The following is a 112536-nucleotide window of genomic DNA, read 5'->3' as shown; positions in this document are numbered from 1 at the left end:
CAACGACACCGCCCAGGAGGTCGGCACCAGCATCGGCACCGCCGTGGTCGGCACCCTGATCGCGGCGCTGGTCACCACCCAGCTCCCCGCGGGCACCTGGAGCGACGGCCTGGTGGCGTCGTTCTTCCACGGCGAGCGGATCACCTACGCCGTGCTGGCGGTCGTCGTCGGCCTGGTCGCGGCGGTCGGCGCGCTCACCCTCTCCGACTCCCGGCTCACCGAGGAGCCGGCCGGTCAGGAGTGAGCGGCCCCGCCGGCGGCACCTCGGCGGGTCGCCCGGCCGGGGCGCCTCCCCGGCCGGGACCTCTCAGTCCGCGCGCAGTACCAGCAGCGCCACGTCGTCGTCCGGCGGGAGCTCGGAGAAGCCGTGCACGGCCTGGCGGATGCACTCCGCCACCTCCCTCGCGCTCTGGCCCGCGCAGGGAGCGAGGGCGCGGGCCAGGCCGTCGCCGTCGTCGAAGAGCGCGGAGCCGGAGCGCCGCTCGGTGACCCCGTCGGTGACGCAGAGCAGGCTGTCGCCCGGTTCCAGGTCGAAGGTCTGGCTCTCGTACGCCACGTCCTCCACCACCCCGAGCAGCACCTGCGGCTCGGCGACCGGGCGCACCGAGCCGTCCGGCCGCAGCAGCAGCGGCAGCGGGTGGCCGGCGCTCGCCACCGTGCAGCGGGCGCCGCCGCCGGGGAGCGGCACCACCTCGCCGTAGAGCAGGGAGAGGAAGCGGGACTGCCCGCCGTCCGTGAACTGCTGCCCGCCCGCCGCCGCGACCATCAGGGCGGCCGCCTCGGCGGCCTCCATGGCGTCGTCCAGCAGCAGCCGGTTGAGCCGGTCCAGGACCTCGCCCACGCCGAAACCCTCGCGGGACAGCAGCCGGAGCCAGGGCCGGGCCAGGCCGGTCACCACGGCGGCCTCGGGGCCGCTGCCCTGGACGTCACCGAGGACGAAGCACCAGCGGCCCTTCGGGCACGGGAAGATGTCGTAGAAGTCGCCTCCGACCACGCCGTCGTCGCTCGGCTCGTAGACGAGGGCGCTGCTCATGCCGGGGATGTCGGCGACCTTGTTGGGCAGCAGTCCGCGCTGGAGGATGCGGCTGATGGTGGCCTGCCGGGTGTAGGCGCGGGCGGCCCCGACCGCCTGGCCGAGGCGGCGTACGAAGTCCTCCACGACCCGGACCACGGCCTCGGGCATCTCGGCGCCGGACTCGTGGTCGCGGCCGACGAGCACGGTGCCGAGCGTGCGGCCCCCGGCCGTGATGCGGCAGGCGAGGGCGGCCCCGTCGTGGGCGCCCGGCTCCCGGCCGCCCGGCGGCCAGGGCAGCGGTACGGGTCCCGGGCCGACGCTGCCCGGCAGCCGGAAGGGTTCGTTCTCCAGCGCCCCGCCCAGCGGTCCCGCGCCGGACTCGTCGCCGTGCCGTACACGGGTGAGGCGAGGGGCGCCCGGCGCCCCCGTGCCCTCCTCGTCCAGCCAGATCGCGCACCAGTCGACGAGCCGGGGGACGAGCATCCGGCCCGCTATCGTCGCCACGAGTTCCTCGTCCAGCTGCCCGGTGAGCAGGTCGGACGCCTCCGCGAGGAAGGCGAGGGCGCCCTGCTGGTCCCAGACGCTGTCGTCGCGCGCCCCGGGCGGGGCAGCCGGGACCAGGAGATCGGCGGAGGGCTGCGGGGGCACGTGGACGGGATGTCCGGCGGCCGTCGTGGCCGGGGCCGCGCCCATCCGGTGCTCGACGGGGGTGTCCGCGCGGGCTTGGGCGGAGGCGCCCCAGTCGTCCACGGGGAGCCGGGCCCAGACCGTCTTGTGCCCGGTGCGGTAGGTGATGCCCCAGGCGACGGAGAGCGCGGCGACGAGGTCGAGTCCGCGGCCGTATTCGGCCAGGCCGTACGGGTCCCCGGCCCGCAGCTGCGGGTCGGCGGGGGCCGCGGTGGTGGATCCGGCGGCGGCCCGCGTACGAGCCGTCGTGACGGGGGTGCCCGCGGTGGCGGCGCGCGGGGTGGGCGTGCCCGCCCCGGGGAGCGCCTTGACCCCGGTGGCCGGCTCGCGGTCTCCGGGCTCCTCGCCGGTCGCGCGGGCCGGGTGGTGGTCGGTGACCTCCAGGACCAGGGCCGCGGGTTCCTCATCGGTCGCGTGTTCCAGGCGCACCAGCAGGTCGACCACGGTCCCGGCGTGCACCACGGCGTTGGTGACCAGCTCGCTGGTGACGTTCACCAGGTCATCGGCGAGCCGGTCGCTGAACCCCACGGCGGCCGGCACTCCGAGCCCGGCCCACTCCGCGAGGACGGCCCGGACGAACCTGCGGGCGCCGGACGGGGACTGGGGTGTCGCGGGCAGGCTGGTCGTGCTGACGAGCGGGGGGTCGCCCGCCCTGCCCGCGTCGGTGCCACCCGGCCGGTGAATGGTGGCCCGTTGCAGTGGAATTGGCCCCACGGTGCGGCTCCTCCGGATCTCGAAACGCCGCCGACAACGACAGAGTGACAGACCGGCCGTGCGCAGGCGCACGGAGTTACCGAACTGGGAGGATGAATACACGCCACCGCCGCGCGGGTCGCACGCCGGGGCGCACGGCGGGCGCATGACGTAGGGACCAGGGAGCGCGAGGAGGCGGCGGGGCGAGAAGCCGAGGTGGGACCCGCGCCGCACGGGAGTACGGCTGCCCGGTGGCCGCCGCGGCCGGACCTGCCCCGCGCCGGACCTGCCCCGCGCCGCGCCGGAACACGGCGGAGGGCGGCACGACCGTCGCCGTACCGCCCCGGAACACGGCGGGGGAGCCGGCACGTCCGTCGCCGTACCGCCCCGCCCGCCCCGCGCCCGTCCTCAGGCCTCGCGCGACCCCGCGTACATGTCCTCGATCAGCGCCTTGTACTCGCGTTCGACGACCGGCCGCTTCAGCTTGAGGCTGGGGGTCAGCTCGCCGTGTTCGATGTCCAGGTCACGCGGGAGGAGGCGGAACTTCTTGATGGTCTGCCACCGCTGAAGTCCCGCGTTGAGCTCCTTGACGTAGCCCTCGATGAGCTCCACGGTCTGCGGGTCGGCCACCACGTCGGCGTACGCCTTTGCGTCCAGGCCGTTCTCGGCGGCCCAGCCGAGGATCGCGGGCTCGTCCAGGGCGATGAGCGCGGTGCAGAAGTTCCGGTCCGCGCCGTGCACCAGGATGTTGGAGACGAACGGGCAGACCGCCTTGAACTGACCCTCGACCTCGGCCGGCGCGACGTACTTGCCGCCCGAGGTCTTGATCAGGTCCTTCTTCCGGTCGGTGATGCTCAGGTAGCCGTCGACGGAGAGCTCACCGATGTCGCCGGTGTGCAGCCAGCCGTCGGACTCCAGCACCTCGGCCGACTTGTCCGGGAGCCGGTGGTAGCCCTGCATGATGCCGGGGCCGCGCAGCAGCACCTCGCCGTCGTCGGCGATGCGGACCTCGGTGCCCGGGAACGGCTTGCCGACCGTGCCGGTGCGGTAGGCCTCGCCCGGGTTGCAGAAGGAGGCCGCGCTGGACTCGGTCAGCCCGTACCCCTCCAGAATGTGCACGCCCGCGCCGGCGAAGAAGAAACCGATGTCCGGGGCGAGGGCGGCGGAGCCGGAGACGCAGGCGCGCAGCCGGCCGCCGAACGCCTCGCGGATCTTCGAGAAGACGAGGGCGTCGGCGGCCTTGTGCTTGGCGCCGAGGGCGAAGGGGACGGAGGCCGTGCCGGTACGGCGGAAGTTGTCCTGCGAGACCTTGGCGTACTCGCGGGCGACGCCCACGGCCCACTGGAAGATCTTGTACTTGGCCCCGCCACCGGCCCGGGCCTTGGCCGCGACGCCGTTGTAGACCTTCTCGAAGATGCGCGGGACGGCCGCCATGTAGGTGGGCCGGACCACCGGGAGGTTCTCGATGATCTTGTCGACCCGGCCGTCTACGGCGGTGACGTGCCCCACCTCGATCTGGCCGGAGATCAGCACCTTGCCGAAGACGTGTGCGAGCGGCAGCCAGAGGTACTGGACGTCCTCGGTGGTCACCAGCCCGGTCGCCGGGATGGCCTTGGCCATGTACGACCAGTTGTCGTGCGGCAGCCGCACTCCCTTGGGCCGCCCGGTGGTGCCGGAGGTGTAGATCAGGGTGGCCAGCTGGTCGGCGGTGATCGCCGACACCCGCTCCTCGACGGCCCGCGGGTGCTCCGCCAGGTACGCGGCGCCCCGCGCTTCCAGCTCGGCGAGTGTCAGCAGCCAGCCCTCGGGGTCGCCTTCGGCGGGCTCGGCTCCGGCCGGGTCGATGACGACGACACGGGTGAGGTCGGGCAGCTCGGCACGGGACTCGCGGGCCTTCGCGACCTGGGCCGCGTCCTCCGCGATCAGCACCCGGCTCTCGGAGTCGGCCAGGATGAAGGCGGACTCCTCGGTGTTGGTCGAGGGGTAGACCGTGGTCGTCGCGGCCCCGGCGCACATCACGCCCAGATCGGCGAGGATCCACTCGACCCGGGTGGAGGACGCGAGGGCGACCCGCTCCTCGGCCCCCACGCCGAGCGCGATCAGGCCCGCCGCGATGGCGTAGACCCGTTCGGCGGACTCGCTCCAGCTCAGCGACTTCCACTCGTCCGGGCCCTCGCCCGTGGACGAGGGCACCGGGTAGCGGTACGCCTCGCCGTCCGGGGTGGCGGCCACCCGCTCGATGAAGAGGTTCGCCACGGAGGGCGGTCGGTTGTCGATCAGGGTCTGTGGTGTGTCGCTCACGACGTCCTCCGGGCCTGCGGCATCACTACGACCGGCCGCTTGGTGATCCTGCTGTCTCTGCTTGCTTCTCGTTCCCGCTCTGCGCGTGATCCTGATCCACCGCGCGTCCTGCTCGTCCCGCTCGCTCGGCTGTTCCCGCCCTGTACGACCGGCTCACCACCGGCTTGTTTAACTGGCGAGTAACTAGACGAGCCGTGATCAGGGTAAAGCTCGCCCGGGCCTCGCGTAAGAGGCCACGGGCCGCCGGTTGATAACGAACGGGCCCCCGCCCTCCGCGCTGTGCGGAGGAACAGGGGCCCGAACGTGTGACGCCTCGAACGCCTCACCCCTGCGCCCGGTGGACGTGTCCACGAGCGCCGGAAGGCGGCCTACGGAGATGCCGCGGCGGGTTCGCCGCGGGGCGGGGCTACTTCTTGCCCTTGGCCTCGGCACCGGACTCGTCGGTGGACAGGACGGAGATGAACGCGTCCTGCGGCACCTCGACGTTGCCGACCATCTTCATCCGCTTCTTGCCCTCCTTCTGCTTCTCCAGCAGCTTCCGCTTACGGGAGATGTCACCGCCGTAGCACTTGGCGAGGACGTCCTTGCGGATGGCGCGGACGGTCTCACGGGCGATGACCCGGGAGCCGATGGCCGCCTGGATCGGCACCTCGAAGTTCTGCCGGGGGATGAGCTTCTGCAGCTTGGCGACGAGCCGGACGCCGTACGCGTACGCCTTGTCCTTGTGGGTGACGGCGGAGAACGCGTCGACCTTGTCGCCGTGCAGCAGGATGTCGACCTTGACGAGCTGCGCCGCCTCCTCGCCGGTGGGCTCGTAGTCGAGCGAGGCGTACCCGCGGGTCTTGGACTTCAGCTGGTCGAAGAAGTCGAAGACGATCTCCGCGAGCGGCAGGGTGTAGCGGATCTCCACCCGGTCCTCGGAGAGGTAGTCCATGCCGATCAGGGTGCCGCGCCGGTTCTGGCAGAGCTCCATGATCGCGCCGATGAACTCGCTGGGCGCGAGGACGGTGGCCCGGACGACCGGCTCGTGCACCGAGTCGATCTTGCCCTCGGGGAACTCGCTCGGGTTGGTGACGATGTGCTCGGTGCCGTCCTCCATCGTCACGCGGTACACCACGTTCGGTGCGGTGGCGATGAGGTCAAGGCCGAACTCGCGCTCCAGGCGCTCACGGATCACGTCGAGGTGGAGCAGACCGAGGAAGCCCACGCGGAAGCCGAAGCCGAGAGCGGCGGAGGTCTCCGGCTCGTAGACCAGGGCCGCGTCGTTGAGCTGGAGCTTGTCCAGGGCCTCGCGCAGGTCCGGATAGTCCGACCCGTCCAGCGGGTACAGCCCGGAGAACACCATCGGCTTGGGGTCCTTGTAGCCGCCCAGCGCCTCGGTCGCCCCGTTGTGCAGGGAGGTGATCGTGTCACCGACCTTGGACTGCCGGACGTCCTTCACGCCGGTGATGAGGTAGCCGACCTCGCCCACGCCGAGACCGTCCGCCGGAGTCATCTCCGGGGAGGAGACACCGATCTCCAGCAGCTCGTGCGTGGCACCGGTCGACATCATCCGGATGCGCTCGCGCTTGTTGAGCTGGCCGTCGATCACACGGACGTAGGTGACGACGCCCCGGTAGGAGTCGTAGACCGAGTCGAAGATCATCGCGCGAGCGGGGGCGTCCGCGACGCCCACGGGGGCCGGAACGTCCCGGACCACCCGGTCCAGCAGCGCCTCCACACCGACACCGGTCTTCGCGGAGACCTTGAGGACGTCCTCCGGCTGGCAGCCGATGAGGTTCGCCAGCTCCTCGGAGAACTTCTCGGGCTGCGCCGCCGGAAGGTCGATCTTGTTCAGCACCGGGACGATGGTGAGGTCGTTCTCCATGGCCAGGTACAGGTTGGCCAGGGTCTGCGCCTCGATGCCCTGGGCCGCGTCGACCAGCAGGACCGTGCCCTCGCAGGCGGCGAGCGAACGCGACACCTCGTACGTGAAGTCCACGTGACCGGGGGTGTCGATCATGTTGAGGATGTGGGTGCTGCCCTTGCCCTCCGCCGTGGTGGGCGCCCACGGCAGACGGACCGCCTGGGACTTGATGGTGATACCGCGCTCGCGCTCGATGTCCATCCGGTCGAGGTACTGAGCGCGCATCTGCCGCTGGTCGACCACGCCCGTCAGCTGGAGCATCCGGTCGGCAAGGGTCGACTTGCCGTGGTCGATGTGCGCGATGATGCAGAAGTTGCGGATCAGCGCCGGGTCGGTACGGCTCGGCGCGGGCACGTTGGTAGGAGTCGCGGGCACGCAGGGTCCTGATTCTTGAGACGCCGAACGCCGTGTCTCGGGTCGATGTCGGGTCGGTCGGATCTATACGTAGCTTCCATCGTCCCACGCCTGCGGGCCGGCGACGGGTTTGGGCCGGTAGGAGGGTGACTGGTAACGTGGTCAGCTGTGCCTCGTGGCTCCTCGGCTGATTCCTCCGATGACTCCCCGGAGTGGCGTGGCGCACTCAGAAGATCCAACGAACCTGAAAAGGCTCTCTCGTGGCGAACATCAAGTCCCAGATCAAGCGGAACAAGACCAACGAGAAGGCGCGCCTGCGTAACAAGGCCGTCAAGTCGTCGCTCAAGACCGCGATCCGCAAGGCCCGTGAGGCTGCCGTCGCCGGTGACGTCGAGAAGGCCACCACGGCCGCTCGCGACGCTTCCCGCGCGCTCGACAAGGCCGTCTCCAAGGGTGTCATCCACAAGAACGCCGCGGCCAACAAGAAGTCGGCCCTGGCCTCCAAGGTTGCCTCCCTCAGCGCCTGAGCACCCTGATGTGATCGCCGGAACGGACGCAGCGGGCCCTCTCTCCCGCTCCTGACCGGCACCCCGTGCCGCACACCGAACCTGCGTTCGCCACGCGGGTGCGGCACACAATGCGTGAACGGAAAGGCCCCGTACGTCCCCTCCCCAGGGCGACGTACGGGGCCTTTCCGTGGGTGGGGCGGGGCGGGCTCTCCGTCCGGGCGGGGCGGCCTCCGTACGGGCGGGGCGGGCTCTCCGTCCGGGCGGGGCGGCCTCCGTACGGGCGGGGGCTCCGGCGGTGCGGGCTCCCGCGGGCGGGGGCTCGTGAGCGCGCCGGGGTCTTGTGACGAGCGTCTCGGGGCCGGGCTCGGCGGCCCGCGCGGCCCGGACCGTGCTCAGCGGCCCGCGCGGGCCGCTCGTGCCACGGCGACGACCGCCTTCTCCAGGGCGTACTCCGGGTCGTCCCCGCCGCCCTTGACGCCCGCGTCGGCGGCTGCCACGGCCAGCGTCGCCGCCGCGACCCCGTCCGGGGTCCAGCCACGCATCTGCTGGCGCACCCGGTCGATCTTCCACGGGGGCATGCCCAGCTCGCGGGCGAGGTCGGCGGGGCGTCCGCCGCGGGCCGAGGAGAGCTTGCCGATGGCCCGGACCCCTTGGGCGAGGGCGCTGGTGATGAGGACCGGGGCCACCCCGGTCGACAGCGACCAGCGCAGCGCCTCCAGCGCCTCGGCCGCCCGCCCTTCGACCGCCCGGTCCGCGACGGTGAACGAGGACGCCTCGGCGCGGCCCGTGTAGTACCGCCCGACGACGGCCTCGTCGATGGTGCCCTCCACGTCCGCGACCAACTGCGAGACGGCGCTCGCCAGCTCCCGCAGATCGCTGCCGATGGAGTCCACGAGCGACTGGCACGCCTCCGGGGTGGCGGACCGGCCCAGCGCCCGGAACTCCGACCGTACGAAGGTGAGCCGCTCGGCCGGCTTCGTCGTCTTCGGGCAGGCGACCTCGCGTGCTCCGGCCTTCCGCGCCGCGTCCAGCAGGCCCTTGCCCTTGGCGCCTCCCGCGTGGAGCAGCACCAGGGTGATCTCCTCCGCCGGGGAGTCGAGGTACGCCTTGACGTCCTTGACGGTGTCGGCGGAAAGGTCCTGGGAGTTGCGGACGATCACCACCTTCCGCTCGGCGAAGAGGGAGGGGCTGGTCAGCTCGGCGAGCGTGCCGGGCTGCAACTGCTCCGAGGCGAGATCGCGGACGTCGGTGTCGGCGTCCGAGGCGCGGGCTGCCGCCACCACCTGCTGCACGGCGCGGTCGAGGAGGAGGTCCTCCTGGCCCACGGCGAGCGTGAGAGGGGCGAGCGGGTCGTCGGTGGGATTCCTTCTGGTGGCCATCGCCGTCCAGCATCCCACGCCCCACCGACAGCCACCGTCGGCCCGCCCGGCCCCGGCCCCGGCCCCGGGGCCGGGGCCGGGGCCGGGGCCGGGGCCGGGGAGCCGCACCCGCGCCCTCGACCGGGCATGAGCGTCCTGCGACGCACGAGGGCTCACGGGGTGGCGCGTCGAAGCCCACCCACACCCACACCCCACCCACACCCCACCCACAGCACGCCGCACGCCGCACACCGCACACCGCACACCGCACACCGCCGGAATCCGGACGCGGTCCCGCCCGGTAAACACCGTTCTGCCCGTGGGCAAACGGTGTTCCCCCACTCCCACTGCCCTACTACCGTCCAGCCGTATGACGAACCGAACGACGGTGAAGACCCTCACGGTCGAATACCCCGCCGACGGCCTGACGATGGTCGGCCACCTCGCGCTCCCGGGGGGCGTCGGCCCTCGGCCGGCCGTCCTGATCGGGCCCGAGGGACCGGGGCTGAACGACTTCCAGCGCCGCCGCGCCGACACCCTCGCCGAGCGCGGTTACGTGGCGCTGGCCTTCGACATCAACGGCGGGCGCTGGTTCACCGACCCGCAGGAGATGCTCGCCCACGTGACCCCTCTGCTCGCCGATCCCGACCGGATGAGGGGAATCGGTCACGCGGCACTGGACGTCCTGCGCTCCGAACCCAGGACCGATCCGGCCCGGATCGCCGCCATCGGCTACGGCACCGGGGGCGCGATCGCGCTGGAACTCGGACGCGACGGCGTGGACCTGCGCGGAATCGGGACGGTCAACGGGCTGACCACCGGCCGGCCGGGCGAGGCGGCCCGCATCCGCTGCCCCGTGTGGGCCGGGGTCGGGTCGGAGGATCCGATCATGCCGAGCGCGCAACGGGACGCGTTCACCGCCGAGATGCAGGCTGCGGGCGTCGACTGGCGTTTGGTGGTCTACGGGGGCGCCCTGCACGCCTTCCACCATCCGACGGTCGACCAGGCCGTGCTCCCCGGCGTCGGCCACCACCCGCTGCACGCACGGCGGGCTTGGCGCGACATCGTCGCTCTGCTCGACGAGTGGGTGCCCGTGACGGAGTGATCCGGCGGACGGCATCCACGGACTTCCGGCCCGGACCGGAACGGGTGTCCGAGAGCGTGTGCTCACCGTGGTCCGGCCCAGGGTCGCACGCGGGTGAGAATGAGCGGGTGAGCGATGTGAGACATGTACTGGTGCTGCCCGACCGTGACGCCGCACAGGCGGTGGCGGAGGAACTCCCCGACCGCTTCGCCGTCGGGGAGGAACCGCAGCTGCTGAGGGACGCGCTCGCCGGTGAGGACGACGCCGAGGACGCCCAGTGGCTCGTGGTCGTGGAAGACCCGGACGGGCGGCTCGACTCCGCCGCCCTCGACGCGTTCGCGGCGGAGTACGAAGGCTGGCGGGAAACCCCGTAAGGCGGCGCTGCCGACCGGCTCCCGGACGGCAGCGAGCGCTGCCGTCCGGGGCGCCCTGCCGACCCGGGAGCCCTGGGGCCGGCCGTCGGAGAGCCCTGGCGCCCCGGTGCCCGGCCGTCGGAGAGCCCTGGCGCCCCGGAGCCCGGCCGTCGGAGAGCCCTGGCGCCCCGGAGCCCGGCCGTCGGAGAGCCCTGGCGCCCCGGAGTCCAAGCGTCCCGACCGTCCGGCAGCCTTTCCGGGGTCAGTTCTTCTGGACGATCTGGATGTCCATCTCGATGGCGATGCTGGAGCCGACGACCGCGATCCCCTTGGCCAGCATCGTCTGCCAGGTGAGGGTGAAGTCTTCGCGGTGCAGTTCGGTGGTGGCCCGGCAGGCGGCCCGCGCCTCGCCCTCCAGCCCGTTGCCGAGACCGAGGTACTGGGTCTCCAGCGTCACCGTGCGGCTGACACCGTGCAGGGTGAGCGCGCCGGTTACGGCCCACCGGGTCCCGCCGCGGTGCACGAAGCGTTCGCTGTAGAACTCCAGCGTCGGGTAACGGCCGACGTCCAGGAAGTCGCCCGAGCGCAGGTGGTCGTCGCGCATCTGGACGTTGGTGTCGATCGAGGCGGCGTCGATGATGACGTGCATCGCCGAGTCCTCCATGTGCTCCGCGATGCGGATGGCACCGGCGAAGGTGTTGAACCTGCCGTGGACGCGCGCCATGCCGATGTGCCGGGCCACGAAGCCGATCTGACTGTGGGTCGGCTCGATCTCCCAGTCGCCGGGGGTGGGGAGCTGCGGGGGCTGCGCCAGTTGGAGCTGTACGTCGCCGAGGTTCGCGTGCCCGTTCTCGGTCACCGTGACCGGACCGTGGAAGGGCGTGAACCCCTCGGAGGTGACACCCAGGCGGTACTCCCCCGCCGGGACCGCGGCGAGGACCCTCCCGTACGGGTCGGTGTCGCCGCCGAAGACCCTGCGGCCCGAAGCGTCCGTGACGACGAACTCGGCCTGCAGCACGGGCTGGTCGACCGGGTCCAGCACCCGGCAGCTGATCATGCCCGCGGACTGCGGCACGGTGACACCGGCGAGGGCGCCGCCGGAAGCGGCCCCCGACTGTCCATTGCTGCGAAACAAACGGCCGAACATGCTGCACTCCTGGGGCGATCGGATCACCTGGGGCCCCTGCGTCTGTACGTCGCTGTCGGAGCAGCGGCCCGCCGACGAATATGCATTCGATCACTCCTGCCGCGTTCGAGGCAAACAGAGTCGCTCATGCGGGGATGGAGGGAGCTGTCACAGGCTGCTACCGAAGATCCTTATTGACGCCACCTCTCATAGATTGGTCCGTATTGCGGACCGTCCCCGGCCTCGCCCCGACCGCGACGCCGACCCGACCACGACGCCGACCACGACCACGCCTCGGACGCGACCCCGACCCGGACGCGATACGCGGCAGCGGTCCCCTGCGGCGGCACACGTGGCTCTTGAGCCTCTACCGGCGCCCCACCACCCGCAGTCCCGCTCCCGCGCCGCTCACGGCGATCGCCCCGTCCGCGTCCGTACGCAGGACCTTCGCGCCTCCCGCCGTCAGTGCCGCCACGGTGCGCGGGGCCGGGTGTCCGTACGGGTTCCCGGCGCCGCAGGAGATGAGTGCGAGCCTCGGTCGCAGCCGGCGCATCAGCCCCGGGTCCTGGAACCGGGAACCGTGGTGGGCGACTTTGAGGACGTCCACGGCGGAGAGCTCGGGATGCGCGCGTATCAGCCCTTGCTGGGCCGGGGGTTCGAGGTCGCCCAGGAGGAGCAGCCGCAGGCCGCCCCGCGCCGTGACCAGCAGGGTGACGCTGGAATCGTTCGGCTCCTCCGGTACGCCGGTAGCCGCTCCCTCGGCCCTCGTCCCCGCCGCTCCCGGCCACAGGACCTGCCAGCCCAGGGCCCCGATGTGCCGGTGCTCCCCGGCGGCCGCCGGAATGACCGGCACTCCCGCCGCGGCTGCGGTCCTCCGCACGAACGCCGCCTGCTCCGCCGGTTGTTCGAGGCCGGTCGCCTGGACCGCCCCCACCGACCGGCCCCGGAACACGCCGGGCAGCCCGCGCACATGGTCCGCGTGGAAGTGGGTCAGCACCAGCAGTGGTACCCGTCTCACGCCCAGCTCCCGCAGACACCGGTCGACGGGTGCCGGTTCGGGCCCCGCGTCCACGACGACCCCGGCTCCGTCCCCGGCCGCGAGCACCAGCGCGTCGCCCTGCCCGACGTCGCACATGGCGAAGGCCCAGCCGGGCGGAGGCCACCCCGTCACCATGCGGGTCAACGGCACGGGTCTGAACACCGCGAGCACCAGGAGCAAGGCGGCGGCCGAGCAGATCCAGGGGTGCCGGACCGAGCGGCGGACACCCAGCACCACGAGCAGGGTGATCCCGGCGAGCAGCGCGGCCCCTCCCCAGCCGCCGGGCCAGGCTGCCTCCGCCCCGGGCAGCCCGGCACCCGTTCTGGCGACGCCCGCGATCCACTCCACCGGCCACCCCGCGATCCGGGCCAGCGCCTGTGCCGCCGGCATCGACACCGGCGCCACGGCGAGCACGGCGAAACCGAGGACCGTCGCGGGCGCCACCGCGAACTCGGCGAGCAGGTTGCACGGGATCGCCACCAGGCTCACCCGGGAGGCCAGCACTACGATGACGGGCGCGCAGACGGCTTGTGCCGCCGCTGCGGCGGCCAGCACCTCGGCGAGCCTGGGCGGCACCCCTTTCCGGCACAGAGCCGCTCCCCAGCGCGGCGCGACGGTGAGCAGCGATCCGGTCGCGAGGACGGAGAGCAGGAAACCGTAGCTCCGGGTCAGCCACGGGTCGTACAGCACCAGCAGCAGAACTGCCGCCGCCAGCGCGGGGATCAGGGTTCTGCGTCGGCCGGTCCCGATGGCCAGCAGCGTGATGAGTCCGCACGCCGCTGCGCGCAGCACGCTCGGCTCCGGACGGCAGACGATCACGAACCCGAGGGTGATCAGGCCGCCGGTGAGCGCGGTCGCACGCAGAGTCAGCCCCAATCTGGGTGCGAGACCACGCCGTTCGGCGCTCAGGGCGGCACTCGGAGGGCCGATCAGAAGAAAGATCAAGATCGCGAGATTCGATCCCGACAATCTCGTTGTGGGAGATGGGTCGGACTAGCATCGACCCATGCCGATCGCACCGGAACACCTCGCCCTGCTGTACACGGGCCCCTTCTACGCGTACCTCTACGGCCGGAACTCGAACGACCCCACCAAGAAGGGGAGCAGCGTCAAGGACCAGAACGACGAAGGCCGCGAACTCTGCCTCGAACAAGGCTGGCCCATCCGGCGCGAGTTCGCCGACGTCGGCCGATCGGCCTCTCGCTACGCGAAACGCGAGCGGGAGGAATTCGAGGAGATGATCGAGGGCATTGAGGCCGGCGACTGTCGCATCGTCGTCGCCTGGGAGGCATCCCGGTACTACCGAGACCTCGACGTGTACGTACGGCTCCGCGCCGCATGCATGAACGCCGGCGTCCTGCTCTGCTACAACGGCGCCGTCTACGACTTGAGCAAACGCGCGGACCGCAAGCTCACGGCGCAGGATGCATTGCAGGCTGAGGACGAAGCTGAGGGCATTCGCGATCGGAACCTGCGCACCGCCCGCCGAAACGCGACAAAAGGCCGGCCGCACGGGCGCATCACGTATGGGTATGCGCGCCGCTACGACCCCGACACTGGTGATCTTGTGGCTCAGTATGCCCACCCCGAGCGGGCCCCGATTGTGCTTGACGTTTTCAAGCGCATCGCTGCGGGCGAAACCAGTTACGCAGTCCTGCAACGACTCCGCGCGACTGGCGATCGGATGCCCGGGTATCGGTGGGAAGCCCACCACCTAATTGCGATGCTGCGCAACCCTGCATACAAGGGACGCCGGGTTTACCAGGGCAAGGACGTAGGTAAGGCCATTTGGCCAGCGATCGTCCCTGACGACCTCTTTGATGCAGTGCTTCAGATCGTGTCGGCGCCAGAGCGCCAGACAGCAGACAGTTTTGCTGCGGTGCATCTCCTGTCCGGCATTGCGCGGTGTGGAGAGTGCGAGAACAGTCCTCATCTACGTGTCTGCCCGAGCAGGGGGGCTCTCCAGTACCAGTGCTCCGACCGCTTCGATACGGCGATGGCCGAGACGAAGCTCGACGCGTACATCGAAGAGGCAGTCATCACCTTCCTGGAGTCGAAGGCCGCAGCTGCCGCATTCCTTTCGACCGAAGACCAGTCTCGCGCCGCTGCCGCGCGCGTCCGCAAACAGCAGATGGAGACGCAGCTGGCCGAGGCGCGGACAGCGGCGGCGACGATGACTGATGCCGGGACTCCGCTGCTGTCCATCGCGTCGCTTGCAGTGCTGGAGAACGAGCTGGGGCCGAAGATCGAGAAGGCACGCAAGGCGGCAGAATCCTTGAATGTGCCGCCCGTGCTGCGCGGGATCATCGGCCAACCGAACGTGGACGAAATCTGGGAAGCCATGTCCATGGATCAGCGGCGCGCCGTGCTGCGGGCCGTGGTGAACATCCGGCTGATGAAGGCACGTGCGCGAGGACTTCGCGCTATCGAGCCCGGCCGAATCCAGCTCACGTTCTACGGCGAGCCCGGGTTCATCCGCGGGTGGCGCCGCGGTCGCGCGTTGCCTCAGGACGAGGCCGGGCAGCTTGCTGGAGAGGGAACTGCATGACCTTGGCGTGCCCGTGATCCTCGGTCTGCTCCGCGACGAAGGCGCCGTCGCGGAGCATCTGCACGGTGGTTTCCATGGTCTCGCTCACGAGAGTGGCGCGCTGCTCTTCGAACACATCCTGCATAGCCGCACGCTCGGCGTCGAGCCGGGCGGCGAGCTGGGCACGTTCGGCAGCAACATCGCGCCGGAGCCGTTGAGCTTCTGCGAGCTGGGCGGCCTGAGCCGCGACGTACCGCATGCGCTCGGCGTCCGCTGCACGCTGGGCGTCCGCAAGTGAGGCTCTCTCACGGCTGGTGTCGGTCACCCACCGGCGGACGGCAACGAGCGCGATGAACGTCAGGGCGGGCATGGTGAGACCGACACCGCCGAGGCAGCGGGCGGTGTCGCCGACGGTGATCCCGTAAGTCATGAGTGCGGCGCCGAGCGTCGTGATCACTGCCGCGACGAGGGTGGTAGTCCGAGTGCCGGCGGTCAGGTCGTTCATCGTGCCCCCGTTACATACGTGCTGCCGTGCCTCCGTGGTCGTCACCAGGCCGGTCAGCGTTGTGCTGCTGCTTCTCAAGACGCTGTAGACGCTCGATGGTTGCAGCAAGCATCTCGCGACCGATGGGGTCCTTGATGCCGAGCCGGTCCGCCGCCTGCGACGAGGAGATAGACCGCGACCTTACCTGTGACGGTTCAGTTTCGGACAGTGCACGGAGTGTCTCGGGCGGGATGCCCATCTCCGCAAGCAGGTCGACCAGGCTGACGTCCAGGCGCTCCGCGATGGTCGGGAAGAACCGTAGGTCGGGGACGGCCTGTCCCTTCAGCATGCGCGACGTACTACTTTCAGACATGCCGGTATCGGCGGCGAGGCGCGCGTTGGAGCCGTGTCCGGTGTAGCCGGCGCGCTGCGCCGCAGGAGCCACGATTCTTGCGAATCGTTGGGCGCGCGTGGGGGCTTCAGTCATGGGACGTGACTGTACCTCCCTACATAGGGAGTAGCGAGCAAATCCCTCCCTAGCAAGAGTGCAGGTCAGGCCACCGATCGGCATCTCTACAGCGTGTCGAGCAATTCGAACATAAGTTTGTACACAAATTGACTACTCCCTCCCTCGCAAGCTCCCTTGCTAGGGAGGGAGTTTCATGGCAGAGTCTCCCTCGTCAGGGAGGAACACCCCGCCACCAGCAAGGAAGGGGACAGCCATGTACCGACTGCGCATCGACAAGCTCCGGCAGATCGCAGCCGAGCACGGCGACACGACCAAGCACGCGATCCACCGCAGGACCGGAATCGCCGAATCGTCCTGCCACCGGATTCTCAACGGCCAGTCTCAGCCTGACCTGAATTCGGCCCTGCGGCTGGCCGCCGCGTACGGCGTCTCCGTCGAGGAACTGATGGAGCCCACCGTCGAGCACCTGAGCGTGTCGGCGTGACCAGGGACGAGCGCCGGGCGCTGCTCGGCGACGCCACGATCGCGCAGATCCACGAGCGCGTTGCCGAGGCCCCCGTCGCCGACGTCGAGCTGTGCGACCGCCTGCGGCGCATCCTCACCCGGCCGGCGAACGCGTCCCGCACCGCGAATACCGGGCTTCGTCCGGCTGCCTGACCCCGACATAGGTCGGGGCCGCTCCGACTTCCCGGCCCGAGCGGCCCCGGACGACCAACCCAACTGACAGAAAGGGCGATCGCCTTGAGCGCTCAGCCTATCGAATACCCGCCTCCCACCACCTACGCCGTGACCAGTGACAACCGTCTCGCCGTGCAGGCCGTGATCGACGGCTTGGGCCTGCCGGCGCCGACGCTCGTGGTCCGCCCGGACGCCGTGCACGTCGCCCTCGCGGACGTCGACGACCTCGCTCAGTGGATGTACGAGCTCGGCGGCGAGATGCGGCGCGGGATCGAGATCGACGGCGCCTCGCTGTGGACGCTCCACACGGAGACGCCTCGCCGTGGCAACGGGTCGACGGTGCGGATCCTCGTGCATGCGCCGGTCGTGTCCGGCGAGGCTGTCCTCGCTGAGCTGCGGGTGGTGCCGGATCCGGAGCACGGCTACGCGTCGGTCGACGACAGTTCGACGGGCGGTGGCCGGTGAACGCGCACCGTGTGAATGCGGCGGCTGGGGTGATCGGCGCGGCGCAGCAGCAGAGCAACGCGGCGACGGACCTCGCGGCGGCGTTGGAGGCGGCGGGCTTGCTGCAGTCGCCGGAGACTGCGGCTTCCCCCTGGGAGCGCGCGGTCGCCGGGCTGAACGCTCTGGTCGACGCAGATGTCGTATTCCACGTCGAGCCGGACGGGCATATCTCCGCGCCGTTCAGCGACGAGCACATCGAGTGGGACCTGCGTGCCCGTCGTTGGGTACTGACCCATGACACGGATGAGGACCCCTGCCACCCGTGTGGCTGCCCGAAGCGGTTCAACCGACACGCCGAGGGGCGCCTCACCGAGGCGGCCCCGGCCGACGAGTACCGGTTCTGTGGCGCCGACCTCGGCCGCACCGAGTTCCCGCACACCTGCCACCGGCGCATCGCCCACGAGGGCCAGTGCAAGGGCGAAATGGACGTCGAGGTGACGTCGTGACGAGCCTCACCGACCCGTTCGCGGCCCCCGGCCGCAACCGCCCCGCCCCGTCCCCGGCCGCAGTCGCCCTCGCGGTTCAGTGCCGCAAGGCGAAGGCCATCGCCGACAACGCGGGCGCCCGGTTCGACGACATGCCCACCCCCATCACCGACGCCTCGGCGGCCGGTGGCGAGGTCCAGCTCGTCGTCCGCCCCCGCACCCTCGCGGACTGGGCCCGCTGGACCACCAACCTCGGCATCGACGCCCGCCGGACCACGAACACGGGGACCGCCACGGTCTGCCGGTTCGAGCTCGACGGCGTCCGCGCCCGGCTCATCGGCGTTGGCGTCCCGGCGCTGTACGCCACCACGTTCAACCAGAAGGGGGCGCACCGTGCCTGACAAGACGACGATTTCTGCCCCGATCCCGGTGGGAGTCCGTCCGATCCCCGGCGGTGCGCGGCTCCTGCTCGACGTGTTCGCGCAGGCGGTGATCGAGGACGTCCTCGGCGCGCTGCTGTCGACGGACGCGGACAGCGACCTGTACGACCGGCTCGTCACGCTCGCCGAGATGATGCCGGAGGAATCGGCGGCGGCCGGAGCCGAAGGCCGGATGCCGTTCGAGGAACTCGTGACGGACCTCGCGGACCGGGCGTCGAAGCACACGCACCTGTACGGCGAGCGCGGTCTGCAGTTGGCCGAGCAGGTGCTGCCGGCGGCGGTGCGTTCGCTGCCGGTGGGGCACTGGGCGGCGGACGCGTGGCGGGCGTACGGCGTGGCGAAGACCGAGGCGGAGCACGAGGCTGCGGCCGTGCGCGAGGCCGTGTCGGGTGGTGCTGCAGCATGAACGGCCCCGAGCACTTCCGCGAGGCCGAGCGCCTCGTGGCCGAGTCGTACACCATCCTCCGGCCGCACGACGAGGGGCCGTGTGAGGCTGACCGCCTGCTTGCCGCCGCGCAGGTGCACGCCACCCTCGCCCTGGTAGCCGCGACCGCGTTGCGGGGTGAGACGCCGTACAGCGACTCGTTCGGCACGTACCACTCGTGGCAGACCGTCGCAGGGTTCGAGTCCGCCGCGCAGCCGGAGACGGAGGCGGCGCCCGTCGTCGCCTCCGTCTTCAAGGCGGCATGGACCGGAACGCCGCTCGGTACGTACACCAACCTGGCCGCCGCGCAGACGCACTGCATGGCCGACGCCACGAACAACGCCGAGAACCCGGACGCGATCGCCTTCGAGTGGTCCGGCGACGCCCACGAGCCGGGTGACCCCTGCGAGCTGCTGCTCACGGTCAACGGCGTGCAGGACACCACCGACTACACCGTCACCCGTGTTGAGGTCGACGCCGAGTACGACCCGGAGGCCGACTCGTGAAGCTCACCACCCGGGACGAGTGGCGCGTGATCATCGAGATCCGGCCCCGTTACACCCACACCCCGATCAGTGCACTCGGGTTCACGAACCTCGACTACGAACTCGACGGCGAGATCGACGGCGACCCGTTCGAGCTCACGATCGCCCCCCGGCGCCTCGGCGACCTGAGCCCCGGCCTGTCGGTCGGCGACCAGTGGTCGGGCCGCAATATCGACGCCGCGTACAAGGAGCGCTGCGAGGCGATGCTCGCCGAGCTGCTGCGCGCTCCCCACGTGCGCGGCGGGCGGGTCACCTGCACCGAGACGCACACGTGCTCGCACTGCGGGTGCGGGTGGGAAGTGCTGACCGCCGAGGAGGCGGTCGACGAGCGCGGTTACCGGCAGGACGAGCACAGCGTCGAGGGCGAGCCGGTGTGCTGCGACAAGGCGATCGCGGAGTTCCGTACCGAGCGCGGCATCCCGGCCGTGCAGTTGGACGGTGCCGCGTGAGCCACGACCCGAAGACGTGCCCGCACTGCGCGCCGCTCAACCAGCGGCTCCGGCACCCGGCGTACCGGCGACTCCGCCCGCTCCTCACCCTCCCCAACCCCCGGAAGGGCAGAGCAGCATGAGCGCTCGCATCAGCATCCTGTCCGCCGGCCTGCGGTGGCTGTACACCACCGAGCAGCCCGAGGGCGCACTCGTCTCGCACCGAGGCGAAACGCTCATCGGCGACGACCGGACGTACCGGTTCGTGCCGCAGGGCGCCGCACAACTCCCGGTCGTCGTCGCCTCGGTCCGTTGCCCGCAGCACCGGCGGGACGCGATCGGCGACCTGGTCCCGGCGAACCCGCTCGACGTCAACGAGGTGTACGCGGTCCTCACCGACCTTGCGATGCTCGGCACGACCGTGGCCGCCACGTGGAACGGCTACCCGTCGCACTCGGTGAGCCTCGGGCTCGTCGCCCCGGCGCACCCGTCGCTCCTCGCGGCCCTCGAACGGGACCGCGCCGGATGCCCGGACCACGCGGGGCAGCTGCTCTGCAACTGGGACGGGTGCCCGTGGTACGGGGCGGGGCACGCGCTGCTCGTCCGGCCGGCCGTGTTGGAGAAGGACACCCGCGGCAGCGTGCCGCATCAGGGCGGGTCCACTCCGGTTCGGCGAAGCCGGGTGTCGGCGGTGGCCGCGTTCCTGGCCGGGGCCCGCAACGGCCGGTCGATGGCGGGTGATCTGCGATGACCGATACCGCGCTGGCCGGGGTGAACACCGCCCCGGCCGCCGGCCGCCGGATCACGCCGACCGGCCGCCTCATCCTCCCCGCCACTGCCGACCGCGCCGACTGGCTCACCGCCCGCCGCTCCGGCATCGGTAGCAGCGACGTCCCGGCCATCCTCGGACTCGTCGACTACACCCCGCCGCTCAAGGTCTACCTCGACAAGACCGGCCACGACGTGGACGACGCAGGCGAGGCCGCCTACTGGGGCACCGTCAACGAGGAGAACGTTGCCCGCCGGTGGGCAATGCAGTCCCGCTCCGTGATCCGCCGTGTTGGGCTCGTCGCTCACATCGATCACCCGCACCGGATGACGACCCTCGACCGCCGTGTCACCGAATGCCCGCTGTCCGCCGATGAACAGGCCCCGTGCGCGCTGGAGGTCAAGACCCGCAGCGCGTTCAAGGGGGCGCAGTGGCACGCTGGCCCGCCCGATGACGTCCTCGCCCAGATTCTGTGGCAGATCGCCGTCAACGGCTACGAGCACATGCACTTCGCCGTCCTGATCGGCGGCAACGAATACCACCAGGGCACCGTCCGCGCGGACCAGTACATGGACGTTATGGCCGACATCGTCATCGCGATGGACCGGTTCTGGTTCGACCATGTCCAGGCTGAAGTCCCGCCTGCGGTGACCGGTGACGGCGACGCGCTGGTCCGTCTGTTCCGTCGGCTGCACCCCACTCGCACCGGGGCGGTGGATATCGATCGCCATGACGACGCCCTCGACGCACTTCTTGACTACGGCCGCCACCAGCGCGCCGAGTCTGCGGCGAAGAAGGCGAAGAACGCGGCGAAGGCCCGGATGATCGCCGCCCTCAACTCGGCGCAGACCGCCCTCATCGGGGGCGAGCACGCCTACTCGCTGGAGCCGAGCAACGCCGCCCCGCGGGTTGACCTGGCGCAGCTCGCCGAACGCTGGCCGGATGCGTACGCCGCTTGCGTGGCCCCGAACCCGACCGAACGCATCAACATCGCAACGCAGTTCAAGGAGAACTTCTGATGGGGCTTCGCGAGAACGCCGCCGCTGCGGCCGGCCGCGCCCTGACCGACGACACACAGGACCAGCTCGCTGGGGACGGGGCGGAGACGGCGCTGCTGCCTGACCCGATGGCCGACTACGAGCCTGGTAACGATGACCCGGAGATGGTGCCCGTCCACATTGCGTGGCTGCGGGTGCGGCGAGACATCCGTGCCATCGGCAAGGGCGAGGTGTACAACCAGTCGGGCACCCGCTTCAACTTCCGCGGTGCCGACACGGTGGTCAACGTCTTCGGTCCGGTCACGCTCAAGCACGGCGTGAACGTCCTCTCCACCGAGGTTGAGGCTGACTACGGCGAGAAGACCACAAAATCCGGCAGCAAGATGCGCGAGTGCACCACCCTCGTGCACTGGACGATCATGGGCCCGATGGGTGACACGCTCACCCTCCAGACCCGCGGCGAGGCGCTGGACACCGCCGACAAGTCAACGACGAAAGCGCAGACGGTCGCGCTCCGCACCCTCCTCCTTCAGTTCGGGTTGATTCCGACGCAGGACAAGGAACCGGACACCGACCGCATCGAACGCGGTGAGGACCCGATCCGGCCGGCGGTCACGTACCTCGACGAGATCTGCAACCCCCACACCAGCGCCGGGCGGCTGCGCCAGATCCACCACGAGCTGGGCAGCACGCGGCAGCTGGGCGCACTGGTTACCAACGAGGTTGGCGACGAAGAGCAGATCGGCGCGATGGTCGCGCGGATCGGCAAGGAACGCGCAGCGGCAGGTGACCGCTGATGTGGCACCAGTACCCCATGGTCGCGTTCGACCTCGAAACGACCGGCGTAGACGTCGAGACCGACCGCATCGTCACCGCCGCGGTGATCAGCATCGGCTTCGGCATCACCACTCAGACCCACGAGTGGCTCGCCGACCCCGGCATCGAGATCCCCGCTGGGGCATCCGAGATCCACGGCATCACGACCGAGCACGCCCGGCAGCATGGCGAGCCCGCGCGCCAGGTCGTCGACCAGATCACCGAAGCCCTCGTCGTCCGCGTTCAGCTCGGCAACCCGATCATCGGCCACAACCTCACCTACGACCTAACGCTGCTCGACCGTGAGTGCCGCCGGCACCAGCTCGTGCCGCTGCTGGACCGGCTTGAAGGCGCCCCGCTGCGGGTCCTCGACACGCGGGTTCTCGACCAGTACGGGTTGCCATTCCGCAAGCGCCCGTCGGAGACGCAGGGGGCGCGGCAGCTCATCACGCTCGCGCACGTCTACGACCTGCCGTGGGACGCCGAGGCGGCGCACGGCTGCTCGTACGACGCCCTGATGGCGGCTCGGATCCTCTACCGGATCGGGTCGCTGGCTCACATGCGGCGGATGGACTGGCCGGAGCGGATCAAGTTCCACCGCAAGGCGCAGTTGCACCACCTCGAAGGGCTGTCCCTCGACGAGCTGCACGCCCGGCAGATCGTGTGGGCGGCCGAGCAGGCGGCCGGGCTGCAGGAGTACTTCCGCAAGACGGATCCGGACGCGGTTGTCGACGGTTCGTGGCCGTTCCGTCCGGTCGCGGCCATTGCTGCTGCGGAGGAGGCATGAGTGCCGATCTGGCCGCGTACGGCGGCGCGGTGGTGCTCGTCGGGACGGTCGCGGTGACCTGGGCCGTGCGACTGATGCATGCGCCGACCCGGCGCGCGGCCGGGTCGGCGGGGTTCACCCCGCCGGTGCCCGGTACCCGTTACCTGCCGTGTCACACGACCAGGTGCGCGCATATGACGCACCCGCACCTTCCCCACGGCGACGGCGCATGGCGCTGCCGGCAGTGCGGAAACGTCAAGGGAGGGACCCAGTGACCATTGCGATTCCCGGGCTGCTCGCGCCCGGCACGGTGTCACCGTCGGCCGACCTGGTCGCCGGTCCGGCGGGTGGGCTGCGGGTCATCGGGCTCGACCTGTCGATCACCTCGACCGGCGTATGCCGACCGGATGGCCGCTCCTTCGCGGTCAAGACCCGGTCCAAGGACGGCCCACGCAGGCTGGTGCACATTCGAAGCGTTCTGACCCACGAGATCGCGGAGACGCGGCCCACGCTCGCGGTGATCGAGGATCTCCCGACGAAGATGCACGCGTCCGCGCTCAAGAGCATCGGGTGCCTGCACGGCGTCGTGCAGTGCGTGTTGATCGACGCGGGTGTGCCGTGGGCGTACGTGGCGCCCGCGACGCTCAAGAAGTACGCGTCCGACAACGGGAACGCCGACAAGCGCCGCATGGCGGCCGCCGCGTACCTCGCGGCCGGCGCGGAGTTCCCCGGCGACCTAAACGCCCGTGGTGAGGGTGGCGACATGTGCGACGCGTGGTGGCTGCGTGCGGCCGGGCACGACGCCCTCGGGCAGCCCCTGTTCGGGATGCCGCAGGCGCAGCGCGACCGGCTGACGAAAGTCGACTGGCCGCAGGTACAAGCGGCATGACCGGGATCGGGCCGACGATCGGCAACCCGCGGCCGGGCCCCGGCCTGCGGGTGAGGTTCGACGGTTCGACATCGCTCGTCTCCGCCGACTGGGCGTGTGCCTGCGGCGCCCCGTCCGAGGACGCCATCGGCCCCGACGCCGTGCAGCAGCTCGTCGTCCGGGCCGAGCGGCACCGCCGGGACGCCTGCACCAATGAGGACGTACGTACAGCGGCGGCCCTGCGGGATCACCGCCGCAAGAACCCCAGCAAGAGAAGGAAGTGACTCCATGCCGAAGATCGACAAAGACGCCGAGGTCGAGATCAAGCTCGACAGTGGGGCGGCCGCACTGGAGGCCACAGCAACGCAGCAGCAGCGCCGCGGGCTCTTCGAGTACCCGGGCACGTCGGTGTTCGCGGTCGTCGAACTCACGAGCAAGGCGTACACCGGGCACGCCGACGGCGAGGACAAGTCCCCGCAGGTGAAGGTCCGGGTGACGCTCGCCGAGGTCGCCCAGGACCACGAGCAGGCGCAGATGATCGCCGAGGTCATGCGGGCGATGATGCGCCGCCGCAAGATGGACGGCACCCTCGACGAGCTCGGCGGCGGGTCTCGCGACGTCGAAGCCGCCGTCTCCGAGGCGCTCGGGAACCTGCCGACCGAGACCGAGTTCGAGATCCACCAGGAACGCCGGGCCACCCGCCGGGGCCGGGTCGAGCAGCACGGGTGACCCGTCCCTCGGCCCCGGCCGGCAGCGGGGCGCGGCGTACGCGCTGCCCCCGCTGTGGGTGCCCCGTGCTTCGGCAGCTCGTCGGCCGCATCGCTGCGCTCGATGTGACCGCTGAGGAGACGCGGTACTCACCGGCAGTGGCCCGGGGGATGCGCGAGCCGAACCGGCTCGACTGGTGCCTGCACCACACGAAGTACGGGCCCGACCTGCGGTGGGCGTCATGCCACCGGCAGGCGACGCCGTGCCCGCACGAGCACGTCGTCGACCACGAGTGCACCGCCCCTGTGGCCCCGCCGCCGGTCCGGGCCCGTCGCACATCCCCGGCCCCGGCCGGGCAACTCACGCTCTGAACCAGGAGATCCGATGTCGTATTTCGCCGTGGACGACGGGGCGCACAACCACCCGAAGATCCTGCGTGCCAAGAACGCGGCGGTCGGACTGTGGGCGCGCATCGGCTCATACGTAGGGCAGCAGCTCCTCGACGGGCACGTGCCCGGAGAGATCGCCAAGAGCTACGGCACCGCCCCGCAGATCAAGAATCTGCTGGACGTCGGGCTGTGGCACGCACACGGCCACGCGTGCTCGAACTGCCCGCAGCCGCGGCCGGGCGACTACTACATGCACGACTATCTTGCGGCCGACAGCGGCAACCGGTCCCGGGCCGAGGTGCTGGCCGGACGGGAGAAGGCGGCCGCGAAGAAGCGGCAGCAGCGCGGGCAGGCTCCGCGCCGTCCCCCGGGCCCGGCGCCGTGGCAGGCCGAGTTCGACGACGAGCCGCCGGCCGATGATGAGGCCGCGCCGCCGGAGGAGGAGCCCCGACGCCCGCGCCCGCCGCGCCCAGTCGAGTCGCGGATCGCCCCGGACTGGGAGCCGAGCAGCGACGACGTCCACGCCGCGCAGGTCGCACGCCAGGACGCGGGAATGCTGCCGCTCACCCTCGACCAACTCGACTCGCTCACCCACAAGTTCGTCCGCCGGATGACGGATGACGGGCGTACCGCCGTGGCGTGGGGCGGTCGGTGGCGGCAGTGGGCCGAGAGCGAGCGTCCCCCGGCCCCGTCTCCGGGCGGAGTCGTCGTGCACCTCCCGACTGGACGAGGGCAGGGCGGTTCGCCTTCCACCGCCGACCAGCGCACCGCCGCGGCGTTCGCCCTCGCCGCAGAGCTCCGAGCCGAAGGGAATCAGTGATCATGGACAAAGCAGATGCCGCCCAACTGCTGGGCTACTGCGCCGCATTCGACAACCGCACAGTCGGCCGGGTCGACGCCACCGCATGGGCCGCAGCCCTCCGAGACGTCCCGTGCGACGGTGACGCGCTGGACGCCGTGGCCCGGTACTACGGGACGGCCCCGGAGCGACCCGGCGAGCGGCTGTGGATTCAGCCACACCACGTCCGGGCCGGGCGCCTGGCCATTCGCAAAGAACGGCTCGGCGACACGCTGCCCGCGTACGTCCCCCCTCCCGGCCCGGAGACCGGTGCCGAGTCCGCAGTGCGGCGACGCGCGCAGATCGACGCCGTGGCTACCGGGCGCACCGTGGGTGAGCCGGTCGGCCGGCTGACCGGGCCGCCCCCGCCGGAGTTCGTGGCGGAGCTACGACGACGGTTCGGAGAGTCCGCCGCAATCGGCGCGTACCCGGAGGACGACGAGGAACCGCAGCCGAGCGCGGAGGCGATCGCCGCGGTTCGGCGGCCGGGCCCGCTGGGGGTGGAGTGCCCGCAGTGCGGGGCCGCGATCGGGCGACCGTGCCGAATCGGGTTCCCCTCCGGCGACCGACAGCCGCGTCCGCTGAAGATTCCTCACTCTGCTCGGGCGCGCGTTGCCCGTGGGGAGCCCGCTGGTCTGGAGAGCCCCGAGGAGATCGAGCGGCGCCGAGCAGTGTCGCTCGCCCGACTGGAGCAGATGGTGGCGAACTCGGCGGCGGCGTCATGACGTACCCGCGCACCGAGCGCTCCCGCATCCCGGCTGCGGTCGCTGCGGTCGTGGCCGCAGTCATCGAGGAGAACCCGAGCGCGAGCCCCGACACGATCGGCCGGCTCGCAGTCATCGAGTTGGCCCGCGACGGCTGGCACTGGCACCTCGGGCACCGGCTGCGATGCGCCCCCGCGCGCACTGCCGACTCGTCCAACCCGAACAACCGAACGGTGAACTGATGGAAATTCGCGCAGATATCGCCGCGCTGCTCCGCGACGGCCTCTCCGACGCAGCGATCACTCGCCGTCTCCATGTCTGCAACCGGACGGCGGCCGCCCACCGGCGGGCCCTCGGTATCGCCCCACGCACGCGCGGCCGCGACGCCGCCCCGGACCTCGCGGCTCTCTTCTGGGCGCGCACCCGTCAGGTTGACGGGGGCCATCTGGAATGGACCGGCTACGCCAGCTACACGAACACCCCGTCGGTTCGGTGGAAGGGCACGGTTTACACCGCTTACCGTGTCGCGTTTCGCATTCAGCACGGCCGCGACCCCATCGGGCACGTACGGCCCGGTTGCGAGTACCTGCGGTGCGTCGCCCCCGCCCACGTCGAGGACCGACCGATGCGCGAGCGGCTCCGCGCGCAGATCGACAGCATCTTCCTTATGAAAGGTCGGGCGTCCTAATGCCGATCCGCCCGGAGAACCGCGACCGTTACCCGGCGGGCTGGCCCGCCATCAGCCTCAGCATCCGCCACGGCCGGGCTGCCCTGCGCTGCGAGTGCGTCGGCGAGTGCGGGCGTGGCACCCACACCGGCCGCTGCCCGAACGTCAACGGCGGCCGGGCCTACGGCACGGGATCCCGCGTAGTCCTCACCGTCGCTCACCTCGACCACACCCCAGAAAACTGCGACCCGGCGAACCTGCGGGCCATGTGTCAGGGGTGCCACCTGCACTACGACCGCGACCACCACCGGCATACCGCCGCCGCCACTCGCCGGGCGGCGATCTCCGCCGCCGGCCAACTCGATCTGGAGTCCCTCATGCCCGAGCAGCCTGCGCCCGCGCTGTCTCTGCCGCAGATCACCGTCGCCTGCCCGGGGTGCGGCGCTACCCCGGGGGCGCTGTGCACCAGCCATGGCGGGACCCGCCCGCGGCGGGGCGACGTCCACCAGGCGCGGACCGCCGCGTATCGGGCCGCGCAGACCGCGTGACCCGTACCGCCCACTCAACTCACCTGGAGTACCTGATGACCGAGCCCCGCGCCCTCCCGCACGACCCGTACATCACCGCGGTGGTCGACGCGCTGACCACTGCCGGGGTAGAACCCACCTCGTTGGCTGAGGAGACACCCGACGAGCAGGAGCCCACCCAGCTCCGGTGGGGTCTCGACGACGTCATGTGGGGCGACGACGACACCACCACGATCATGCTGTCCGGGCCCGACGGTGCCCCGTACTGGCTGGAGCTGGACCCGGAGCGGGCCGCCGCACTACGGGACAGCCTGGGCGGTCCGGAGGTGCCCGCCGTGACCGAGGTGCAGCAGCCGACTACCCAGACGGACCTCCCCGACCGGCTGTGTGCCGTCCTCACCGAGCGGTACACGGCGCTGGGCAACCCGGGCTCCGAGATGCGCTACCAGGAGCGAGGCCCCGACGGGTGGCCTGCCTCGCACCCCGTCGGCCCGAACCTGGTGGCCGACGCGCTGCGCGAACTGCTCGCCGACGGCGCGCCGCAGAACGCCCCGACCGCCGCGCCGACGGTCACGACCTACCTCTCCACCCCGTGTGACGCCTGCCGCCACCCCGCGACGTGGCACCGCAACGAGTCCGGGTGCGGAGTTGCCGCGTGCAGTTGCAGCCGGTTCCAGGAGCCCGACGCCTCGACCGAGGAGCCGACCCCGTGACGGCCGCCCTGGTGGCCGCCGCCGCGCTGGCCGCCGGGTACGGGCTCGGCCGATACCGGCCCGGCACCCGCTGCCTCGACTGGGCTGAGGGCGCTCTCGACAAGGGGCGCCGCCACCCCGCGTGGTGGGTCGCGCAGCTCGTCTTCGCGGTGGCACTCGCCTGGACGTGGACCGTGCACCCCCGCCGGAGCGCAGCGAACGTCCGGGCCTGGCGCAAGGACCGCACCGCGCCCACCCCCGTCTACGACCCGAACTGGGCGCAACACCGAACCGAGGAGCCGAAGTGACCGAGCAGCCGACCCTCCGCAACCGGATCCGTCGCGCGATCTGCGAGGCCGAGGGCTTCGCCTGGGACACGGACATGCTGGAACCCGACGAGTACGGGGACCACGCCGACGCGGTCCTCGCCGTCCTGCCCGCACCCGCCGACCGGGCCGCCGAGACGGCGCAACTCGCGGCTGGACTGCGGGCTGCCGCCGACGAGATCGCGGGCATCGACTTCCACCCGAACGCCCGCGCTCGCTCGCTCGACATTGCAACGGGACTCGTGCGCCGCCTCCGCCGCCTGGCCGACGAGGCGCAGCAGCCCGAGGCCGACAGGCAGGAGCTCACCGCCACCCTCGTCATCGGGCGCAGCGACTCCCACTGCGGAGGCTGCGGCAAATCCACCCTGCCCCGCAACACCCACCACCACGACATCTCCGGCTGGACCCCCCGCCCCGGCGAGGGATGCGGCGCCCGCTTCGTAGCCATGCGCAGCGACTCCCGCAGCGTCACCGACGACGTCCTCAAGGACATCCGCCCGGACCTTCCCATCGAGCCGCTGGCCGCGCCCTTGGAGCAGCTCGCCCCCGACCGCTGCCCGGGATTCTGCATCCCCTGCATGACCGACGAGTCCCACGACCCCACCCCGTCCTCGTGATCCTCGCCGCGGTCACCACCGCCGGCCGCGTCTGGCAGTGCGACCAGTGCGGTGGGGCGTGGCGGCCCGAGACACCGGAGCAGCTGCTCGTCGAGCACGAGCAGACCTGCCAGCCCATACCGAAGGAGTTCCGCATGGACCGCATTCCGCTCGACGACCTCACCAGCGACCAGCTCGACGCGCTGTATGCCCGGATCGACACGCTCACCGCGGTCTGCGCGAGCAACAAGCGCGCCTACGTCGGCGCCCTGGAACACGCCGGGGAGGTGGAGGCTGCGACGGGCGCCGTGTACCGCGAGCGCGCCCACCTCGTCGCGTACCTCGCCGCACTCCACCCGTCGCGCATCGGCCACACCGACCCGGCGGCGCCCGAGTACGCCGTCGTCACCGTGGAGACGTCGGCCGGGCAGATGACGTGGCACATCGCGCCCCGCGACATGGACCTCTTCGCGCACGTCCGGGCCACCGCCAGCACCGACCCGGTGTGGGACGGGCACACCACGGAGCAGAAGTACGCGCGGCTCCGCGACCTCACCCAGGGGCACGTCAACGCCACCGAGATCGTTTTCCTCGACGAGGACGACCAGACGGGAACCCAGCCTTGACCAACTACCGCCGCCTGCAACGCACCTGCATGACCGCCGCCGTCGCCCTCGGGCTGCTTGCCCTCGCCGCGCTGCTCACCAACCACATCGGAGTCTTCGGGGTGCTCATCATCGTGAGCGTCCTGGCCGGTGAAGCCTCTGACCGGGCGTACCGCCGTCACCAACTCGCGCGGACCGTGTGCTGCCCTACCTGGGAATCATCCGACCGCACTGTGCACGGCAGGCACTGCACCCGCCGCTCCACCTGAGTACCGCCCCAGCATGACGACGGGGCGCCCCCATCCGGCCAGATGTCCGGGGCGCCCCACGCGGTGTGATCACCCTACGCACCGCAGGAGACGCCCGCCATGAACTACGTCACGACCCGCCCCGTTCGTACCGCCGCCGAGGATCTTCAGCACATCCTCGATCACTGGGAACACCTGCGCGACGCCCTCGACACCGACGGCCCCGGCACCGCATGGCCGCCGTCCCAGCCCGGTGCCGCGTACCTCCGCGCGCTCGACGTCCAGGACGCCGCCGAGGTGTCCGCCGAGCAGTCCCTCGCCGCGGCGGTTGCGCACGCGCTCCACCACCCGCAGCAACTCGTGACGGTCCGGCACGCGAGTGGGCAGCTCTACTACCAGTGTGCGCACTGCGAGCACGTCGGCGAGGGACTCGCGCACCCGGTTCGCGCGGACCGGGACCCGGCGCAGCTCGGCGAACGGCCGGTGCCGATCCGGTTGCACGTCGCCGACGCGTGCCGGGCGATCGAGATCGGCCTCTGCTCCCTCGCCGACTCAATTGCTGAGCGGGACGCCTCCGACCCGGTGGACTGGCACCGCGGGGACCGGGCGCTGCGCACCGCCCCGGTGGCTGCCGGGTGGCTGCTCGGGCGGGTCGGTGCCGGGCCGTGCTGCCCGACGCACTACGCCGAGCAGGAGAGGATCGCCGAGTTCGCGCGGGAGGCGGCGCGCAGGCTCGATCGGGTCCTCGGGATCGGGTACTCCTCGGCGGTACTGCCGATGCCGTGCCCGTGGTGCGCCGGTGATCTGGTGATGCACATGGAGGCCGGGACGGTCACGGCCGTGACGTGCGCTACGGGGCTGATCGACTGTGCGGCGCCCGTGCCGTTCGACATCGACCGGAGGGCGCGGGTGTGGTCGTCGGTCGAGCAGCTCGCGGCGCTGCAGCGGGCGCTGGACGCGGCGGAGCGTGCGCGGGCGGAAGAGGAGCGGCGTGCTCGGCGTACGGAGGATCGGCGCCGGCAGCGGGCGGCGGCGCGGGACCGGGCGGCCGCGGCGTAACGGTCAGGGGGCGGTCGACCATACGTTGGGGCCGCCCCCGCGCCAGTCGATCAGTGCTGACGTCTCGACGTCGTGCTCGTCGATGTCGTCGAGGCCGGCGCGGCGTAGGAACTCGACGATGTCGCGGGTCCCGTGGGCGAGCCCGAGAATCTCACCGTCGATGCGGACGCGGCGGCCGCCGGTCGGCGACGGCGGGTACACGATCACGGGCAGTACGGACATGGTCCGACCCTGCCTGGTCCAGGCCTGATCTGCATCTGGACAGCTGCCGAGCCCCCGCCCACCCGGGCGGGGGCTCGCTGCGTTCTGAGTGAGGCCGCTACTTGGCCAGGTGTGCGGACAGTACTGCGGCCGCCGCGTCGGCGCCGCCTGCTTGCTCGATGAGTTCGCCGAGTTCAGCGGGTACGACGGCCGCCTGCCGCTTCCCGCGGCTGGTGAGGAAGTAGACGCGCCGCAGCAGCCGGACCGAGGCGAGCAGCTCGGAGAGGTTCGCGCGCGCTTCGGCGATCGACTGGTTGGGGGCGTTGGCGTCCATGTCGGCTACTTTACCCATAGGGCTTGATGTACATAAGGGCGCGATGTACATTGAGTGCAAGCAGTCTACGAAGGGGCAGCAGATGGAGACGTACGAAGTTCAGGCGGACGCACGCGGCAAGATCTACCGCCGGACCGAGGACGGCATTGACTCGCACATGACCGTCGCGGACGCGCTCGCCGAGGCAAACGACGCGATGATGGGCGGCCGCTCCAAGGTCCGAGAGATGTCCTCGGGACAGGGACACCACGTCATCGCCTACAAGGACGGCCGCCGGGTCTCGCTCGTCGAGGTCGACGCGCCGGCGCCGGAGGGATTCACGGTGGGGCAGGCGGTCGTCGTCCGTCGCCCCGGCCAGGACCCGATCACCGGCACCGTCGATCACATCCACACCGCACCGGGATACGTGGCCGTGCGCGATGACCGGCACCGCTCCACGTCGACCTACCCCGCATCTTTCGTCTCCGCTGCCGAAGTAGAGGCGGAGGAGAAGCCGGAGGACAGCGCCCCGTGGTCGGTGGCAAGCCACGGGACGCTGCTGCACAAGTTCACCGAAGCCTCCGCGTCCGGCCGGGCGGTCTGCAACCGCAGCTTCCGGCCGTGGCTGTACGGCAACGGGTACGACTTCCGCACGAAGGCCGAGCATCAGGCGTCGACGTACGCGGACCTGTACACCTACTGCACCCGTTGCGACGCCAAGCCGCATCTCTGACCACAACCCGCCCCGCATAGGCAAGCCCACGGCGCCCCCAGCGCCCACGGCGCGCGGTTCGAATCCGCGGCGGGGCACGCAGAAGGGCCCGGCGCTGAAACGCCGAGCCCTCCGCCGGCGGGTGCTGAAACACCCGCCAAGCCGCCCACCCTCAACCTCCACGAAGGGGCAGGCATGCCCGAACCTACCGACCGCACCCAGCCCGACGAAGGGCTGCGCCGGGCCCGCGACACCCAGCCCGACCAGGTCCGCGCCCTGGTCCTCGCCATCGCCGACCGGCTCACCACCTATGTCCCGACCGCCACCATCGCCGAGCCTCGACGCCTTGCCCTCGCCCTGAACACCGCGACGGACACCGCCGGATACCGCACCCCCACCGCCGCCGAGATCGAGCGCGCCCTGCTGCGCCTGATGCCGCCCATCACCGGGCCCATCACCCGCGGCGAGTACGCCCTCCGTCTCCGCGCCGCCGCCGGCCGCCTCACCCCGGCCGAGCGCGTCGCCGAGCTCCACCGCCAGGCCGCCGCCGACTACGCCGCGGCGCAGCCCGCCCGCGCCGGAGCCGCCCGCGACCAGCTCGCCCTCACCCGCGCGCACGCCGCCGACGCGGCTGGCGCCCGGCCGCTCATCCGAGAGGCCTGACCGTGAAGACCCGCACCATCCAGCGGACCCGCCTGGTCCCGCACACCATCGACGGCAAGACCGAGATGGTTCTCGACAAGTACACCGTCGATGTCCCCGTCCCCCCGCGCGACTGGGACCGCCTCGTCCTTACCGCCGTCACCGCCGCCGCCGCGTTCATCGCCGTCGCGTGCATCGCCTGGTCCACCGCCAGCATCGGCGACCTCCTCGACCGGGCCACCATCACCCCGGCCGCGTACGCCGCCGCCGCCGTTTTCGATCTCGTGTGGCTGTCCTGCATGGCCCTGGAGTGGCTTGCCCGGTACGACACCGAGCGCGCCGCCCTTCCCCGCCGTGCCGGGTACGTGGCGCTCGCCATCGCCATGGGCGCCGTCGGCGCGCACGGCTGGATCGCCGACCAGTTCGCCATCGGGCTCGTGGGCGCAGCCGTGTCCGGCCTCGCCAAGAGCATGTGGACCGTGGTGCTGCGCCACCACGCGAAGCCGCTCGACGACCGTACTCAGCAGTGGGTGGACGGGCAGCGCGCCAAGGCTGGCGGGCACCTCGCAATGGTCGCCGTACGCCGCGAGCTCACCCGCGCCGAGGCTCTCGTCGCCGCCGAGCGGGCCGCCGTCTCCGCCGCCTCCGGAGGCGCACCGGAGACTCCGGAGGACGACATGGAGACTCCGGAGAAGGGGGAGCAGCCTCCGGGGACCGGTCCCGCGTTGCCGGTCTCCGGGCCCATGACCATGGCGGATGCCGTCCGGACGGCCCTCTCCTGCGGCATCACCGAACCGGACTCGGTCCTCCGGTACGTCCGGAAGGTCGCCGACGCCAACGCCAAGGAGGAGAGCGTCCTCCGGACTCTCCGGATGGCCCGGAGGTCAGCGTGAACGATCGCCCGATCACCCCGAGCCGGATCATCCCGGCCGGCGCCCCGCTCCCTGACCGGGGCCCGCTCCCGGGGGAGATCCCCCCGTGGTGGCGCACCCCGGCACCGGCCGCGGCTGCACCGCCGGTCCCGCCCCCGCCGCCGATCACCACCGTGCCGCCGCCCGCCCCGGCGCCCGCACCGCTCCCGCCGCAGATGCACGTTCACGTCGTCATGGCGTACGAGCCCGCGCCCGAGCCGACCCGTCGCCAGCGGCTGTGGGCGTGGATCCGCACCATCGGCAAGCCGTGGCAGATCTGTGGCGCCCTCGCCCTCGCTGTGCTCCCGATCCCCGGGGTCGGGTACAGCCTCGCCACGATCTGGGCATACGGCGTCTCCGAGACCCGAGAGACGTGGGGGCAGGGCGCCGGGTACGCCCTCGCCTGTACCCCACTCGTCATCACCGCCATCCGCACCACCAGCAACGGCGGCAACCTCGGCCGCCTGCTGCTCCTCGCCGTGTCGCTCGTCGGCCTCACCGGGGCCATCAACCTTTACGACCCCGTCACCTGGATCACCGGAGTGCGCCCGTGAACACCGCCCAGACCGGAGCCACCCTCGCCGGGTGCGCCCTCGCCCTCGCCATCCTCGGCCTCCAGCTCCGCAAGTGGTGGGTCGGCGGCCGGGCCCTGAAAGACCTGATCCCCACCGTCCAGGGCTTCATCACCGGCGCCCTCGGCACCGCATGCGCCGGAGGCCTCGCTGGGTGGCTTGCCGGGTGCACCCGGCAGGTCGCCTCCGGAGTCGGCGGGAAGGTCATCACGGGTGCCACTGGTACCGATGCCGGCGCGTCGATCGCCTCAGGGTCCGTCGGCACCCTCAGCTCCGAGGGCGGCGTCGTGGTCTTCCTCGTGATGGTGCTCCTCGTCGCCACGTACAAGGCCGCGCCGAAGGAGGAGAAGGGCAAACTGGTGGGTGCGCTCGCCTCCGGGTTCGTCCTCTGTGCCACCGCAGGCGTCGCCGGAATGCTGACCGGCCTGCCCGACCTTGCGAACAGCCTGGGCACGAGTGCCGGGAACATTCTGGCAGGCGCCCTGTGAACCGCCCCGCGAAGAAGAGCACCGAGCACAGCCGGACCGAGCGCGCCGCCCGCACCCTCACCGCCGGACAGCAGCAGCTGCTCCGCGACCTCGCCGACCGCGCGTCCGCGTGGGTGCGTGCCGGCCGCCGCGACGACCTCGAAGGCATCGCCGCTGTCCTCGGCTGCATGCTGCGCCTCGCTGTCCTCGCCGCCGGGGCCTACTGCGGGTGGCGTCTCCTCCGGCACTGGCCGGTGCTCCTCTGGGTCGCCGTCCCCGCCTGGTGCTGGGCGGCGATCCGCGCAATCCCCGACAAGGAGCCCACCCTGACCGAGGAGACCGCGGCGCAGCGTGAGCAGCTCCTCGCCCTGATCCGGACCCTCATCGGCGACCGCCCCGGCGTGCACCTCGCGACCCTCCTGGAGCACCTCCAGCAGCACGGCCACGGGGCCGACTGGACGGTGGCTCTCCTGCGCACCCGGCTGCCACTCCTCGGCGTGCCCGTACGGCGCTCCGTGAAGGTGTCCCGCCGGGTGGCGTACGGGGTGCACCGTGACGACCTCCCGGGCACCGGCCCGGACACCTCCCCGGCCGAGGGCGAGCAGCAGGCCGCGTGACGGTCTACCACCCCCGTCTACCTGGGGTTCTACCACCGCAGCTACCCCGATCTACCGGCTGATCTACCGCCGGTCTACCCATCACCAGGAGCACCTGATGAGCGACATCGACCGCCGCATGGCCGAGGCGCAGCAGGCCGAGACGGACGGCCGGTACCGCGAGGCCGCCCACCTCTACAACCGGCTCGGCAAGGACATCCAGGCACGGCACGGGCGGTACGACCCGCAGGCGCTCGACGCCTTCGAGGGCGTGGCCCGCGCGATCCGCAAGGGCTCCAGCACAGCCTGACGGCTGCCCGATCCGCCCGTCCCGCACGGGCGGTGAGGGGAGCCGGACAGCCCGGCACCCGCACAGCACGGAGGGCTCCATGCCCCGCATCTCCTACCTGATCCACAACGCCGAGACCGGACGCCGCCTGAGCATCGGCACCACCGACACCGACCAGCCCCCCGCGGACCTGGCCGCCGACCTCGTCCAACGCAACCGGACCGAACACTCCTACTACACCGGGCCGCGCACCTGCTGGATCTGGGCGCCCGCCGACGAGAGCCTCGCCCACCTGGAGACCGCCCCGGCCGCAGCCCAGCGCTTCGACCTCTGATCTCACGCCCCGAGCTCTCGATGCCTCGCCGCCGCTCGGCTGCGGGGCATCGCCGCGTTCCAGCCCCGCGGCCCCTCCCAGGCCGCCACCATGAACCCATGACCGACGACACCGCGTACACCACCGTCGAACTCCACGGCGGCCCCCTCGACGGCTCCACCGCCCCGGTGACCCTCGACGGCGACGAACAGTGGACCGCGATCATCACGGACGGCTGCGCCTACCGCGGCGGCCGGAGCGTCTACGCCTCGGACGCGGCCGGCCGGTGGGTATGGCAGGGCGACGTACCGTGGGACGCCATGTAGCAACTCGGTCACCACAGCACAACAGCCCAAGCTCAATCACCGCGAACCCCACACACCACAGACACCCGTCCGACATGATGGCCCCTCACACGCACACCCAGGGGGGACCACCATGCGCCGCACCGCCACCACCACACTCGCCGCCGCCGGACTACTGCTCGCACTCACCGGCTGCCAAGACGAGATCACGACCAAGCCGAGTAAGACCGCCCCGGCCGCCACCGCCCCGGCCGCCGAGGACCCCACCACCGCGCCTGACCCGGAGCCCACCAAGGACGCGCCCGCGGCCGTCGGCGACACCATCACCCTCACGGGCTCCGACGACGACCTGAAGGTCGACGCCACCCTCAAGAAGTGGATCACCAACGCCAAGTCGTCCGACGAGTACTTCGGGCCGGAGGACGGCAAGATCTGGGTCGCCGCTCAGTTCGAGCTCACCAACACGGGCACGGTGCCGTACGCCGACAGTCCGTCGAACGGGGCGCAGGTCGCCGACGCGGACGGGCAGCGTTTCCAGGCGACGTTCGGCGACGTCACGGCCGGCCCGTCGATGACGTCCGACGCGAAGGTCCCGCCGGGCGAGAAGGTCTTGGGCTGGATCGTGTTCGAGGTGCCGAAGGCGTCGAAGGTCCAGACGGTGCAGTTCGCGCTCGACAGCGGGTTCGCCGACAAGACGGGGCAGTGGAACGTTTCCTGACCCGTCCATTGTCTCGATAGGGTCACGATTCCAGGCGGCGTGACAGCCCAGAATCACGCCCAGTGCCACAACAGAGCCCTCGGATCACCGGTCCGAGGGCTCTCGCATGTCCCCACGGACCGACACGGGCTCCGCTCGCCCCACGGACGTCGCGTACGGGATCGCGCGCGAATCGAAGACGAATCGAAGACGGATCGCGTGCGAAACGACGGCGAATCGAGTGCGATTGCACATCGAATCGAAACCCATCCTCGCAGGTCAGCGCGTTTTGTCCCCAGGGGACTCCCCAGGGACTCGCGCGCGCGGGGTCCCTTACCCTGCCCTACCACTACCTATCGGGGGCTGACGCAGAGAGAGATCCACAGGTAGTTGACGGGCGCGACCACGAGCACGCTCTCTCTCCCTCCCCAGCACGACTTGACGCCGCCCCGCCCCATGTCGCAAGATCGGCAGCAGTTCCGCATGCCCGGAAACACCCTGGAAACAGAAGCCGCCCCGCCACCGAGCGGGGCATCGCCATTTCCGAACCCCTAGGCATCACCCACGACCAGCGGCATCACCGCCGCCGAGCAACCACCCCGACACCAGAACGATGCCCCCCGGTGCCACACCCCCGGGGGGCATCGGCATACCCCCCGCCGAGAGGTGCCCCCCGTCATGCGCGTACACCTCACCGACGGCACCCGCCAGGTAGACATCAGAACCGACTCCGGCGAGCGCGTCACCCTCGACCGCCTCGAAGCATCCGCCCTCCGACTGTTCGCCGCACTTGACCACGAGCCAGCCGCCGACGAGCAGCGCACACCCATCGGGTTCACACCACAGCTCACCCTCGACGGCGTCTCGCTCGACTCGGCCATCGAACGATCCGACCAAGACGACGAGCAGTACGTCGACCCCGAGGACGACCGCGCATGAGCGGGCAGTGGGCCGACAGCACGAGACGCGACGAACTGCCAGCGGACTGGTACACCGTCATCCGCCCGTACGTGCTGCACCGTGACGAGCACCGGTGCCGGTGGCGCGAGGGCCGGATCATCTGCGGACACCACGCCAACCAGGTCGACCACATCGTGCCCGGCAGCGACCACCGGTACGAGAACCTGCAGGCTCTGTGCGAGCACCACCACGCGATCAAGTCCAGCCGCGAGGGGAACGCCGCCAGATGGCGCGAGAGGGCCAAACGGCCACCCGAACGACACCCAGGACTCATCTGGCCGTGAACGCGCGGGAGATGAGCGCACAGAACGCCCGAGGGGTGGGGGGTGACTCCCCCTCCCCACCCCCCGCGTCGCTCGGGAGGTGCTGCGGGGCTGGTTCTGTACGGGTCTGGGGAAAACGGCCACGTGGGGGCACGTGGGCGGTCCGCTGGCGGGCGGACGGAGGTGCGGCGGGCTGATTCGATGGCGAGCGGGCGAGGGTCCGCAGATCGCCTCTCAGTCCGCCGTCACTCCGGTACGAGACCGATACACGCAGGTCAGAGCGCTAAAAGCGTACGCTGCTGTAGACTGGCCCCATGACGACGAGCCGCTGCTGCGAGCACTGCGAGGGCCCGATGCCGCTCACGGCTCGGCGGCACGCGCGGTTCTGTGCGGCACGTTGCCGAGCAGCCGCTGCTCGCCGCCGGCGGACGGTCCCGGCCGAGCTCACCCGCCGGCCTCGCTGGATCCGGCACAGCGCCCGTAAGGTCCCCCTCACTGTGGGCGGTTCGGTGGCGAGCAGCACGGACCCGGCGACCTGGTCGCGCCACCGCGACGCCGCGGCGAGCAGCGCGGGCGCCGGGCTCGGGTTCGTCCTCGATGGCGACGGCGTCGTGTGCCTCGACCTCGATCACTGCCTCGACCAGGACGGCGCCCCGCTGCCGTGGGCACAGACGATCCTCGCGGCCGCCGACGGCACGTGGGTCGAGGTGTCCCGGTCCGGTGACGGGCTGCACGTGTGGGGGCTCGGCTCGCTGGAGTCCGGCAGGCGCATCACTTTCCACGGCGGGTCGGTCGAGCTGTACGCCGACGGCCGGTACATCGCAGTGACCGGGGCGACGTTCGGCGACACGCCTCGCCGCCTCGGCGACCTGCAGCACGTAATCGACGCTCTGCTGTAGCGCCCCGACACGGGTTTGCTGCGGCGCACCCGACACGGGAGGTACAGCCATGGCACGTCTGCAGATCCTCGAACTGCCCGAGGGGCCCGATGACACGCGGCCGCCGTTCGTTCTGGTCGTCGACGAGAGCGCGCCGCAGCGCGTCATCATCGGCATGGATTACGGCCGGGTGCGTGACCACTGGCAGGACGCCGCCGATCGGATCGGCGCGCGCGGCGCGATCGTCACCGCCGAGACGGTCGAGATCCCGGCGAACGATGTGTCGGTCGAGTTCCGCGAAGGTGTGCAGCAGCACCTCGGCGAGATGTACGAGACAGCTCGGCGGTCGTTGTCGGAGTCGGAGACGCTCGGGCACACGCTGCTGCAGCGCGCCGAGAACGCCGAGGGGCGCTCGCGGGCCATGGAGGTACAGCGGGACCGCGCCAACCGTCGCGCCGAGCAGGCCGAGGCCGGAAGGGTCGCCGCCGACAACGTGCTGCGGGCGGTGTGCGAGGTGTTCGGCGGCCCCCATCAGGATCCGGTGGTGAAGGCGCGCGAGACTCTGGCTCGGGCCGGGCAGGCCGAGGACAAGATGCTGGCGCTCGTCGAGGCGCAGCAGCGTGAACTCGTCGACCGCATGGACGAGATCACGGAAGCGCTCGGGCTCGACCAACTGCGCGACTGGGGCGAGATCGCGACGGCTGCCAAGCGAGTACGTGACGGCGGGCACCTCTTCGGCGAGCCGGGCCACTGCGACCCGCAGCACTGCACAGCTTGTGGTGTCGACCGCGGAGCATGGATCAGCGGGAACGACCGGCGGACCTGCCGCGAGATCGCCGCGAGGGGGCTCTGATGGCAGGTATGGGGCCGGCCCCCAAGCCGAACGGTAGGAAGGCACGGCGGAACGCCGACGCGATCCCGCAGACCGTGCTCAGGTGGGAGCGCGCCGAGGCGCCCGAGCTGCCCGACTTCCGGGTCGAGCGCGACGGGCAGCTCGTCGAGTTCGTGTGGCCCGAGCGGACTCGCGAGTGGTGGCAGATGTGGATCGACTCGCCGCAGTCGGATCACTTCGGTACGTCCGACTGGCAGTACCTGCTCGACACCGCCCTGATCCATGCCCGGCTGTGGCGGGGTGATCTGTCGGCGGCCGGCGAGCTGCGGCTGCGCGTTGCGGCGTTCGGTGCGACGCCGGCGGACCGGGCGCGGCTGCGCATGGTGTTCGCCGAGGCGGACGGCGCCGACGGGGGCAGCGGCCGGTCGGGCGGTCCGTCCGCGAAAGAGCGGTACGGGGCGGCGACGCTGCGATCGCTGCCGGGCGGGAAGTCCTCGGCCGCCGAGGAGTAGGGGGCCGGTATGCCGTGGCGCGGCCCCGAGTTCGAGGGCGAGCGCCCCACGCTCGGTTGGTACGTCCTCGACTGGATGATCGAGAATCTCGCGCAGCCCGGCCGGGACGACGGCGAGCCCTTCCTGCCGACGCAGGAACAGGCCGATTTTCTGTGCGCGTACTACGAACTGCACCCGGTGACCGGCAAGCGCCTCATTCACCGCGGGCTGCTCAGTCGGCCCCGAGGGTGGGGCAAGAGCCCGTTTGTCGGGGCGATCGCGCTCGCCGAGGCGTGCGCCGACGTCGTGCCGGACGGTTTCGACGCGTACGGCGAGCCGATCGGCCGGCCGTGGCACTCGATCCGTACGCCGCTCGTCCGCATTGCCGCGGTGACCGAGCAGCAGACCGACAACACGTGGGTGCCGCTGCTGGAGATGGCGCGCGGCGGGTCGCTGTCGACCGACTACGGGCTCGATGTCCTCGACACCGTGATCTACCTGCCGCGCGGCGAGATCTCCCCGATCACGTCGTCGGCGACGAGCGTCAAGGGCGACCCCGCTTGCTTCGCGTCGCTCGACCAGACAGAGGAGTGGAAGGAGTCGAACGGCGGGCTCAAGCTCGCGAAGACCCTGCGGTTCAACGCGACCAAGCTCGGCGGGTCGATCATCGAGACGCCGAACGCCTACACCCCGGGCGAGGGGTCCGTCGCGGAGAACTCGGCGGCGGACTATCAGGCGATCATTGATGGTCGGTCGCGGGCGCGCGGCATCCTGGTCGACCACCGGGAGGCGCCGCCCGAGACGGACATGACCGACGAGCAGTCGCTCGTCGCCGGGCTGCGGTACGCGTACGGGGACAGCAGCGACCACCCCGACGGGTGCGTGCTGCACGCCCCGCCGTGTGCGCCGGGATGGTCGCCGATCGAGGGGATCACCGGCGCGTTCTGGGACACGTCGAACGAGCCGCAGGATCTGCGCGCTGACTTCCTGAACCAGATCACGCACGCGTCCGACGCGTGGCTGTCGCAGCCGGAGGTGCGCGCGGCGACGGACCTTGACCGGGCGGTCGAGGTCGGCGACCGGATCGTGCTCGGGTTCGACGGCTCACGGAAGCGGTCGCGTGGGGTGACCGACGCGACGGCGCTGATCGGCTGCCGACTCAGCGACGGGCACCTGTTCACGCTCGGCGTGTGGGAGCAGCCGAAAGGGTGGAAGCCGCCCCCGGGCGAGCCCGGTGAGGGTTGGCAGGTGCCGGTCGTCGAGGTGCTCGCGAAGGTGCACGAGACGTTCGACCGGTACGACGTGATTGGGTTCTACGCCGACCCGGCGAAATGGGAATCGCACGTGGCCGACTGGGAAGCGGCGTACGGACCGCGGCTCAAGGTGCAGTCGACCCGGAACCACCCGGTCGAATGGTGGATGACCGGCGGCCGGTCGACGCTGATCGTTCGGGCGCTGGAGAAATTTCACACGGCGCTCGTCGAGTGCGAGCTCACCCTCGACGGGTCCTCGGCGCTCGTGCGGCATCTACTCAACTCCCGGCGCCGCAAGACGCGCAGCGGGATTCAGATCATGAAGGCGAACCCGGACAGCCCGGACAAGATCGACGCCGCTGTCGCTGCTGTCCTCGCGTGGCAGTGCCGCCTCGACGCGATCGCGAAAGGCATCACCGCCGAGGCCGAGGAAATGGGCGGCTTCACGTTCTGACAGCCCGAGAGGGGGCGACGTGCTCGACGAGACACCGGAGATCGACAACCCCGACTTCTGGCTGCTGCGCCTCGGTCGGCGGATGCGGCGGCGCGAGCGGGTGCTCGACGAGTGGTGGCGCTACTACAAGGGGCGGCCGCCGCTGCCGGAGCTGCCGAAGAACGCGCAGCAGGCGTTCCTCGACTTCCAGCGCAAGGCCAGGACGAACGTGTGCCAGGTGATCGCGAACGCGTCGGTCCACCGGCTCACCGCGCTCGGCGTCACGGGCCCGGACGGCGAGCCGGACCCGGACGCGTCGCGGTGGTGGCAGCAGAACCGGCTCGACTCGCGGCAGAAGCTCGTGTGGCGTCTGGCGATGTCGCAGAGCGTCGGGTACATGCTCGTCGGCGAGCACCCCATCCGAACGGAGGAGAACGGTCGGCCGTCGCCGCTCGTGACCGCAGAGCACCCGCGCGAGTGCATCGTCGAGTACGACCCCGAGACCGGCGAGCCGCTCGTCGGGCTGAAGGCGTTCCCGTCCGACATCGACGGCTACGGGTACGCGGTCGTGTTCTTCGACGACGCCCGCTTTCGGTACCGGACGACGGAGCGGTGCGGCAGTCGGCTGCCGTGGGGGCCCGACTCATGGGTGCCGGTCGGCGGCGACCAGGGTGAGTCGCACGATCTCGGCATGCTGCAGCTCGTGGAGTTCGCCCGCATGCCCGATCTAGGCGAGGACCCCGAGCCCGAGTTCGCCGGAGTTATCGACATCCAAGATCGTTTGAACCTTGGGGTGTTGAACCGGATGGCGACGAGCCGCAACGCGGGGTTCCCGCAGAAGTGGATCCGCGGCCACAAGTTCGCGAAGAAGAAGGACCCGGTGACCGGGCTCGTCGTCGTCGAGCAGCCGTTCGTGCCGGGCCCGTCGGCGGTGTGGGCGTCCGAGGGTGAGAATGCGCAGTTCGGGCAGCTCGCCGCGGCGGACTTGAGCGGGTTCCTGAAAGAGCACGAGTCGGATGTGCGCGACGCTCTGCTGCTGTCGCAGACGCCCGTGTACTACTACGCGGGCGATCTGGTGAATATCTCGGCGGACACGATCGGCGCGCTCGACATCCTGCACGTGGCCAAGATCCGCGAGCACATCGCGGTGTTCGGCGAGGGCATGGAGTCGGTCATGTCGCTCTGCGCCGCGCAGGCCGGCGTGCCCGAGGACTACGTCGAAGCCGAAGTGCGTTGGGCGAACCCGGCGCACGCGTCCCTTGCGGTCAAGGCCGACGCCGCGACCAAGCTCAAGAGCATCGGGTACCCCCTCGACGTCATCGCCGAAGAGATGGGCGAGACGCCCGCCATGGTCCGCCGGATCACGGCAGGCGCGGCGTCGCAGGCGCTGCTCGCCGCGTCGCTGCTCCCGGCACCCGGCGCGGCGCCGACGGCGGGCAACCTGCCGGACGACTCTGGCGCGGGCGGGGCGCTCGATGGGTGAGGCGCTGCAGGCTGCGCTCGGCGAGCGGTTCGACGCGCTCTCCGAGTCGCTGCGGACCCGGCTGATCACGTTCGTGCTGAACGCGTTCGACACCCTCGGCGACTACCGGGACTCCGACGCAGCGGTGTTCATCGAGCGGGTGCTGCCCGTTGTGCTGGGCGTGCAGGCCCAGATGGGCCAGATCACCGACGCGTACCTCACGGCGATGATCGCGGACATGATGGGCGGCGCCGCGGCACCGGCCGGGGCCGCCCTGCCCGAGGCGCTGCGCGGCGTCGATCCGGCCACGGTGTATCACCGGCCGTTCGTGCAGATGCGCACGGCCCTCGCGCGCGGGCACGACTACGTCGACGCGCTGGCGCAGGGACGCACGCGGCTGCTCAGCATCACCGAGACCGATCTGCAGCTCGCCCGTACGCACGCCGCCCGGCAGTCGATGGGCCGCGGAGGCGTGAAGTTCTTCCGCCGCGAGCTGCGGGGTACGAAGAACTGCGCGTTGTGCGTGATCGCCTCGACGCAGCGGTACCGGGTCGAGAACCTGATGCCGATCCATCCGGGCTGCCACTGCCGACCCGAGCCGCTGCCGGGCGACCGCGACCCCGGGCCCGTCATCGACGAGGCGCTGCTGCAGGAGGCACACGACGCGATCGCCCGCGACCTCGGCGAGTCCGACCGCGGCGGCCGCGCCCCCGATTACCGGCAGGTGATCATCACGCGCGAGCACGGCGAGATCGGTCCGCTGCTCGCGGTTCGCCGACAGAACTTCACGGGCCCGGACGACATCCCGGCCGCGTGATGACCGGCGCCGACACGGCGCACCTATCGCTCACCCTGACCCGACACGGGAGACCACCATGCGTATGCGCACCCTGCCCCGTCACGCCCGTACCGGGCAGCTCGCCGTCGCTTGGCGCAAGGCCCGGCCCGGAGAGGATCCGGCCGCGGTGTACCCGGTGTGGCCGATCCGCGGCGGCGCCGAGGACGACGACCAGGACGACAGCGACGATGACTCGGACAACGACCAGGACGACGGCACGGCCGACAAGGACGACGCCGACGACAAGATCGATCACAAGGCTGAGGCCGAGAAGTACAAGGCGCTCATGCGCAAGCAGGAGGCGCGGGCCAAGACGAACGCGGCCGCCGCGAAGGAGCTCGCTCGCCTCAAGCGCGAGGGGATGAGTGACCTCGACAAGAAGGTCGACGAGGCGGTCGCCGCAGCACGCGCTGAGGAACGGGTGAAGAGCGGCGTCCGCGTCGCTCGGCAGGCGTTCCTCGCGTCGGCGTCCGGCCGGCTGGAGAACGCGAAGGACGTCGCCGATGAGCTCAACCTGAAGAAGTACGTGGACGACGAGGGCGACGTCGATGAGGACGCGATCGCCGAGCTCGTCGACAAACTCGCCCCGAAGAAGTCCGATAAGGACGGCAGCGACGACCAGGACGAGCGCGACACGCGCCGCCGTCGCCGGACCGGGAGCGGCTACCAGGGTGCGCGCAACGGCAGCGGACGCAGCAAAACCAAGGGCGCTGGGGCATCGGACGGGGTGGCTCTGTACGAGGAGCTCATCGGACCGCGCCGCAGCGCCACGAAGAGCTAACCCAGAGAGGCACCGAGCATGAACCTGCAGCAGACGGTTCGCACGTTCGGGATGGACGATCAGTCGTGGCTCGGCAGCGAGCACGGCACGCAGGCGACCGAGTCGATCACGCTCGACGTCTCGACGTTCACCCCGGCCACCCACTACCCGGCGGGGTACTTCAAGAGCGGCATCCCGCTCGGGCAGATCACCGCCACCAAGAAGTTCGGCCCGTACTCGGCCGGCGCGTCCGACGGGCGGGAAACCCTCGTCGGGTTCCTGTACGCCGCCGTCGGGGCCCCGGCCGTCAACACGACCGACGTGTCGGGGGCCATGTTCACGCACGGCAAGGTCCGCGAGTCGCGCCTGCCGGTGGCTGTCGACGCCGCCGGTAAGGCGGACGTGGCCGGTTCGATCCGGTTCGTCTGAGAGGAAGTGAAGAGATGAGCTGGGTTTTCGACGACACGTACATCGCGCCCGAGGAGCTCACCCCGCTCACACGGGTGGCGCTCGCCGAGCAGACGGTGAACACGTTCACCCTGTCGCGGTGGCTGCCGAACGTCGTCCTGGACGACATCACGTACAAGTACACCAAGGGAGGGGAGGGCGGTCTCACCGAAACGGCCGTCTACCGGTCGTGGGATGCCGAGTCGCGGATCGGCCGTCGCGAGGGTGTCTCGGACGTCATGGGCGAACTGCCCCCGATCAGCGAGGCCATCCCGCTGAACGAGTACGACGCGCTGCGGCTGCGCAGCGCGGACGCCGACAACCCGATGCGTCGGTTCATCGCCCGCGACGCGAACAACCTCGCGGCGAAAATCGCCGCCCGGTTCGAGGTCGGTAAGGGCCAGGCCCTCGCTGACGCACAGTTCACGATCAACGAGAACGGCGTCTATCAGGACCCGGTCGTGTTCGGCCGCAAGCCCGAGCACTCGGTGACCGCAGCCACGCTGTGGACCGACCACGCCAACGCCACGCCCATCACCGACCTTGAGTCGTGGGTGCAGACGTACATCGACACGAACGGTGTCCCGCCCGACCGGATGCTCATGCCGCGTACGGTCCTCGCGGACATGCGGCAGTGCGACCAGGTCGTGCGGCAGGTCTTCCCGCTCGCACCGGCCGGGTCCGCACCGATGGTGTCCGTCGACCAGATCAACACCGTCCTCGACGGCATGGACCTCCCGCCGATCGAGCTGAACGACGCGCGGGTGTCCGTCGACGGCACAGCGACCCGGATCATGCCGGCGAACGCGATCGTGTTCGTCCCCGCCCCGGGGGCCACCGACGCCGCGCAGCCGACCGACCTCGGCGGGTTCCTGCTGGGCACCACGGCCGAGTCTCTCGAAGCGGAGTACTCGGCGGTCGACGGCCGGGCCGGCATCGTCGCGGCGACCTACAAGACGCGCAACCCCATCCGCCTGTGGACGCACGTTGCGGCGGTTGGCATGCCGGTGCTGCGTACGCCGAACCTGACGTTCAAGGCGGTGGTGCGCTGATGCGCAGGCTGAACACATTCGTGCACGTCGACGGTGTGGCGTACGGGCCCGGGTCCGATGTCCCGCCCGAGGTCGCCGAGAAGATCGGCGCACACGCGTGGGAGTCGGACGACGACCAGGGCGACGGGGCGCAGGTCGGGTTCGAGGACCCGGCGACGCAGCCGCCGCCGGACGACGAACCGCCGACCCGGTCCGGTCGGGGGTCCGGCATCGACGCGTGGCGGAAGTTCGCCGAGGAGAACGGTGTCGAGTACGACACCCACGCGAGCCGCGACGAGATCATTGCGGCGTGCGAGGCGGCCGGCGTCGTCGAGCGAGAGGAGTAGCGGGGATGGCGGCAGCGTTCGCGACGGTCGAGGACTACGAGAAGCGCGCCGCCGTCACCCTCGCCGGGGCCCGGCGCGATCAGGTCGAGGTGTACCTCGACGACGCGTCGGCGCTCATGCGCGGGCACATCCCGGCCGGGCACACCCCGGACCCAGCGACGACCAGGGCGATCGCCATCGCGGTGACCCGCCGGGTGATCGCCAACGGGGGCGGGTACCGGCAGCGCACGATCGGCCAGTACTCCGAGACCCTCGGCGAGAACGGCGGTCTGTACCTCACCGCCGACGAGATCGACCAGCTGCAGCCCGACGACAGCACTGACCCGGACGCCGACGCCGCGTACACAGTGCAGCTCGTCGACGGGCCCGCGTGGCGGGACGACCCGGCCGACTACTGCCGGTGGCTGCTGTGATCCCCGACGACCTGCTGCCGCACACGGTCGAGGTTGAACACCCGGGCCGGACGACCGACCGGTACGGCAACGAGATCGTCGACTGGTCGGCATCGACCAAGGCGGCGGCCGCCGCGTGGCTGCAGCAGAACACGGGGGCCGAGGACACCGACCAGCGCGACGCGCAGATCGGCGAGTGGCTCATGCTCTGCAACCCGTGGGCGGCCGACGGCGCCCCGCTCACCGTGTACGGTGCCGACCGAGTCCACTGGAACGGCGCCGTGTTCGAGGTGATCGGGCCGCCCGGTCCGGCGTACGAACCGGCCGAGCTGCATCACTACGAGATCCGGCTGACGACAGTGGAGGGGTGACCATGACCCGAATGCGGGTGGTCCCGAACCGGCGGAACATCGCGGGGTTCCTGAAGAGCGACGGCACGCGGGCGCTGATCGAGCGGAAGACCAGGTCGGCCGAGAGCGCCGCCGCCGCGGCGAGCACGGCGGCCGGACAGTTCCGTACGGACGTACAGATCGACGACCAGCGAGTGCGCGGCGCCGTGATCGGCGACTACTCCACCGACGACCCCGAGGTGTCCCGGGCGGCGCTGCTGCGCGGCCTTGACGCCGCCAAGGGAACCGACTGACGTGCCGACGGCGATCGTGTTCCCGGACGCCGCCGAGGTGTACACCCGGTATCTCCGCGAGCAGCTCGCCGCGCGCGGGGACCTGGTGCACGTCGGCACCCGCGTGCCGTCACCCCGGCCGGCCCGGCTCGTCAGGGCGGAGCGGATCGGCGGCGCGCAGCTCGGCACCATCACCGACCGGCCGCGCCTCGACGTGCACTGCTGGGGCGCCACCGAGGCGGACGCCGCCGACCTGGTCGCGGTGGTGCGGGCGCTCACGCTCGCCATGCCGGGATGGCGCGGCGCCGTCGTGTACGACCTCGCCGAGGTTGGCGGCCCGAACCTACTGCCCGACGCCGCGACGTCGTCGCCCCGCTACGCGTTCGCTGTCGAGCTCTCCATTCGAGGGACTGCCCTCGCCCCCGCATAACCCCCGGCTCACCCGCCGTTGACCGCACGCCCCTCGCGCCGCCGGCGCGGGGGGTTTCTTCATGGAGGTACGCCTCATGGGCACCCCGACTCCCCCGGTTTCCCTGGAGACCGGACTCCACAACGAGTACATCCGCAAGGCTCTCGTGCAGGCGGTGTACGCCGCCGACTACACGGCGGCCGCCGTCACCGCCCCGTTCGCCTCGGCTGACGGCGCGCTGCAGGCGATCCCGACCGGTTACGTCCCGGTGGGCTACACGACCGACGACGGACTGACGTTCACGGGCGATCTGTCGATGGCGGACGTCACGAGCTCGCAGGCGGTCGAGCCGACCCGTTCCGACGTCGAGTCGGACGTGCTCAGCGCGAAGTTCTCGCCGCAGGAAACGAATGCCGCGACGCTCGCCCTGTACGAAGGACTGCCGTTGTCCGGCACCGGTGCACTGCCGGAGATGGGCGAGGCGTGGCAGTGGGACCGGGCGAGCACCCCGAAGAACCCCTACCGGCGGCTGCTCTTCATTGGTCTGGACTACGACGACAGCGGCGCCGAAATCTACGTCGTCAAGTTCTTCCCGCGGGCCCGGCTCACCTCGCGTGACGACGAGCAGTGGGCGAGGTCGACCGAGACGCAGCGCCCGGTGACGTTCAACGCCTACCGCGACAGCGTGCTGAAGACATCGTGCCGCAACTGGGTCGACGGCCCGGGGTGGCGTGCCCTCGCGGCATGACCCCCCCTCCTGATCGGGCGAGGGGCGACGGTCCTGGGTGAGCACTGTCGCCCCTCGCCCTCACATGCTCACCCGCAGCTCACCCACGGAAAGAGGTACTGATCATGAGCAAGCCCGGTAAGGCCCGTTACCGTCTGTCCGCCGTCAAGGCGTCGTACGCCGAGGCGGTCGGCGGTGACGTCGTCGAGGTCGAGACCGACGACGGGAAGGTGTACACCTTTCCGCACCCGCTGTTCGCGGACGACGAGACGAACAAGCAGCTCGACGCCGCCGAGGGCGACCTCGGCAAGGCGCGCGTGCTGCTCGGCGACCAGTGGGACGCGTTCGTGAAGTCGGGCGGCGACGCCAACGGGCTCATGCTCGTGTTCGTCGCCGCGCGCGCCGACATGCAGGACACGATGGGAAAGCACCGGCCGCCGAGGAAGTAGCCGGCGGCGAACCCGAGGACGTCGAGCAGCTCGTCGAGTACAGCGTGCTCGATGTCCTCGGCGACCACCCCGAGGCGGTCGAGGCCGACCTCGCCCACCACTACCCGGGCTACGGGCCCGGCGGTCCGGTCGCTGCTTTCTGGCGGCGCGAGATCACGCTGCGGTGGCTGCGCGTCATGGTCGAGGGGCTACCGCCCGACGGTGCCACAGCTCGCGCGGCGGCCGGTAACCCGTGGACGCAGGCGGATTGGTCCCGGGCCGATGCCCGCGATCTGCTCGAACTTCTCTTCATCGCGTTCGCCAACGTCAACCGCGCCGAGAACTCACCGGAGATCCCGTGGCCCGAGCCGTCGTGGCGGCCGGGTGACCCGCCGCCCGCGGACGCGGCGGCGGCCGCCGAAGAGCAGCGCGCACGGGCCCGAGCCGCGTATGAGCGCATCAACTCGCAGGTGCTCCCCGGGAAGGGGTGATCCGTCGTGCCGGTCGAGGTCGGTGTCGGGTACGTGTCCGTTGTCCCGTCGACCCGGGGGTTCGGGTCCGAGCTGCAGCGGCAGATTTCGGGCCCGTCCGCCGATGCCGGGCAACGCGCCGGCCGAGAGTCCGGGCAGGGGTTCCTCGGCGGCATCGGCGGCGTGCTTAAGACCGGCATCGCCGGGGTAGCGGCTACCGCCGGTGCCCTGTTCGCGGTCGGGTTCACCGAGGCCGTGGCGCAGGACAAGAGCAACGCCCGGCTGGGGGCCCAACTCGGTCTCAGCGCGAAGGAGTCGGCGCGGCTCGGCAAGGTCGCCGGGAAGGTCTTCGGCAAGGGGTACGGCGAAAGCATCGACCAGGTTAACGACGCGCTGCGCGGGCTGGCACAGAACGGTGTGGCCGCGGTCAACGCACCGAAGAAGGATCTGGCCGAGCTCACTAAGAGCGCGCTCAACTTGGCCGATACGTTCGACGCCGAGGTCGGCGAGTCCGCGAAGGCGGCTGGACAGCTCATCAAAACGGGCCTCGCGAAGGACGGCAAGCAGGCGTTTGACCTGATCACAGCCGGTTTCCAGTCCGGCGCAGACAAGTCAGGCGACTTCCTCGACACCCTCAATGAATACGGTACGCAGTTCCGCAAGGCAGGGCTGGGCGGCGCGGCCTCGATCGGCCTGATCTCCCAGGCGTTGGAGGCGGGGGCGCGTGACGGCGACCTCGCCGCCGACGCGATCAAGGAGTTCACGATCCGCGTCGTCGATGGCAGCAAGACGACCGCCGACGGATACAAGCTTCTCGGGTTGTCGTCCGCCACCATGGCGAAGGAGTTCGCAAAGGGCGGGGCATCGGCCACGGCCGCCCTCGATCTGACCCTCGACAAGCTGCGCGCGATCCCTGACCCGGTGAAACAGAACGCTGCGGCGGTCGCCCTGTTCGGCACGCAGAGCGAGGATCTCGGCGCCGCGCTGTACGCCATGGACCCGTCATCGGCGGCCGACAAGCTCGGCAAGGTCGGCGGTGCCGCAACGACCATGGGGAAGGCTCTCCACGCCACCGCGACGAACGATTTCGACGTCTTCAAGCGGATGGCGGTGCAGAAACTCGCCGACACCGCCGACAAGTACGTACTGCCAGCCGTCGCCCGGCTCGGCTCGTTCCTGATCTCCGACGTCGTGCCGACGCTCCGAACCTTCGGCGCAGGCGTCCGGACCACCGGTGAGGCACTCGGCGCCGGGGTGGACTGGCTGCGCGAGTACGGGGCGTGGCTGCTGCCGCTTGCCGTCGGCATTGCCGGGCTCACGATTACGATGAACGCTTCCGCGATCGCGACGGGCGCCGTCACGGCGGTGTTCTCGGTCTATCGCGGGGTGATCCTCGCGACGGCCGCGGTCACCCGTGGGTACGCCATCGCGCAGGGTGTGCTCAACGCGGTGATGTCTGCGAACCCGATCGGGTTGATCATCACGGGTGTCGCGGCGCTCGCCGCTTTGATCTTCGTCGCGTACAAGCGCAGCGACACATTCCGCTCGATCGTGCAGGCGACATGGTCCGGGATCCAGTCCGGATGGTCGTCGCTCTGGTCCGTGCTGCAGCCCGGCATCGCCGGGTTCATGACCGGGCTGCGCGCGATCGGCACAGGCGCAGCGTGGCTCTGGGGCACGGTCCTCGCGCCGACGTTCGGGTTCATCGGCACCGCCGCGAAGGTGCTCGGCGTAGTCGTCGCGACGCTGCTGATCGCCCCGTTCGTGATCGGGTTCAAGGCCGTCGGCGCTATCGCGTCGTGGCTCTGGGACTCGCAGATCAAGCCCGTGTTCGAGGACATCGCGACCGGCGCGGTATGGCTCTGGGGATCGGCGCTGCAGCCGGTCTTCGGGTGGATCTGGTCCGGGCTGCGCGCGACCGGCGCGGGCGCGACGTGGCTCTACCGCAACGCGATCAAGCCTGCGTTCGACGGCATCGGCACAGGCGCAGGGTGGCTTTGGGGCTCCGCGATCAAGCCAGCGTTCGACGGGATCGGCGCCGGCGCCGCGTGGCTGTGGGGCTCGGGGATCAAGCCCGCGTTCACCGGCATTCAGAGCGGCGTCCGCATGACGGGCTCGGTCGCCACGTGGCTCTACCGCAGCGCGGTGAAACCGGCGTTCGACGGGATCGGCACGGGTGCGGCGTGGCTGTGGAATGTGGCTCTGCGGCCGGTTCTGGACAAGGGACGTGCGGGCGTCAAGCTCTTCGGCGCAGCGTTCGGTCTGGCCAAGGACGCGATCGGCTCCGCCTGGTCCCAGATCAAGAACATCGCCAAAGAGCCTGTGAACTTCATCATCAAACACATCTACACGGAAGGGATCAAAGCCACTTGGGACAAGGTGGCCGGGTTCGTCGGGGTCGGGAAGATGCCGGCCGCGCCGAAGCTGCTCGCGGGCGGCGGCCGCACGCACGGCGGCGTGCCGGGCAAGGACAGCATCCCGACGCTGATGATGGCCGACGAGTTCGTCGTGAAGCGCAGCAGCGCCCGCGCGGTGGGGTTCGACACCCTGTCGTACATCAACGAGCACGGCGAGCTGCCAGTGCAGCGGTTCGCCGACGGCGGGATCGTGGGCGATCTCTGGGGCGCTGCGAAGAAGGTCGGCGGCACACTGCTCAGCGGCGCCGACTTCCTCACCGATCCCGGCAAAATGTGGGATAAGGCGACCGGATTCATCCGGGACAAGGCGGCTACGATCGGCTCGTCGCCGTGGGCGCAGGCCCTCGGCCGCTTCCCGGCGAAGATGCTCGACGGCTTGAAGGACAAGATCGTCAACGCGGCGGGCAGCATGTTCGGCGGCGCCTCGGGCAGCGTTGGCGGGTCCGGCGTCGAGCGGTGGTCGTCGGTCGTACTGCAGGCCCTCAAGATGGTCGGACAGCCTGCATCGCTGCTGCCGGTCGTGCTACGCCGGATGAACCAGGAGAGCGGCGGGAACCCGCGCGCGATCAACAATTGGGACATCAACGCGAAGAACGGCGACCCGTCGCGTGGGCTCATGCAGACGATCGGTGCGACGTTCAACGCGTACGCCGGTCCGCTCCAGTCACGCGGCATCTACGACCCGCTGGCGAACGTGGTCGCCTCCATGCGGTACGCCCTGTCGCGGTACGGGTCGCTCGCCTCGGCGTACAACCGACCCGGTGGGTACGCCGACGGCGGCCGGCCGAAGCGAGGCGAACTCGCGTGGGTCGGCGAGCGCGGGCCCGAGCTCGTGAGGTTCGGCGGCGGGGACACGGAGGTGTACGACCACCTGACGTCGCTCCGGATGGCGGGCGGGCTCGGTGTGCTGCGCGGGTTCGCGAAGGGTACGAAGGTATCCGCGTCGACCAAGGCGCGGCGTGAAGTGCCTGCGGATCTCGCGGCGTTCCGGAAGAGTCTCACCGGGACGGCGGCGCAGATCGCTGCCGCGTCCAACGCGCTCGCGGCCGATCTGAAGTCGGCGGGCGGGGCAGGCAAGAACCTCGCGACCGCGACGACCGCGGCGTCGGCGAAGCTGCAGGCGCTCGCGAAACAGCGGGACACCGTGGCGTCGAAGATCGCTACGGCCAAGGCGGCGGCCACCGATCAGGCGACGTCGGCGACCGACTATCTCGGGCTCGGGAACATCAGCGATCCGACATCGGTCGGCGGGCTGATCTCCGGTCTGCAGGCGCGGCAGTCGACGCTCGCGTCGTTTCAGGCGCGGATCGCGACGGCGTCGAAGCGGGGCGTGTCGCAGAGCCTGATCTCGCAGCTCGTGGCGGCCGGACCCGACAGTCAGCTCGCCCGGCTGGTGTCCGGGGCGAGCGCCGGGCAGATCAAGCAGCTCAACGCGCTCGCGGCGTCCGGCTCCAAGCTCAGCACCGCGTACGGCCGGACCATGGCCGACGCGATGTACGACGCCGGGACCATGGCGGGAAAGGGGTTCCTCACCGGTCTGCAGGCCCAGGAGGCGGCGCTGCAGAAGGAGATGACCAAGCTCGGCGGGACACTCGTGACCACGATCGAGCGGCGGCTGCAGATTCACAGCCCGAGCCGCGAGACCGACCGGGTCGGGCGCATGGTCGGCGCCGGCCTGATCGGCGGCATGGTCAGCACCCTGCCCGCGATCGACCGCGCGTCGGTCCGCATGGCGACCGCCTCGGTCCCGGCTCCGGCGGCCGCGATCCGCACGGCGGCGCAGCCGGCCGGACTGCAGCAGGGACAGCAGCTCGCACTCGTCCTCGCGGACGGCACGCAGCTCGACGCGTACGTCGACACCCGGGTCGACGCGGGGATGACGACGGTCCGGCAGCGGTCGCGTGCCGGCGCACGATAGGAGACACGCGATGCCGATGATCGTCGACCCGAGCGCGCCTCCGGTGACGCCGCCGGTTCGGGTGGTGTCACCCGACGGGTGGCTCGCTGGCATCGTCGACGAGCAGTGGGCGGGCGTCGTGCTCGCGGTGGACTACACCGCGGGCACGACGCCGCTCGCCGACGTGGGCGACGTCCGACAGGTGCGGATCACGCGCACCGACCCGGGGGGCGGCCTGGCTCTGGTCCGGTCGGCCGATCTGGCGTGGGCGATCGAGGGAGTCGGCACAGCCTACGACCACGAGCCTCCGCTCGGGGTCGCGGTCGTGTACACCGCGACGCCGGTTTACGCGGACGGCAGCGAGGGGCCGGCATCGTCCCTTGCGGTGACCGTGCCGGCGCCGGAGCCCGGTGACGACCGTGATCTGTGGATCAAGAGCCTCGACGACCCCGGCTTGTCGGTACGGGTGATGATCGTCGAGTGGTCCGGCGCCACGTCGGCAGGACGACAGGACGCGGTCGACATCGCGGGATCTCCCTACCGGCAGCTCGCGTACGACGAGCACGGCGCCGAGGTCGTGCAGGTGACCGTCGATGTTCCGCCCGAACTCGTGGGTCAGATGCGGGCGTTGCTCCGGTCAGGAGCACTGCTCGCTCAGGTTCGGCCCGGGTATCTGCAGCCCGACGCGTACTTCGTCCCGGGCGACATCACGGGCCCTGCGCCGACCGGCCGACTCGGCTCATCCGAGGGGTATCGGTTCGGTTTCACGGTCGAACCGCTTGCCCGCCCCGACACCATCGGTCAGCCCTTGCGTATTCCGGGCTGGTCGTGGGACGACGTCGCTGCCCGCTACGCCACGTGGGACGCCATCGCCGCGTCCTACTCGTCGTGGGCGTCCCTGAGCACGAACGGGGTCACCTGACATGCTACCGATCTCCGCCCGCGCACTGGCCGCCGTCACCGGGGCCGCCCGCCGCCCGATCCGCGCCGAGTGGTCCAACGATGGCGGCGGCACCTGGGTACCAGCCCCGCAGCTCGGCGGCGCCGAGGTTCGCCCGGACCGTACCGCGGAGTGCCGCTACTCCGGCACCGCCGACCTGGTCGGCATTCCCCTCGGCGCATCCGGCGTCAACAGCGTGACCACGCAGGTACGGCTGTGGCAGGGCCTGCAGGGGCCGCGCATGGACGTGGAGTGGATCCCCGCCGGGGTGTACGTCGTCGACCGGCTGACCCGCACCCGATACGGGGCGTCCGTCGAGCTCCTCGGCCGGGAGGAAGTGATCCGGGCCGCGCCGCTACCGGCTCCGCGCACGGTCGGCCCGGACACCGCCCGGTTCCTCGCGGAGACGCTGATCGGCGAGGTACTGCCCGGAGTGCCGGTCGCATGGCGCGACGGCGTCACTCCGGACACGCCCCTGCCGTCGTGGGTGGTGGACGAGGACCGGTGGGCGGCCCTCTCCGGCGGAACAGACACCACCGGCACCGATACCGGCATCGCCGCCGCGCTCGCCGCCGAGCTGTACGCCGACGCCTCCGGGGTGGTGACGATCGGGCCCGTGCCGACCATCACCGACCCGGTGGTCTGGCGCATCCCCTACGGTGTCGCCCTGGTCGAGCCCGCTGAAACCGAGTCCGCGGAGGGCTTGGTGAACCTCTGGTCGATCAGTGGGGACGGTGGTGACGGGACGCCAGCGGTCGGACCCGTCTACACGTGGGACACCGACCCGGCGTCCCTGACCTACGCCGGGCCGGACCCGGTCGGCGACCCCCTCGCCCCCCAGCGCCTCGGCCTGACCGGCGTCCGGATCCGGGCCGCCCGCTACGCCTCCCCGCTGATCACGAACCTCGGCCAGGCCGCCGACGTCGGCGCGGCCCGCCTCGCCGACTCCCTCGGGATCCAGGCCTCCCTGTCCATGACCACCGCGTGCAACCCCGCCCTCGAACCCGGCGACGTCGTGGACGTGGAGGTCCGCCCGGGTGAGTGGCAGCGGCACATCATCGACGCCTGCCCCTACACCCTCGGCAGCGCCTCCCAGTCCTGCACCACCCGGACCACCGTCAGGAGGCTGCTGTGAGCGACCCCGCCGCCGAGCTCGGCGCCCAGCTCGCGGCCGCCGCCACCGGCATGGGCGGTCTGCGGATGCGCAGCGCCCAGGTCGACGGCGTCACCGACCTCGGAGTCAACCTGCGCGTCGGCGAGGAGTTGCTGCTGGACGTGCCGTGCGCCGACTCCTACCGCAACCGGGCGGCTGGCGACTGGGTGGCCGTCACCCGGGGCGCCCGCCCGGTTGTCGTGTGGCGGCTCGGCGACGACCCGGGCGACGAGTCCGAGGCGGAGATCCGGGAGATCGCCACGGACGCCGCCGCCGACCTGCAGGTGGTGCGCGCCGTCACCTGGGGCACCGCCGCACCGTCCGGGACCGGGTGGCAGTCCGGCACCACCGTCTACGCCCGCAAGGTCAGTGGAAAGGTGGAGTTGTACGTACAGCTGGCCAGCGTCACCGACCCGTCTCCGACCGCACCGGCCGCCCGGGCGCCGGCCCCGGTCACGATCACCCCGACCGACGCCGGGTCCTGGCGCGGGGGCCGCCCCGACGAGACCCGGTCCGGGCGTGCGTTCCAGGGTGACTACACCGGCCGCGGGAACCTCCGGGGCGGGTGGTTCTACGGCACGTCGATCGCAGACGCCTGCTCAGGTCGCGTCGTCTCCTCGATGACGGTCACGCTGACCCGGGCGCGCGGGAGCGGTGCCAACGCCGCCCGGCCCGCGCACCTGTACCTCCACGCCCACACCTCCCCGCCGTCCGGGCAACTCGTCCTCGGCGACGGCCCCGAGTACCTGCTGCGCCTGTCCGTGGGCGCGCGCGGCACGGCGACGCTGCCCGCCGCGTGGCGGACGGCGCTGGCGTCCGGGGCGGCGCGCGGCATCGCGGTCTACGCCGAGGGCGCCACCGACTACGCCGCGTTCACCGGCGGCGCCATCCGCATCACGTTCTCCGCCCCGTAAGGAGCAGCACCATGGCCACCATCGGCTACGCCTCACTCCCGGTACCTGGGGGTGCGGACGCCCCGGTCGGGCCCGGCGCGCTCGCAGCGCTGGCGACCGCGATCGATCCGCACCTCGTCCACCACGTCGCGAACCTCGCCGAGCGCAACACTCGGTTCGCGGGGGCTCCGGTGCACACCGTCGTCACCGCCGCGGACGGCACCGTGTGGAAGAAAACCGCGACGTCGAACACCTGGGTGACGTGGTGGGAGCCCGAACCAGCGTGGAGGCCGCTGCCGCTCCTGTCGGCGTTCCAGGCCGGGCAGGTTTTCCCAGAGATCAAGAGGGTGGGCGGCCGCGTTCGCCTTCGGGGCCGGATCGCCCGAACCGACGGCACCGCGATCATCGGCACGAACGGCATCCAGGTCGCCACGGTGCCCACCGATTGCCGGCCGCCCTCCCAGATCGCCACCAGTACGGCTTTTTTCAGCACGGCCGGAGACCCGCTGATCGGCGCCGGCCGCATGGAATCGCACTCCAACGATCAAGCGATCCCGGGCGCGCTCATCTTCTGGAGTCAAGACGGCGCTCAGGACGGCGGCACGGTCGGCACCGGCTGGATCGACATCTCCGGCTCCTACAGCATCGACTGAAAGGCATCTCACATGCCCACCCTCTACACCTACGGCGGCACCCCGGCCGAGGTCCTCACCGACCTCGCCGGGAACGTCGTCCCCGACTACCCGCTGAACGTCCGCGTCGCGGGCACGGGGGAGCTCGTAACCGCACTGTACGAGGCGGACGGCACCACCCCGATCAGCCAACTCCGCTCCGACGGCACCGCGTCGAAATCGCCGGGGGCGATACGGCAGTGGATGTGCGCCTGGCCGCAGATCGAGTACGAGTACAACGCGACCGGCGGCCGGATCGTCCGCTGGTACGCGACCGGCCGTGAGGTCGCCACCGAGGCGCTGCAGGCCGCCACTGGCGCAGCCACCCAGGCAGCGACTGCAGCCACGCAGGCGGCGACCGCGCTCACCACGGCGACCAACGCCGCGGCGCTCGCCACGACCGCCACCACCACGGCGGCTGCGGCATCGGCGGACGCCACGGCCGCGATCACCGCCGTTCAGTCCCGGCTCGGCGCCGCCGCGACCGTCGACAACCTGCCCGCGATCGTCTACGACGCCCACCGGGGCAGCGCGGGCGAAGCTCCGGAGAACACCCTCGCGGCTCTTCGCGGGGCGATGCCGTGGGCCGACGTCCTCGACCTCGACTCCCAGATCCTCGGCGACGGCACCCCGGTGCTGATGCATGACGCCACCGTGGACCGCACTACCCGGAGCGCGGGGAACGTCAGTCTGTTCAACGCCGCCCAGTGGGGGCTCGTGCGCAGTGACCCGTCCACCTGGTTCGCGGCGGCCGCCCCCGACCTGCCGGTGCACACCGTGGAGGAGATCCTCGACGAGCTCGGCGGCCGCCGGGTGATGACCGTGGAGGCTAAGAACGCGGCGGGGGTCGCACCGCTCGCCGCGATGATCAAGGCCCGGCGGCTCGAACGCAGCGTGTTGATCAACACCAATGACCCCGCCGTCATCCCGGTGATCAAAGCCGCGGGCTGCCTCGCGCACCTGTGGCGGTCCGCCGCCCAGATGGCCACGGACAACGCGACCACCATCAGGAACACGGGCGCGGACCTCTTGGACGTCGACATCGCCGGGACGGACGCGCAGATCACAGCCGCCATCGCCAAGAACTACGCGCTCGGGGTATGGGCGCACACGCTGGTACGCCGGGTGCAGCGCGATCGGGCCCTCGCCCTCGGGTGCCGGGGCATCATCGCCGACTACTCCGCCTACGTCTCCAGCCGCGTCCCCCGCCGCACCACCAGCTCGTTCGGGACGGGGCAGTGGGGGTACGGGTACGTGCCCTCCGCCGCCGCCCGGCCGGTCCTCGACGCCTCCGGCCGCATCCCCCTGCCGAACCCCGCGAGCTCGGCGGCCGCCGACGCGGTGGTGCTCCTGGCGGGCGAAGTTAGCCCGGCCCCGGCCACCACCACGATCGACGTGAAATTCAGCGTCACCGCGACGCCCGTGTGGGCCCTGTTCGCCGTGCACCTGGGCGCCGACGACGACGCCACGGTCCTCTCCTCGGCGGACATCCGCCACAACGGGTACACCGTGCAGGTCAGCAACACGCGCTCTCTGCGCATCTATCGGGACGACAAGGCGGCCGGCACTTCCGCGCAGCTCGCCAACACGGCCAGCAGCACGGCGATCCCGGCGGGCACTTACACGCTGCGGGTCGTCATCACCGCGACGCAGATCACCCTGTCCGTCCCCGAGCTGTCGCTGACCACCACGGTCACGGACAGCACCTACCGGGTCCCCTGGTACCTGTACGTCGGCCGGCCGTATTTCTCGGGCGGGACCGACGTCGTCAACGTCGTCAGCATCACCACCACCTGATCCGCCTCCCCCCAACCGAGCCCCGCGCCGATCCGGCCGGGGCTTTCTGCATCCCCGGAAAGGGGCTTCACCCATGGGTAGCACCGAGCGGCCCGTGCCCGAGCGCATGGCCGATCAGCACGAGCAAGCGCTGCACCTCACGCGCACCGGCAACGGGCCGACCGTCGAGGACGAGCAGACACTGCTCGCCGCGAAGTTCGGCCCCGCGGACATGGCGGGCTACTTCACCGGCCCCGAGCTCGACGACCAGGACGACGAGCCGGCCGACACTGAGGCGGCTGCGGCCGAGGACGGAGGTACGGCATGACCGTCGACGGCATGGTCGAGCAGATGGAACGCTGGATCGGCACGGGCGAACCGAACCAGATTCAGCAGTGGTACCGCGAGCGCAACGGGCCAGCCTACGCCGGCAACTTCGCGTGGTGTGACGCCATGGTCACCCGTGCCGCCGTCGACGCCGGTGAGTACGACGCCGTGTGCCACGGCACCGACTGGGCGTACACCGTGGCGCACGCCGCCCGATTCCAGGCTGCCGGGCAGTGGACGGCGATGACGAACGGCATCGCCAAGTCGGGCATCCGGCGCGGTGACATCGTGTTCTTCGACTGGTCCGGCTCGTCGTCGATCGGCGCGATAGATCACGTCGGGATCGTCACGAGCGTCTCGGCCGACCACCGGTACGTCTACACGATCGAGGGCAACACGGCGAACGTCTGCGCCCGCCGCGTCCGGGTCGTTGGGGACATCGCCGGGTTCGGGCGCCCCGCGTACAAGACGGCGCCCCCTGCCACGGCCACCGGGACCGGCACGTACAAGGTGCTCGACGGCGACTCGCTCTCGGAGATCGCCGAGGCGCACAAGACGACCGTGTCAGCGCTGCAGTCCCTGAACGGGATCAAGGACCCGAACAAGATCGCAGCCGGGCAAATGCTCAAGCTGCCGACGGCGACCGCACAGAAGGTGGTCAGCCTCGCGAAGCTCATCACGGCGGCGAAGAGCGACCCGCCGAAGAAGGGCACACCGGTCTCGTACGCCGCGGCGAAGTACGTCGAGCAAGCGCTCGTCGCCGAGAAGCTGCTCGCCGCCGGCTACGCCGATGGCCACATGGGCACGGCCACGCGGAGCGCTTACGCCCTGTACCAGCAGCGGCAGGGCTTCACCGGCAAGGCGGCGGACGGTGTCCCTGGCATGACCACCCTCAAGCGGCTCGGTGCCGCCCACGGCTTCACGGTCGTCGCCTGATGCCCCATTCGGCCGCCACCCGGCGGCCGGACACCTCACTACAGAAGGGGGACCGGCATGAAGACCGGTCTGTTCATCTCCACCATGCGCACCGCGGTACCGCTCGTCGCCGGGTGGCTGCTCACCCTTGCGGCGGCCGCCGGTCTGGACATCAACTCGACGACCGCCACCGGCGCCGTCACGGTCGTGCTCGCTGTCGCGTATTACCTGGTTTTCCGGCTGCTCGAAGTGCTCGGTGAGCGGGCCCCGGGCACCGTGCTGCAGAACCTCGCGGGGGTGTTCCTCGGGTGGGCGCGGCCCCCGTCGTACCCGGCCGTCGAGCCCGCCCTCGACCCGGTCGACCCGAGCACCTACTCGGGCGGATCGACGAGCCTGTCGTGACGGGAGCCGCAGCTGCCCGGAGACTCCGGTCTCGGCTCGGACCCCGCGGCGAGTTCCTCGCCTTCATGGGGGTCGGGAAGGTTTGCTGGGGAATCGGCCTCATCGTGATCCCGCCGGCAGCCGGAGGTCTGGAGCTGCTCACCGGCATCGCCCCCCTCCACTGCTGGGCGTGGGTGTGGATCGTTGCGGGCGCCGTCACCTTCGCCTCGGCGTGGGTCCGGTTCGGGCAGGACCGGTTCGGGTTCCTCGCGGCGTCCGTGCCGCCGACCCTGTGGGCATTCGCCTACGGGTGGTCAGCGCTCAGCGGGCACTACCCGCGCGGGGTCTTCATCTTCCTTTGGTACATCACGTCGCACTGCGGCGTGATCTGGTGCGCATCGCGCGTCCCTCCCGGCGACGGACGGCGCACCGCCGCCGAGGGGGTAGAGGGGAGCCCCCGTTGAGCAGCGGGTGGATGGAAATCAGCGGGGCCGCCCTGACCCTGTCCGGCGTGTTCGTCACGGGGTGGCTGACCTACCGGGGCAGCCGCACGGCGGCCGCGATTCAGGCTGAGCCGAACCAGCGGGCCGCTGATCTGGCCGCGTTCAAGGAGATCAAGGAAGACATGCAGGTCGACATCAACGAACTGCGCGAAGAGACTCGGTCGCTTCGGTCGCTGGTCCGGTCGATGTCGGGATACGTGGCCGAGCTGACGGCGCAGATGCGGCAGCGCGGGATCGAGCCGCCGGCACCACCGGATCGCGTCGCGGAGTACAACCGAACTGGAGTCTGACCACCGCACCACCACCGCCCCCGCCTGGCCTCGCGCCGGGCGGGGGCGATTCGTCATGCCCGGGGTCAGGCGCTCAGCGGCTCCGCCCCATGGGCCGCCCCAATCTGATCGATGCGCGCAGCAAGATCGAAGTCCGCCTCGGTCAGCCTGCGGCCGACGTCGTGCGTAGTAATGCCGAACCGTACCTGCCCCCAGCGCAGGTCGATGTCCGCATGGTGGCCGATGAGCCGCTCGACATCCGCAACGTGCACGATCATCGCCACGCCCCCGTGATACCGGATCTGGAACGTCCGGGTGATCTCGTCACCGTCGCGTGTCCATCCTGGCCGTGCGGCCAGCTGACCAGCGATCTGCTCTTCCGTCAGCGGTTCCTTGCCCACCGTCAGCTCCCCTGGGTTACCGGTGCCAGGATCTCCGCGAGGTCCCGGCCGACCGGGGCATCGTGCCACGGGCGCATCGCCCGCTCCAGAGTGACCAGCTCCCGGCGCATCCTCGCCGAACGGGTCTCCACCGCGATCGTCGCGACCGAGCGCGCGATCTCCACCGCCTGGTCCGGCTCCCGGGCCGTCGCCGCAGCGGTCGCCTGCCTGGCCATGTACACCCCGCGGTCCCGGCGCGCGGTCTCCGGCACGATCGTGAGGACCTGCGACCACAGGGCACCAGCCTCGGCGCCGAGGCCGAGACGCCCGTAGCAGGTTGCCCGCTGCACCTCCAAATACCCTGGAGTCCGGCGGCACGCGTTGCCCCAGGGCAGATCGTCATCGACGCGCAACAGCAGCCGGTCGGCCTGGTCGAGCAGGTCGTCGACGGCCCGCCGTTCCCCGGTGAGGCTGGCACCGTGCGCCTGCTGCTGCATCGCCATGATCCGCACCTTCGGCACCAGCCGGGCGGCGTCGTCGAGAGCGGCTTCGCACAGATCGATGACCGCGTGCCCGTCACCCAGGTCGGTCCGGACCTGAGCCTGGTTGACGAGGCTGTACCCGATGAGGTGCGGGTCCCGAGACCGCATGGCGATCTCCTGCGTCACCCCGCGCCAGAACGCCGCCCCGTTCATGTCGCCGGCGTCCTGGTACAGCCAGCCGACGAGCGCCGCGTAGGCCGCGCCGACGCGCAGCAGCCCGCGGCGTGTCTCACCCTTCGCCGAGCGCACCAATTTGTCGATCAGCTGGTACTGGGCGGACACCGTGCCGATCAGATCGTGCGGCCCGAGGAACATGTCAGCCCGGTAGTGCCCCTCCAGCTGCTGCTGGAAGTAGCTGATCAGCGCCGGGTCCACGTGCTGAGGCGCCACAGGCCCGGCAACGAGCGCGGCAGCCGTCACGGACACGAACGGCTGTCGGCGGTTCACGCCCTGGTCCTGGTGGTGCTCGGGCCGGATCCACCCCGGGGGCGTGGTGAACCCGAGATCCTCGGGCCACCGGTTGAACGCGTCATGCAGCACCATCGCGGTTTCGTCGCTCGGCCAGCCGGGCGCGGACCCCTCCCAGCGCCGCCAGGTACGCGCGGACACGGTGAAGTGCGGGTCGTCGAGCAGCTGCTGGCCGCGCAGCTGGAGCGCCTCCGCCGCACGCTCCGCCGAGCGCCACCCCTGCTGTAAGCGGGCGGCGCGCAGCGCGTCGTTACGGCCTGCGGATCCAGTGTGGTGGGTCATGTGTCGTGCTCCCGGCCGTGGCCATTACGTGGCCGCCGATGACCGCCTCGTGGCCTAGTTGCTACCTGACGTGCACACACATCATCGGGTGTGACAGCGGGCCGTGCAGCGGGAATGGCTGAGAGCCCCTCGATTCAGGACACCACACGCAGGGGTGAGCGAATGAGCCATCGAGAGTGCACGTACTGTCCGGAGCCCGGGGCCGACGTGTGCGTGCGCATGCACGTCGCGTCCTCTGGCTCGGGGGGCATCTCCGTGTTCGCGCACGCCGCCTGCGCCGAGCAGCGCGGTGTGCAGGTGCTGTACCGGGTACTGCCCGAGAGGTCGGAGGTGACCCGGTGACGACCACCGAGAAGCCGCTGACCGCCGGAGACTGCGCGTACCGCGCGCTGATCATGCACACCGAGCGGTGCGCAAGGTGTCGCAACAACGCGGCGTGCGACGATGCCGCGGCCCTCGCCCGCGTATGGAAGGCGGCGCGTCGATGAGCCACATCTGTATCGACTGTGACCGGGCGATTCTTGGTGAGGCCGTCGTCATTGCCGACGGACACTCCATGTCCGGGGCCCGCCCCGACATGTACGCCCACCCCGTAGGCGACCAGGCGTGCCAACCGCCCGCGCACAGCCGCGGCAGCGGCCTCCGTCGAGCCATGGCCGAAGAGGCTGCGCAGCACCGCTGAGACTCCCGCTCGTACTCGCGTCGGCGGCGGCCGGGTGCGGGCGGGTCTACTCCTCGTCGCGGACGAGGGTGGCAAGTGGGGCGTCCAGTGCGTGCGCGATCACAAGTAGGTGATCAAGAAGCGGCGAATGCACCGCCTGCTCGATCCGGCTGATGGTTTTCCGATCGACGCCTGCCGCTTCGGCGAGTGCTTCCTGGGTGAGCCCTCTGCTGGTTCGGGCTGCCCGGATGCGGTCACCGATGACCCGGCGGCGGGCGGGGACCCAGTCGGGTGGGGGATCAGTGGGCACCTGTCAACGCTCTGGTCCGCCATGATCAAAGTCAGTACCATGCGTGGTACAGATTCGCATATTCATTCGGTCACTCGTTCGAGTGGCGCGCATACTTCGGTATTGAACAAATGCCAGCGGCATGGTCGGCTCGCGTAGCCCCCCAGATTCAGTTACCGTCCGCCCTGCTCGATCTCAGGTGATAAGTAGAGTGCATACCGAATCGCAGCTGTCCCTTACCGAGGCTCAGCGATCCCGCGTCGAGTTCGCACAGCAGGAACTCGACAGCGCGCGTGCTGCCGACCTCGCCGACCTCTCGGACTCGGCGTTGATCATGCAGGTTGAACGGCTCCGCAGTCGCCTGGACGACGTGCTCGCGCTCATCCGCGAAGTGCACGATCACCCATCTCCCTAAACGATGTTGTCGCCCGAAACGGACAGCAGATGAGTGAGATCGGTGGACCGGAAGGCGTCGTGCAGTTCGGTCGGAACGCGCGAGGTGTCACCGACCACCAGCCCCGGCAGCAGCGCCCGGGCGTCCGGACCGAGGTCCTCGGTCGCCCGGCGCAGCCCCTCGCGCAACTCCCCCGCCACCCGTTGCGTGAAACCGGGTCCGGCGACGATCCGTGGCGCGGTACCCGCCGTCACCCGCAGGGTGGCCGCACTCCGCTCGCCCTCGCGCATCGGGGGGACGAGCCGACCGCTGATCAGCAGACCGGTGGAGGGCAGCAGGCCCTGCCACACCCGTGTCGCGGCCCCGGGCGACACCATCAGGACGACAGGCGTACGGAGCCGGTACCCGTGACCGCCGGGCCCGGGACCGGAGGCCGGGCGCAGTCCGGAAGCCGTGCCGGGGCGAACAGCGGTACCCGGAGGGGAGCCGGAACGGGCCCCCGGGGGTGCGAGCCGCGTGATCTCGGCGTCGATCAGCAGCAGGGCCGGCATGCTCCGGCTGCCGCGCACCTGGGCCCGGGTCCGTACCGGGTCGGAGGTGACCGTCACCTCCGCTTCGACCTCCGTGTGCGCCCGCGCCAGCCCCGGTACCGGCCCACGGCGCACATCGGCCCCGTGCAGCCCCGCCGAAGCGGCCCCGGCCGCCGCGCACAGCAGTACGGCGCTCACCGCGATCCTCCCGGGGGGCCGCCCGCCCCTCCTGCCTCGCGCCGCGCGCAGGAGCATCAGGGCCGCCACGAGACAGACCACGACCCCTGCCGCCGTCCAAGCCTGCGGCACGACGAGACAGAGCGCGGCCGACGCCCAGGCGGCGAGAGCCGGAAGCACCAGCCTCAGATCCGCCGGCCCCTCCTGCCCCGAACCGGTATCGGAACCGGAACCAGCACCAGCACCAGCGGAGCGCACCGAGCGGTCCGTACCGGCGCTCGGGCAGGTCTCGGGGCCGGCGCCCCGGGTCATGGCCGCACCAAGGGCTGGAGATCGGCGAAGCGCCGGTCGCCGATGCCCGTGACGTCCCGCAGCTCGTCCACGGAGCCGAATCCCCCGTGCTCGACGCGGTGGTCGACGATGTGCTGGGCCAGGACCGGCCCGACCCCCGGCAGCGTCTCCAGCTGCTCGGCGGTGGCGGTGTTGAGGCTCAGTGGACCGGTCTGCGCCACGCCGTCACCGCCCGGCCCCGGCACTCCGGCCGTGCCCGGAGGCTGCGGGGCCATGGGGATTCCGACCACCACCTGTTCACCGTCCACGAGGATCCGGGCGCGGTTGAGACCGGTGGTGTCCGTCCCCGCGAGCACGCCCCCGGCGGCATGCAGCGCGTCGGCGACTCTCGCTCCGGCCCTCAGGTGCTGGACTCCCGGCCGCCGCACCTTGCCGTTGACGTCGACCACGATCCGGCCGGCCGCCACGGCGTCGGCAGCGGTGGGCGACGGCAGCCACGACGGCGAGGACGGTGGTGACGGCACCGACTCCGCCCCGGCGTTCTCCGTACGCGAGGTGGCGGGCCCCTCGGCCGCCACCCGCACCGCGTCGGGCACGCGCACCCTTTCCGGTGCGGCCGACCAGAAGTGTGCCCCCGCCAGGACCGCGAAGCCGGCCAGGACCACGCCGAGGGCGGTCACCGTCCTCCGTTCGAGGCCGCACCGGAGCTGGAACCAGAGGGGTAACCGCTCGCGGAGAGCGGCCGCGCTCCGACTCGGCGCTCCCGTCCGCCCAAGCTCGTCACCCGCACGGATCCGGGCGGCACGGGTCCGGGTCCCGGCACCCTCCTCCCCGTCAGCCTCCTCCGCGCGGCCGAGCACGGCATCGGACTCCTCCGCGCGGCCGAGCACGGCATCGGACTCCTCCGCACGGCCGGGCACGGCATCGGCGGGCGGCACATCGCCGAGCAACGCGTCGGCCCTCCGACGCGCGGCAGCCGCCGTCTCCCCGGCCGGCCGCCCCCTGGCGCGGCGTCCCGGGCCCGCGCCGGAAACGGCGACGGCAGCGCCGGCGACCGGAGCGCCGGGGGCGTGGGCGGGGTCAGCGCGCAGGGGTTTCGCGGAGCCCGGAAGAACCAGGACGTCGAGGACGGGTGCGGAGGAGAGCGGACGCGCGGAAGCTGATCGAAGAGCCATGCCTCAGGACGTTAGGCACTCCCGCGCAGACCCGCTGAGCAGCCCCGATTTCCGTGGACAAACACCCAGTTGTGGATAACTCCGTCACTCGTGGGAGGGACGACGGAGGACGGGCCGATCGGTCATCGCGCCGAAATCACCGCGCCGAGCAGCCCCGGCCCCGTGTGCGCTCCGATCACCGCACCGACCTCGCTGACATGCAGGTCCACGAGCCCCGGTACCCGCTCCCGCAGGCGCTCCGCGAGCCGCTCCGCCCGGTCCGGGGCCGCGAGGTGGTGCACGGCGATGTCCACCGCACCCGTACCGGCCCGGTCGGCGACGATCTCCTCCAGCCGGGCGATGGCCTTGGAGGCCGTCCGCACCTTCTCCAGCAGCTCGATGCGCCCGCCGTCGAGCTGGAGCAGCGGCTTCACGGCGAGCGCGGACCCGAACAGTGCCTGGGCCGCCCCGATCCGGCCGCCCCGTCGCAAGTAGTCGAGGGTGTCCACGTAGAAGTAGGCGGAGGTGACGCGTGCCCGCCGCTCGGCCGCCAGTACCGCTTCGTCCAGTCCGCCGCCCGCCTCCGTGGCCTCGGCCGCCGCCAGCGCGCAGAAACCGAGGGCCATGGCGACCATCCCGGTGTCCACCACGCGCACCGGCACCGGGGCTTCCTTCGCCGCCAGGAGCGCGGCGTCGTACGTCCCCGAGAACTCGGCGGACAGGTGCAGCGAGACGACCCCGGCCGCGCCCGCTTCGGCCGCCGCCCGGTACGTCTCGGCGAAGACCTCCGGGCTGGGACGCGACGTGGTCACCGAGCGACGCTTCTGGAGGGCCACCGCGAGCGAACGGGCCGAGATCTCCGTGCCCTCCTCCAACGCCTGGTCGCCGAGGACGACGGTCAGCGGCACCGCTGTGATGCCGTGCCGCTCCATCGCCCGGGGAGGCAAGTAGGCCGTTGAATCGGTAACGATCGCGACATGGCGGGACATGAGCCGGAGATTACCTTCCGGAGCAGTGGTGCGGCAGCCCGACCCCGGGCCGCTGATCTTTACGGACGGTGCGGGAGGCATCTTGCCACCTGTCGGGACACCGCCCATCACTCCGCATGCCCCGTCGACCCGTACCCAAGGCCGTCGGGCAGTACCGCCGGACGGGACCGGCGGTACTGCGACCGCCGGACGGGAACCGCCGCCGTACGGGAACCGGCTCGGGCCGTTCCCCGCCGGGCTTTCAGTTCGTCGTCTCCGGCCGCGTCGATTTCTGCCACGGCCGGCTGATCCACCCGGCCGGGCCGGACTCCGGCAGCTCCCGCCCCGCCCCCGGCCCGGCCGGACCGGAGCCGGGGGTCGACTCGGACCGAGGAGCCTGAGAAGGCTGGGACGAACGAGGAGCCTGGGACGGCTGCGACGGCTGGGGAGCAGTCCCCCGCTCCTCGGTCGTCCAGTGCCGCAGCGCCCCGGCCTCCACGTCGATCTGAGCGTTGAGGGCGTCCAGGTCGTCGTCGGCGAACCGCCTGGCACGGTCCCTGGCCGCCCAGCGCAGCGAGTCGGCGGATCGCGTGATGCGCTCCGTGCGCTCCCGCAGTCCGGGCATCAGCTTCGCCAGCGTCGCCCGGTCGGGCTCGCGCTCCAGTCGCCTCAGCTCGTCGTCCAGCTCGCGGCCGTGCGCGCTGAGCCGCTGGAAGAGCCCCAGGGACTCCGACAAGGAGGCGTCCTCGGCGGCCGAGGCCCCCAGGGTCTCCTGGGTGGCGCGCATCGCGGTGCGGAGGGAGAGCCTCAACTGCGCCAGCTCGCCGCTGACACCGGGCTGGCCGTAACTCTTCGCCCGCAGGGTGGTCTCCTCGACCGTCCGGCGGGCCTGGGTGAGGGTCCTGTCGACGCCTCGCTTGGCCGCCTTGACGGCTTTCACCCCGGCGTACACGCCGAGGGCCACGAACGCGACGAAGAGCAGCGTCAGGATCAAGAGCAGGGTCTCCATGAACGCCCCTCGGCAGTCGACGGTCGATCGGACCGGGAAGTCGGATCGGGAAGCTGGTCGCACGCGGCTCCGGCGGCCACCGGTGACGGCCGCCCCTCCACCGTAAACGCAACGGGCAGGCCGAGGGTTCCGTCGGAACCCCCAACCTGCCCGTAGGGGAAAGCCCTGGCAACCGTGCCCGGCGGCCCGGGGCCCCGGGAGGCGCCTCGCACCGGGCGCTCTACCCAGGAACCCGGCACCTCACGCGGGGACGGTCACGCGGGGACGATGTTGACCAGCTTCGGAGCCCGCACGATCACCTTGCGGATCTCGGCCCCGCCCAGGGCGGCGACCACGGAGGCGTCGGCCAGGGCCAGCGCCTCCAGCTCGGCGTCCGTGATGGACGGGGAGATCTCCAGACGGGCCCTGACCTTGCCCTTGACCTGGACGACGCAGGTGACGGTCTCGTCCACGACGTACGCCGGGTCGGCCACCGGGAAGTCCTGGTGCACGACCGACTCGGTGTGGCCCAGCCGGCGCCACAGCTCCTCGGCGACGTGCGGGGCCAGCGGGGCCACCAGCAGGACCAGGCGCTCGGCCACCGAACGGGACAGCGGGCCGCCCGCCTTGGTCAGGTGGTTGTTCAGCTCGGTCACCTTGGCGATGGCCGTGTTGAAGCGCATTCCGGCCATGTCCTGGGTGACGCCGTCGATCGCCTTGTGCAGCGCGCGCAGCGTGTCCTCGCCGGGCTCCGTGTCCACGACGGTGACCTCGCCGGTCTCCTCGTCGACGACATTGCGCCACAGCCGCTGCAGCAGGCGGTACTGGCCGACCACGGCGCGGGTGTCCCAGGGGCGCGACACGTCCAGCGGGCCCATCGCCATCTCGTACAGGCGCAGGGTGTCCGCGCCGTACTCGGCACAGATCTCGTCCGGGGTGACGGCGTTCTTCAGGGACTTGCCCATCTTGCCCAGGACGCGGCTGACCTTCTCGCCCTGGAAGAAGAACTGTCCGTCCCGCTCCTCGACCTCGGCGGCCGGCACCGGGATGCCACGGGCGTCGCGGTAGACGAACGCCTGGATCATGCCCTGGTTGTACAGCTTGTGGAACGGCTCGGCGGACGAGACGTGGCCCAGGTCGTGCAGCACCTTGGACCAGAAACGCGCGTACAGCAGGTGCAGCACGGCGTGCTCGGCGCCGCCGACGTACAGGTCGACACCGCCGGTCGGCTGTCCCTCGCGCGGGCCCATCCAGTACTGCTCGATCGCCGGGTCGACCAGCGCGGACTCGTTGTTCGGGTCCAGGTAGCGCAGCTCGTACCAGCAGGAACCGGCCCAGTTCGGCATGGTGTTGGTCTCGCGCCGGTACGCGCGCGGGCCGTTGCCGTCGCCCAGGTCCAGGGTCACGTTGACCCAGTCGGCGTTCCGCGACAGCGGCGGCTCCGGCTTGGTGTCCGCGTCGTCCGGGTCGAAGGTGCGCGGCGAGTAGTCCTCGACCTCCGGCAGCTCCAGCGGCAGCATCGACTCGGGCAGCGGGTGGGCGATGCCGTCCTCGTCGTAGACGATCGGGAAGGGCTCGCCCCAGTAGCGCTGGCGGCTGAACAGCCAGTCGCGCAGCCGGAAGTTCACGGTGCCCTCGCCGACGCCGCGCGCCTTCAGCCACTCGGTGATCTTCGCCTTGGCGTCCACGACACCCAGGCCGTCCAGCGAGATCTCGTCGTTCGAGGAGTTGACCAGCTTCGCCTCGTACGAGGCGAAGGCGTCGTCCCACGTGGTCGTGTCGGTGCCACGGCCGTCCGAGGGCTCCACGACACAGCGCATCGGCAGCTCGAAGGCGCGGGCGAACGCGAAGTCACGGGTGTCGTGCGCCGGGACCGCCATGATCGCGCCGGTGCCGTAGCCCATCAGGACGTAGTCGGCGATGAAGACGGGGACCTGGTCTCCGCTGACCGGGTTGGTCGCGTACGCGCCGGTGAAGACGCCGGTCTTGTCCTTGGCCTCGGCCTGGCGCTCGACGTCCGACTTGGCGGCCGCCTGCTTGCGGTAGGCGTTGACGGCCTCGGCGGGCGTGGCGTGGCCGCCCGTCCAGACCGGGTGGGTGCCCTCGGGCCAGGCGGCCGGGATGATCCGCTCGACCAGCTCGTGCTCGGGCGCCAGCACCATGTAGGTGGCGCCGAACAGGGTGTCCTGGCGGGTGGTGAAGACGGTGACGGCACCGGCGCCGTCGACGGGGAAGTCGACGCGGGCACCCTCGGAGCGGCCGATCCAGTTGCGCTGCTGCAGCTTGATGGCGTCCGGCCAGTCCAGGCCGTCCAGGTCGTTCAGCAGGCGGTCGGCGTAGGCGGTGATGCGCATGTTCCACTGGCGCAGCTTGGCCTTGAAGACCGGGAAGTTACCGCGCTCGGAGCGTCCGTCGGCGGTCACCTCCTCGTTGGCCAGCACGGTGCCCAGACCCGGCGACCAGTTGACGGGGGCGTCGGAGGCATACGCCAGGCGGTACTCGCTCAGCAGGTCGGCACGCTCGACGGCGGACAGATCCCGCCAGGCACGGCCGTCCGGCGTGGGCCGCTCACCGCTCTCGAACAGGGCGACCAGCTCGGCGATCGGGCGGGCCTTGTCGGCGTCGGTGTCGTACCAGGAGTTGAAGATCTGCAGGAAGATCCACTGGGTCCACTTGTAGTAGTCCGCCTCGATCGTGGCGAACGAGCGGCGCTTGTCGTGGCCCAGGCCCAGCCGGCGCAGCTGGGCCCGCATGTTCTCCATGTTGGCTTCGGTGGAGATCCGCGGGTGCGTGCCGGTCTGCACGGCGTACTGCTCCGCGGGCAGGCCGAAGGCGTCGAAGCCCAGGGTGTGCAGGACGTTGTGGCCGGACATCCGCTGGTGGCGCGCGTACACGTCGGTGGCGATGTAACCCAGCGGGTGGCCGACGTGCAGACCCGCGCCCGAGGGGTACGGGAACATGTCCATGATGAATTTCTTGGGCTTGGCCACCAGCTCCGGGTCGCCCGCCAGGTCGCCGGTCGGATTGGGCGCCTCGTACGTGCCTTCGGCGTCCCAGAAGTCCTGCCAGCGTGCCTCGATGTCGGCGGCCATCGCCGCCGTGTAGCGGTGCGGCGCAGCCGTCTCGGCTGCGGAATTCGTCTCGCTCATGATCCTCAAAGCTCCATCGATCGTCATCTGCCGGCGCCCACGTCGAAGGACGCGCGTCTACGGAAACGAAAAATCCCCTCGCACAGGAGGGGACGCCGCGCCGAGTCCGACCAGGCGTTCTCACCGGTCGGCAGTGATCAGCGCGGCTCGCTAAGCAGAAGGCGTACGGCACGCATGGCGTCAGGGTACCGCACGGGGCCGGAGCCCCACCGGGAGCGACCGCCGACCGGACGGCCGTCCGGTCGGTGCGGGAGGGCCGACCGGGAAGCGGAAGGGCGCGGGGCGGCCGAAGGGACTGGAGCAAAGGGGAAGGCGGCCCGGAACCGGAAGGCGCGGAGGGCGACCGGGGAAGCCGGGCCCATGGAGCGCGGGAAGCCGACGAAGGGGGCGGCGGCAGCGGGGAACGAGAAAGACGAGAGAACAGAGAAGGCGGGTCATCCGATTCGGATGACCCGCCTTCTTCACTGTGGAGCTAAGGAGAATTGAACTCCTGACCTCCTGCATGCCATGCAGGCGCTCTACCAACTGAGCTATAGCCCCTCGTTTTGCCGCCGTCCGGTTTTCCTTGGCGACATCGAGAACATTACACGGCCTCCCCGGTGGTCCCCAAATCCATTCCTGATCCGCCCGATATGACCGATTCGCTCCGACATGCCGAGCGCGTGCCCCGCGCTTCCGCCACTCCCGTCAGGCCGTGGCGAAGGAGTAGAAGCGCTTGAGGGTGCAGTGCTCCTCCAGGAGCCGCCCGTAGATCGGCTCCCCCTCCAGCTCGCGGTACGTCTCGATGGGGTCGCCTTTTATGATCAGCGCCCGCGCGCACTCCTCGCACCAGTACTGGTAGTCCGGATTGACCGGATCCATGTCCCTGACGATGGGCGTACCGCTGCCACACCAGTCGCATTTCCGCCTGTGCGCACCCATGCAGTCAGCTCCAGCTGTGGCCGCTGGCCGTGCGTGCGCACCGGATCCCGCCGCCCCCCGGTGTCTGGACCACCTGGAAGGAACCGCGGGAAGGGCAGCCGGGACCGGACCGGTGTTCGGGAATCACGGTAACTACGGGACGGGCGGGCGGAGCTGGGGCAGCGGGCGCACACGGCTGACCGGGGACCCGCACGCGGCTCGCAGGCATCGCGCTCCCTCCCGATCGGTCCGTAGCCCCCTCCGGCGCTCCGATTCTGCCATGCCACCGCAAGACGGGTAGCCCGCCGAACCACACCTGGCAGGCGGCTGACGTCGCGTCAGTGCGGCCTGCCGGATCGCGGGCACCGGGGACGACGGCCGCCGGCCACGGATCGGGGCCGAGCGGACCGCTGCGGAAAGACGGCCGGAACGAGCGCCGGAACGTGGGCGAAAGGGGCCACAGGCGCCCTGCGGAGCGACGGCCGGGCTGCGACGGGACCGCCCGGACGGTACGACCTCCGGCACCCACCTCGGGTACGCAGAAGATCCCGCCCCCCAAAGGGACGGGATCTTCATCTGTGGAGCTAAGGAGAATTGAACTCCTGACCTCCTGCATGCCATGCAGGCGCTCTACCAACTGAGCTATAGCCCCGCTGTTCGCTGTCCTTCTCCGCGTCCTCACCGTTTCGGTGTTTTCCGCGCTGCGAACAAGAAGAACTCTAGCCTGTGACCTGCCGGAAAGTGAAATCCGGCCGGTACCGCCCTCCCGGAGCTGCTCTCCGGGAGATCGGGCGGCCCCTCAGGTGTCGTCGCCGAGCACCGGTTCGGGCAGGGTTCCGGCGTTGTGCTCCAGCAGACGCCAGCCGCGCGCGCCTTCGCCCAGCACCGACCAGCAGCAGTTGCTGAGTCCGCCGAGGCCCTCCCAGTGGTGGGCCTCCAGTCCGAGCAGCCGGCCGATCGTGGTCCGGATGGTGCCGCCGTGGCTGACCACGATGAGCGTGCCGCCGTCGGGAAGCCGGTCGGCGTGTTCCAGGACGACCGGAGCGGCCCGGTCGGCCACCTCGGTCTCCAGCTCGCCGCCGCCCCGGCGTACGGGCTCGCCCCGCTTCCAGGCGGCGTACTGCTCGCCGTACCGGCCGATGATCTCCTCGTGCGTGAGCCCTTGCCACTCCCCGGCGTAGGTCTCCCGCAGACCGGCGTCGTGGGAGACCGTGAGGCCCGTCACCGCGGACAGCTCGGCGGCCGTGGCCGCCGCGCGCCGCAGATCCGAGGCGACGACGGCGTGGGGTTTCAGGGACGCCAGAAGGCGGGCCGCCCGACGGGCCTGCCCGACTCCGGTGTCGGTCAACTCGATGTCCGTGGTGCCCTGGAAGCGTCGCTCCAGGTTCCACGCCGTCTGACCGTGCCGCCAGAGGACTACTCGGCGGCCCCGGCCGCTGTCGCCGCCGTTCAGCTCGCGTCACCTTCCGCGGTGCCGTTGAGCTGGGCGTGCTCCGCGGCCTTGCCCCGCGTCTTGAGCGCGTCCTCGGGGAGCGCGATCTCGGGGCAGTCCTTCCACAGGCGCTCCAGCGCGTAGAAGACGCGCTCCTCGCTGTGCTGGACGTGGATGACGATGTCGACGTAGTCGAGCAGGATCCAGCGGGCGTCGCGGTCGCCCTCGCGGCGCACCGGCTTGGCGCCGAGCTCCTTCTGGAGCCGCTCCTCGATCTCGTCGACGATCGACTTGACCTGGCGGTCGTTGGGGGCCGAGGCCAGCAGGAAGGCATCGGTGATCGACAGGACGTCACTGACGTCGTAGGCGATGATGTCGTGCGCGAGCCGGTCGGCCGCCGCCTGGGCGGCGGCGGTGATGAGCTCGATGGAGCGGTCCGTGGCGGTCACATGCAGGCTTTCGTCGGCGGTCGGGGCAGTCCCTGGAAGCTGTTCCGTCGTCCCTGGCGGATCGGCACGCGGGCGGAGCGGCGGGGTTCCGTCGCGGCCGTCACGTGCCCGCCAGAAATCGCGGGACTGTTCTTTAGGGTCTCACGGACCGCCGACAGTGCCGACTGGAAATTCCCCCGGTACGCCGCAGGGGCCCCCGCGCCGTCTCGGCGTGAGGGCCCCAGCGGGCCGGGTCGACGGGAGAGACCGACGACCCGGCCGGTACCGGAATCAGGACTTCGTGAAGACGTAGTCCTGGCCGAGCACCACGGAGACGTCCGCGTTCGCGGCTGCCTCCCCCTTCGTCACGACGCTCTCGGGCAGACCGAGCGTCTTCGCGACCTCCACCGCCTTGGCCTTGTCCTCGGCCGTGCCGTAGACGATCTCCGAGGTGGACCGGGTGTCCGCCTTGCCCGCGTCGACGAAGGAGTAGCCGCCGTTCACCAGCACCACCCGCGCCGCGTCGAGGGCCGCGGTGTCGCCGTAGGCGTTCTTCACGCCGACCCGGGTCGCCGCGTCCTTGTCCGGGACCCGGACCGTGCCGCCCAGGACGTCCTTCACCACGCTCTTCGTGGCCGCGTCGCTCAGGGTGCCGTCCTCCTGCACCGGCAGGACCTCGGTGGTGTAGTCGCCCACCTTGGCGTGCCCGGCGAGCTTGGCGAGCGAGGCGCCGAGGTCGGCCTCGGGAAGTGACGGGTCGAGGATCTGGGCCAGCGTCTGCACGGTGATCGTCGCCGCCTTCGGGTCCTCGGACAGCTTGCGCAGCACCCCGCGCAGCACCTGGCCGAACCGGGTCAGCTGCTTCGCCTCCGGCTCGCCCTTCGCCCGGTACGTGGCGTACGCCACGGCCATCGTGCCGCTCAGGGTCTGCGCCTCGCCCTTGCGGACGACGGGCGCGGCGCCCTTCTTGGTGTCGGGCACGTCGGTGTCGGTGTCGACCTCGATGTTGCCGACCAGCTCGACCAGGTTCTCCAGGTACGGGGTGTCCAGCCGCCAGGTGCCGCTGATCTTCGTACCGAGGAGGGTGTCGAGCGATTCGCGTGTTCCGGTGCTGCCGTCGTCCTCCACCGACTCGCCGAGCGTGGTGGTGGTGCCGTCGTCGTCGGCGACCGCGAGGGAGTTGGGCAGCAGGACGGTGGTGGCCTTCTTGGTGGTGACGTTGTCCACCAGCAGGGCCGTGGACGTCCCGCCGCCCTTGGTGTTGTGCAGGTGCACCACGATGACGTCGCGCTGCTGCGGACCGCCCGCGGTGGCGGCCTTGCCGTCCGCGCCGGAGGAACCGGGCAGCTTTCCGGCCGACCAGAGGTAGCCCACGCCGGCGACGAGGACGAGTGCCAGGACGACGATCAGCCCGACCAGGCGGTTGCGGCCCTTGCGCCGGGCCTCCTCGCGCCGTTCGCTGCGGCTCTCCGTGAACGCCAGCCAGTCGATGACGTCCTCGGAGTCCTCGTCCGGCTGCTCGATGAAGGAGAACTGTCCGGTGCGGTAGTCCTGGGAGGAGCGGCGCTGTTCGGGAACTCCGGGCTCCGTGCCCCCGGACTGCGGTTCCGGCGCGCGCACCGGGTCGGCCTCCTGCGGAGCGCCCCGGGCCGCGGACTGCTGGGGCGCGGACTGCTGGGGCGTCGGCTGCGGGGGCGCCACGTTCTGCTGCGGGACGTTCCACTGCTGGGCCGCCGCGTCGACCACGACGGGCTGCTGCCCGGTGTCGTAGCCGTAGCCGCCGCCGTACCCGTATCCCTGCTCGCCGCCCTGCTGCTGCGGCTGCTGCGGGTGGCCGGCGTACGGGTCGTACGGCTGGGCCGGCTGCTGCTGGGCGTACGGGTCGTAGCCGTAGCCCTGTCCGGCACCGTCCTGCGGGCCCTGCGCCTGCTGATCCTGCGGGTACTGGCCCTGCGGGTGCTGACCCGGCGTCGGCTGCCCGTAGGAGTACGGGTCCTGCGGGGAGGTGTACGGGTCGTAGCCCTGCTGCTCGGGCTGCTGGTACACCGGCTGCCCGTACGCGTCGTAGCCGATGATCTGCGGCTGTTGCCCGTACGGGTCGTACTGGTCCTGTCGGTCGTTCACCACCGGTGCCCCTCTCCGTGGCTCATTCGCCTCGGTACAGCTGGCGTTTGTCGATGTAGCGGACCACACCGTCGGGCACCAGATACCAGACCGGATCGCCCTGCGCGACCCTCAACCGGCAGTCCGTCGACGAGATGGCCAGGGCGGGAACCTCCACGAGGGAGACACCGCCTTCGGGCAGTCCCGCGTCGGTGAGCACATGGCCCGGCCGGGTCACACCGATGAAATGGGAGAGCGAGAAGAGTTCTTCCGCGTTTCGCCAGGTGAGAATCTGCGACAACGCGTCGGCGCCGGTGATGAAGAAGAGGTCCGCGTCCCCGTGGGTCTCCCGCAGGTCCCGCAGAGTGTCGATCGTGTACGTCGGCCCCCCGCGGTCGATGTCACTGCGGCTCACCGAGAACTGGGGGTTCGACGCCGTGGCGATGACCGTCATCAGATAGCGGTCCTCGGCCTGCGACACCTCTTTGTGGCTCTTCTGCCACGGCTGCCCGGTCGGCACGAAGACGACCTCGTCCAGGTGGAACTGGGCGGCCACTTCACTGGCCGCCACCAGGTGTCCATGATGGATCGGGTCGAACGTCCCGCCCATGACGCCGATTCGGCGCTTGCCGCGGCCGGTAGGCACTTCCTGCTCTCCCATGCGTGCAGACCCTACTGGCACGGCGTCACCGCTCAGCGGTCGCGGTTGAAACGGGTGGTGACGAAGAGCAGAAGCAGCAGGGCGACGAAGGCGCCACCGCCGGTCAGGTACGGGTTGAGGCTTTCGTGGTTGCCGCCTTCGCCGCCCTCGGAGGCGAGAAGGACCAGCTGGTGGGCGGTGCTCGTGAGGCTCATCTTCGGCAGGACCTATTCGTCGGGAGTCGGAAGGAAGACGTCGGGCACATCGTATGCGGGTCCGTCGGGCACGCTCACGGCGACTCAGTCGTTGGAGTCGTCGTTGCGGTAGCCACGCAACAGGAGCCAGGCCAGCAGGGCCGCCCCGACGAGCGAGACGAGCAGCACGATCCGCACCGTGTTGCCCGGTCCCTGGTCGTCCGCGGCGGCGGCAAGCAGTGCGACGGTGTGCGGCATTCCGGGTGCTCCTCTTGGTTGTCCACAGCCCCCCGCACACCGTAGCGCCAGCACCTAGGCTGGCCGTTGTCAGGGGGACGGGCGGCGTCCCGTATCGACAGGGGGATCAGATGAGCGACGACACCCGTACGAACGAACCCAGCAGGCGGCGCAGGCGGTTCCCGGGAATCTCCTCCCGGGCGTACGAACACCCGGCGGACCGCTCGGCGCTGGTGGCGCTGCGCAAGCTGACCGGGTTCGACACCGTCTTCAAGGCGCTCAGCGGCCTGCTGCCGGAGCGCAGCCTCCGGCTCCTCTACCTCTCCGACTCCGTGCGGGTGAGCGACGAGCAGTTCGCCCACCTGCACGCCATGCTGCGCGACGCCTGCTACGTCCTGGACCTGGCGAAGGTGCCCGCGATGTACGTCACGCAGAACCCGCAGCCCAACGCCATGTGCATCGGGCTCGACGAGCCGATCATCGTGGTGACCACCGGCCTGGTCGAGCTGCTGGACGAGGAGGAGATGCGGGCCGTCGTGGGCCACGAGGTGGGGCACGCCCTCTCCGGCCACTCCGTCTACCGCACGGTCCTGCTCTTCCTGACGAACCTCGCGCTGAAGGTGGCCTGGATACCGCTGGGCAATGTGGCGGTGCTGGCCATCGTGACGGCGTTGCGCGAGTGGTTCCGCAAGTCGGAACTCTCGGCCGACCGGGCCGGTCTGCTGGTGGGCCAGGACCTGCGGGCGTCCATGCGCGGTCTGATGAAGATCGCCGGCGGGAACCACCTCCACGAGATGAACGTCGACGCCTTCCTCGCCCAGGCGGACGAGTACGAGAAGGCGGGCGATCTCCGCGACTCCGTGCTCAAGATCCTCAATGTGCTGCCCCGTTCGCACCCCTTCACCACCGTGCGGGCGGCCGAGCTGAAGAGCTGGTCGGAGTCCCGGGACTACCAGCGCACCATGGACGGCCACTACCCGCGCCGCGAGGAGGACAAGGAGACCTCGGTGACGGATTCCTTCCGCGAGTCCGCCGCGCACTACGCCGACACCGTTCGTACCAGCAAGGACCCGTTGATCAAGCTGGTCGGCGACATAGCGGGGGGCGCCGGGGACCTCGGCGGCAAGCTCCGGGACAAGTTCACCGGGGGCGCCCGGAGCGAGGCGCCCGGCACCGGCCCCGCTCCGGAGTAGGCCCGCACGCGCGCGTAGGACCGGGCCGCGCCAGAGGGTTCGGCGCCCGGCCCGCTACGGGATCGGCACCGGGCCGTGCGCCGGACCCGACACCTGGCCCGGGGACACCTGGCCCGGGGACACCTGGCCCGGGGTCACCGGGGCAGGAGGGGCCTGGCCGAGCGCGGGGCTGATCTCCAGCGTTCCGCAGAGCCCGCCGGCGGGGGTCCCGGTCGCGTACGGATCGGTGCCCACGGGCCCCGCGGGGTCGGCGCGCTCCCCCGCGAGCAGCGGGTTCAGCGCCGGAGAGGTGCCCGAGGAGCAGGACTGCGGTCCTGCCTGTACGTAGGCGGTGCGCAGTTCCAGGCGGTGCAGCCGGAGATCGTCCCGGTCGAAGCGGAAGTGCAGCAGCCGGTGCACGGTGAACAGGGAGGCGCCGTCGGCCTGCTGGGGGCCGTTGACGGCGGGCCGCACGGTGTAGGTGAAGGTGTGGTCCGCGACGACCTCCAGCCTGCCCGCGTCCGTCTCGGAGTAGGAGAGGGTCCCGTAGACCCGGATCGCGGGGTCGGCGAGCTCGGCGCGGGACTGGTCGAAGCGGACCAGCCAGCCGGCTGCGGGATGCCGTCCGTCGCCCGCCGGGCTGTCCATGCTCAGGTCGAAGTCCGCGGCCTGGTCCGGGTCGAGCAGTGCCTTCACCGTCCCGGTTTCCCGCGCGCCGAGGACATCGGGGTCGAGTGAGGACTCCACCAGGAAGTCCTTGGCCGTGGCCAGGGCTGCCATGACCTGCGCGTCGGAGAAGTTGTCGGTCCGCCGGACCGCCGGCAGGTTGATCCCGGCCGCCCCGACACGGAAGTGCGCGGCCGGGCCGTGCTCGATGAGTGCCCGGGGGGACCCGCCGGGCACCGCTCCGCGCGGCGCGAGGGGTACGACGGTGGCCCGGAGCGGTTCCGCGCGGTCGGGGACGGTGTCGGGCAGCGGCTGGCGGAAGCCGATGTACACGGCGGAGGCGAAGGCCAGCGCGACGAGGACGACCAGAGTGGTGGCGAGACCCGGGCCCTTGCGCGAGGAGCGCCGGGGCACCGACCGCACGGCACGGGCGTGCTCACCCATGCGCTCCCGCGCGGAGAACTCCTGGAGCCGGGCAGCGCGGACGAAGGACTCGTCGAAGACGAGCGAGCGGTATTCGTCCTCGCCGCCGGCGGGGTTCTCGGGCGGCTCTTCCGGTGGATCTCCACGGCCTGCCATGACTTCTCCCGATCTCCACACCACCGGCCGAGGGCGTGTGGTGAAAGTGGCGCCGTCCGTCCGGAGGGCGGGCCCGGCAGCGTCCGGCGCGTGCGATCGCACGGCGGAGGATCGCCCCGTTACTGGATGTATCGGGGTGATCCCGACAACGCGGTGTGTGCCGGGCGTCGCCGGACAGGCGGGACTTTCACCACACGACCTGGGTCGGTGCGCAACGGTCTGCCCGGCCAGGCGGCCGAGGGCAGCGAGAAGCCCCCTCCGGAAGAGGGGTCACACTGTGAGGGTAGGTCGAATACCCCTTGTGTAAACGCGGTGGAGGGGGCCAACCGAGGAGTTCGCACGACTGGGCGCTACGACGCGACACGACCGAAAGGGTGACGCGCGGTGCGGGAACGGCCGGACGGACACTCGGCTCCCGGGGCCCGCCGTCCCACGCCCTCCAAGCGTGTGCGGGGCGGCCGGAGGCTTCAGTGCGTGTGCGAGGGGGCCGGAACCAAAGCGCCCACGGACGCGGACGGCAGAAGGCTCCCCGGTGCGCGGGCTTCCCTGCCCGCCCCCGGCACACCGGAGGTGTACGCGCCGAAGGGCGCCGGGCTCCCCGTCTCCTCGCCGGCCGGAGCCGGACCGCCGACCACCTCGTCCACCGCGCCCGTGGAGCCCGGGGCCGAGTCCGCGTCCGTGGAGTCCGGGACCGCAGTGTCCGGGTCCGCCGTGTCCGGGTCCGCCGGGCGCGCGGCCCCGGGCTGCCCGCCGTCGGGGCCCGCGGGCTCCGTGGCCGCGGCGTCCACGCCGTTGGTGGTGGGCGGGACGTGGTCCTGCCCGTCGGCCGAGGCGCCCCGATAGACGGCGCTGAAGGCGAGGGCGATCATCCCGATCCCCATCAGCAGCGCCAGGAGCCAGGCGATCGGACGGTGCCAGCGCGCGGAACCCCGGTAGGGCCGCAGAACTCCGCCGTGCGGGCCGTAGGGGCCTCTGGCGACATCGTGGTCGGGGTCGTAGTCGAGGTCGTCCGGGTCGGGCGGAGCGCCGCGCCCGCCGCCGTATCCGGCGCCGTAGTGGCCGTACGGGTCGCCGTCCCTGCCCGCACCCGCCGAGCGGGACCGGGACGCCTCGGCCTCCGCGCGCGCCTCGGCGGCGGCGACCAGCCGTTCCACCGCGGTGGGTTCGTGGATCCTCGCGGCCCGTACGAAGTCCTCGTCGAAGACCACGGTGGCGAAGTCCTCGTCCGCGCCCCCGCGGTCGTCGTCGTCGGGCTCCCGGCCGTCCTGAGACGGCCTGCCCCCCACGTCGTCCACGGATTCAGCGTAGCCCTGACGGGTCGGTTCGGTCAGGGAGACGGGGAAGTCTCCCTGACCGAACCGACCGCACCCGGCTACCGGGTGTGACCGTCCCCGGTGACGATGTACTTCGTCGTGGTCAGTTCGGGCAGCCCCATCGGGCCCCGGGCGTGCAGCTTCTGCGTGGAGATGCCGATCTCCGCGCCGAATCCGAACTGGCCACCGTCGGTGAAACGGGTGGAGGCGTTGACGGCGACCGTCGTCGAATCGACCAGTTGGGTGAACCGGCGCGCGGCGGCCTGGGAGGTGGTGACGATCGCCTCGGTGTGACCGGAGGACCAGAGCCGGATGTGCGCCACGGCGGCGTCCAGCGAGTCCACCACGGCGGCGGCGATGTCGTAGGAGAGGTACTCCGTCTCCCAGTCCTCCGGGGTGGCGGGCACGACGGTCGCCTTGGAACCCTCGGCGTACGTCAGGACGCGCTCGTCGCCGTGCACGGTCACCCCGGCGTCGGCCAGCGCTTCCAGCGCCAGCGGCAGGAACTGGTCGGCGACGTCCCGGTGGACGAGGAGCGTCTCGGCGGAGTTGCAGACGCTCGGCCGCTGCGCCTTCGAGTTGACCAGGATGTCGACTGCCATCGCCAGATCGGTCCGCGCGTCCACGTACACGTGGCAGTTGCCGGTGCCGGTCTCGATGACGGGGACGGTGGACTCCTCCACGACCCGGCGGATCAGCCCCGCGCCACCGCGCGGGATGAGGACGTCCACCAGGCCCCGGGCGCGCATGAGTTCGCGGACGGACTCGTGGCTCTCCCCCGGTACCAGCTGTACCGCGTCGGCCGGCAGTCCGGCACCGCCGACCGCGTCGCGCAGCACGCGCACGAGGGCGGTGTTGGAGGCGTACGCGGACGAGGAGCCGCGCAGCAGTACCGCGTTGCCGGACTTCAGGCAGAGGACGGCGGCGTCGACGGTGACGTTGGGGCGGGCCTCGTAGATGATCCCGACCACTCCGAGCGGCACGCGGACCTGACGCAGGTCGATGCCGTTGGGGAGGGTGGAGCCGCGCACGACCTCGCCGACCGGGTCGGGCAGGGAGGCGACCTGGCGCACGTCGGCGGCGATGGCGCGGATGCGCTCGGGCGTCAGCGTGAGCCGGTCGACGACCGATTCGGCGGTGCCCGCGGACCGGGCCCGCTCGACGTCCTGGGCGTTGGCCTCGATGATCTCGCCCGCGCGGACCTCCAGCGCGTCGGCCACGGCGAGCAGGGCGTCGTCCTTGGCGGCGCGCGGGAGCGGCGCGATGTCGGCGGCGGCAGCGCGCGCCCGGTAGGCGGCCTGCGCGACCGGGGACATGTTGTCGTACGGGGTGAGCGTGGTCATGCCCGCAGGGTAGTGCGCGGTCCCCGGGCGTCCGTCCGGTATCCCGTGATACGAGACGTCCGGGCGGGAAAAGCGCCTCGGGGCGGGAGCGGGCCGGACGCGCCCCGCTCCCGCCTCCGGGTCAGTACGGGTGCACGCCCACGGGTGCGGCGGGCGGCGGCCCGTACCCCTCGGCGACGCGCTGGTGGTAGGTCTCCCGGTCGATGACTTCGAGGCCGACGATCTCCCACGGGGGCAGCTGGGCGGTGGAGCGGTGCTCGCCCCAGAGCCGCAGGGCGACGGCCGCCGCGTCGTGCAGGTCCCGGGCCTCTTCCCAGTACCGGATCTCCGCGTGGTCGTTCGCGTACCGGCTGGTCAGCAGGAAGGGGTGGTCGTGGGCCAGTTGTTCCAGGCCGCGTCTGACCTCCCCGAGCGGTGTCTCGGTCCCGGACACGCAGAGCGTGATGTGCCACAGCCGGGACTGCGTGGTCTCCCCCTTCGCGGCTACCGGGTCGTGGCCGGTGGTGCGGTCCTCGGCCCGGTCGGACGTGCGGTCGGCGGGCGGACTCCGGTCGAAGCCGGTTCCCGCTCCCACGCTGGTCAGTGCGCGGGTGCCCGCTCCTCGGGGCGGCGCCCCCGGGCGCGCTCGTCTCACCGGCGGCCTCCTGTGGATGTGTTGCTGTGCTGTTCCCCTGCGTACCCCCGCTACAAAGTTGACCAGTCCGAGGCCCGGCGTGGGGCGGTTTTGGTGAAGGTCTCCGTCAGGAGTCCGGAGTTTCAGCCGATTCGGGGCGCCGAAGGGGGCATGAGAACGACGAGGTCGTCCCTGTGTACGACCTCGCGTTCGTAGGCGGGTCCGAGTTCGCGGGCCAGATCGTGCGTGGAGCGCCCCAGCAGTTGGGGGATCTCCCTGGCGTCGAAGTTGACGAGGCCGCGCGCGACCGCCCGGCCGGCGGGGTCGCGCAGTTCGACGGGGTCGCCGGCCGTGAAGTCGCCGTCCACGGCACTGATTCCCGCGGGCAGCAGGGAGGTGCGGCGTTCCACGACCGCCCGTACGGCCCCCTCGTCCAGGATCAGCGCGCCCTGCGGGGCCGAGGCGTGGGCCAGCCAGAGGAGGCGGTCCGCGGAGCGGCGGCCGGTGGGGTGGAAGTAGGTCCCGGTGTCCCGTCCGGCGAGCGCGTCGGCGGCGTGCCAGGCGGAGGTGAGGACGACGGGGATGCCGGCCGCGGTGGCGATCCGGGCCGCCTCCACCTTGGTGACCATGCCGCCGGTGCCGACCCCGGCCTTGCCCGCGCTGCCGATCGTGACGCCCGCCAGGTCTTGCGGGCCGGTGATCTCGGCGATCCGTGAGGTGCCCGGGGTGCTGGGGTCGCCGTCGTAGACCCCGTCCACGTCGGAGAGGAGGACGAGGAGGTCGGCGTGGACGAGGTGGGCGACGAGGGCGGCCAGGCGGTCGTTGTCGCCGAAGCGGATCTCGTCGGTGGCGACGGTGTCGTTCTCGTTGACGACGGGCAGGGCGCCCATCTCCAGCAGCTGGTCGAGGGTGCGGTAGGCGTTGCGGTAGTGGGCGCGGCGGCTGGTGTCGTCAGTCGTCAGCAGCACCTGGCCGACGCGTACGCCGTAGCGGGCGAAGGACGCCGTGTACCGGGCCACCAGGAGTCCCTGGCCGACGCTGGCAGCCGCCTGCTGCCGGGCGAGGTCCCTCGGTCTGCGGTGCAGGCCCAGGGGGGCGAGACCGGCGGCGATGGCACCGCTGGAGACGAGGACGACCTCCCGTTCGCCGCCGCTGCGGACCTTGGCGAGGACGTCCACGAGGGCGTCGACGCGGTCGGCGTCCAGCCCGCCCGCCGCGGTGGTGAGCGAGGAGGAGCCCACCTTGACGACGATCCTGCGGGCCTCGGTCACCTGCTGTCTTGCCACACTCTCCGCTACCGATGTCACAGGGGCGAATGTATGCCAGTCCGTGTGCCGGACGCACCGGGGTTCCGTTCCCTGGACGCGGGGTGGTAGAGCGGCCGGCGGGCGTCCCGGCACACGAGGAACGCCGGGCACACGGAACACACCGGGCACGAGGAACGCGCCGGACGCACGGGAACGCCCCGGCCGTGGCGGTCGGGGCGTTCCGGTGCGTGCGCGCGGGGCGTCCGGCGCAGGTGCGGGACGTACGGGCTCAGCCCACGCGGCTGCCGCTGTCCGCGAGCGGGCGGTCCTCGCCGGAGGAGCTCTCGGGCACGGCCTCCGTCTCCCCGGGGGGAGCGGGCTGGGCCGCCGGAGGGGCGGTGGGGGCGGAGCGCTTGCGCCCGATGTCCTTGAGCCGCATCGCGGGCTTCTCGATCAGGTGCCAGGAGACCGCCGCGACCGCCAGCGTGCCGGCGAGCGACATGGCGAGGTAGGGCCAGAAACCCCAGCGCGCGAAGCCGACGGCGGTCAGCGACTGCTGGATGGCGAAACCGTAGATGTAGACGCCGTAGGAGAGGTCGTTGCGGGCACCGATGCGGCGGAACGGGCCGGGGAGCCGGATCGCGAGCCAGAGCAACAGGTAGGCGAAGGCGGGGATGCCGACGACGAAGAAGTACCCGTAGTGGATGCTGCCGAGGATCACGAGGGCCGAGAGGACACCGAGCGGGTCGCTGACGGGGATGCGCTCGCGGTACATCTCGATCACGGCGCCGATGGCGAAGGCGAAGCCGAGGTAGATGAGGACGTCCGGGTCGAACTTGCCCATCACGGGGAAGATCTCGAAGCTCGTGGCGTACGACGAGTCGGAGAATCCCGCCCAGTGCGGGGTCGCCAGGGCCGGGTTGATCACGAAGAACCCGAGGACCACGGCCACCAGGAGCACGACGCGGCGGGCGCGGGCGAGCACTCCGGTCACGGCGAGCAGGGCGACCCCGAAGTAGCAGAGCACCTCGTAGCGCAGCGACCAGAGCGCGGCGTCGATGCTGGGGCTGTGGGCCAGGCCGGACCCGGCGGAGTGGGCGATGACCCCGGAGACGTCGTTCTGGCGGGGTGCGATGGCCCAGTTCGACTCCATGTAGTCGAGCGGCCCCCTTGCGTGCCCCCAGAAACCGTCCAGGCTCCCCTGCTGGCGCCAGTAGAGGAAGGGGGCGATGACGAAGGCGGTCACCGCGAGGCAGACCCAGAGCCCGGGCAGCAGGCGCAGAGCGCGGTGCCAGAGGTAGCGGCCCAGCGGGAGCCGGTTGCCGCTGCGGGTGACGAGAATGCCCGACAGGACGAAGAAGCCGTAGACGGAGATCTTGCCGAGGTCGGTCTGACCATGGCTGAACCAGTGGCCGAACTCCTTGTCCCCGAAGCCCAGTACGCTGGCGTGCGAGACGACGACGGCGGAGGCCAGACACAGGCGGATGAATCCGAGACTGTTGTTCCGGCCTTTGAAGCACTCTGCGACCGAGCCGTGGGACCATGGGATCCGGCCGATCGCAAGACGCGTGCGTGTGATGACGGCACCTCTCACGGAAGAAGCGGCGGACCGGCTTCCCGACCGGCCCGCGAGGTAAGTGCGAGAGCAACGCCGCAAGAGCGCAAGGACGTTGTTACGTACGCCACTTGGATGCGCAGGAGAGTCTCCCCGCCCCAAGACCTCAAGTGCACCGTACATGACATCGCCGCCGGACCGAACTGTTCGATGTGCCACAACCGCTATGGTGCTTGCGGGCGGCGGCCCTCGCCCTCAATCGGTCTCCGATCCCGACACCGCCTTCGCGTTCAGGGTTCCCACGAGAGATGGGACACAGTTGTGTCAGTCAAAGTCAGCGTCATCATTCCTGTGTACAACCCGGGGAAGTACATTGATCCCGCAATCGACTCGTTGCTGCGTCAGACCCTGCCCGCGAGCGAATTCGAAGTGCTGTTCGTCAATGACGGCTCGACCGACGACACACGTGAGCGTCTCGAAAAGCTTGCGACCGAGCACCCGCACTTCCGTGTGATCACCATCCCCAATTCCGGGTGGCCGGGCAAGCCTCGCAATATCGGCGTGGCGGAGGCCAAGGGCGAATACGTCCAGTTTCTCGACCAGGACGACTACTTGGCGTCCGAGGCCCTGCTGCGTCTCTACAACATGGGCCACCGCAACGGCTCCGACATCGTCATCGGCAAGGTGGCGAGCAACTTCCGCGGCGTTCCGCACGGAGTCTTCAAGGTCAACCGGGAGAAGTGCACCCTGCGTGACGCACCGCTCTACGACAGCCTGACCCCGCACAAGATGTTCCGGACGGAGTTCCTCCGCGAGAACGGGATCGCCTATCCCGAGGGCAAACGCCGCCTGGAAGACCAGCTCTACATGATGCAGGCGTACTTCCCGGCGAAGGTCGTTTCCATCCTTGGAAACTACACCTGCTACTACTACTCGCGGCGTGACGACGGCCAGAACGCCGGCTCCGCGAAGATCGTCCCTTCGGGCTACTACGGGAATCTCCGCGAGGTTCTCGACGTCGTCATGGAGAACACCGAGCCGGGCGAATTCCGCGACCTGCTGCTGCGCCGGTTCTACCGTGTGGAGATGTTGTCGCGACTCAGTGAACCCGCCGTGCAGAAGTACACGCCGGAGTACCGCGACGAGATGATCGACGCCGTCCAGCCCCTGGCACGTGACTTCATGCACGACGGCGTGCACGACGGACTCGGCCCGATCCAGCGGCTGCGCTCCACGCTGCTGCGCAACGACGACCGCCAGGGACTCCTGCGCATCGCCTCGCTCGCCGCCTCCATCAAGGCGACGGCCCGCCTGGAGAAGTTCGAGTGGCAGCCGGACGGCCGTGCCAGGCTCGACATCACCGGCCGGCTCGTGCACGGCGACGACCAGAAGCCCGTGACGCTGGTGCGCCGCGACGGCCGCCTGCACCTGCACCCCGACCTCACGGCGGACCTGCTGCCGGCCGGCGAGCTGCTGGACGTCGAGGACGACCTCGACGGCTACATGGCGGAGATCTCGCTGCGCAACCGTGAGACCGCCGTCGAGTGGCCCTGCCCCGCGAAGTTCACCTCGGAGGTCAAGGAGATCTCCTCCGGCGTCTTCGAGGTCGTGCTGACCGGCCACGGTCACGTGACCTCGGAGGGCGTCAAGAGCCGCGGGCGCGTCTCGCGCGGGTTCTGGGACATCTGGGTGCCGCTGCGCGGCCTCGGCGTGGTCCGCAAGGCCCGGCTCGGCGCCGACCGCGACCCCGCGGTCGACGCGGCCTGCCTGCCGGCCTCGCTGGGCTCGCCCGCCCGCGCCGTCATCCCGTACTTCACGGACCCGCACGGCAACCTCACGCTGGACGTGGCCCGGCGCGCCAAGAGGCTGGCCGAGTACCTGGAGGGCCGCCCGGTCCTGCGCACCCCCGGCAGCAGGACGGAACTGCGCCTGGACATCGTCACCACGACCTCCACGGCGCCCTCCAAGGCCGAGCTGGTGCTGACCTCCGCCGGCGGCACCGACCGGGTCCTCCCGACGACGCTCCGCCCGGTCCAGGGCCGCGCCCACGTGGAGCTGCCCGCCAAGGCCGCCGACGTGCCGCCGGGCGAATGGAAGCTCTCGATCCGTCTCGACGGCGCCAAGAACGCCGCCCTGCCGCTCGCCGACGTGCGGATCGAACGGGGCGGGAAGATCGTCCTCGTGTCGGACCTGTCCGAGGTCAGCTCCGCCATGCTGAGCGCGATGGCCTCGGCCCGCCGCAAGGCGACCGTGCGCAGCGCCCTGCGGAGTGTGGGCGGCCCGATCGTCCGCCGGCTGCCCGCCAAGGCCCGCAAGAAGGCCCGCGGGCTCGCGGGCGGCCTCGGCGGCTGACACCCGGTCCGTCCAGGACCTCACCGTCCCACGGCCGGACCCGAGCACGCGAAGTACCCGAGAAGCGACAAGAACAGGAACGTGAATCAGATGCGGCAGCTCGACATCGCCGGAGCCTGGGTCCAGGAGCCCAAGGTCTTCCCCGACAGCCGGGGAAGCTTCCACGAGTGGTTCCAGGCCGCCGACTTCACCGATGCGGCCGGCCACGGGCTCCGGCTCGCCCAGGCCAACTGCTCGGTGTCGAGCCGGGGCACCCTGCGCGGCGTCCACTTCGCCGACGTCCCGCCGAGCCAGGCGAAGTACGTCAAGTGCGTGCGCGGCGCGGTGCTGGACGTGATCGTGGACATCCGCGTCGGCTCCCCCACGTACAAGCAGTGGGAGGCCGTCCGGCTCGACGACGTGGACCACCACGCGGTCTACCTCTCCGAGGGCCTCGGCCACGCCTTCATAGCGCTGACCGACGACGCCACGGTCGTGTACCTCTGCTCCGAGGGGTACTCCCCGGGCCGCGAGCACGGGATCAACCCGCTCGACCCGGAGCTGGGCATCGAGTGGCCCGAGGGCATCACCCCGCTGCTCTCGGACAAGGACGCCGCCGCCCCGACGCTGGCCGAGGCCGAGGCGCAGGGGCTGCTGCCCTCCTTCGAGGACTGCCAGGCCTACTACGCGCAGCTGCGCGCCCGGGGCTGACCCGGCGACGGCACCCGCACGAGAGCGCCCGGCCGGGGAACACCGGCCGGGCGTTCCGCGTTCTCCCCGCCGCCGCGGGCCGGAACGCCGACGGCCGGGCCCCCGGCCCTGGTGGGCGGGGGTCCGGCCGTGGTGACGGGGGTTCGGGCGTCAGCCGCGCTCGGCGGCCACGAGGGCGTCGAACGCCTCCGCCAGCGCCTCGTGCCAGTCGCGGACCGGCGTGATCCCGGCGGCGGACCAGCGGTCGTGGCCGAGCACGCTGTACGCCGGGCGGGGGGCGGGCCGCACGAAGGCCTCGCTGGTGGTGGGACGGACCCGCTCGGGGTCCGCGCCCAGCAGCCGGAAGATCTCCCGGGTGAAGCCGAACCAGGTCGTCTCGCCACCGCTGGTGCCGTGGTAGACGCCGGCCGGGGCGTCGCCCGCGAGGGCGGCGCGGCCGAGGGCGACCAGGCGGTCCGCCAGGTCGACGGTCCAGGTCGGCTGGCCCCGCTGGTCGTCGACGACGTCCAGGGTGTCCTTGATGCCCTCCAGCTTGATCATCGTGCGGACGAAGTTGCCGCCGCCCGCTCCGTACAGCCAGGCCGTACGGACCACGTAGCCGGTCTCCGGGAGGGTCTCCAGCACCGCGCGCTCTCCGGCGAGCTTGGTCCGCCCGTAGGCGCTGCGCGGGGCGGTGGGGGCCTCCTCGGCGTACGGCTTGTCGGCGTCGCCGGCGAAGACGTAGTCCGTGGAGACCTGGAGCAGGACGGCGCCGTTCTCGCGGCACGCCTCGGCGAGGACCTGCGGGCCCGTGCCGTTGACCCGCAGCGCGGCCTCTTCCTGGCTCTCCGCGTCGTCCACGGCCGTCCAGGCGGCGCAGTTGACGACGACGGCCGGGCGGTGCTCGGCGAACGCGGCGGCCACGGCGGCCGGGTCGGCGATGTCGAGCGTCGCACGGTCGGCGGCGACGACGACGGCGTCGGTGCCTTCGGCGGCCAGCCTCGCCAGCACGTCGCGGCCGAGCATGCCGCCGGCTCCGGTCACCAGCCAGACGGGGCTCACAGGGCGGCCCGGTCCTTCAGCGGCTCCCACCAGGCGCGGTTGTCGCGGTACCACTGCACGGTCTCGGCGAGGCCCTGCTTGAAGTCCTTGCGCGGGACGTAGCCGAGCTCCTCGCGGATCTTGGTGCAGTCCACGGAGTAGCGGCGGTCGTGGCCCTTGCGGTCCTCGACGTAGGTGACGCTGGTCTCCCAGTCGGCGCCGCAGGCTTCCAGCAGCAGGCCGGTGAGCTCCTTGTTGGAGAGCTCGGTGCCGCCGCCGATGTTGTAGACCTCGCCGGCGCGGCCCTTCGTGCGGACCAGCTCGATGCCCTGGACGTGGTCGTCGATGTGCAGCCAGTCGCGGACGTTGGCGCCGTCGCCGTAGAGCGGGACGGTCTTGCCGTCGAGCAGGTTGGTGACGAAGAGCGGGATGACCTTCTCGGGGAAGTGGTGGTGCCCGTAGTTGTTGGAGCAGCGGGTCACCCGCACGTCGAGGCCGTGGGTGCGGTGGTACGAGAGCGCGATGAGGTCGCTGGACGCCTTCGCCGAGGAGTACGGCGAGTTGGGCTCCAGCGGGTGCGTCTCGGGCCAGGAGCCCTCGTCGATCGAGCCGTAGACCTCGTCGGTGGAGATGTGCACGAAGGTCTTGATCCCGGCCAGGTGCGCGGCGTGGATCAGGGTGTGGGTGCCCACGACGTTCGTACGGACGAACTCGGCGCCCCCGTCGATGGAGCGGTCCACGTGCGACTCGGCGGCGAAGTGCACCACCTGGTCGTGGTCGGCCATGAGCTTGCCGACGAGTTCGGCGTCGCAGATGTCGCCCTGGACGAAGGAGAAGCCCGGGTGGTCGCGGACCTCGTCGAGGTTGGCGGGGTTGCCCGCGTAGGTGAGCTTGTCCAGCACCGTGACGGTGATGTCGCCGGGACCCTGGGGGCCGAGGACGGTACGGACGTAGTGCGAGCCGATGAAGCCGGCTCCGCCGGTCACCAGGATGTTGGTCGTCATGAGGAGATCTGCACCTTGCTGTGGTCGCCGAGGACGAGTCGGTGGGCGGACGGGTTGCGGGGCGCCGGGGTGACCTCGACGTCGCGGCCGATGAGCGACGCCTCCACGCGGCGGACGCCGGTGATGGAGGCTCCCCGGAGCACGATGGAGTACTCGATCTCGCTGTCCTCGATCCGGCAGCCCTCGGAGACCGAGGTGAAGGGACCGACGTACGCGTCACTGATGACCGAGCCGGCGCCGATGATCGCGGGGCCGACGATGCGGCTGCCGGTGACCTTCGCGCCGGGCTCGATCCGCACGCGGCCGATGATCTCGCTGTGCTCGTCCACCTCCGCGCCGTCCGTGGCCGGTTCGACGGTCTCCAGGACGGACCGGTTGACCTCCAGCATGTCGGTGACGTTGCCGGTGTCCTTCCAGTAGCCGGAGATGGTGGTGGAGCGGACGTTGCGCTGCTGGTCGATCAACCACTGGATGGCGTGGGTGATCTCCAGCTCGCCGCGCCAGGACGGTTCGATCGAGCGGACGGCCTCGTGGATCGCCGGAGTGAAGAGGTAGACGCCGACGAGGGCGAGGTCGCTCTTGGGCTCCTTCGGCTTCTCCTCCAGCGCGACGACGCGTCCCCCGGCGTCCAGTTCGGCGACGCCGAAGGAGGTCGGGTTGGGGACCCGGGTCAGGAGGATCTGCGCGTCGGGGCGGTCCCCGCGGAAGCCCTCGACCAGGCCGGTGATGCCGCCGACGATGAAGTTGTCGCCGAGGTACATCACGAAGTCGTCGTCGGCGAGGAAGTCGCGCGCGATGAGCACCGCGTGCGCCAGGCCGAGGGGGGCGTCCTGCGGGATGTAGGTGACCTTGATGCCGAGCGCGGAACCGTCGCCGACCGCTTCGCGGATCTCCGCGGCGGTGTCGCCCACGATGATGCCGACCTCGGTGATGCCGGCGTCGGCGATCGCTTCGAGTCCGTAGAAGAGCACCGGCTTGTTGGCGACCGGCACCAATTGCTTCGCGGACGTGTGGGTGATCGGGCGCAGGCGGGTGCCCGCCCCACCGGAAAGTACGAGTGCCTTCACGTGTGCTGTCCCCAAGCTGCGTGGTCGGTGGCCGGAAGCCGGATGGCAGGCGTTCCCGAGGCCGCTTTCATTCCATGGGATATTACTTCGAGTTCCCGTGAGGTTTCCCGGGGAGTAACTCCGCCTCCGCCGCGGGCCGGCCGTCCGCCCGCGCTCCGTGGTGTCACACGGAGGACTTCCACCGCCGCATGTCGCGACGAACCCGGCGTACCACCCGGCGCGCCAGTGTGGGCGCGGTGCCGCCCTGCCCCGGCTTCGGCCTCGCGGGTGCCTGCAGCCGCTTGCTCACGGACCACTCCGGCACCGTCATCTCGAACACCTCGTCGGGCAGGCCCGCACCGGGCTTCCGGAAGTGCGGGTACGCGAGGTAGACGGTGTTCCCCCGAGCGGCCCGGACGACCTTCGGCGTGTGCCGGGCGGCGATGTAGCGGTGTATCTCGGCCAGCAGGTCCAGTCGGCCGCGGGCGACGCATTCCAGCCGGAGGCGCTCGTTCACCTTGATCAGCTTCGCCACGCCCGGGGTCCAGTACTTGGTGATCGGGGCAGCCAGCTCCAGCTTGTGGGCGCGGACCGTCTCGCTCTCGTCGACCACGCCCGGGCCGAACTGCTGGATCAGCCCCACGGTGAACGGACGCGCCATCAGGTAGTCCCGCTTCGGGCCCTCGGGCACCAGCGACGCGATGAGCTCGACCAGCGCCGTCAGCGCCTCGAACCGGGGCTCGTAGCCGCCGCTGCGGGTGACGTGGAGGCCGTCGTCGCGGCCCACCAGGTAGTAGCAGACGTACTCGGAGACGACGGAGACGCCGGCGCCCAGGAGGTACGCCGCCATGGTGAAGAGGGCGTCCTCGCCGGTGCTCATCGACTCGTCGAAGGTGATCCGATGACGGACGAGCAACTCACGGCGGAAGAGTTTCTGTGCGCTGAGGGTGAAGATCACGCGGGAGGAGTAGAGATCGACGCGCTCTTCGTCCCGGCGCTTCCACATCGACCCCGCTGCGCCGCGGTTGACCCCCACCATCTTGCCGAGCACCACGTCGGTGCCGGCCCTGTCGGCGAGGGCGACCATGCGCTCCAGCGCCTCGAAGCCGAGGAAGTCGTCGGCGTCGAGGAAGAAGACGAACCGGCCGCGCGCCTTGGCGAGGCCCACGTTGCGCGGACCGCTCGGGCCTCCGGAGTTGGCCTGGTGGATCACGGTGGTGGGGACGTCGGTGCGTGCGGCGAACTCGTCCAGGTAAGCACCGGTGCCATCCGTCGACCCGTCGTCGACCGCGATGATTTCGAAGCGGTTCGCGGGAAGGGTCTGCGCGTCTAAGGACTGGAGGCAGCGGACGAGGTAAGGCATCGCTTCATAGGCGCCGATGATCACGCTGACGTCTGGAATTCGAATGTCGTTCACGAATACACATGACAGCGAACACACAGAATTAGTTGTGCGCCTCCCACAAGTGCGAAAAGTGAGGTACGTCACAATGGCCCGTTCTGACCCCTTGCCGGGTCAGAACGGGCCATTGACAGCTACTTTTCGATCATCTATAGCGAAATTCAACCACCCACGGGCTCACCGAGATGAGCGGCACCGAGATTGCGCGCCTCCGCGCGGGCGGCCAGCGCCTGGACGGCGCGGTCGAACCGGACGAGCGAGGACGGCTCGTCGGGGCCGAGGAGGTACTCCTTCAGCTCCCGCCGGCCCTCGGCCAGGTCGTCCGCGGCCGGGTCGGACACGGCCGCGAGCAGCCGGTCCAGCTCGCTCGCGTCGTTGGAGAGGATCACCGCGGCCCGGACGGCCGTGTTCTGGCGCTTGAACTCCTCCTCGCCCAGCTCGGCCGAGTCGGTCACCGCGTACGGCTTACCGCTGGCGATGAAGTCGGAGACCACGCTGGAGATGTCCGACACCATCGCGTCCGACTCGTTGAAGCAGTCGTACAGACGCATGGTCGACCCGGAGATCACCTGGTGCTGCCACCAGCCCCGGGAGCGCCAGTAGGCGGTGTTCCAGTCGTCCCGCAGCTTCGCGGTCTCGGCCTCGCGTGCCGGGTCGGCCAGCGAGTTGCGCGAGAGCTCGGCCTCGTCGCGGGCCGTCTCGCCCGTGCCGCCGGCCAGCTCGGCGAGCCGTGCCTCGATACGGGCCAGCTCGGCCACGGCCTCGGCCTGCTCGCCCCGGAGCGCCGCGCTCTCCTCGGCCCAGCGCGCGTCGGTGGCACGGCGCGCCGCCGCGTCCTCGATCATCGCGGTGATCCGCAGATGGGCGGCGGCGGCCTTGCGGCTGCGGGTGCCGGTGAACGGGTGCGGCTTGTAGAGCACCCGGACGGGCTTCTCGGACTCCAGCAGCCTGCGCACGATGTTCTCACCGGCGAGCAGCAGCGAGGTGTTGCCCGGGTTGTCGTCCCAGCCCTCCCAGGTGGGGGCGTACAGCACGGTCGGAACGGCGTTCTTCGGCGTACCGCTCCAGGTGGTGATGGTGGCCAGCTGCGGCCGTCCCACCTCCACGATGTCGTCGTCGCGGACGCCGACGTCGGCCAGCGCGTAACGGTCGCGGCCCGCCCGGCCCGCCGTCCAGACCTCGTCGTACGCCTTGCTGTACGGGTTGACGCTGGCCAGCTTGTCGCTGTCGCCATGCCCGATGAAGACGTGCTTCATGGTCGGTACGCGCAGCATGTGGATGTTCTTGCCGACGTTGGCCGCGTAGAGCGCGACCCGCACCGTCGAGAGGTCCAGGTTCATCAGGTGCACGCCGCCCGGGACGCAGAGGACCGGGACGGAGGTGCCCGCGAGCTGCGGGACGATGGCCCGCTCGCGCAGCACGACCATCGGGCGGCCGTCCAGCTTCCCCATGGTCTCCAGCCACATGTTGACCTGGTAGGCCGAGTCCTTGGAACCGGAGAAGTAGAGGATGACGGTCGGCTCGTACTTCCGCAGCCACGTGTCGACGGCCGCCAGGACCTTGGCCTCCGGCGGCACGAGGCGGCTGGGCCGGACGTACGGCAGCAGGGCGAGGATGTAGACGACCGCGAGGAAGAGCGTCACCCCGAGGCCCGCGTAGGCGAACGCGTCGGTGCCGCTCTTGAGCGCGACCAGCACGCCCACCATGGCGAACACGTCGAAGTGGAGCATCTTCTCGGCCGGGCGGTTCATCAGGAGCCGCGGCGGGGCGTCCCCTATCCCGACGGGGCCGAGGTCGATGTTCCGGGTGACCACCGGCAGCTTGCGGCGGAGCCGGACGAGGGTCACCATCGCGCTCTGCGGCGCCTGGAGCCCGTAGAACGCCAGGAGGCAGGCGATCGTCGTGTAGAAGAACGCGCCCTCGCCGTATCCCATGCGTGACATGAGAAGGATCAGCAGCAGCTCACGCACGAGGAAACGAATCGACAAACCGGCCCGGACGGCGGCGAGGCGATTGACGAGATAACTGCCGCAGTGGTGCAAATACCGGTCGGCCAGATATGTGACGAGTACCGCTGCGGCGAAGAACCAAATGTTGGGGAGTATCGCCGCGAGCATGACGCACGGGAATCCCAGGGCCAGGAGAATTGCGGCGGCGAGCTCAGAACCACTGCCCACTCTCGCCACGCGAATGGCTTTCGAAAACACGAAGTACCGCTCCCGAGGGTTCCGACTTATACCTTGCGGGGGAATTGTGATGAATTAGCTTCACGAATTCGGACCCCTGCCGTTCACGCGAAGGTGAACGACAGGGGTCCGAATGGTGGATTGTCAAGCAGTATTACACATCGGCCTGTCGGTCCAGCACGGCGGCCAGCGCCTGCTCGAAGCCCGACGCCTCGGAGGCCCCCCGGGTCGGGTCCTGCTGCCGGACGTCGATGACGTGCCCGGTCATTTCGGAGAGCAGCACGTCGAGCGAGGTCCGGGCGACGGCCTCGGAGGAGAGCAGCGAGCCGGAGGGCTCGTCGCCGAAGGCCTTCGTGCGCATCGGGGTCGCGGTGCGCTCCGGGTTCACGCAGTTCACGCGCACCCCGTCGCCGGCCCACTCGTCCGAGAGCGCCTGGGTGAGGTTCACCATGGCGGCCTTGGTGGAGGAGTACAGGCTGTACTCGGCCCGGCCCCGGGTGTAGCTGCTGGAGGTGTAGAGGAGCAGCTGGCCCTTGGACTCGGCGAGGTACTTGTGCGAGGCGCGGGCGATCTGGACCGGCGCGAGGTAGTTGACGTTCAGGGCTTCCTGGATCGTCGCGTTGTCCGTCTCGGCCAGCTTGCCGATCCGCAGCACCCCGGCGGTGTTGACCACGTAGTCGACCCGGCCGGTCTCGGCGTAGGCCGTGGAGAGGGCGTCGTCGATGTGCTCCGGGTTCTCCACGTGCGTACCGGTGGTGGACCGGCCGAGCGCGTAGACCTTGGCGCCGAACGACTCGGCGAGGGCGGCGATGTCCGCGCCGATCCCGTAGGAGCCGCCGAAGACGACCATGGTCTTCCCGGTCAGCGCGTCCCGGTAGGCCGCGTCGTCGGCGGGCGACGGCACGGCGGTGGAGGCCAGCTGGAAGAGCTTGTCCGCGATGAAGACGTCGACCGGCTGGGTCACCTTCATGTTGTACTCGTCGCCCGCGACCACGTAGATCGGCACGTCGGGCAGGTACTTCAGGACCACCGAGCAGTCGTCGGTCGCCTGGAAGTTCGGGTCGCCGGCCGCGACCTCGTACGCCCGGCGGATGGTGGAGAGCTTGAACGCCTGCGGCGTCTGGCCCCGGCGCAGGCGGGAGCGGTCGGGGACCTCGGTGATGAACTCGCCGTCGCCGCCGTGCGTGCGGGTCACGATGATGGTGTCCGCGGACGGGATGGCGACGTCCACCGCCTCGTACCGCCCGAGGGCGTCCACGCAGTCCGTGATGACGCGCTGCGAGAGCAGGGGGCGCACGGCGTCGTGGAAGAGGACGTTGCGGTCCTCGCCCTCCGCCAGGCCCTCGCCGAGCACGGAGATGGCGCGCTCGGTCGTCTCGTTGCGCGTGGTCCCGCCCTCGATGACCTTGACGACCTTGGTGAGGCCGGCCTTGGCGACGATCTTCTCGACGTCGGGGACATAGCCGGGCGCCATCAGCACGATGATGTCGTCGATCGACTCGGACTGCTGGAAGATCGACAGGGTGTGCTCGATGACAGCCTTGCCTGCGATCTTCAGCAGCTGCTTGGGGATGGACAGCCCCACACGCTGACCGGTACCTCCGGCGAGCACGACTGCGGTGGTACGGGCTTGGGCTATGTGCTGCACAGACACAGACGACCTACCTTGCGAGGGCTCGGGAACCCCCCGATGGTTGCACTCTCCGTTACCATCTCGCAAGGTGGACGTCGAGTGGCGGTGGTGTCGACGACACCCGTCGTTCCTTTGTGAGCAGTGCTGTTACCTGCGAAGGCACCTCCCGGGCGGGTGACCGACGCCACACGGTTGAGCGTTCCCCGGCCCGCCTGAGCGGTGCGGACGGCCGCACCGTTTCACCCGACCGGCCGACACGGGCCGCGCCGCCCCACCCGTACGGGCGTGACGCGTCCCACCGGTTCCGGGCCCTTCCGACGCCGGCGGCACCCGCCTCCGGCCGTGCCGGGCACGACGGCCGCGCCGGGCACCGACGGCCGTGCCGGGCCCCGGCTGCCACAGCCCCGGAAACGCCGGAGGGCCCCTCCCCGGCGACCGTGCGGGACCCGTGGGTCCCGCTGCGGTGTCCGGCGGAGAGGCCCGCACCGGGCTTCGCGCCCGGCGCCCCTCACGTGCTTTAGAAGGGGTCGAACTCGTCGTATTCCTTCTGTGCGTCGTCGCGCTCGGCGTCGCGGTCCCGTCGGCGCTGCGCGGCCGGGCGGGGGGCCTCCATACGGTGGTCCTCGCCGCGGCGGCCGAGCATCTCGGCGCCGGCCATCATCGTCGGCTCCCAGTCGAAGACGACCGCGTTCTCCTCGGGGCCGATCGCCACGCCGTCGCCCGCGCGGGCTCCGGCCTTCATCAGGGCCGTCTCGACGCCGAGGCGGTTGAGCCGGTCCGCGAGGTAGCCGACGGCCTCGTCGTTGCTGAAGTCGGTCTGGCGCACCCAGCGTTCGGGCTTCTCGCCGCGCACCCGGTAGATGCCCTCTTCGTCGACGGCCACGGTGAACCCGGTGTCGTCCACGGCCTTCGGGCGGATGACGACCCGGGTCGCCTCCTCCACCGGCTTGGCGGCACGCGACTCGGCGACGATCCCGGCCAGCGCGTACGAGAGGTCGTTGAGCCCCTTGTGCGCGAGGGCGGAGACCTCGAAGACGCGGTAGCCGCGGGCCTCCAGCTCCGGCCGGATCATGTCGGCGAGGTCCTGGCCGTCAGGGATGTCGACCTTGTTCAGGACGACGATGCGGGGCCGGTCCTCCAGGCCGCCGTACTGACGCAGCTCCTCCTCGATGATGTCGAGGTCCGAGACGGGGTCGCGGTCGGACTCCAGCGTCGCCGTGTCCAGCACGTGCACGAGCACCGAGCACCGCTCGACGTGGCGGAGGAACTCCAGGCCCAGTCCGCGGCCCTGGCTGGCGCCGGGGATGAGGCCGGGGACGTCGGCGATGGTGTAGACGTTCGCACCGGCGGTGACGACACCGAGGTTCGGTACGAGCGTGGTGAACGGGTAGTCCGCGATCTTCGGCTTGGCGGCCGAGAGCACCGAGATCAGCGAGGACTTGCCCGCGCTCGGGTAGCCGACCAGCGCCACGTCGGCGACGGTCTTGAGCTCCAGGACGATGTCGCGCGACTCGCCCGGCTCGCCGAGGAGCGCGAACCCGGGGGCCTTGCGGCGGGCCGAGGCCAGTGCCGCGTTGCCGAGGCCGCCGCGGCCGCCCTGTCCGGCGACGAAGGTGGTGCCCTGTCCGACCAGGTCGGCGAGGACGTTGCCTTCCTTGTCGAGGACGACGGTGCCGTCCGGCACGAGCAGGACCAGGTCCTGCCCGTCCTTGCCCGAACGGTTGTCGCCCGCGCCCGGCTGACCGCTGGTGGCCTTGCGGTGGGGGTGGTGGTGGTATTCCAGCAGGGTGGTCACGGCCTGATCGACGACGAGGGTCACGTCGCCGCCGCGTCCGCCGTTGCCGCCGTCGGGTCCACCGAGAGGCTTGAACTTCTCACGGTGGACGGAGGCACAGCCGTGGCCTCCGTTACCCGCGGCGGCATGGAGCTCGACGCGGTCCACGAAGGTGGTCATGGTGGGTGCCTCCAGGTACTGCTGTCTACGGATGTGTCTCTGATGTAACACGCCGAGGGCGGACCCGCTTCCCCGTCGACCGGGAAAGCTGGGATCCGCCCTCGGAAGGTGTTGCGTCGTTACCGTGCTCGCCGGAAGATCAGGCGGCGACGGGAACGATGTTGACGACCTTGCGGCCGCGGTGCGTACCGAACTCCACCGCACCGGCGGTCAGCGCGAACAGCGTGTCGTCGCCGCCACGGCCGACGCCCGTGCCCGGGTGGAAGTGGGTGCCGCGCTGGCGGACCAGGATCTCACCGGCGTTGACGGCCTGACCGCCGAAGCGCTTCACGCCGAGCCGCTGAGCATTGGAGTCGCGCCCGTTCCGAGTGGACGATGCGCCCTTCTTGTGTGCCATGTCTCAGTCCCTTACTTCGCAGCCGCGGGGATACCGGTGACCTTGATCGCCGTGTACTGCTGGCGGTGACCCTGGCGACGGCGGTAGCCGGTCTTGTTCTTGTAGCGAAGGATGTCGATCTTCGCACCCTTGTGGTGGTCCACGATCTCGGCCTGGACCTTGATGCCGGCCAGGACCCACGGGTCGCTGGTCACGGCGTCGCCGTCGACAACGAGCAGGGTCGAGAGCTCGACCGTGTCGCCAACCTTGGCAGTGGAAATCTTGTCAACCTCAACGATGTCACCGACAGCAACCTTGTGCTGGCGGCCACCGCTGCGCACGATGGCGTACACGCGGATCTCTCTCTCGCTCGGAACGGATCCCCTGATGCCAGCCGCTCGCACGGGCCGGGGCCCGGGACGATCCGGAAGGATGAGCGGCCTCTCCTGGCGCGGAACCGCGCCGGGAGGGATGTGCTCAGGGGTAGGCGCACAGGAAAACACGCCGAGGGTCAAGGCTACGGGGCCACCGCCCGACCGGTCAAACCGCCTCCGGCGCGGGCCCCCCGACCGTGCCGGGCGCCCCCCGCCCGGAGTCCCCGGCCGGAGTCCCCGGCCGGAGTCCCCGGCCGGACACGGCCCGGGGACGCCGGCTCAGCCCCCGCCTCAGCGCCGCCCCGGCAGCCGACGCCGGACCGCCGCGGCGTACCTGCGTACGGCCTTGCGCGGCCCGGGGGGAAGCCGCCGCAGCGCGCCGCGGTAGATCCGGCGCAGCCCGGTCGGCGGCGGCTTGACCGCGACCGGCTTCGGAGCGGGCTTGGGCTTCGTGACGACGAGCCTCAGCTGGCCGCCCCTGCCCGACCAGTCCACGCGCACGGTGCGTCCTGTGCCCCCCAGCGGAACCGGGCCGAACGCCACCCGCTGGGCGGCGTCGGCCGGGGTGAGCCGGGGGCGGCGGCCGACACCCAGCACCTGGACCCCGAGCCACACCTCGTACGTGCCGGGCCGGAGCGGTTCACCGCCCGCCAGGGTCAGCGGGTCGAGCACGGCTCCGCCCTCGACCACCACGTGGCTCCGCCCGTCCTCCAGGCTCTCGACCCGCGGACGGAGGGTGTCCTCGGCGTGCCACCAGACGTTGCGGCTGAGGTCGTGGACGAGCACCTCGCCGTTCGCGTAGGAGAGCGGGTCGGGGACGGGCAGGCCCCCGGCTGCCTCGGCCCCCTCGATGCCCTCGGTGAACGCGGGGTCGAGCACGTACCCGTCGGCCTCGGTCCCGGCGAGGGCCAGCGGGCCGGTGAGGGCCAGCGGATCGGCGCCGGTGTGCTGGAGGGTGGCTCGGATGCGCAGCGACAGCCGCCCGGCGGCGTCCTGCCCGGCTGCCCCGACCTCGATGCGGGGCCTGACCTCCCGCACCCGCCGGGCCACTTCCCGCAGGGCCTCGGGACGGTCCTCCGCCAGAAGGGTCGCGCGCAGCCGCTGCACCGCCGGCATGCCCGCGGTCACCCCGGGCGGGAAGCATTCGACCGCCAGCGGGCGCGTCAGCTCGTAGGCTTCCCGGCGTTCCTCGTCCTCCGCGTCGACGACGAAGGGCTCGGAGACCGACCGCATCAGCTCGACGCGGTACAGGCGGCGCAGCAGCCGGTCCTGGAGCTCTCCGGGTTCGGTGGCGTCGGCCAGCGCCTCGATGATCGTGCGCAGCCGGCGGAAGTTGCCCGCGAGGTCGAACTCCGCCTCGCTGTTGTTCCCGCCGTCCTCCCTGCGGTCCCAGATGTAGCAGGGGTAGTCGGCGAGTATCGAGACGACCTTGGCCCGGGGGTACGCGCGGACCATGAAGAGCAGGTCCTCCATGCGCCAGTACCCCTCGGGGAAGCGGAGTCCGGATTCCTCCAGGAACGCGCGGCGGAACATCCGGTGCGCCGTGAGCGTCTCGATCAGCGGCGCGTCCTCCACCGTGCAGCGTTCGCGGCTGCGGCGGAAGACGGGCGAGGGCCCGACCATGGAGCCGGCCATCTTGCCGAGCACGATGTCGGAGCCGTTGCGGCTGCCCATGGCGTACAAGCGTTCCAGCGCCTCGGGGGCCAGCCGGTCGTCCTGGTCGACGAGTTGTATGTACTCGCCGCGCGCCATGGCCATGCCGACGTTGCGCGGCTTGCCCGGCCAGCCCGAGTTCTCCTGGTGGTGCACCCGTATCCGGGGGTGCTCGGCGGCGAGCCGGTCGAGCACCTCGGCCGAACCGTCGGTCGATCCGTCGTCCACGTAGACGATCTCGTACTCGTCCTCGCCCAAGCTCTGGCCGAGCAGAGACGGCGCACAACGCTCGATGTACGGCCCCGCGTTGTACACGGGCACCACGACACTGACCTTCAGCATTTCCTCGTCCCCCCACACATGAGTCCCCCTCATGAAACCGAACGCGATCGGTGCCGCCCCGGCGGGGGCGGGCACACCGTGCTCCCGCCGTCTCCCGGCGCCGGGAAAGGCGTACGCCCCCCACGCACCGGTGGGCCGCTTCCCCGCGTCGGGGAGAACGGCCCACCGATGGTGGTACGGGGGTCAGCCCGCGGTCACTCCTCGGACGAACCGGCCGACGCCTGCTCGGCTGCGACGGCCTTCTTCGTCGCCCGCTTCGCCGGCGCCTTCTTGGCCGTCGTCGTCTTCTTCGCGGTCGCCGCCTTCTTGGCCGGGGCCGCCTTCTTCACGGCCGCCGCCTTCTTGGCCGGGGCCGCCTTCTTCGCCGGAGCCTTCTTGGCGGTCTTGCGCGCCGCCGTCTTCTTGGCGGGCGCCGCCTCCTCGGCCGTGTCACCGGCTTCGGCGGCGGGCGCCTCGGCGACCTCGTCCCGCGCGGCGGGCGTACCCGTCACGACGACGATCTCGGCCTGCTCGGCGCCGGACGGCGAGCCCGCCGGGGCGGTCGCCTTCCGGGTCGCCCGGCGACGGGCCCGCGGCGCGGCCGGAGCCGCTTCCTCGGGTGCCTCGGCCGGGGTCTCGGCGAGGGGCGCGGGCGCCTCGACGACCGGGTCCTCGACGGCCACCGGCTCGGCGGTGGGCTCGACCGGGGCCAGCGGCTCCGCCGGGGCGGCCTGCTTCGGCGAGCCCGCCGGAGACGTCGCCTTACGGGTCGCCCTGCGGCGCGAACGGCCCTGGGGCGCGGCCTCGGGCTCGGCGGCCGCCGGAGTCTCCTCCACCGGCTCAACGACCGGCTCCGGCTCCACGACCTCGACCGGCTGCTCCTCGACGACCGGCGCCTGAGCGGCGACCGGTGCCTGAGCGGCACCCCGGGGGGTACCGGCCGGGGCCGACACCTTACGGGTCGCCCGACGACGCCCGCGGCCGCGCGAAGCCGCCGCCTCCGCCTCGGCGGGGCTGCTGTACAGCTCCTCGTCCGGGACGAACTCCGGCTCCGGCAGCGCCACCGGCTCGGCCACCTCGGCGGCGACCTCGGCCTCGGACTCGTGCTCGTCCTCGTGCGCCTGGTCGTCGTGCTGGTGGTCCTGCTCGTGACCGTGCTCGTGGCCCTGGTCCGCTCCACCGCGGCCGCGCTTCTTGGACCGCTTGCCGCCACCGCCGCCACCGGCGGTCGTCGGCTGCTCCATGTGCACGATGACGCCGCGCCCGTTGCAGTGGACGCAGGTCTCGGAGAACGACTCCAGCAGGCCCTGGCCGACCCGCTTACGGGTCATCTGGACGAGCCCCAGCGAAGTCACCTCGGCGACCTGGTGCTTCGTACGGTCGCGTCCCAGGCACTCCAGCAGGCGCCGGAGCACCAGGTCGCGGTTGGACTCCAGCACCATGTCGATGAAGTCCACGACGACGATGCCGCCGAGGTCGCGCAGCCGCAGCTGACGCACGATCTCCTCGGCCGCCTCCAGGTTGTTCTTGGTGACGGTCTCTTCGAGGTTGCCGCCCTGACCGGTGAACTTGCCGGTGTTGACGTCGACGACGACCATCGCCTCGGTCTTGTCGATGACCAGCGAACCGCCGCTCGGCAGGTAGACCTTGCGGTCCAGAGCCTTCATCAGCTGCTCGTCGATGCGGTACGTCGCGAAGATGTCGACCTCGGACGTCCAGCGCGACAGACGGTCCGTCAGGTCGGGGGCGACCTGCGAGACGTATCCGTGGATCGTCTCCCAGGCGTCGTTGCCGCTGACGATGACCTTGGAGAAGTCCTCGTTGAAGATGTCGCGGACGACCCGGACGGTCATGTCCGGCTCGCCGTAGAGCAGCGTCGGCGCGTTGGAGCTGCCGGTGTTGCGCGACTTCTGCTGGATCTCCTCCCACTGCCCCTGGAGACGCTCGACGTCACGGCGGAGCTCGTCCTCGCTCGCGCCCTCGGCGGCGGTGCGCACGATGACGCCCGCGTCCTCGGGAACGATCTTCTTGAGGATGGTCTTCAGCCGGGCGCGCTCGGTGTCCGGGAGCTTGCGGCTGATCCCGGTCATCGAGCCCTCGGGCACGTAGACGAGGTAGCGGCCGGGCAGGGAGACCTGGCTGGTCAGGCGGGCGCCCTTGTGGCCGATCGGGTCCTTCGTCACCTGGACGAGCACCGACTGGCCGGACTTGAGGGCGGTCTCGATGCGGCGCGGCCCGTGGGCCATGCCGAGCGCCTCGAAGTTGACCTCACCGGCGTACAGCACGGCGTTGCGGCCCTTGCCGATGTCGACGAACGCGGCCTCCATCGACGGCAGCACGTTCTGGACCTTGCCCAGGTAGACGTTGCCGACGTAGCTGGTGGCCTGCTCCTTGTTGACGTAGTGCTCCACGAGCACGTTGTCCTCGAGGACGCCGATCTGGGTGCGCTCGCCGCTCTGGCGGACGACCATGACGCGCTCGACGGCCTCGCGGCGGGCCAGGAACTCGGCCTCGGTGATGATCGGGACGCGGCGGCGGCCCTGCTCGCGGCCCTCGCGGCGGCGCTGCTTCTTCGCCTCCATACGGGTCGAGCCCTTGATGGACTGGACCTCGTCGAAGCCGGTGCCGGGCTCGCGCTCGGCCGTCTCACGGCTCCGGCGCTCGCGCGGCTCGCGGACCTTGACGACCGTACGCTCCGGGTCGTCGGAACCGCCGGAGCCGTGGGCTCCGTTGTCGGTGCCGTTGTCGGCCCCGTCACCGCTGCGACGGCGACGGCGACGGCGGCGACGGCTGCTGCTGGACCCGCCGGCGGCGGAGTCGTGGCGGTCGTCGTCGTTGTCGTCGTCGGCGTAGGCGTCGGTCTCGGACAGGGCCGGCTGCTGCTCGTCGGCGTGGTCGGCGGAGGTGTCGGACACCGCGGCGTGCTCGGTGTCGTAGCCCTCGTCACCGTCGCCCGCGTCTCCGCGACGGCGGCGGCGGCCACCGCGACGGCGGCGGCGCGACGGGCGGTCGCCGTACTCGGTGTCGTCGGCGGCCTCGTGCTCCGCCTCGGTCTCGGTCTCGGTCTCGGTCGCGTCCTCGGCCTCGGGCTCCGCCGCCGGCTCCGGCTCGACGGGTGCGGCGGTCTGCTCGGCCTCGGGGGCCTCGCCGCGACGCCGGCGACGGCGACGCGGGGTCTGCCCGGTGGGCTCGACGGGCGCGGGCGCCTCGACGGCCTGCGGCGCCTGGTCGACCTCGTCGGTCTCGTCTTCCGGCTCGACGTACGGAGGGGCTGCGGCAGCCGCGGCGGCAGCGGTCTCCGGGGTCTGGAACATGGGCTCGGAGAACACCGGAGCCTGGAAGACGGCCACGGCCGGGCGGGTCGCGCGACGTCCGCGGCGGACGGGCTCCTCGGTGGCGGTGAACTCAGGGCGGGAGGTGGGAGCGGGCTGGCGGGAGGTGGGAGCGGGCTGGCGGGAGGTGGGAGCGGGCTCGCGGGAGGTGGGAGCGGGCTCGCGGGAGGTGGGAGCGGGCTCGCGGGAGGTGGGAGCGACGGGCTGGCCTGCGGGGGCGGTGGCGCGGCGGCGCTGACGGCCGCGCGGCGCGGACTCCGCGACCTCCTCGGGCTCGGCGGCGAGCTCCTCGGCGACGGCCTCGGGCAGGGCCTCACCGACCGGCTCGGCGGGCTCGACGGGCGCGGCTGCCTGCGGCGCGCCGGCGGGCGAGGTGGCCTTGCGGGAGGCGCGGCGGCGCGGACGGGCGGGGGCGGCTTCGTCGACCGGCTCGGCCTGCTCCACGACGGCCTCGGCCACCGGAGCGGCCTCGGCCACGATCTCCTCGGGGGCCTCCTGCTCGGCGGCCTGCGGGGCACCCGCCGGGGCGGTCGCCTTACGGACCGCGCGACGACGGGCACGCGGCGCCGGAGCCTCGGCGGGCTCCTCGGCAACCGGCTCCTCGACCGGGGCGGCCTCCGTCACCGAGGTCTCCTCGGCGGCGGCCTTCGGCGCACCGGCCGGGGAGGTCGCCTTACGGACCGCACGACGGCGGCCACGCGGCGCTTCGGCCTGCTCCACGACGGCCTCGGCCGCCGGAGCGGCCTCGACCACGATCTCCTCGGGGGCCTCCTGCTCGGCGGCCTGCGGGGCACCCGCCGGGGCGGTCGCCTTACGGACCGCGCGACGACGGGCACGCGGCGCCGGAGCCTCGGCGGGCTCCTCGGTGGCCTGTTCCTCCACCGAGGCCGCCGGAGCGGCCGGAGCAACCACGACCTCGGCGGCCTCCGTCACCGGGGCCGCCTCGGCGGCGGCCTTCGGCGCACCGGCCGGGGAGGTCGCCTTACGGACCGCACGACGGCGCGGGCGGGCCGGAGCCGCCGCGTCGGGGGTCTCGTCCTGGACGTCGGCGGAGGGTGCCACGGCCTCGGCGGCCGGGGCCTCGTCCTGCGTCTTCGCGGCGCCCCCGGACGGCGGGCCCGCGGGGCGGGAAGCGGCGCGGCGCCTGCGGCGCGGCGGCAGCTTGTCCCCGGGGGTGTTGTCTTCGTCGTTGTTTCCGGTCGTGCCGGGTTCGGTCGACTCAAGCATGCGGGCGGTTCTCCCGTCGCGCTCCCGGGCGCCGCGCCTGATCCGGTCCGGCGGGGTTGTCGCGTGGTGCGCGACCCCGCCGTCCGGGGCGCGGGCGCCGCACGGGAGCTGATGTCTGGCTCGCCGGTTCCCTACGCGTGGTGCGTACGGCCTGGCGAAAGTCTTCTGGTCAGTGCGCGGCCCGACCCGGGTGAGTTCCTGAGCCGCGGGGCCGCGCTACAACGACCGCCTTACGCGGAACCCGAACCTTCAGGCGCCGTCGCGACACTCCCGGGGGCCGTCGCTGGGACGGCCGGGGGTGCGTCGCGGTCGGGCGCGAGCGGGTCGGTCACCGTGCCGGACTCCTCGTCGAAGAGCCCCTGCGCCAGCCTGGTCACCGCTACGGGGACCGGCGGCGCCAGGTCGGCCACAGCTCGGAGACCGGACAGGACGTCGTCGGGTCGTACGGCGGGTGTCATGTGCCGCACTACCAGGCGCAGTATCGCACAAGCGGTGTCCGCGGACCCATCGGGCCGTGGATCGAGGGCCTCCAGGCCGACCACGGCCTCGCGGGCGTCGAAGGTGCGCACACCGTTCTTCGCCCGGCGCTGGACCTCGACCGTCTCGGCGGCGAGGAAGGCGGCCACGGCCGCTTCGGCGTCCTGGAGGGTGACGCCGTCGAGGCGCATCTCCCAGACGGAGGCGGTCAGCCGGTCGGCGAGCCCGGAGGTCCGGGCTTCCACGGCGTCGGTGATGTCGAGGCCGTCCGGCAGGGATTCGTTGAGGAGGTCGCGCAGGAGCTGCGGGTCGCGGTGCTCGGTGAGCGCGATCTCCAGGAACTCGGCCTCGCTGCCGGTGCCGGTCGGAGCGGCGTTGGCGTACGAAACCTTGGGGTGCGGGGTGAAGCCCGCCGAGTAGGCCATGGGTACCTCGGAGCGGCGCAGGGCCCGCTCGAAGGCACGCTGGAAGTCTCGGTGGCTGGTGAACCGGAGGCGGCCGCGCTTGGTGTAGCGCAGTCGGATGCGCTGCACTGCCGGTGCGGGCGGCGGGCCTTCGGGCTGTCGCTTGCCCAGTGGTTCTTCTCCTCGGTGCGGGGCGGGCGCGGTGGCGCGCCGCCCACGAAGTACAGGTCGTCACGGGGGGCCGCTCCGGCTCACCCCCTCCGGCCTGTGGTTCCGCCGGGCGGGGAGATCTCGGGTGCGGGCGCCACGCCGTGCACGGGTGTCGCATGGTGCTCCTCACCCAGAGTACGCGCAGTAACCCTCCCGGGTCCGCCGACCTCCGGCTTCGCCGGTCCGCCGGTGAACGCGCGCCAGACGTCCCGCCGTGCTTGGCCCACGGCCTCGCGCGCCGTCCGCAGCGTGTCCCGCACCGCCCGCCCGGTCGCCGCGACGGCCTTCCGGGCGGGCTTCCACACCCAGTCCCGTACGACGTGCCCGACCGGTGTGCAGAGGGTGCGGTAGCACCAGGTCAACGGCGCGACGAGCAGCGTCCGCAAGAGCCACGCCACCGCACGCCCGATCGCGCGGCTGATCATGCCGGTGACCCGCCAGGCCACCACGAGCGCCGCCCCTGTCTCGCGCAGCACCGGGTGGAGGACGCGGGCCCAGAGCCAGGCGACGGGGACGACGAGCAGCGCCCGCAGGCACCACACCAGGCCGTACCCGAGTGCCCGGAACAGCCGGAGCGTGCCGCGTCCGAGCGGGCGCAGCACCGACCGCCAGAACCAGAGCGACGGCACCACCAGCAGGGTGCGCGCCAGCCGGGCGACGGCGAGGCCGAGTGGCGTGAGGACGTACCGCCGGAGGAAGACCAAGGGAATGACGAAGAGCGCGAGGCCGAGCCACCGCACCGCCCCGAGCAGCCCGTGCCCCAGCGGGGTCAGCAAGGAGCGGTAGAGGCTCCGCACTCCGTGCCCGACCGGGGTGAGCACCCAGCGGTACAGACGGACCAGCGGGACGACCACCAGGCAACGCCACGCCCAGGCCAGCGGGACCACCACCAGATACCGCCACGCCCAGGCCAGCGGGACGACCACCAGATACCGCCACACCCAAGCCACCGGACGCACCACCAGATGCGCCCACACCCAAGCCACCGGACGCACCACCAGATACGCCCACACCCAAGCCACCGGACGCACCACCAGATACGCCCACACCCAGGCCACCGGACGGGCGACCAGGTGCTGCCAGGCCCAGGCGGCGGCACGGCCCAGGGGCCGCAGCAGCACCCGGTGCAGGGCGCGCAGGGTGAGGACGAGCAGGTCCCAGGCCATCCGTACCGGCAGTACGACGAGAACCGCGACGATCCGGACCGGGACGCGTACGAACGCGACGAGGCAGCCGTCGCCCCGCTCGTACGTCACGGGCGCCTGGTGCCGGCCGTACTCCGGCCGCTGCCGCGGCACCCGGGCCGGCCGCTCCCGGCCGCCCGCCTTCTCGCTCTCCATGCGGTACATCATGCGGAAGACCCGCCCGGGGGGACTACCCCGGGCGGGTCTTCGGGACACGGTTGGTACGCCCCGCGTAGGCGCCGGTCACCGCACGCGCGGGTCACCGCACACGAGGGTTGCTTCCCACACGGATCACTTCACCACGGTGAGCGGCAGCAGCTTCTTGCCGGTGGGGCCGATCTGGATGTCCAGGTCGAGCTGCGGGCAGACGCCGCAGTCGAAGCAGGGGGTCCAGCGGCAGTCCTCGACCTCGGTCTCGTCGAGCGAGTCCTGCCAGTCCTCCCAGAGCCAGTCCTTGTCCAGGCCGGAGTCGAGGTGGTCCCAGGGCAGGACCTCCTCGTAGGTCCGCTCGCGGGTGGTGTACCAGTCGACGTCGAGACCGAAGCCGGGCAGCGTCTTCTCGGCGCAGGCCATCCAGCGGTCGTAGCTGAAGTGCTCGCGCCAGCCGTCGAAGCGGCCGCCGTCCTCGTACACCGCGCGGATGACGGAGCCGACGCGGCGGTCGCCGCGCGAGAGGAGTCCCTCGACGATGCCGGGCTTGCCGTCGTGGTAGCGGAATCCGATGGAGCGGCCGTACTTCTTGTCGCCCCGGATCTTGTCGCGGAGCTTCTTGAGCCGCGCGTCGGTGTCCTCGGCGCTCAGCTGCGGCGCCCACTGGAACGGGGTGTGGGGCTTGGGGACGAACCCGCCGATGGAGACGGTGCAGCGGATGTCGTTCTGACCGGACACCTCGCGGCCCTTGGCGATCACGTTGACCGCCATGTCGCCGATCTGGAGGACGTCCTCGTCGGTCTCGGTGGGCAGGCCGCACATGAAGTACAGCTTCACCTGGCGCCAGCCGTTGCCGTACGCGGTGGAGACCGTACGGATCAGGTCCTCCTCCGAGACCATCTTGTTGATGACCTTGCGCATGCGCTCGGAGCCGCCCTCGGGGGCGAAGGTGAGACCGGAACGGCGGCCGTTGCGGGTCAGCTCGTTGGCGAGGTCCACGTTGAACGCGTCGACGCGGGTGGACGGCAGGGAAAGGCCGACCTTGTCCTCGGTGTACCGGTCGGCGAGGCCCTTGGCGATCTCGCCGATCTCGGAGTGGTCGGCGGACGAGAGCGAGAGCAGGCCGACCTCCTCGAAGCCGGTCGCCTTCAGACCGCGGTCGACCATCTCGCCGATGCCGGTGATGCTTCGCTCCCGCACGGGGCGCGTGATCATGCCGGCCTGGCAGAAACGGCAGCCGCGGGTGCAGCCGCGGAAGATCTCGACGGACATCCGCTCGTGGACGGTCTCGGCGAGCGGGACCAGCGGCTGCTTCGGGTAGGGCCACTCGTCGAGGTCCATGACGGTGTGCTTGGACACACGCCACGGCACGCCCGACTTGTTGGGCACCACACGGGCGATACGGCCGTCCGGGAGGTACTCGACGTCGTAGAAGCGCGGGACGTAGACGCCGCCGGTACGGGCGAGGCGGAACAACACCTCGTCGCGGCCGCCGGGCCGGCCTTCGGCCTTCCAGGCGCGGACGATCTCGGTGATCTCCAGGACCGCCTGCTCACCGTCGCCGATGACCGCGCAGTCGATGAAGTCGGCGATGGGCTCGGGGTTGAACGCGGCGTGACCGCCCGCGAGCACGATCGGGTCGTCCATCGTGCGGTCCTTGGCCTCCAGCGGGATGCCCGCCAGGTCCAGGGCCGTGAGCATGTTGGTGTAGCCGAGCTCGGTGGAGAAGCTCAGCCCGAAGACGTCGAACGCGCCGACGGGCCGGTGGCTGTCCACCGTGAACTGCGGCACCTCGTGCTCGCGCATCAGCTCTTCGAGGTCCGGCCAGACGCTGTACGTGCGCTCGGCGAGGACCCCTTCGCGCTCGTTGAGCACCTCGTAGAGGATCATGACGCCCTGGTTGGGCAGACCGACCTCGTAGGCGTCGGGGTACATGAGCGCCCAGCGGACGTCGCATTCGTCCCACGGCTTGACGGTGGAGTTCAGCTCACCGCCGACGTACTGGATGGGCTTCTGCACATGCGGGAGCAGAGCTTCGAGCTGTGGGAAGACCGACTCGGCAGACATCTCGCGAACCTTCGTGAGCTGGCAGGGGTGACCATCCAGCGTACCCCGCCGCTCAGCTCTTCAGCGCCGCCCGCAACCGGGCCTCGGACGCCCGCGCCCACACGTGCGGCAGCCGGTGCTCCAGCCGGGCCGCCGCCGCCTCCTCCCGGCCGTACAGAAGTCCCCAGGTGAAAGCGGACTCACCGGCTCCGTGGGCGTGCACGGCCAGAGCGCGCAGGGCGTCCCGGGCGACCACCCCGTCCTGGTGGTCGCCGAGCAGGCTCTGGACCGCCTTGACCCGTTTGGCGAGCCGCTTGGCGGGCTTGCCCAGGACGGGGCGGGCGGCCTCGCCCGCGTACCGGGTGCGCTTGGCGGCCTTGCGGGCCTCGTGCATCGCCAGGTCGCGGCCGGGGCCCGGCGGCAGGTCAAGGGCGTGCTCGACGCGGGCGGTGAGCCGGTCGTGGTCCTTCAGCACCGCGCGGGTGAGGGTCCCGGCGGCGTCCTCGCCGGCCGCGGGCAGCAGGGGCGGGTCGGCGACCAGCGCGTCCAGGGTGCCGAGCAGCGCGAGATACCGCTCCCCGTCGAGCACCGCCAGGATGCGGCGGCGGGCCCCGGTGCGTTCGGCCGCTCCCCACCGCTCCAGCCGGCCGCGTACGGGTCCCAGCAGCAGGG

122 protein-coding genes, 2 tRNA genes and 2 pseudogenes (2 of these 126 running past the window's edge) are annotated in these 112536 nt (G+C 71.2%); 78 read left to right on the top strand and 48 right to left on the bottom strand.

The genetic code is table 11. The features are described 5' to 3' along the window. Window positions 1–244 carry the end of an MFS transporter gene (locus tag OHT52_RS21435; RefSeq protein ID WP_328721798.1) on the top strand. It extends 1226 nt beyond the left edge of the window, so the window shows 244 of its 1470 coding nt (coding positions 1227–1470); its start codon lies beyond the left edge, outside the window; its stop codon occupies window positions 242–244. 63 nt (window positions 245–307) lie between these two features. On the opposite strand, the gene OHT52_RS21430 is transcribed toward OHT52_RS21435, so the two are convergent. The 3 genes from OHT52_RS21430 to lepA form a co-directional block, all read right to left on the bottom strand. Beyond that, window positions 308–2416 (bottom strand): SpoIIE family protein phosphatase, encoded by a 2109-nt coding sequence (locus OHT52_RS21430; protein WP_328721797.1) that lies wholly within the window; start codon window positions 2414–2416, stop codon window positions 308–310. A 387-nt stretch (window positions 2417–2803) separates the two neighbouring features. Beyond that, entirely contained in the window at window positions 2804–4696 is a 1893-nt protein-coding gene (locus OHT52_RS21425) for an AMP-dependent synthetase/ligase (protein ID WP_328721796.1), read from the bottom strand. Between the two features lie 406 nt (window positions 4697–5102). Next, window positions 5103–6977, bottom strand: coding sequence for a translation elongation factor 4 (gene lepA, locus OHT52_RS21420; protein ID WP_328721795.1), 1875 nt, complete (start codon window positions 6975–6977; stop codon window positions 5103–5105). 239 nt (window positions 6978–7216) lie between these two features. Here lepA and rpsT point away from each other — a divergent pair, with 239 nt between their 5' ends. After that, a complete protein-coding gene (gene rpsT / locus OHT52_RS21415) occupies window positions 7217–7483 on the top strand; it encodes a 30S ribosomal protein S20 (RefSeq protein WP_327175777.1) in 267 nt (88 codons plus the stop codon). A gap of 374 nt (window positions 7484–7857) precedes the next feature. On the opposite strand, the gene holA is transcribed toward rpsT, so the two are convergent. Beyond that, window positions 7858–8844, bottom strand: coding sequence for a DNA polymerase III subunit delta (gene holA, locus OHT52_RS21410; RefSeq protein WP_328721794.1), 987 nt, complete (start codon window positions 8842–8844; stop codon window positions 7858–7860). 349 nt (window positions 8845–9193) lie between these two features. Between holA and OHT52_RS21405 the strand changes: the two genes are divergently transcribed. Continuing rightward, window positions 9194–9928: a dienelactone hydrolase family protein gene (locus tag OHT52_RS21405; RefSeq protein ID WP_328721793.1), complete on the top strand. Its 735-nt coding sequence runs from the start codon at window positions 9194–9196 to the stop codon at window positions 9926–9928. A 107-nt stretch (window positions 9929–10035) separates the two neighbouring features. Next, window positions 10036–10281, top strand: coding sequence for a hypothetical protein (locus OHT52_RS21400; protein WP_328721792.1), 246 nt, complete (start codon window positions 10036–10038; stop codon window positions 10279–10281). A 241-nt stretch (window positions 10282–10522) separates the two neighbouring features. On the opposite strand, the gene OHT52_RS21395 is transcribed toward OHT52_RS21400, so the two are convergent. Together OHT52_RS21395 and OHT52_RS21390 are read right to left on the bottom strand one after the other, a co-directional pair. Next, window positions 10523–11407, bottom strand: a complete 885-nt coding sequence (locus OHT52_RS21395; RefSeq protein ID WP_328721791.1) for a YceI family protein — start codon at window positions 11405–11407, stop codon at window positions 10523–10525. Between the two features lie 346 nt (window positions 11408–11753). Further along, window positions 11754–13394 (bottom strand): annotated as a pseudogene (locus OHT52_RS21390) (ComEC/Rec2 family competence protein); the annotation flags it as partial. A 37-nt stretch (window positions 13395–13431) separates the two neighbouring features. On the opposite strand from OHT52_RS21390, the gene OHT52_RS21385 reads away from it, so the two are divergent. Continuing rightward, complete coding sequence (locus OHT52_RS21385; protein ID WP_328721790.1) at window positions 13432–14973, top strand: recombinase family protein; 1542 nt, start codon at window positions 13432–13434, stop codon at window positions 14971–14973. Here OHT52_RS21385 and OHT52_RS21380 read toward each other — a convergent pair. Next, a complete protein-coding gene (locus tag OHT52_RS21380; protein ID WP_328721789.1) occupies window positions 14897–15457 on the bottom strand; it encodes a hypothetical protein in 561 nt (186 codons plus the stop codon). The genes OHT52_RS21385 and OHT52_RS21380 overlap by 77 nt on opposite strands. 10 nt (window positions 15458–15467) lie before the next feature. Continuing rightward, entirely contained in the window at window positions 15468–15923 is a 456-nt protein-coding gene (locus tag OHT52_RS21375) for a helix-turn-helix domain-containing protein (protein ID WP_328721788.1), read from the bottom strand. Between the two features lie 235 nt (window positions 15924–16158). Between OHT52_RS21375 and OHT52_RS21370 the strand changes: the two genes are divergently transcribed. The 27 genes from OHT52_RS21370 to OHT52_RS21240 all read left to right on the top strand — a co-directional run bounded on the left by OHT52_RS21370 (window position 16159) and on the right by OHT52_RS21240 (window position 30925). After that, on the top strand, window positions 16159–16389 hold the full coding sequence (locus OHT52_RS21370) for a helix-turn-helix domain-containing protein (protein ID WP_328721787.1): 231 nt from the start codon (window positions 16159–16161) through the stop codon (window positions 16387–16389). Continuing rightward, complete coding sequence (locus OHT52_RS21365; protein ID WP_328721786.1) at window positions 16386–16562, top strand: hypothetical protein; 177 nt, start codon at window positions 16386–16388, stop codon at window positions 16560–16562. Before OHT52_RS21370 ends, OHT52_RS21365 begins: the two co-directional genes overlap by 4 nt. A gap of 84 nt (window positions 16563–16646) precedes the next feature. Beyond that, a complete protein-coding gene (locus OHT52_RS21360) occupies window positions 16647–17048 on the top strand; it encodes a hypothetical protein (RefSeq protein WP_328721785.1) in 402 nt (133 codons plus the stop codon). Then, the gene (locus OHT52_RS21355; protein ID WP_328721784.1) at window positions 17045–17533 is read left to right on the top strand and encodes a hypothetical protein; all 489 of its coding nucleotides are present in this window, start codon (window positions 17045–17047) and stop codon (window positions 17531–17533) included. The genes OHT52_RS21360 and OHT52_RS21355 overlap by 4 nt, the downstream gene beginning before the upstream one ends. Beyond that, window positions 17530–17913, top strand: coding sequence for a hypothetical protein (locus OHT52_RS21350; RefSeq protein ID WP_328721783.1), 384 nt, complete (start codon window positions 17530–17532; stop codon window positions 17911–17913). The genes OHT52_RS21355 and OHT52_RS21350 overlap by 4 nt, the downstream gene beginning before the upstream one ends. Continuing rightward, a complete protein-coding gene (locus OHT52_RS21345; protein WP_328721782.1) occupies window positions 17906–18358 on the top strand; it encodes a hypothetical protein in 453 nt (150 codons plus the stop codon). The genes OHT52_RS21350 and OHT52_RS21345 overlap by 8 nt, the downstream gene beginning before the upstream one ends. Beyond that, a complete protein-coding gene (locus OHT52_RS21340; protein ID WP_328721781.1) occupies window positions 18355–18882 on the top strand; it encodes a hypothetical protein in 528 nt (175 codons plus the stop codon). Before OHT52_RS21345 ends, OHT52_RS21340 begins: the two co-directional genes overlap by 4 nt. Then, window positions 18879–19370 (top strand): hypothetical protein, encoded by a 492-nt coding sequence (locus OHT52_RS21335; RefSeq protein WP_328721780.1) that lies wholly within the window; start codon window positions 18879–18881, stop codon window positions 19368–19370. Before OHT52_RS21340 ends, OHT52_RS21335 begins: the two co-directional genes overlap by 4 nt. 118 nt (window positions 19371–19488) lie before the next feature. Further along, window positions 19489–20100, top strand: coding sequence for a hypothetical protein (locus tag OHT52_RS21330; protein ID WP_328721779.1), 612 nt, complete (start codon window positions 19489–19491; stop codon window positions 20098–20100). Beyond that, window positions 20097–21137: a YqaJ viral recombinase family nuclease gene (locus OHT52_RS21325; protein WP_328721778.1), complete on the top strand. Its 1041-nt coding sequence runs from the start codon at window positions 20097–20099 to the stop codon at window positions 21135–21137. Before OHT52_RS21330 ends, OHT52_RS21325 begins: the two co-directional genes overlap by 4 nt. Then, entirely contained in the window at window positions 21137–21913 is a 777-nt protein-coding gene (locus tag OHT52_RS21320) for an ERF family protein (RefSeq protein ID WP_328721777.1), read from the top strand. Before OHT52_RS21325 ends, OHT52_RS21320 begins: the two co-directional genes overlap by 1 nt. Then, window positions 21913–22719 (top strand): exonuclease domain-containing protein, encoded by an 807-nt coding sequence (locus OHT52_RS21315; RefSeq protein WP_328721776.1) that lies wholly within the window; start codon window positions 21913–21915, stop codon window positions 22717–22719. Before OHT52_RS21320 ends, OHT52_RS21315 begins: the two co-directional genes overlap by 1 nt. Further along, a complete protein-coding gene (locus tag OHT52_RS21310) occupies window positions 22716–22973 on the top strand; it encodes a hypothetical protein (RefSeq protein ID WP_328721775.1) in 258 nt (85 codons plus the stop codon). The genes OHT52_RS21315 and OHT52_RS21310 overlap by 4 nt, the downstream gene beginning before the upstream one ends. Further along, entirely contained in the window at window positions 22970–23587 is a 618-nt protein-coding gene (locus OHT52_RS21305) for a crossover junction endodeoxyribonuclease RuvC (protein ID WP_328721774.1), read from the top strand. Before OHT52_RS21310 ends, OHT52_RS21305 begins: the two co-directional genes overlap by 4 nt. Then, window positions 23584–23850 carry a hypothetical protein gene (locus OHT52_RS21300; RefSeq protein ID WP_328721773.1) on the top strand — a complete coding sequence of 89 codons (267 nt, stop codon included), beginning with the start codon at window positions 23584–23586 and terminating at the stop codon, window positions 23848–23850. The genes OHT52_RS21305 and OHT52_RS21300 overlap by 4 nt, the downstream gene beginning before the upstream one ends. A 4-nt stretch (window positions 23851–23854) precedes the next feature. Next, on the top strand, window positions 23855–24295 hold the full coding sequence (locus OHT52_RS21295) for a hypothetical protein (RefSeq protein WP_328721772.1): 441 nt from the start codon (window positions 23855–23857) through the stop codon (window positions 24293–24295). 363 nt (window positions 24296–24658) lie between these two features. After that, a complete protein-coding gene (locus tag OHT52_RS21290; RefSeq protein WP_328721771.1) occupies window positions 24659–25483 on the top strand; it encodes a hypothetical protein in 825 nt (274 codons plus the stop codon). Between the two features lie 2 nt (window positions 25484–25485). Continuing rightward, window positions 25486–26226, top strand: a complete 741-nt coding sequence (locus OHT52_RS21285) for a zinc finger domain-containing protein (protein WP_328721770.1) — start codon at window positions 25486–25488, stop codon at window positions 26224–26226. Then, the gene (locus OHT52_RS21280) at window positions 26223–26447 is read left to right on the top strand and encodes a hypothetical protein (RefSeq protein ID WP_328721769.1); all 225 of its coding nucleotides are present in this window, start codon (window positions 26223–26225) and stop codon (window positions 26445–26447) included. The genes OHT52_RS21285 and OHT52_RS21280 overlap by 4 nt, the downstream gene beginning before the upstream one ends. Next, window positions 26447–26893 carry a hypothetical protein gene (locus OHT52_RS21275; protein WP_328721768.1) on the top strand — a complete coding sequence of 149 codons (447 nt, stop codon included), beginning with the start codon at window positions 26447–26449 and terminating at the stop codon, window positions 26891–26893. The genes OHT52_RS21280 and OHT52_RS21275 overlap by 1 nt, the downstream gene beginning before the upstream one ends. Next, window positions 26893–27420 carry a zinc finger domain-containing protein gene (locus OHT52_RS21270; RefSeq protein ID WP_328721767.1) on the top strand — a complete coding sequence of 176 codons (528 nt, stop codon included), beginning with the start codon at window positions 26893–26895 and terminating at the stop codon, window positions 27418–27420. Before OHT52_RS21275 ends, OHT52_RS21270 begins: the two co-directional genes overlap by 1 nt. A gap of 35 nt (window positions 27421–27455) precedes the next feature. Further along, entirely contained in the window at window positions 27456–28112 is a 657-nt protein-coding gene (locus OHT52_RS21265) for a hypothetical protein (RefSeq protein WP_328721766.1), read from the top strand. Continuing rightward, window positions 28109–28399, top strand: coding sequence for a hypothetical protein (locus tag OHT52_RS21260; protein ID WP_328721765.1), 291 nt, complete (start codon window positions 28109–28111; stop codon window positions 28397–28399). Before OHT52_RS21265 ends, OHT52_RS21260 begins: the two co-directional genes overlap by 4 nt. Next, the gene (locus OHT52_RS21255) at window positions 28396–29034 is read left to right on the top strand and encodes a hypothetical protein (RefSeq protein ID WP_328721764.1); all 639 of its coding nucleotides are present in this window, start codon (window positions 28396–28398) and stop codon (window positions 29032–29034) included. The genes OHT52_RS21260 and OHT52_RS21255 overlap by 4 nt, the downstream gene beginning before the upstream one ends. After that, window positions 29031–29639: a WDGH domain-containing protein gene (locus OHT52_RS21250; RefSeq protein WP_328721763.1), complete on the top strand. Its 609-nt coding sequence runs from the start codon at window positions 29031–29033 to the stop codon at window positions 29637–29639. Before OHT52_RS21255 ends, OHT52_RS21250 begins: the two co-directional genes overlap by 4 nt. After that, window positions 29636–29887: a hypothetical protein gene (locus OHT52_RS21245; RefSeq protein WP_328721762.1), complete on the top strand. Its 252-nt coding sequence runs from the start codon at window positions 29636–29638 to the stop codon at window positions 29885–29887. The genes OHT52_RS21250 and OHT52_RS21245 overlap by 4 nt, the downstream gene beginning before the upstream one ends. Before the next feature lie 99 nt (window positions 29888–29986). Further along, complete coding sequence (locus OHT52_RS21240) at window positions 29987–30925, top strand: hypothetical protein (protein ID WP_328721761.1); 939 nt, start codon at window positions 29987–29989, stop codon at window positions 30923–30925. 3 nt (window positions 30926–30928) lie between these two features. Here the strand turns inward: OHT52_RS21240 and OHT52_RS21235 are convergent, their stop codons facing one another. Then, the gene (locus OHT52_RS21235) at window positions 30929–31147 is read right to left on the bottom strand and encodes a hypothetical protein (protein WP_328721760.1); all 219 of its coding nucleotides are present in this window, start codon (window positions 31145–31147) and stop codon (window positions 30929–30931) included. Between the two features lie 97 nt (window positions 31148–31244). Further along, a complete protein-coding gene (locus OHT52_RS21230; RefSeq protein WP_328721759.1) occupies window positions 31245–31460 on the bottom strand; it encodes a type II toxin-antitoxin system prevent-host-death family antitoxin in 216 nt (71 codons plus the stop codon). Between the two features lie 82 nt (window positions 31461–31542). On the opposite strand from OHT52_RS21230, the gene OHT52_RS21225 reads away from it, so the two are divergent. The 40 genes from OHT52_RS21225 (at window position 31543) to OHT52_RS21030 (ending at window position 62149) form a co-directional block, all read left to right on the top strand. Further along, complete coding sequence (locus tag OHT52_RS21225; protein WP_328721758.1) at window positions 31543–32172, top strand: hypothetical protein; 630 nt, start codon at window positions 31543–31545, stop codon at window positions 32170–32172. Between the two features lie 174 nt (window positions 32173–32346). Next, a complete protein-coding gene (locus OHT52_RS21220) occupies window positions 32347–32814 on the top strand; it encodes a hypothetical protein (RefSeq protein ID WP_328721757.1) in 468 nt (155 codons plus the stop codon). A gap of 2 nt (window positions 32815–32816) precedes the next feature. After that, the gene (locus tag OHT52_RS21215; RefSeq protein WP_328721756.1) at window positions 32817–33686 is read left to right on the top strand and encodes a protein transporter Sec31; all 870 of its coding nucleotides are present in this window, start codon (window positions 32817–32819) and stop codon (window positions 33684–33686) included. Then, window positions 33683–34258 carry a hypothetical protein gene (locus OHT52_RS21210; RefSeq protein WP_328721755.1) on the top strand — a complete coding sequence of 192 codons (576 nt, stop codon included), beginning with the start codon at window positions 33683–33685 and terminating at the stop codon, window positions 34256–34258. Before OHT52_RS21215 ends, OHT52_RS21210 begins: the two co-directional genes overlap by 4 nt. Beyond that, entirely contained in the window at window positions 34255–34764 is a 510-nt protein-coding gene (locus OHT52_RS21205; RefSeq protein WP_328721754.1) for a hypothetical protein, read from the top strand. Before OHT52_RS21210 ends, OHT52_RS21205 begins: the two co-directional genes overlap by 4 nt. Then, on the top strand, window positions 34761–35360 hold the full coding sequence (locus OHT52_RS21200; protein WP_328721753.1) for a hypothetical protein: 600 nt from the start codon (window positions 34761–34763) through the stop codon (window positions 35358–35360). Before OHT52_RS21205 ends, OHT52_RS21200 begins: the two co-directional genes overlap by 4 nt. A gap of 97 nt (window positions 35361–35457) precedes the next feature. After that, window positions 35458–35649 (top strand): hypothetical protein, encoded by a 192-nt coding sequence (locus OHT52_RS21195; RefSeq protein WP_328721752.1) that lies wholly within the window; start codon window positions 35458–35460, stop codon window positions 35647–35649. A 79-nt stretch (window positions 35650–35728) separates the two neighbouring features. Continuing rightward, entirely contained in the window at window positions 35729–35962 is a 234-nt protein-coding gene (locus OHT52_RS21190; RefSeq protein WP_328721751.1) for a hypothetical protein, read from the top strand. A gap of 98 nt (window positions 35963–36060) precedes the next feature. Then, window positions 36061–36267, top strand: coding sequence for a hypothetical protein (locus OHT52_RS21185; protein WP_328721750.1), 207 nt, complete (start codon window positions 36061–36063; stop codon window positions 36265–36267). A gap of 112 nt (window positions 36268–36379) precedes the next feature. Continuing rightward, the gene (locus OHT52_RS21180; protein ID WP_328721749.1) at window positions 36380–36964 is read left to right on the top strand and encodes a DUF4352 domain-containing protein; all 585 of its coding nucleotides are present in this window, start codon (window positions 36380–36382) and stop codon (window positions 36962–36964) included. A gap of 657 nt (window positions 36965–37621) precedes the next feature. Then, entirely contained in the window at window positions 37622–37882 is a 261-nt protein-coding gene (locus tag OHT52_RS21175; protein ID WP_328721748.1) for a hypothetical protein, read from the top strand. Then, window positions 37879–38187, top strand: a complete 309-nt coding sequence (locus OHT52_RS21170; RefSeq protein ID WP_328721747.1) for an HNH endonuclease — start codon at window positions 37879–37881, stop codon at window positions 38185–38187. The genes OHT52_RS21175 and OHT52_RS21170 overlap by 4 nt, the downstream gene beginning before the upstream one ends. Before the next feature lie 293 nt (window positions 38188–38480). Then, a complete protein-coding gene (locus OHT52_RS21165) occupies window positions 38481–39065 on the top strand; it encodes a bifunctional DNA primase/polymerase (RefSeq protein WP_328721746.1) in 585 nt (194 codons plus the stop codon). A gap of 49 nt (window positions 39066–39114) precedes the next feature. Continuing rightward, window positions 39115–39897 (top strand): hypothetical protein, encoded by a 783-nt coding sequence (locus tag OHT52_RS21160; RefSeq protein WP_328721745.1) that lies wholly within the window; start codon window positions 39115–39117, stop codon window positions 39895–39897. Further along, window positions 39897–40388, top strand: a complete 492-nt coding sequence (locus OHT52_RS21155) for a phage terminase small subunit (RefSeq protein WP_328721744.1) — start codon at window positions 39897–39899, stop codon at window positions 40386–40388. Before OHT52_RS21160 ends, OHT52_RS21155 begins: the two co-directional genes overlap by 1 nt. A 9-nt stretch (window positions 40389–40397) precedes the next feature. Next, complete coding sequence (locus OHT52_RS21150; RefSeq protein WP_328721743.1) at window positions 40398–42074, top strand: terminase; 1677 nt, start codon at window positions 40398–40400, stop codon at window positions 42072–42074. A gap of 19 nt (window positions 42075–42093) precedes the next feature. After that, window positions 42094–43536: a phage portal protein gene (locus OHT52_RS21145; protein WP_328721742.1), complete on the top strand. Its 1443-nt coding sequence runs from the start codon at window positions 42094–42096 to the stop codon at window positions 43534–43536. Beyond that, window positions 43529–44332, top strand: coding sequence for a hypothetical protein (locus OHT52_RS21140; RefSeq protein ID WP_328721741.1), 804 nt, complete (start codon window positions 43529–43531; stop codon window positions 44330–44332). The genes OHT52_RS21145 and OHT52_RS21140 overlap by 8 nt, the downstream gene beginning before the upstream one ends. A 58-nt stretch (window positions 44333–44390) precedes the next feature. Further along, window positions 44391–45134 carry a hypothetical protein gene (locus tag OHT52_RS21135; RefSeq protein ID WP_328721740.1) on the top strand — a complete coding sequence of 248 codons (744 nt, stop codon included), beginning with the start codon at window positions 44391–44393 and terminating at the stop codon, window positions 45132–45134. Window positions 45135–45152: 18 nt separating this feature from the next. Beyond that, complete coding sequence (locus OHT52_RS21130; RefSeq protein ID WP_328721739.1) at window positions 45153–45542, top strand: head decoration protein; 390 nt, start codon at window positions 45153–45155, stop codon at window positions 45540–45542. A gap of 14 nt (window positions 45543–45556) precedes the next feature. Further along, window positions 45557–46612: a major capsid protein gene (locus OHT52_RS21125; protein WP_328721738.1), complete on the top strand. Its 1056-nt coding sequence runs from the start codon at window positions 45557–45559 to the stop codon at window positions 46610–46612. Next, complete coding sequence (locus tag OHT52_RS21120; RefSeq protein WP_328721737.1) at window positions 46612–46938, top strand: hypothetical protein; 327 nt, start codon at window positions 46612–46614, stop codon at window positions 46936–46938. Before OHT52_RS21125 ends, OHT52_RS21120 begins: the two co-directional genes overlap by 1 nt. A 5-nt stretch (window positions 46939–46943) precedes the next feature. Further along, a complete protein-coding gene (locus OHT52_RS21115; RefSeq protein WP_328721736.1) occupies window positions 46944–47351 on the top strand; it encodes a hypothetical protein in 408 nt (135 codons plus the stop codon). Then, a complete protein-coding gene (locus OHT52_RS21110) occupies window positions 47339–47701 on the top strand; it encodes a hypothetical protein (RefSeq protein ID WP_328721735.1) in 363 nt (120 codons plus the stop codon). The genes OHT52_RS21115 and OHT52_RS21110 overlap by 13 nt, the downstream gene beginning before the upstream one ends. 2 nt (window positions 47702–47703) lie before the next feature. Next, window positions 47704–47973, top strand: coding sequence for a hypothetical protein (locus OHT52_RS21105; protein WP_328723833.1), 270 nt, complete (start codon window positions 47704–47706; stop codon window positions 47971–47973). Window position 47974: 1 nt separating this feature from the next. Continuing rightward, window positions 47975–48382: a hypothetical protein gene (locus OHT52_RS21100; RefSeq protein ID WP_328721734.1), complete on the top strand. Its 408-nt coding sequence runs from the start codon at window positions 47975–47977 to the stop codon at window positions 48380–48382. Between the two features lie 76 nt (window positions 48383–48458). Beyond that, window positions 48459–49109 (top strand): phage tail tube protein, encoded by a 651-nt coding sequence (locus tag OHT52_RS21095; RefSeq protein WP_328721733.1) that lies wholly within the window; start codon window positions 48459–48461, stop codon window positions 49107–49109. 104 nt (window positions 49110–49213) lie between these two features. Continuing rightward, window positions 49214–49537: a hypothetical protein gene (locus tag OHT52_RS21090; RefSeq protein WP_328721732.1), complete on the top strand. Its 324-nt coding sequence runs from the start codon at window positions 49214–49216 to the stop codon at window positions 49535–49537. Window positions 49538–49581: 44 nt separating this feature from the next. After that, window positions 49582–50007: a hypothetical protein gene (locus OHT52_RS21085; protein WP_328721731.1), complete on the top strand. Its 426-nt coding sequence runs from the start codon at window positions 49582–49584 to the stop codon at window positions 50005–50007. Window positions 50008–50013: 6 nt separating this feature from the next. Next, entirely contained in the window at window positions 50014–54321 is a 4308-nt protein-coding gene (locus OHT52_RS21080; RefSeq protein ID WP_328721730.1) for a phage tail tape measure protein, read from the top strand. 10 nt (window positions 54322–54331) lie between these two features. Next, window positions 54332–55222 (top strand): hypothetical protein, encoded by an 891-nt coding sequence (locus tag OHT52_RS21075; protein WP_328721729.1) that lies wholly within the window; start codon window positions 54332–54334, stop codon window positions 55220–55222. Between the two features lies 1 nt (window position 55223). Then, window positions 55224–56375, top strand: a complete 1152-nt coding sequence (locus OHT52_RS21070) for a phage tail protein (protein WP_328721728.1) — start codon at window positions 55224–55226, stop codon at window positions 56373–56375. Then, window positions 56372–57307 carry a hypothetical protein gene (locus OHT52_RS21065; RefSeq protein ID WP_328721727.1) on the top strand — a complete coding sequence of 312 codons (936 nt, stop codon included), beginning with the start codon at window positions 56372–56374 and terminating at the stop codon, window positions 57305–57307. Before OHT52_RS21070 ends, OHT52_RS21065 begins: the two co-directional genes overlap by 4 nt. Before the next feature lie 11 nt (window positions 57308–57318). Beyond that, a complete protein-coding gene (locus OHT52_RS21060) occupies window positions 57319–57939 on the top strand; it encodes a hypothetical protein (RefSeq protein WP_328721726.1) in 621 nt (206 codons plus the stop codon). Window positions 57940–57951: 12 nt separating this feature from the next. After that, a complete protein-coding gene (locus OHT52_RS21055; RefSeq protein ID WP_328721725.1) occupies window positions 57952–59754 on the top strand; it encodes a glycerophosphodiester phosphodiesterase in 1803 nt (600 codons plus the stop codon). 73 nt (window positions 59755–59827) lie between these two features. Beyond that, on the top strand, window positions 59828–60061 hold the full coding sequence (locus OHT52_RS21050) for a hypothetical protein (RefSeq protein WP_328721724.1): 234 nt from the start codon (window positions 59828–59830) through the stop codon (window positions 60059–60061). Next, entirely contained in the window at window positions 60058–60996 is a 939-nt protein-coding gene (locus OHT52_RS21045; protein WP_328721723.1) for a LysM peptidoglycan-binding domain-containing protein, read from the top strand. Before OHT52_RS21050 ends, OHT52_RS21045 begins: the two co-directional genes overlap by 4 nt. A gap of 57 nt (window positions 60997–61053) precedes the next feature. Beyond that, a complete protein-coding gene (locus OHT52_RS21040) occupies window positions 61054–61377 on the top strand; it encodes a hypothetical protein (RefSeq protein ID WP_328721722.1) in 324 nt (107 codons plus the stop codon). A gap of 104 nt (window positions 61378–61481) precedes the next feature. Next, entirely contained in the window at window positions 61482–61820 is a 339-nt protein-coding gene (locus OHT52_RS21035; RefSeq protein ID WP_328721721.1) for a hypothetical protein, read from the top strand. 11 nt (window positions 61821–61831) lie between these two features. Further along, window positions 61832–62149, top strand: a complete 318-nt coding sequence (locus tag OHT52_RS21030) for a hypothetical protein (protein WP_328721720.1) — start codon at window positions 61832–61834, stop codon at window positions 62147–62149. A gap of 65 nt (window positions 62150–62214) precedes the next feature. Here the strand turns inward: OHT52_RS21030 and OHT52_RS21025 are convergent, their stop codons facing one another. Then, window positions 62215–62529 carry a 4a-hydroxytetrahydrobiopterin dehydratase gene (locus OHT52_RS21025; protein WP_328721719.1) on the bottom strand — a complete coding sequence of 105 codons (315 nt, stop codon included), beginning with the start codon at window positions 62527–62529 and terminating at the stop codon, window positions 62215–62217. A gap of 2 nt (window positions 62530–62531) precedes the next feature. Then, the gene (locus tag OHT52_RS21020; RefSeq protein ID WP_328721718.1) at window positions 62532–63800 is read right to left on the bottom strand and encodes a Twin-arginine translocation pathway signal; all 1269 of its coding nucleotides are present in this window, start codon (window positions 63798–63800) and stop codon (window positions 62532–62534) included. 162 nt (window positions 63801–63962) lie between these two features. On the opposite strand from OHT52_RS21020, the gene OHT52_RS21015 reads away from it, so the two are divergent. Continuing rightward, a complete protein-coding gene (locus OHT52_RS21015; protein ID WP_328721717.1) occupies window positions 63963–64142 on the top strand; it encodes a hypothetical protein in 180 nt (59 codons plus the stop codon). Beyond that, window positions 64139–64288, top strand: coding sequence for a hypothetical protein (locus OHT52_RS21010; protein WP_328721716.1), 150 nt, complete (start codon window positions 64139–64141; stop codon window positions 64286–64288). Before OHT52_RS21015 ends, OHT52_RS21010 begins: the two co-directional genes overlap by 4 nt. 240 nt (window positions 64289–64528) lie before the next feature. Here the strand turns inward: OHT52_RS21010 and OHT52_RS21005 are convergent, their stop codons facing one another. Next, window positions 64529–64771 carry a helix-turn-helix domain-containing protein gene (locus OHT52_RS21005; RefSeq protein WP_328721715.1) on the bottom strand — a complete coding sequence of 81 codons (243 nt, stop codon included), beginning with the start codon at window positions 64769–64771 and terminating at the stop codon, window positions 64529–64531. Between the two features lie 190 nt (window positions 64772–64961). Here OHT52_RS21005 and OHT52_RS21000 point away from each other — a divergent pair, with 190 nt between their 5' ends. Further along, window positions 64962–65165, top strand: coding sequence for a hypothetical protein (locus OHT52_RS21000; protein WP_328721714.1), 204 nt, complete (start codon window positions 64962–64964; stop codon window positions 65163–65165). Here OHT52_RS21000 and OHT52_RS20995 read toward each other — a convergent pair. From OHT52_RS20995 to OHT52_RS20930, 14 genes are all read right to left on the bottom strand, one after another. Continuing rightward, window positions 65162–65872 carry a ComEC/Rec2 family competence protein gene (locus OHT52_RS20995; protein WP_328721713.1) on the bottom strand — a complete coding sequence of 237 codons (711 nt, stop codon included), beginning with the start codon at window positions 65870–65872 and terminating at the stop codon, window positions 65162–65164. The two genes, OHT52_RS21000 and OHT52_RS20995, sit on opposite strands and share 4 nt — an antisense overlap. 287 nt (window positions 65873–66159) lie before the next feature. Beyond that, window positions 66160–67317: a ComEA family DNA-binding protein gene (locus OHT52_RS20990; RefSeq protein ID WP_328721712.1), complete on the bottom strand. Its 1158-nt coding sequence runs from the start codon at window positions 67315–67317 to the stop codon at window positions 66160–66162. Window positions 67318–67439: 122 nt separating this feature from the next. Continuing rightward, window positions 67440–68285 (bottom strand): DegV family protein, encoded by an 846-nt coding sequence (locus OHT52_RS20985; protein ID WP_328721711.1) that lies wholly within the window; start codon window positions 68283–68285, stop codon window positions 67440–67442. Between the two features lie 241 nt (window positions 68286–68526). Beyond that, window positions 68527–69273 (bottom strand): hypothetical protein, encoded by a 747-nt coding sequence (locus tag OHT52_RS20980; RefSeq protein ID WP_328721710.1) that lies wholly within the window; start codon window positions 69271–69273, stop codon window positions 68527–68529. 254 nt (window positions 69274–69527) lie between these two features. Then, window positions 69528–72401 (bottom strand): leucine--tRNA ligase, encoded by a 2874-nt coding sequence (gene leuS, locus OHT52_RS20975; protein ID WP_328721709.1) that lies wholly within the window; start codon window positions 72399–72401, stop codon window positions 69528–69530. Between the two features lie 467 nt (window positions 72402–72868). Continuing rightward, window positions 72869–72941, bottom strand: a tRNA-Ala gene (locus OHT52_RS20970). A 147-nt stretch (window positions 72942–73088) separates the two neighbouring features. Then, the gene (locus OHT52_RS20965) at window positions 73089–73322 is read right to left on the bottom strand and encodes a hypothetical protein (protein WP_124268198.1); all 234 of its coding nucleotides are present in this window, start codon (window positions 73320–73322) and stop codon (window positions 73089–73091) included. Between the two features lie 558 nt (window positions 73323–73880). After that, window positions 73881–73953 (bottom strand) — tRNA-Ala (locus tag OHT52_RS20960). A 147-nt stretch (window positions 73954–74100) separates the two neighbouring features. Next, complete coding sequence (locus tag OHT52_RS20955) at window positions 74101–74754, bottom strand: histidine phosphatase family protein (protein WP_328723832.1); 654 nt, start codon at window positions 74752–74754, stop codon at window positions 74101–74103. Beyond that, window positions 74751–75182, bottom strand: coding sequence for a ribosome silencing factor (gene rsfS / locus OHT52_RS20950; protein WP_266704244.1), 432 nt, complete (start codon window positions 75180–75182; stop codon window positions 74751–74753). The genes OHT52_RS20955 and rsfS overlap by 4 nt, the downstream gene beginning before the upstream one ends. A 270-nt stretch (window positions 75183–75452) precedes the next feature. Continuing rightward, on the bottom strand, window positions 75453–77285 hold the full coding sequence (locus OHT52_RS20945) for an LCP family protein (protein WP_328721708.1): 1833 nt from the start codon (window positions 77283–77285) through the stop codon (window positions 75453–75455). Window positions 77286–77307: 22 nt separating this feature from the next. After that, complete coding sequence (gene nadD, locus OHT52_RS20940) at window positions 77308–77925, bottom strand: nicotinate-nucleotide adenylyltransferase (protein WP_328721707.1); 618 nt, start codon at window positions 77923–77925, stop codon at window positions 77308–77310. A gap of 32 nt (window positions 77926–77957) precedes the next feature. Beyond that, window positions 77958–78119, bottom strand: coding sequence for a hypothetical protein (locus OHT52_RS20935; protein ID WP_275494233.1), 162 nt, complete (start codon window positions 78117–78119; stop codon window positions 77958–77960). Window positions 78120–78203: 84 nt separating this feature from the next. Beyond that, window positions 78204–78356 carry a hypothetical protein gene (locus tag OHT52_RS20930; RefSeq protein WP_328721706.1) on the bottom strand — a complete coding sequence of 51 codons (153 nt, stop codon included), beginning with the start codon at window positions 78354–78356 and terminating at the stop codon, window positions 78204–78206. A 110-nt stretch (window positions 78357–78466) separates the two neighbouring features. Between OHT52_RS20930 and OHT52_RS20925 the strand changes: the two genes are divergently transcribed. Continuing rightward, window positions 78467–79528, top strand: a complete 1062-nt coding sequence (locus tag OHT52_RS20925) for a M48 family metallopeptidase (protein ID WP_328721705.1) — start codon at window positions 78467–78469, stop codon at window positions 79526–79528. Between the two features lie 54 nt (window positions 79529–79582). Here OHT52_RS20925 and OHT52_RS20920 read toward each other — a convergent pair whose 3' ends face one another. The 6 genes and pseudogenes from OHT52_RS20920 to OHT52_RS20895 all read right to left on the bottom strand — a co-directional run bounded on the left by OHT52_RS20920 (window position 79583) and on the right by OHT52_RS20895 (window position 86862). After that, complete coding sequence (locus tag OHT52_RS20920; RefSeq protein ID WP_328721704.1) at window positions 79583–80752, bottom strand: SCO2583 family membrane protein; 1170 nt, start codon at window positions 80750–80752, stop codon at window positions 79583–79585. Window positions 80753–81468: 716 nt separating this feature from the next. Further along, window positions 81469–82083, bottom strand: a pseudogene (locus tag OHT52_RS20915) (SCO2584 family spore wall biosynthesis protein); the annotation flags it as partial. 41 nt (window positions 82084–82124) lie between these two features. After that, entirely contained in the window at window positions 82125–83408 is a 1284-nt protein-coding gene (locus OHT52_RS20910) for a glutamate-5-semialdehyde dehydrogenase (protein WP_328721703.1), read from the bottom strand. Between the two features lie 121 nt (window positions 83409–83529). Next, window positions 83530–84042, bottom strand: coding sequence for a hypothetical protein (locus OHT52_RS20905; RefSeq protein WP_328721702.1), 513 nt, complete (start codon window positions 84040–84042; stop codon window positions 83530–83532). A 122-nt stretch (window positions 84043–84164) separates the two neighbouring features. Further along, window positions 84165–85292 carry a glutamate 5-kinase gene (gene proB / locus OHT52_RS20900; protein ID WP_328723831.1) on the bottom strand — a complete coding sequence of 376 codons (1128 nt, stop codon included), beginning with the start codon at window positions 85290–85292 and terminating at the stop codon, window positions 84165–84167. A gap of 265 nt (window positions 85293–85557) precedes the next feature. Then, window positions 85558–86862, bottom strand: coding sequence for an acyltransferase family protein (locus OHT52_RS20895; protein ID WP_328721701.1), 1305 nt, complete (start codon window positions 86860–86862; stop codon window positions 85558–85560). 354 nt (window positions 86863–87216) lie between these two features. Between OHT52_RS20895 and OHT52_RS20890 the strand changes: the two genes are divergently transcribed. Both OHT52_RS20890 and rfbC read left to right on the top strand, forming a co-directional pair. Continuing rightward, complete coding sequence (locus tag OHT52_RS20890; RefSeq protein ID WP_443046627.1) at window positions 87217–89175, top strand: glycosyltransferase family 2 protein; 1959 nt, start codon at window positions 87217–87219, stop codon at window positions 89173–89175. Between the two features lie 90 nt (window positions 89176–89265). Further along, entirely contained in the window at window positions 89266–89865 is a 600-nt protein-coding gene (rfbC, locus tag OHT52_RS20885) for a dTDP-4-dehydrorhamnose 3,5-epimerase (RefSeq protein ID WP_328723830.1), read from the top strand. A 150-nt stretch (window positions 89866–90015) separates the two neighbouring features. Here rfbC and rfbD read toward each other — a convergent pair whose 3' ends face one another. From rfbD to OHT52_RS20810, 15 genes are all read right to left on the bottom strand, one after another. Further along, a complete protein-coding gene (rfbD, locus tag OHT52_RS20880) occupies window positions 90016–90870 on the bottom strand; it encodes a dTDP-4-dehydrorhamnose reductase (protein WP_443046806.1) in 855 nt (284 codons plus the stop codon). 32 nt (window positions 90871–90902) lie between these two features. Continuing rightward, window positions 90903–91889 (bottom strand): dTDP-glucose 4,6-dehydratase, encoded by a 987-nt coding sequence (gene rfbB / locus OHT52_RS20875; protein WP_266704268.1) that lies wholly within the window; start codon window positions 91887–91889, stop codon window positions 90903–90905. Next, a complete protein-coding gene (locus OHT52_RS20870) occupies window positions 91886–92956 on the bottom strand; it encodes a glucose-1-phosphate thymidylyltransferase (protein ID WP_328721698.1) in 1071 nt (356 codons plus the stop codon). Before OHT52_RS20870 ends, rfbB begins: the two co-directional genes overlap by 4 nt. Before the next feature lie 163 nt (window positions 92957–93119). Beyond that, window positions 93120–94352, bottom strand: a complete 1233-nt coding sequence (locus tag OHT52_RS20865) for a glycosyltransferase family 2 protein (RefSeq protein ID WP_328721697.1) — start codon at window positions 94350–94352, stop codon at window positions 93120–93122. A gap of 146 nt (window positions 94353–94498) precedes the next feature. Beyond that, window positions 94499–96544 (bottom strand): hypothetical protein, encoded by a 2046-nt coding sequence (locus OHT52_RS20860; RefSeq protein WP_328721696.1) that lies wholly within the window; start codon window positions 96542–96544, stop codon window positions 94499–94501. Window positions 96545–96677: 133 nt separating this feature from the next. Continuing rightward, entirely contained in the window at window positions 96678–98177 is a 1500-nt protein-coding gene (locus OHT52_RS20855) for a bifunctional cytidylyltransferase/SDR family oxidoreductase (protein ID WP_266704276.1), read from the bottom strand. A 496-nt stretch (window positions 98178–98673) separates the two neighbouring features. Beyond that, window positions 98674–100110, bottom strand: a complete 1437-nt coding sequence (gene obgE / locus OHT52_RS20850; protein WP_328721695.1) for a GTPase ObgE — start codon at window positions 100108–100110, stop codon at window positions 98674–98676. Between the two features lie 139 nt (window positions 100111–100249). Further along, complete coding sequence (rpmA, locus tag OHT52_RS20845) at window positions 100250–100507, bottom strand: 50S ribosomal protein L27 (protein ID WP_014045902.1); 258 nt, start codon at window positions 100505–100507, stop codon at window positions 100250–100252. Between the two features lie 11 nt (window positions 100508–100518). Next, window positions 100519–100839 (bottom strand): 50S ribosomal protein L21, encoded by a 321-nt coding sequence (rplU, locus tag OHT52_RS20840; protein ID WP_008738952.1) that lies wholly within the window; start codon window positions 100837–100839, stop codon window positions 100519–100521. Between the two features lie 312 nt (window positions 100840–101151). After that, on the bottom strand, window positions 101152–102855 hold the full coding sequence (locus tag OHT52_RS20835; protein ID WP_328721694.1) for a glycosyltransferase family A protein: 1704 nt from the start codon (window positions 102853–102855) through the stop codon (window positions 101152–101154). Between the two features lie 194 nt (window positions 102856–103049). Continuing rightward, window positions 103050–107393: an Rne/Rng family ribonuclease gene (locus tag OHT52_RS20830; protein WP_328721693.1), complete on the bottom strand. Its 4344-nt coding sequence runs from the start codon at window positions 107391–107393 to the stop codon at window positions 103050–103052. Between the two features lie 230 nt (window positions 107394–107623). Further along, window positions 107624–108403: a TIGR03936 family radical SAM-associated protein gene (locus OHT52_RS20825; RefSeq protein ID WP_328721692.1), complete on the bottom strand. Its 780-nt coding sequence runs from the start codon at window positions 108401–108403 to the stop codon at window positions 107624–107626. A gap of 122 nt (window positions 108404–108525) precedes the next feature. Then, on the bottom strand, window positions 108526–109824 hold the full coding sequence (locus tag OHT52_RS20820) for a hypothetical protein (protein WP_328721691.1): 1299 nt from the start codon (window positions 109822–109824) through the stop codon (window positions 108526–108528). A 135-nt stretch (window positions 109825–109959) separates the two neighbouring features. Then, window positions 109960–111885: a TIGR03960 family B12-binding radical SAM protein gene (locus tag OHT52_RS20815; protein WP_328721690.1), complete on the bottom strand. Its 1926-nt coding sequence runs from the start codon at window positions 111883–111885 to the stop codon at window positions 109960–109962. Window positions 111886–111937: 52 nt separating this feature from the next. Next, window positions 111938–112536: the 3' portion of a CYTH and CHAD domain-containing protein gene (locus tag OHT52_RS20810; protein ID WP_328721689.1), read on the bottom strand. 934 nt of this gene lie beyond the right edge of the window; the window shows 599 of its 1533 coding nt (coding positions 935–1533); its start codon lies off the right edge, out of view — the gene reads right to left on this strand; it ends in the stop codon at window positions 111938–111940.

Origin of the sequence: Streptomyces sp. NBC_00247 (genome assembly GCF_036188265.1) — a bacterium.
Classification (GTDB): domain Bacteria; phylum Actinomycetota; class Actinomycetes; order Streptomycetales; family Streptomycetaceae; genus Streptomyces.
This window is presented reverse-complemented; position numbering and strand designations above follow the sequence as displayed.

What these genes read in the sequence shown, in the direction of transcription:
- holA (WP_328721794.1), bottom strand. Translation starts at nt 8,844, where the DNA reads ATGGCCACCAGAAGGAATCCCACCGACGACCCGCTCGCCCCTCTCACG.
- OHT52_RS21405 (WP_328721793.1), top strand. Translation starts at nt 9,194, where the DNA reads ATGACGAACCGAACGACGGTGAAGACCCTCACGGTCGAATACCCCGCC.
- OHT52_RS21395 (WP_328721791.1), bottom strand. Translation starts at nt 11,407, where the DNA reads ATGTTCGGCCGTTTGTTTCGCAGCAATGGACAGTCGGGGGCCGCTTCC.
- OHT52_RS21385 (WP_328721790.1), top strand. Translation starts at nt 13,432, where the DNA reads ATGCCGATCGCACCGGAACACCTCGCCCTGCTGTACACGGGCCCCTTC.
- OHT52_RS21380 (WP_328721789.1), bottom strand. Translation starts at nt 15,457, where the DNA reads ATGAACGACCTGACCGCCGGCACTCGGACTACCACCCTCGTCGCGGCA.
- OHT52_RS21375 (WP_328721788.1), bottom strand. Translation starts at nt 15,923, where the DNA reads ATGACTGAAGCCCCCACGCGCGCCCAACGATTCGCAAGAATCGTGGCT.
- OHT52_RS21370 (WP_328721787.1), top strand. Translation starts at nt 16,159, where the DNA reads ATGTACCGACTGCGCATCGACAAGCTCCGGCAGATCGCAGCCGAGCAC.
- OHT52_RS21340 (WP_328721781.1), top strand. Translation starts at nt 18,355, where the DNA reads ATGAACGGCCCCGAGCACTTCCGCGAGGCCGAGCGCCTCGTGGCCGAG.
- OHT52_RS21330 (WP_328721779.1), top strand. Translation starts at nt 19,489, where the DNA reads ATGAGCGCTCGCATCAGCATCCTGTCCGCCGGCCTGCGGTGGCTGTAC.
- OHT52_RS21325 (WP_328721778.1), top strand. Translation starts at nt 20,097, where the DNA reads ATGACCGATACCGCGCTGGCCGGGGTGAACACCGCCCCGGCCGCCGGC.
- OHT52_RS21320 (WP_328721777.1), top strand. Translation starts at nt 21,137, where the DNA reads ATGGGGCTTCGCGAGAACGCCGCCGCTGCGGCCGGCCGCGCCCTGACC.
- OHT52_RS21315 (WP_328721776.1), top strand. Translation starts at nt 21,913, where the DNA reads ATGTGGCACCAGTACCCCATGGTCGCGTTCGACCTCGAAACGACCGGC.
- OHT52_RS21310 (WP_328721775.1), top strand. Translation starts at nt 22,716, where the DNA reads ATGAGTGCCGATCTGGCCGCGTACGGCGGCGCGGTGGTGCTCGTCGGG.
- OHT52_RS21300 (WP_328721773.1), top strand. Translation starts at nt 23,584, where the DNA reads ATGACCGGGATCGGGCCGACGATCGGCAACCCGCGGCCGGGCCCCGGC.
- OHT52_RS21295 (WP_328721772.1), top strand. Translation starts at nt 23,855, where the DNA reads ATGCCGAAGATCGACAAAGACGCCGAGGTCGAGATCAAGCTCGACAGT.
- OHT52_RS21290 (WP_328721771.1), top strand. Translation starts at nt 24,659, where the DNA reads ATGTCGTATTTCGCCGTGGACGACGGGGCGCACAACCACCCGAAGATC.
- OHT52_RS21285 (WP_328721770.1), top strand. Translation starts at nt 25,486, where the DNA reads ATGGACAAAGCAGATGCCGCCCAACTGCTGGGCTACTGCGCCGCATTC.
- OHT52_RS21280 (WP_328721769.1), top strand. Translation starts at nt 26,223, where the DNA reads ATGACGTACCCGCGCACCGAGCGCTCCCGCATCCCGGCTGCGGTCGCT.
- OHT52_RS21275 (WP_328721768.1), top strand. Translation starts at nt 26,447, where the DNA reads ATGGAAATTCGCGCAGATATCGCCGCGCTGCTCCGCGACGGCCTCTCC.
- OHT52_RS21270 (WP_328721767.1), top strand. Translation starts at nt 26,893, where the DNA reads ATGCCGATCCGCCCGGAGAACCGCGACCGTTACCCGGCGGGCTGGCCC.
- OHT52_RS21265 (WP_328721766.1), top strand. Translation starts at nt 27,456, where the DNA reads ATGACCGAGCCCCGCGCCCTCCCGCACGACCCGTACATCACCGCGGTG.
- OHT52_RS21240 (WP_328721761.1), top strand. Translation starts at nt 29,987, where the DNA reads ATGAACTACGTCACGACCCGCCCCGTTCGTACCGCCGCCGAGGATCTT.
- OHT52_RS21235 (WP_328721760.1), bottom strand. Translation starts at nt 31,147, where the DNA reads ATGTCCGTACTGCCCGTGATCGTGTACCCGCCGTCGCCGACCGGCGGC.
- OHT52_RS21230 (WP_328721759.1), bottom strand. Translation starts at nt 31,460, where the DNA reads ATGGACGCCAACGCCCCCAACCAGTCGATCGCCGAAGCGCGCGCGAAC.
- OHT52_RS21225 (WP_328721758.1), top strand. Translation starts at nt 31,543, where the DNA reads ATGGAGACGTACGAAGTTCAGGCGGACGCACGCGGCAAGATCTACCGC.
- OHT52_RS21220 (WP_328721757.1), top strand. Translation starts at nt 32,347, where the DNA reads ATGCCCGAACCTACCGACCGCACCCAGCCCGACGAAGGGCTGCGCCGG.
- OHT52_RS21195 (WP_328721752.1), top strand. Translation starts at nt 35,458, where the DNA reads ATGAGCGACATCGACCGCCGCATGGCCGAGGCGCAGCAGGCCGAGACG.
- OHT52_RS21190 (WP_328721751.1), top strand. Translation starts at nt 35,729, where the DNA reads ATGCCCCGCATCTCCTACCTGATCCACAACGCCGAGACCGGACGCCGC.
- OHT52_RS21185 (WP_328721750.1), top strand. Translation starts at nt 36,061, where the DNA reads ATGACCGACGACACCGCGTACACCACCGTCGAACTCCACGGCGGCCCC.
- OHT52_RS21180 (WP_328721749.1), top strand. Translation starts at nt 36,380, where the DNA reads ATGCGCCGCACCGCCACCACCACACTCGCCGCCGCCGGACTACTGCTC.
- OHT52_RS21175 (WP_328721748.1), top strand. Translation starts at nt 37,622, where the DNA reads ATGCGCGTACACCTCACCGACGGCACCCGCCAGGTAGACATCAGAACC.
- OHT52_RS21170 (WP_328721747.1), top strand. Translation starts at nt 37,879, where the DNA reads ATGAGCGGGCAGTGGGCCGACAGCACGAGACGCGACGAACTGCCAGCG.
- OHT52_RS21165 (WP_328721746.1), top strand. Translation starts at nt 38,481, where the DNA reads ATGACGACGAGCCGCTGCTGCGAGCACTGCGAGGGCCCGATGCCGCTC.
- OHT52_RS21160 (WP_328721745.1), top strand. Translation starts at nt 39,115, where the DNA reads ATGGCACGTCTGCAGATCCTCGAACTGCCCGAGGGGCCCGATGACACG.
- OHT52_RS21155 (WP_328721744.1), top strand. Translation starts at nt 39,897, where the DNA reads ATGGCAGGTATGGGGCCGGCCCCCAAGCCGAACGGTAGGAAGGCACGG.
- OHT52_RS21150 (WP_328721743.1), top strand. Translation starts at nt 40,398, where the DNA reads ATGCCGTGGCGCGGCCCCGAGTTCGAGGGCGAGCGCCCCACGCTCGGT.
- OHT52_RS21140 (WP_328721741.1), top strand. Translation starts at nt 43,529, where the DNA reads ATGGGTGAGGCGCTGCAGGCTGCGCTCGGCGAGCGGTTCGACGCGCTC.
- OHT52_RS21135 (WP_328721740.1), top strand. Translation starts at nt 44,391, where the DNA reads ATGCGTATGCGCACCCTGCCCCGTCACGCCCGTACCGGGCAGCTCGCC.
- OHT52_RS21130 (WP_328721739.1), top strand. Translation starts at nt 45,153, where the DNA reads ATGAACCTGCAGCAGACGGTTCGCACGTTCGGGATGGACGATCAGTCG.
- OHT52_RS21125 (WP_328721738.1), top strand. Translation starts at nt 45,557, where the DNA reads ATGAGCTGGGTTTTCGACGACACGTACATCGCGCCCGAGGAGCTCACC.
- OHT52_RS21120 (WP_328721737.1), top strand. Translation starts at nt 46,612, where the DNA reads ATGCGCAGGCTGAACACATTCGTGCACGTCGACGGTGTGGCGTACGGG.
- OHT52_RS21115 (WP_328721736.1), top strand. Translation starts at nt 46,944, where the DNA reads ATGGCGGCAGCGTTCGCGACGGTCGAGGACTACGAGAAGCGCGCCGCC.
- OHT52_RS21105 (WP_328723833.1), top strand. Translation starts at nt 47,704, where the DNA reads ATGACCCGAATGCGGGTGGTCCCGAACCGGCGGAACATCGCGGGGTTC.
- OHT52_RS21095 (WP_328721733.1), top strand. Translation starts at nt 48,459, where the DNA reads ATGGGCACCCCGACTCCCCCGGTTTCCCTGGAGACCGGACTCCACAAC.
- OHT52_RS21090 (WP_328721732.1), top strand. Translation starts at nt 49,214, where the DNA reads ATGAGCAAGCCCGGTAAGGCCCGTTACCGTCTGTCCGCCGTCAAGGCG.
- OHT52_RS21075 (WP_328721729.1), top strand. Translation starts at nt 54,332, where the DNA reads ATGCCGATGATCGTCGACCCGAGCGCGCCTCCGGTGACGCCGCCGGTT.
- OHT52_RS21070 (WP_328721728.1), top strand. Translation starts at nt 55,224, where the DNA reads ATGCTACCGATCTCCGCCCGCGCACTGGCCGCCGTCACCGGGGCCGCC.
- OHT52_RS21060 (WP_328721726.1), top strand. Translation starts at nt 57,319, where the DNA reads ATGGCCACCATCGGCTACGCCTCACTCCCGGTACCTGGGGGTGCGGAC.
- OHT52_RS21055 (WP_328721725.1), top strand. Translation starts at nt 57,952, where the DNA reads ATGCCCACCCTCTACACCTACGGCGGCACCCCGGCCGAGGTCCTCACC.
- OHT52_RS21050 (WP_328721724.1), top strand. Translation starts at nt 59,828, where the DNA reads ATGGGTAGCACCGAGCGGCCCGTGCCCGAGCGCATGGCCGATCAGCAC.
- OHT52_RS21045 (WP_328721723.1), top strand. Translation starts at nt 60,058, where the DNA reads ATGACCGTCGACGGCATGGTCGAGCAGATGGAACGCTGGATCGGCACG.
- OHT52_RS21040 (WP_328721722.1), top strand. Translation starts at nt 61,054, where the DNA reads ATGAAGACCGGTCTGTTCATCTCCACCATGCGCACCGCGGTACCGCTC.
- OHT52_RS21030 (WP_328721720.1), top strand. Translation starts at nt 61,832, where the DNA reads ATGGAAATCAGCGGGGCCGCCCTGACCCTGTCCGGCGTGTTCGTCACG.
- OHT52_RS21020 (WP_328721718.1), bottom strand. Translation starts at nt 63,800, where the DNA reads ATGACCCACCACACTGGATCCGCAGGCCGTAACGACGCGCTGCGCGCC.
- OHT52_RS21015 (WP_328721717.1), top strand. Translation starts at nt 63,963, where the DNA reads ATGAGCCATCGAGAGTGCACGTACTGTCCGGAGCCCGGGGCCGACGTG.
- OHT52_RS20990 (WP_328721712.1), bottom strand. Translation starts at nt 67,317, where the DNA reads ATGGCTCTTCGATCAGCTTCCGCGCGTCCGCTCTCCTCCGCACCCGTC.
- OHT52_RS20985 (WP_328721711.1), bottom strand. Translation starts at nt 68,285, where the DNA reads ATGTCCCGCCATGTCGCGATCGTTACCGATTCAACGGCCTACTTGCCT.
- OHT52_RS20980 (WP_328721710.1), bottom strand. Translation starts at nt 69,273, where the DNA reads ATGGAGACCCTGCTCTTGATCCTGACGCTGCTCTTCGTCGCGTTCGTG.
- leuS (WP_328721709.1), bottom strand. Translation starts at nt 72,401, where the DNA reads ATGAGCGAGACGAATTCCGCAGCCGAGACGGCTGCGCCGCACCGCTAC.
- OHT52_RS20965 (WP_124268198.1), bottom strand. Translation starts at nt 73,322, where the DNA reads ATGGGTGCGCACAGGCGGAAATGCGACTGGTGTGGCAGCGGTACGCCC.
- nadD (WP_328721707.1), bottom strand. Translation starts at nt 77,925, where the DNA reads ATGGGAGAGCAGGAAGTGCCTACCGGCCGCGGCAAGCGCCGAATCGGC.
- OHT52_RS20935 (WP_275494233.1), bottom strand. Translation starts at nt 78,119, where the DNA reads ATGAGCCTCACGAGCACCGCCCACCAGCTGGTCCTTCTCGCCTCCGAG.
- OHT52_RS20930 (WP_328721706.1), bottom strand. Translation starts at nt 78,356, where the DNA reads ATGCCGCACACCGTCGCACTGCTTGCCGCCGCCGCGGACGACCAGGGA.
- OHT52_RS20925 (WP_328721705.1), top strand. Translation starts at nt 78,467, where the DNA reads ATGAGCGACGACACCCGTACGAACGAACCCAGCAGGCGGCGCAGGCGG.
- OHT52_RS20920 (WP_328721704.1), bottom strand. Translation starts at nt 80,752, where the DNA reads ATGGCAGGCCGTGGAGATCCACCGGAAGAGCCGCCCGAGAACCCCGCC.
- OHT52_RS20910 (WP_328721703.1), bottom strand. Translation starts at nt 83,408, where the DNA reads ATGACCACGCTCACCCCGTACGACAACATGTCCCCGGTCGCGCAGGCC.
- rfbC (WP_328723830.1), top strand. Translation starts at nt 89,266, where the DNA reads ATGCGGCAGCTCGACATCGCCGGAGCCTGGGTCCAGGAGCCCAAGGTC.
- rfbD (WP_443046806.1), bottom strand. Translation starts at nt 90,870, where the DNA reads ATGCTCGGCCGCGACGTGCTGGCGAGGCTGGCCGCCGAAGGCACCGAC.
- rfbB (WP_266704268.1), bottom strand. Translation starts at nt 91,889, where the DNA reads ATGACGACCAACATCCTGGTGACCGGCGGAGCCGGCTTCATCGGCTCG.
- obgE (WP_328721695.1), bottom strand. Translation starts at nt 100,110, where the DNA reads ATGACCACCTTCGTGGACCGCGTCGAGCTCCATGCCGCCGCGGGTAAC.
- rpmA (WP_014045902.1), bottom strand. Translation starts at nt 100,507, where the DNA reads ATGGCACACAAGAAGGGCGCATCGTCCACTCGGAACGGGCGCGACTCC.
- OHT52_RS20835 (WP_328721694.1), bottom strand. Translation starts at nt 102,855, where the DNA reads ATGCTGAAGGTCAGTGTCGTGGTGCCCGTGTACAACGCGGGGCCGTAC.
- OHT52_RS20830 (WP_328721693.1), bottom strand. Translation starts at nt 107,393, where the DNA reads ATGCTTGAGTCGACCGAACCCGGCACGACCGGAAACAACGACGAAGAC.
- OHT52_RS20820 (WP_328721691.1), bottom strand. Translation starts at nt 109,824, where the DNA reads ATGGAGAGCGAGAAGGCGGGCGGCCGGGAGCGGCCGGCCCGGGTGCCG.
- OHT52_RS20815 (WP_328721690.1), bottom strand. Translation starts at nt 111,885, where the DNA reads ATGTCTGCCGAGTCGGTCTTCCCACAGCTCGAAGCTCTGCTCCCGCAT.